The organism is Variovorax sp. J2L1-78 (genome assembly GCF_030317205.1).
Classification (GTDB): domain Bacteria; phylum Pseudomonadota; class Gammaproteobacteria; order Burkholderiales; family Burkholderiaceae_C; genus Variovorax; species Variovorax arabinosiphilus.
The window spans coordinates 782996-893482 of the sequence record NZ_JASZYB010000001.1 but is presented as its reverse complement, the minus strand read 5'-3'; the positions used below and the strand labels follow the sequence as shown (position 1 = coordinate 893482).

Sequence of the window (110487 nt, the reverse complement as noted above, 5' to 3'; positions counted from 1 at the left end):
GAACCCAGTTGGTTTGAGGCTCGGCTGAGGAGATGGTAGCCGCGATGCGAGAAATTGCACTCGCTTCTAACTCAACAACAATCGAGCCAAGCGGCCCCCCATATGAAGGGCCGACATGACTACCAGGAAAAATCTTGTTAACTGGCCGATGACTTTTGGCCCACGCATCCGCTTGAAGCGCTACATGTGCGTAGATGAGACCACCCCGCTTGGAGACACCCGTCTGCTCAAGACCGAGGACCTGATTTCTCAACTTCTCTCGGTGCTGAACAAACGCGGCATCGCGGTCCGCGTAGAAGTCTTTGTTCGACCCACCCGGATTGACATCTGCCAAGCGTACGTAATCTTGAGAATTGAGAACCACCTGCACGGGACTGTTCATCGTCAACTCCTAAAATTTTGTTCTAGCCGCGCTTCACCCATCTGCTGATCGTGGGCTGTGTCTTTCCGAATAATGCCGCCAATTGCTCTTGATTGAATGGCGTTGCTTTATCATTAAATAAAGCTCGGACCAATTCTTCTGGCGCGCCCGTCACCAGTTGCCGGCGTTCGCCTGCGTCTTGCTGCGCACTCAACTGGACATACGAACGTAACGATTGCAGAAAATCAAAAGAATCTTTCCGGATTGCAATTTGACGGCGTAAAAAATCCGTCAGCTTCTCAATGTCCGACCCGCTAGCGCCTTCCATCAACCAAGCCAAAAAACGAAAGCGCACGGGTTCGTTAAACACGGTGGCCAGTCGCTGGGTCAGAATTTCTTGCCGAACTTCGATACCTGGGTTGGGTACTTCGATTCGGATATCAAAGCGACGCCAAACAGCAGGATCCAGTAGCGCCTCGTGATTCGTTATAGCAATCGTGAATCCCACCCCTGCACGCGCATCGACGCACTGGAGCAGCGTGTTAACCACGCGTTTAATCTCTCCAAGCTCATGAGGGTCGTCACGCAGCTTAGCGACTGCATCAAATTCATCGAGCAGTAGTACGCATCTGTAACGGTCAGCAAACGTGAAAAGGTTCGCGATATTGCGCGCTGTTGTACCTAGAAACGAAGATATAAGCCCATCGAGCTTCGCGACAACGACTGGCAGCCCTACCTGTGCAGCGATGAAGTGCGCCAACATGGTCTTGCCAGTGCCAGGAGGGCCAAAAATCATGGTGGACATTGCAGGTCGCAGTCCAGCAAGGCGAAGGTCATCTGCGTTCCGCCACTCTTCGAGTAGTGAGGCGATGCTGACACTCAAGGGTTCGTCGAACACTGGTCTTGGGCTTTCCGCCGGGTCCACTATCTCCGCCAACGCCGCACCGGTCTCCTTGTCCACCGGAGGGCGGACATTTGGCGTCAATGTCTCACCCCCAACTAGGGCGCGCGAAAGGATCACCCGACTGGGCGACAGTTCCGCGCTCTTTGGTTGCGGTCGGAGGAGCTTCTTGAGCTGTGCAACCTGCTCCTCTGCGCCATCGGACTCAAGGGCTCGAACGAGACGCTCTACATGGGCGCGCACGGCTTCGTTTCCGCTCTGTACGGATGCGCGACAAAGTCCTAGAACTATTGGGAAGTGCTCCACCTGTAGCCGATCTATGCATGTAACTCGAATAAAAATGCATGATACAGCGTTTTCATGCGCCAGCCACTCAATGTAATGCGAATATTTGACTTTTCATGCACGGGAAGAGGGCGCCTTGGGCGGCGGCCGCGGTAGACAGCGCCAAACACATTGATGCTGTATGAATGTACAGTGTCTTTGTGGGCCGCGAAACTTGGATGGACGTCTGCGCCCGTGGGCTTCAACGTCTTTGGCGCATTGTTGATGCCGGCCGGCTAGATGAGCTCGCGGGTGATCTGTGGCATGACGAGAGGCTCCGAGCGATGTCCCCAGATGCTGCTGTGATGTGGCTGAAGCCCGCTGCGGGACGCTGCTTGTATTCGCGTCCCGGGTGACGTTTGACCTATCGAGCGCCAAAATGAACAGTGTGGCAACCAGCGAACCGCTCTCCGATCGAGGTCCGGGGGATACGGCTGGTTTTTGGCTCACAAGCCCCAAGAGCCTTAAGGATCGGTTCTTAATGCGGCAGAGCCCCGCTTGTCGTGCAGCCTCTTGGCAGTTCCAGTAAATGATCGCGCCTAACTACCGATCAACGACTCGAGCTCCAACAGCGTTGATATCCAGACCTTCGCTTCGGAGGTACGTTTCCTGGCAAGGTGACACGCCTGCATACCGAAAGAACGCGGACCCTCGTAGTCTGCCGACAGCGTATCGCCGACCATCAAGACCTGCTCTGGTGATGCATCCAGTGCGTCACAAAGGTACGAATACATGTGAGGCTCCGGTTTGACGGCGCCCACCGCGAAGCTCCATGCGTAAGCATCGAGTTGCGGCAGCAACGCCTGAACCGGCTTGGCATATGGACCAGCCAGATTGGAGCAAAGACCGATGGGGAGACCGCGGCTCTGCAGCAAACGAATCGCCGGTATCGCATCCTCAAAAAGCCTGATGCTCGCGAGCTCCGCACTGAGATCGACCGTCAGCTCTTGGAGCACATCGCCGGGCAAGGTCATGCCCAGCAGTTCAGCAGCCTCTGCCAACCCGACATCCAACTTCATTATTCGAGCGCCATTGTCCGTTCTTGGAGCGCGTCCCAAGGTGTTCAACTCGGAAAGCAGTCGTCGATACGGGCGCCTCGGGTCCCCTATGTGCACGAGTGTCCCGTAGACATCGAACGCCACGGCCTTAACGCCAAAGAATTGCTTTTTCACAGAAAGTGCTTCGCAGGTAACTGACATGAACTTGCCGGACATCGCAGTCGTGCTTCATGATCTCAGCCTTCTTTCGACCCACCAAGGAGAATTTCTCTTCACCATCCAAAAGCCACTACCACCACCCGCCGGGTTCGCCAGTTGGCTCGACTATGCAGTCGAAGCGTTCAGCACCCGTCAGGCCTGGCTCGAAAGCCTCTGGGAAACCTGGGTCGACGACACCGCAGTCGAACTAGACCGTGATGAAATTCGTGAATCCGCGCGCCTGGAGCTACACGCCCTGCGCAAGGCCGCCTCAGCGGCTGACCCCTAAGTCTGCAGCGGGATCGTGCGCGAGCGCGTCTAACGCGCCTTTCGCGTGCCGGCCTTGACGGTCTTTGATGCCAGCGCCCCTTGCGGCGGCTCCTGTTCCGGTGGCGAGAGCCGTTCCAGCAGGGCGCGAAGCGTTTGTGCTTCGGCTTCGAACTGAGTCGCTTCTTGCTGCGCCACTGCGAGTCGTTCCCGAATCGCTTGAAGATCATCAACAAGGCCGCGATTGCTGGCGGTCAGCTCTCGTTGCGAATCCTCGGCCGCATCGGCCTTGACCTGCAGCCGCGTGATGGTCTCGGCCTGCGACAGCAGGCTCTCGCGATGGCGGCTTTCGGTCTGCGCCAGTTGGCCGCGCAGCGCCTCAAGCTGCTTGTCGACCTTGACCCGCGCCTGACGCTCATGGTCAATGTCCAGCAGTGCGCGCCGCTCCGCAGCGTCTGCGCGGCTGTTCGCAACGGCAACGGCCTCCCGCGCCTTGACCAGTTCGGCGCTGAAATCCGCCCGCGTCCGCTCTTGCTGATTGCGCGCTTCCTCGAGATGGCGCTGCAGCTCCTGCAGTCGTGCCACGACGCCGGCATGGGCGCGCCGTTCTGCCTCCAGGTCCGTTTGCCGTTGCTGGAGCGTTTCTTGGGTCGCCCTCAGTTGCTGACCCAGGGCATCGGCGCTGGCCTGCGCCTCCGATGCGGCCTGGCGGGCTCGAGCTTCCTCGTCATGGGCTTTCTCGACCGCCGCCTGGTCATCAAGGCGCAGCGCCGCGAGTTCGTGGCGCGCGGCGGCCGTGGCCTGCCGCCATAGATCGGCGATGGCTTCCGCTGCACTCGTCTTGAGTTCGGGCGGCAGATCCGGATGATCGATTTCAACTCGCGCCTTGCTCCGCAGGTCTTCCCAGAACTTGGCCAGCGCCTCCGCCGGCGCGCTCATCGAACCCTTGCGCACGAACTGGTAGAGCTTGCTGGCAGTGGGAGTGATGCCATAGCGGAAGAACAGCAATGCGCAGACCTCGCGATAGAGGTCTCTTGTTTCCGTAAACCGCCCCCTGAGGGATTCGATGTCGCTCTGGAGTTCGATTTCGGTGCTCATTAATAAATAATACAACGTAATACGTTGAGTTCATTGAGATAAGTGTAAATCTATGGACATAATCCTTCTTATGTCCATAATTCGGCGATGCCGTTGTGTTGCACTCCACCCCCGATGAATGCACCCGCCAGCCTCGATCAGCTAATGATCCCGGTCCACCTGGACGGCAGTTGCGGCCGAAATCGCGCCAGTTCGCGATCGCAGTTGACCGCGGCCGATGACCGCTCGGCCGTTCTGGCCTGGTTGGCTCGCTATCTCGATTCGCCTGCCACGTTCGCCAACTATCGCAAGGAAGTCGAACGCTTTTTGCTGTGGTGCGTTCTGCAGCGTGGTGCAGCCCTCTCTGACCTGACGCACGAGGATCTGCTGCTCTACCACCGCTTTCTGGAGAACCCGCAGCCGGCCGAACACTGGGTTATGGGACCCGGACAGAAGCCAGCGCGCAACTCGCCGCGCTGGCGACCCTTTGCCGGCCCGCTGGGGCCGTCGAGCCTTCGCCAGGCGTTGTCGATCCTCAACGCGATGTTTTCGTGGCTTGTCCGGGCTGGATATCTAGCCGGCAATCCGCTGGCGCTAAGCCGCCGCAAGCATCGGCAGGCGGCACCTCGTGTGAGCCGCTTTCTTCCAGATGAACACTGGGACCTGGTGAAGGCGGCGGTCGAGGCGATGCCCGCGTCCACGGAGCGCGAAAGGCTCCGCGCATCGCGCTGCCGATGGCTTTTCTCCCTGCTTTACATCGGCGGGCTTCGTGTATCTGAGATTTGCGCTGCTCGCATGGGCGGATTCTTCAGCCGTTGTGGAGTCGACGGGCGCACACGCTGGTGGCTCGAGATCGCCGGCAAAGGCAATAAACCCCGTCTCGTCCCAGCAACAGGCGAACTGATGACTGAACTGGTGCGCTATCGCAACGCTCTTGCGCTAAGTTCGCTTCCGCTGGAGGGTGATGAAACGCCACTGGTAATGACGCTAATCGCCCCGATCAAGCCAATAGCGCGAAGCGCTATTCATGAGCTTGTAAAGGAGGTAATGCGCGCCGCAGCGGCGGCGCTACGGTCGCGGGGTTCTGGCTTCCAGGCTGCGGCTGCGCATCTCGAAGATGCATCGACGCATTGGATTCGTCACACGGCTGCGAGCCACCTTAGCGAGAAGGCTGATCTGAAAGTAGTTCGCGATAATCTTGGCCACGCCAATATCAGCACAACAAGCATCTATCTGCACGCCGACGACGACGCGCGTCACGATGCGACGGTCGCCGCGCATCGGCTTCGATGGCGCACTCCGTAGACGCGCGGCACGAGAGTCAAGGCCTCCGCCAAGAGATCGTGCGAACGAAAGACGCAGGCGTGGCTTCTCTCCCCTGCTGGCGACGTTGTCGAAGTTGCTGTCGTTTTCCAGCTTCGAGGCGCTGAATACGAACACGCGGGATGTGCCGATCCGCACAGCTGTGGGCTTGCATATGAGGAATTGGGGCCTCAGCGACAGATCCTGCCCTCCAGAGCGGAATCACTGACGCTCATGACCTGTTCCGAGAACGCAGCTCGGCACCGGGCTCACTCAAGCCAAGGTGCGTCTTCACCTTTTCCGGAACCTGCTTGAGACGCATGTTTTCTCAAGAGTGACCTACGTCTTGTTGTCTGGACTATGCGCAGCGATGGCAACCTCAACCGGCGAGTGCGAGAAGAGCGTGTTAATAGACTGTCTAAAAAGTGCATCCTTAACAGCAGCCGCCCATCCGCGAAGCTCTAATGCCTTTTCCTTTTCTTTCGCGATTTGCCTCGTCCAAAGATTGAGTTTGTCGACCCATGCAGTCCTTAAAGCCATTACCTCCGCGCCATTTCTTGGGCGAGCATTGGTGTCAACGAGTGGCGGGTCTGCAAACATATATAAGACGCCAAGCATCGGCTGGGGCGTAGGCCCCGAATGTCTGGTTGACACATCGCCCAGTGACTCCACTGAGTCGGCGCGATCCGGGTCTCCCGTGAAGGTGCAGATCCATTGCCAAACCTGAAAGCAGTTTGGAACGTACGGATGATACTTCTTTCGATGTTCTTCGCGCGCGGCGCCAGAACACATTGCCGTCGTAAAACCTAGGGTCGCATCCCTCATCCGCGAAGAAATTGCTGGTCGAAGCCGTGTGATTTCGTCCTCTGCCAACCTTGCCGCATAAAGCAGGCTGTTGACGTTGCTAGGATCGATAGCCGGATCGAAGTACTTGAGCACCATCGTGTCCTCAGTCGTATCGATCTCATTTTCATCCGCCCCTGCCAACGATAGAGCCGCACGTAGCGCAACATAACTTGGCAAGACCCAAGGCACAGTTGTTGCGCCGAACCTACCAAAATCGGCTGCCCCAAGCACGGTTCGCAATGCACCGCAGCTTGCAAGCACCCGGGAGCGTTGATGGTCGGTCAGATCTGCAGCTTTACCTAGTCCCGCCCCGATGGCTAAGAGATCAAATGTGGCTCCTTCAAGAGCCGCAATGAAGTCTCGTCTCGAATCTTCAACCACGATGTCACGGATGTCAATTCTGAGTAGCTTCAGATCTTCGAGAATCTCTTCCGTATTCTCATAGATGGATCGGAGCTTTGACGATATGCCGCGCTGCCAACTCGCAAAACTCCGGTCTGCTTCAGACTGCCGTACGGCATTCACGATTTCTATCCCGACTTTGACCGCGGTTGCTAAAGACATCGAAGCTCTCCTCGATTAGGTTTTGATGAAGCTGGCAGGACGGCTGGGTCGTCACGCTCGTCTGGCCGGAACCTGACGGTCTCGAACACTTGGAAGTCCTTGTGTGTGGAGTGGTGGTGAGGGCTGTCCTTTTGGGCCAGTTGCAGTCCAGGACTCGGCGAATTGGCAGACAAAGGGGGGCGGCCAACATTCGAGCTCAGCTGCCCGCGGGGGCGGGTGGGGCAAGCCCGGACCGAGACAATGTATGGAGTCAGGCCGAGACCACAGTGCCTGCGGGAGATGGTCAGCTTAGCGAGGGGTCAGGCCTCGCGCGCGCTACCTAATGCCAAAGTCAGCGGGGCGATTGAGTGTGCTCCGCCGGGACTCTTCCAAAAGTGTCGCCGCTTCAGAAGCGTCAGCATCAAGAAGTGACCGATAGAGTGCTCGATTTTCTACCTGCACTGCGAGCAAGTCCGCGTTGCGAATTGACGTAACGGCGATGACTTGAGCTCGCCCTGAAATGTCTTCGATTTCAAATCCAGTCGCAGTGCGCCGCATATCGTAGTTTTCTTCGATAGTGGTTCGGCTACCTCCGCCACCAACACGCCAAGGCCCAAGGCTGAAGCCCGCGCTGCCGCCAGTTGTTCGCTTGTTGAAGAAGTAGTCAGCGACCATCGAAGACGTATTGACGGAAATCTTGACGCCTCGCACAAGGGTGACGGAGGTTGGAATAAGATTCAATCGCCCTGCTTGCCCCCAAAATCCAGGTGGCATTCTGTCCCGAAAGCGGGAAACGATGCCTGCCTTAAACCATTGACCTCGATCAATCGGAAACGATTGGATGTTCTCGAAGTGGATGGCGATCGAACTCGTATCCGTTTCGGCGTGAGTCTTGATTGTTTCATTAGACGCATTGCCTCCGGCACCGAACACTCCAAAATAGCTAACATTAAAACCGCCAGACCACCGATCTTCGAATCTAGTTGTTTTCACGGCCGTCTCATCGATCTTGATGTCCCAGCGATTAGCGGTCGTCAGAAACAATTGAATGTCGTCCGAAAGGCCTGCCCTATACCAATATTGCCAGCTATCCGATGGGAGCAGGACGTCGTCGTCGTCTTGCGGCAACGGGATACGCTGCCTTGGATCGGACAGCGCGCCAAGTGCCCTCCCGACTTCAAGGAGGTCACCACCTGCAGTGTTGACCTCTCGCATATATGCGGCCACAGCAGCATTGACTTCCTGCTGATAGGACAGTCTTGTGGCAGAGTAGCCGAAGTCCACTTCCCACTGGCTCCTGCTCAACGGTGGCTTTCCGCGGTTATTAGCGACGTAACGGTCCCACTGTTGGTTGACGAAATACTCGTTCTTTTGCAGCTTATCCTGCGCCGCTTTTCTTTCAGTATCTAGACGCTCCAGTTTCATGGGGTCGGACACGCCGGCGTCCGTTATGACCTTGGCGTTGAGCTGATCAAGGAAGGCCTGATATTCGTCGGGAACATTTATCCCGGCATTCGGCACATAGACGGCGTTCCACGTTGGTGCTTGATTAGCGATTCGCTGCTCACGGTACATGTTCAGCAGGCGATTTGCGCTATCCCAGTCTGCACGCTCGGCTACTTGTAAAGGTTGTAGGATTACGCCATTGGTTTCGTGTGCCCCCCTTAGACCTGTAGTGATTCCATTGTGCAATGCCGCCCAGGCATCTTTGCCGTCGTTTTGGAAAACATTCGCCATCATCTTTCCTTTGGGTTACCGCTCAGGTCTTCACCGCCCTGCGCAGCGAGCATTGCTGGGCGGAGTCAATCAAGAGGGGCAAAATACGGCCGTTTGATGCAGGCGTCATCACCACTTTTGTGTAGATTGGGGTACGGCTGCGGCATTGCTTTTTCCCGCGAGGCCTAAGGTGTTATGAAGACGACATTACGCCGCTTTGCGCGGCTGTCGCTACGCAGCCTTGCTGAACGCCCCGCAAGTGCTGGCGGCAACTGACCTTCTCCCTGCCTGACTCGGTATGACGGGGTGCTGGCCTTGATGCTGCTTGGCCTGCGCGATTCGAACCGCGCTTGAAAGTTGTTCGACTGGAATTCGATGAACCGATAGTTTCCGAAGGGACTTATATCTGACCCGCTGGTCGGGCCAAGTCGTTAGGTTCACCACGAGGGCCAAGCGCAGGCTTGACGTTCTAGGTGAGTCGGGCGGCAGCGCGACGCCAAGCCCGGCCAATTTAGTGGCCGTCGCCGACGATGTCGGGCCGATGCCTGGAGGACGGATGTTGATTCGTCCGCCCCAGAGTGCCTAGGCATCAAGCGTTGGCAGCAATCCGAGCACAGGTGCGGCATAAGGTGCGTTGAGGTTTAAGCGCAGATTGACGTAATTACCGCTGGATTTAGCAAGTCGAGCGCTGCGACAGTGTCATCAAACAGGCAGACGCTTCCACGCTCAGCGTAGAGGCCGGGTTCTTGATCTTGACAGCAGATGCTGGGCCAAGGTCCTGCCTAGCATCTTAGCGGCCGCGGCCAAGCCAACGTTCGAATACAGCATCAACGCCTGCATTGGCGTGGAGCGGCTCGATTTGAGAGATTCAGGGCGTAGAAAAGCTTTCGAAAGGGACGTCTGGAATCTTTTGTTTGCACGAGGTTCCCCTGGACCTCCGACACCACGGCTCTGAGGTCCGGTGTGGGGTAACAGTTGCTAAGACCGACGCAGGGTTCATGAATATTCCGCTTTAGCTGTGTTCACCGCGCCTGAGTTCTCTTAACAGCCGCACGGGTCGTCGTTTGCCGAACCGGCATTGGTCTTCGGTCGTTCCGCGTTTGCAAAGTGCCCTGTGTACCAGAAAGCATCGGAGCCTCGGATGGCACGAGCCTGTTGCACGACGCGCCCAACGCGGGCGAGTGTCTCCTCAGACAGTCGCCCAGCGACCGGGCATTTCGGAACCGCGCGGCTCTTAACGTTGTACATTTTTCTGTACTGCACGACCGCCGAGCGCAGCCCCGAGAGCGCGCCCGCGGGTGTCTGCGCTGCCACTTGGACGTCACCCCCAACAAGGCGAGCCACGAAGCGTTCATCGCTCTTGAACAGCCAGCAGTGCGTGGATGGTCCGACGTGAAGCAGTGCGACGCGGCGAACATCGCCGTCGTCGGGCCGAGCCCCCTTGCCTGTTTCCCAGCCATCCCTTTCACTCCACAGAAGGCAAAGCTTAGAACTGAGGGCTTCTACCTGACGCAGATTCTTCAAACGCGCTTGTCCCAGTGCATCGCATCGCTGTTGCTTGGTCGGCGTGCCCGCCGAGAAACGACCACCGACCGCATCCTGCACATAACCGACAAATCGATGTCCGCGCGTCGTGGCCCGGCAGAACCAGACAAATCGCCCCGGCGCTGCCTGCTCGCCCAGTTCGGTGTTCTGGATGTACCAATTAGCCCACTGCTCCCGGATCGACTTGTCCGCCTGCCGCGTCGCTTGATCCCATGCAACACAGGCTTCCAAGGCAATGGCGTGCGATTCGACCCATGTACGAATACTTCCGCTGAGTGCCGGCCCCCTAGTCGACCCGGCGGCGGCATTAAGCCGAACTGCCGTGTAGTCACCGGCACTATTTTTTTCGCGCAGCGACTCGGGCCGGTTCAACCAACGCCGGTAGATGACCCTTGGTTCCAGACGGCGCGACCACACCATGTCCATGAACGCCAAGCGCGCCTTCGGTCGAGCGGCCATCTCATTCGCAAACGTTGCAGCGTCGAACGTGCTCATCAGCGCCTTGAGGTGACGGTCAGGATGAGGGAGCCCGTGCCGTCGCAGGCGGCGGGCCAATGCCCGGTAAACCTGCGTCGCTGGATCAGAACGGCGCCCCGCCCGGCTGACTTCTACATTTCGAGAGCTTAGGGAGCCGCTCGACGACAAGTAACTCGACCATCTTTGCCCCTCGCCGGGATGAGACCAGAGCTCGGACGGTTTACCAAAGCAAGTCGGATACGCGATGTCCAGATCGTCACACCAGCGCGCGGTAAGAGCGAGTTGAGTTTGACGAGGCAATCGGCTGGTCTGCGACCCTGAATAGGAGAGCTTTGCAACTTGGTCAATCCACCGGGCTACCGGAGCCCAAGCTTCGACCTCTGTCGCGGACAAGTTAGGGCGGCGCGCGCTGGAGGGTTCGAGCAGACGAACATGGCCGCAAGGACAGCAATAGGTAGGTGCGGCGAGCCCTGCCCCAAGCAAGTTGCCGAATCCGCTCCCGCATTTTGCGCATGCTGCCACGAGGGGCACGTCGTGAATGGGGCAGCGGGTGACGAGTTCGATAGAGCCGAGCAACGAGTGGTATCCACTCGCAATGCAGGCAGGACACCACCGCATGCCTTTCACCAAGTAATCGTTCAGGAGGGCTGGGAACTGCTCGACGACGGCGTATTTCGAAAGCACACACCTCCGCTCGCCTAGGGCTTTCATCAAGGCAGAGATTTCACGCACTCGACGCGCAGCGGAGGCCGGTTCGCCCTTTGGGAGCAATCGGGTGTTGAGCACGCCTCGGACTTCACCTTGATGCAGATGGTTCAGCCAGGTTGCCCGCATCAAGATATGCCAGAGCGATGAATACGGCAGTACGGATCCCGGATTCCAGGTCAGGAGGTTCATCGCTGCCCCTTGCCCGATGCACGGTTGGCCAGATGGGCTGTGGCAGCCACAAGCGCGAGTAGTTGCCGATGTCCGCTTTCAGCGACGATGTGCTCTAGGCTCGCATCGGACGTCACGTCGTGCCAGTTGGCGCCCCCGGCGACGCGCAGGAGGATGTGACGGCAACATTGAGTGACCGTCTTCATCGGGAACTCCAGTGGCGCCGGATAGTTGGTAGGAAGCCCGGCGACCAGCGCCGTGTAAAGCGACTCAGCGAAGTGCTGCAGCCTGAAGCCTTGCTCCCAGGCCTCAGGTGCGACGCCGGCAGTGAACGATTTACCGGAATGGGCTGGCCACTCCGTTCCTTCGTCGTAGCCGGCCATCACTAAAGTGAGTTCGTCTACCCCTTCGATGCCCATGAAGCGCTCGCTTGCAAGCATGAAACGCGCGGCCGCATGGGCACCCCCTACCATAGCCAAGCTCATGGGTTCATCGAAAAACTGCAGGGAGGCAATGGAAAACACGCACAACCGCAAAGCCTCCTTTTCGAGCAGACTGTGCAGCTCAACTAGCCACAGCCACTCGCGCTGGGTCATGCCCTGCGCTTCATCGATGATCAAGATGAGAAAGCGCCCCCCCCCCCCCGGGTCGCAAGCGAGTGCCAGCGCTCCCGTAGCATGTGCTGACGACTGAGCGGACTTCGGGCCGCCTTTGCCAGAGGGTGCTTGCTCGCATCAAGCAGTCCCGCATAGAACCGCCCGATGGAGTTCGCGCTGCCAGATTCGGTATGACTCCAGACCACCATCGGCAGAGTCTTTCCATAGCGCTGAGCTAAAAGGGTTTGCACCCAATGGTCCACAGCGCTTGACTTGCCGAATCGCGACGGCCCGTAGATCGTCGCCCCTTCGACCTGGTTATCAATCCACGAGGCGAGTTGGTCCACCATTCGCTGGATCGACTCTGTGTACAGCGAATAGTCTCGCGTCACGAGCGGGTGATCACGTGCAAGATGGGCTGGCACGAGTGGAGAAGGTCCCAGCACAGAAGGCTGCGGCAGCGAAGGCCCTATCGACGGCGTCACCATGTTTTTGCCTTGGGCAAATCGCGTGATGAGCGCATCGCGGGCTTTACAGCAGGACGCGTCGGCGTTGTGCACGTGCTTTTAATCTGCTGCTCGAAGATCTGTTCAGACGGAGGTTCCACATGCAATGCAGGGAGGGCTAGTGCTTGCGATTGCGAGGTTAGGATGCGCCTCGCCTCGAGGTATGCTGGATGGGCCGGCAACTTGCCGCCGTGGGTCTCTGCATAGCGGATGAGCTCTTCGACAGCGTCGCAGCGGGTCGATAGGTGAAGAAGTCTTCGGCGCTCCAGGGCGCGCGTCGCCTCCCGAATGAAGAGGCTGTGCGGCGTTTGGTGCCAAGGTGGAGCCGCGCGGATTACCCCAAGGAAGAGTCCCTTTTTGTCTGAAACCGTGGCGAAGCGTGCGTCATCCTCGTTCTCGATCTGGAGCCAAAGGTTTTTGCCGATCAGATCCGTTCGCAAGGCCAGCCACTCCGCTGAATAGCGCGCATTTGAAAAGTTAAAGTACGGTCGCCGCCCGCTCTCGACGCCACCTAGAACCGTGCAAAGCTTGCGTACGCCTACCATGCGGCTTACTGCATGCGCATCTGCGCGCCTGACGGGATGGGACGGTGGTACGCGGAATTGAAGTTGCTCTAAGGGTGTCCGATACCCCAAGCTCGAATGCGGCGTCGCGTTGTAATTCGCGATCAACGTATCGAGCAGTTCTTCCGCGTACTCGAGCTGGAATGCCGTCTCGTCCGCGACGACAGCGGGATTCGCCCCCCCTCGCTTATCCGCAGGGCGGCTGCCCGTCGTTGGAGCCAGCCGGTGGAACCCACCGGCGGCCAAATTGCCAAAGAATGATTCGATGAATGGACGATCGTCCTTACTGCGGCGGCTGGTGAAGCTGTCGGCGGACTGCGGCTTCAGGACCCGGCAACCGACAACTTCCTTCAGCGTGCTTTCCACACGGTGACAGATGTTTGCCATCGCGCCGTCCACACTGATCTCGTTCCAACATACACCCCTGAGGTGGTCGAATACACCCGAAGGCAGCCCTGCATTTTCGCTGTAGGCGTTTTCGGAAAATTGGAGCTTGCGGCGGCTCCACAGAGATAGCGAACTCTTGATGGCACGCAGAACGTCCTGTGCGGAGCACTCGCGTCGCAGGCTGAGGTGATAGCCCAGAACTGCGCGGCTCGCGACATCCTCCAGAACAATCACGAAGAGGCGGGGGATTTTGCGCAGTTCGAATCCGCCGTGGATCGAGGGGAAAGCGACAACCATCCGGGCATCCAGCTTATGTGCGTCACATTCGACGCGGTCGAAGGGTTCCAAGTGGGGTCTGCCGGTGCCATCACCAGCGATCGCCTTGCGGCGCGCATCCTCGCCGCCAAGCAGAAGGAGTTGCCTGCGCGGATTCTCTGCAAGGACCCGGTCGATGAACGCGCAGATCGTTACGTAACCCAGCTTTTCCACGTTAAACGGCCATTCGCCTCGGCGCTGATAGCCGCGTGCGCGGAGCTCGCCAATCAACCACCGGAACAATCGCTGCTTGGACTTGCCCGGACCGGTCAGACCAGATGCCGTCGACAGAATCTCTTTGCGAAATCTTTTCTCGATCTCGCGGCCGTCCTGAGACGCAAACAGCCATTGCAGTGCGCCGGCTGTACCGGCTCCTGCCTCGCCGGGCTCCGGTTTAGTCTGGCGGTTGTAGGTCGAAAGACGCAGATATGGTAGAGCTCCTCGCCATCCGAAAAGGTCGCCGTCAGGATGCGGCTGCAGGCATCGGTCGACGATCAGTCTGTACACGTTTGAACGTGAAAGGCCGGATTCGCGGCGTAGCTCCGCTTCCGATGCGCCCTTTAAGTACAGGTTTATCGCAGTGCGTCGGCGCCGGAATTGTTCGCGCCTCGCCGAGGGCAAGCTGTCCTGGTCGACTTGAGTCCACGCAGCCGTATCTATGTCTCGCACCGCCGGAGACACATGGGTTCGCGAGCGCGATCCGACGCGTTGAACTTTCGTCATGCCACCTCACGGACATAACAGCGAACTCAAGTTTTACTTGAAACGTACGTTAGGCGTCAAATTCCGTTGTAACCGTCGCCCGATCATGGCGCTTCAGACTGTCAGCTCTCCAGAGGAGAGGCTGTTGCACCGCTAGCGTCAAATTTGCTTGTGTGAACGCGCGCCTCGATCTACCACTTGCCGTCGCTCGGCCGCTTCGCTTGAACAACCGCCTTCAACATCTCGATGGCATCCGGCCGCTTGCCCTGGACGGCGAAGTCCATCGCCGTCATGTTCTGCTGGTTCTTCATCAGCGGGTCAGCGCCTTCGTCGAGCAGCAGCTTTACGCTGTCAGGCGATCCGTACATCGCCGCCATCATCAGCGGCGTGGTGCCGTTGGGCGACTGGGCGTCGATGAAGGCGTATTTCTCGAGCAGCAGTTTCATGATCTCGACCTGGCCGCTGCTCGCCGCGTAGTGCAACGCGGTCCAACCCGGCTTGTTGATGTCGGCGTCACGGGCGATGAGCTGTTTGACCAGGTCCATCTGGCCCTTGATGGCGGCCAGCATCAATGGGCTCTCGTCGTTGCCGTTGCGCAGTTCGACGTTCGTCTGCGGCGACGCGAGCAACACCTGCACGACGCGCGGAGACGGCTCCCGGATGGCGATCAACAAGCCGGTCAGCCCATGCTCGTCGCGCGTGTTGGGGTCGAAGCCGCGGCGCAACAGCGACTCGACGCCACTCGCATTGTTGCTGCGAACCGCGCGGAAGAAGTCATTGAAGGAATCTGCATGGGCAAAAGAAAACGCCGTTGCAGCAACAAGATAGAGGCAGAACCTCGCCAGATTTCTCATGTCTTTTGAACGCCCGTGAACAGGGTTTCGAAGTTGCGGCTCGTGGCCTCGGCGACCGCTTCGACGGACACGCCGCGCAGTTGGGCAATCTGCTGCGCGACGAAAGGCACGTACGACGGGTTGTTGGTCTTGCCGCGGTACGGCACCGGGGCCAGATAGGGACTGTCGGTCTCGATCAGCATGCGGTCGAGTGGAACAAAGGCGGCAACGTCCCTCAGGTCCTGCGCCTTCTTGAAGGTCAGGATGCCGGAGAACGAGATGTAGAAGCCGAGGTCGAGCGCGGCGCGGGCCACCTCCGCTGTCTCGGTGAAGCAATGGAAGACACCGCCTGCCGCCGACGCGGCACCGTCCTCGCCCTCCTCTTTCAGGATGGCCAGCGTGTCGGCCGAGGCTTCGCGGGTGTGGATCACCAGCGGCATGCGCACCTGCTGTGCCGCCCGGATGTGGACGCGGAAACGGTCGCGCTGCCATTCCATGTCGGCGATGGTCCGGCCGCCCTTGCGCTCCTCCATCTGGTAGTAATCGAGCCCGGTTTCGCCGATGGCGACGACCTTCGGGCGCGCCGCGCGCTGCACCAAGTCGTCGATGCTGGGTTCGGCGATGTCCTCGTTGTCGGGATGCACGCCCACGCTGGCCCAGAAGTTGTCGTACTGGGCGGCCAGACCCTGCACGTCATCGAACTCTTCCAGCTTGGTGCAGATGCACAGCGCCCGGTCGACCCGGGCTTCGGCCATCGCCGCGCGGACCTCCGTCATCTGGCTGGCGAACTCGGGAAAGGTCAGGTGGCAGTGGGAATCGGTGAACATGGGCGGGAGCGGCAACGGCAAAGCGGGCACGCCGCCGGGCGGCGGCGTCAGGCGCAGGGCGCGCGGGTCAGATGGTCTGGGTCGGGCGGTCCGACGCCATCGAGCCGCCCAGCGCTTCCTCGATGCGGGCCTTGAGCTGGCGCGATTTTTCGTCCGCCGGAAAGCGCACACCGACGCCCGGCGCGCGGCTGCCCGCGGCGCGCGCCGGCGTGATCCAGGCGACCTTGCCGGCCACCGGATAGCGTTGCGGGTCGTCCGGCAGCGTGAGCAGCACGTAGACGTCGTCACCCAGCCGGTACTCGCGCGCGGTCGGGATGAAGATGCCGCCTTCCGCGAAGAGCGGGATGTAGGCGGCGTAAAGCGCCCCTTTTTCCTTGATCGCCAGCTGGATGACGCTGGGACGGGCGGGCGCGGGTGTGGCGATGGGCGTGTTCATGGGCGACGGCCCGAGTTTAGGGCGCTTCGCGCCTCGCTCACAAGCGCTTCGAGCATGAGACCCGCATTGAAGGGATGCTCCGCGGTGCGCGCCGCGGCGGCCAGCGACTTCGACCAGCGGGCCAGAACGACCGGCGGCGGTGCCGGTGGCAGCTCGGCTTCGGCAAAGAAACGCGGCGCGGCGCCGCTGCTCACGGCCATCAGGTCGTGGCAAAGCTTCTGCAATGCATCGATCGCCTGCGGTGGCGCATGGTCGCTCAGTGCACCGACTTCGCCGCGCTGCATCGCCTTGGGCAGCAGCGACCAGGCTTTGGGGGATTGGCCGGTGCGCGCCAGACGGAGCGCATCGCTCGGACGGCCACCCGCGGCGCGCAGCAAGGCGGGCGCGTCGGCGGCGGGCACCTCGTGTGCCGCCAGCCACGCGATGGCTTCGCTGTCCGTCGGCCACGGCAAGGTGAAGCCCAGGCAGCGGCTTCGGATGGTCGGCAGCAACTGCCAGGCAGCCTCGCTGGCGAGCACGAAGCGGACATCGCCGACCGGCTCCTCCAGCGTCTTGAGCAAGGCATTGGCCGTGATCGCGTTCATGCGCTCGGCCGGGTAGACCAGCACCACCTTGCCGCGGCCACGTGCGCTCGTGCGCTGGGCGAAGCCGACGGCGTCGCGCATCGCCTCGACGCGGATCTCGCGGCTGGGCTTGCGCTTCTTGTCCTCGATGTCGGCCTGCGACTTCTCGTCGAGCGGCCAACCCAGTTCCATCATGGCGACCTCGGGCATCAGCACGCACAGGTCGGCATGCGTGCGGACTGCGATCGCGTGGCAGCTCGGGCAATGGCCGCAGGCGCCCTCGCCGCTCGGCTGTTCACAGAGCCAGGCCGAGGCGAGCGCCAGGGCCAGTTCGTACTGGCCGAGGCCGGACGGCCCCTGCAACAGCCAGGCATGCGCGCGCTGCCGCAGCAGATCGGACAGCGGGCGCACCAGCCAGGGCGACATCGCCATCATGTGATCAGCCCGCGTTCGCGCAGTGTCGATTCGACCTGCTGCCACACCTGCTCCCGCGGGCAATCGGCGTCGATGCGAACGAAGCGCGTGGCCGCCGCACGCTCGGCATAGCCGGCGGCCACACGCCGGAAGAACTCGACCGGCTGCGCCTCGAACTTGTCCGGCAGCCGAGCCCCGGCCAGCCGTTCGGCGGCGATCTCCGGCTTCAGGTCGAACCACAGCGTGATGTCGGGCTGGAGCAATCCATCCCCATTGCCGCCCTGCCCCGCCTGCGCCCAACGCTCCAGCGTCGACAGCACCTCGGCATCGAAGCCGCGGCCCGCGCCCTGGTAGGCGAAGGTGGCGTCGGTGAAGCGGTCGCACAGCACGACGTCGCCGCGCGCGAGGGCGGGCGCGATCACTTGCACGATGTGGTCGCGCCGCGCCGCGAAGACCAGCAGCGATTCGGTCAGCGCATCCATGGGCTGCGACAGGATCAGCCCGCGCAACGTCTCGGCCAGCGGCGTACCGCCCGGCTCGCGCGTGCGCGTGACGGCGCGGCCCGCGGCGCGGAACAGCGCCTCGAGCGCATCGATGTGGCTCGACTTGCCCGCGCCGTCGATGCCTTCCAGCGTCAGAAAGAGTCCGCTCATGGTCCGTTGCTCTTGGGTTTGGGCTCGATGCCGCGCTGGTAGCGGTTCACGGCGCGGTTGTGCTCGTCCAGCGACGTGCTGAACTGGCTGGAGCCGTCGCCGCGCGAGACGAAATACAACGCCTTGCTGGGTGCCGGCTGCACCGTGGCCAGGAGCGCGGCCTTGCCCGGCATCGCGATCGGCGTCGGTGGCAGGCCGCCGCGGGTGTAGGTGTTCCAGGGCGTGTCAGTCTGCAGGTCCTTCTTGCGCAGGTTGCCGTCGAAGGCTGCGCCCAGACCGTAGATGACGGTGGGGTCGGTCTGCAGCGGCATGCCCACGCGCAACCGATTGATGAAAACGGCGGCGACTTCGGGTCGGTCCTTGGCCTGGCCTGTCTCCTTCTCGACAATGCTGGCCAAAATCAACAGATCATCGGCCGACTTCAGCGGCAGGTCGCTGGCGCGCGCGGCCCAGGCCGCTTCCAGTTTCTTGTCCATCGCGCGCATCGCCCGCTGCAGCAAGGCGGTGTCGGTGGAGCCCTTGGAGTAGGTGTAGGTGTCCGGGAAGAAGCGCCCTTCCGGATGGACGCCGGGCCGGCCGAGCCGGGCCATCAGGGCGCTGTCGCTCTCCCCCACCGTCTCGGGCTTGAGCTGCTCGGCCTTGGCCAGCGCCGCGCGCACCTGGCGGAAGTTCCAACCCTCGACCAGCACCAGACTGCGGGTCGCTTCCTCGCCGCGCACGAGCATGTTGAGCAAGGTGCGCGGGGTGACGCCGCGCTCCAGCTCGTAGCTGCCGGCGCGGATCTGCCGGTCCTGCCCGGAGAAGCGGAACCAGGCATAGAGCAACTGCGGCTGCACGCGCGTGCCGGTGGCGGCCACGGCCTCGGCGACGCCGCGCGGCGTGGTGCCGGGCTCGACCGACAGGTCGACGTTCGCCGCAGGCAGATCGAGCGGGCGATGCACCCACCACAGGCCCCAGGCACCGGCACCCAGCGCGCTGAGCGCGGCGAGCAGAAAGAGGGTCAGGAAGAAGCGGCGCAAGCGAAAGCCAAGGAAAAAGGGAATGGGCGACAGCGGAAAGTCGCGCCGTGGGCGGTAGCCCTGCGAGCCCCACGGGCGGGTGCCGACCATGATAATTCAGCGATGACCTCTGCTCTTCCGAATGGTGTAACCGCCCTCTCCCACCTGGGCGTGATCCGCGCCGAAGGCGCCGACGCCGCCAGCTTCCTCCACGGCCAGCTGACCCAGGACTTCGCCCTGCTCCAACCCGGCGAGGCACGCCTTGCGGCGCTGTGCACCGCCAAGGGCCGGATGATCGCCAGCTTCATCGGCGTGCGGCCGCATCCTGAGCTTGTCCTGCTGGTCTGCAGCCGCGACATCCTGGCGGCCACGCTCAAGCGACTCTCGATGTACGTGCTGCGGGCGAAGGTGAAACTGAGCGACGCGACCGAGTCGACCGCCCTCTTCGGCCTCGCAGGCACGGCGCTCGCGGCCAACGGCATCGATGCCGCATCGCCGCCGGGCACGCGCATCGCGCGACCGGTGGCCGGCAGCGAGGACGAGATCAGCATCGTCCCGCTGTATCCCGCCGATGGCGTCCCGCGCGCGCTCTGGCTGGCGCCCGTGGCCGCGCCCCGACCGGTCGGCGACGAACTGGACGCCACGCTCTGGCAGTGGAGCGAGGTGCGCAGCGGCGTCGCCACGCTCACGACCCCGGTGCTCGACGCCTTCGTGCCGCAGATGCTCAACTACGAGTCGATCGGCGGCGTGAACTTCAAGAAGGGCTGCTACCCCGGCCAGGAGATCGTGGCGCGCAGCCAGTTCCGCGGCACGCTGAAGCGTCGCGCGTACGTCGCGACGGCCGATGCACCGGTCGAGGCCGGGCAGGAAGTCTTCGCGGCCAGCGATGCCGAGCAGCCCGTGGGCACGGTGGTCCAGGCCGCCCCGGCACCCGACGGCCGCTGGGCGGCGCTCGTGTCGATGCAGATCGCGGCGCTGGACGCAGGCCCGCTGCACGCCGGCAGTGCCACCGGGCCGGCTCTCGCTGTCGAGCCGCTGCCGTACCCGCTGCTCGCCGACATCTGAGAACGCTCAGAGCGGCCGGCGCATCTCGATGTGCGCGATGCCGGCTTCCTCGAAGGGCTCGCCATAAGGCGCGTAACCCAGCCGTTGATAAAAAGCTTCGGCACTGCGCTGCGCATGCAGCGTCACCGCCCGATCGCCCCTGGCGAGCGCGGCGGCTTCCAGCGCGCGCAGGACCGCCGCGCCGTGCCCGCCGCCGCGCAGGGAGCGGTGCACCGCCATCCGTCCGACACGCGCCAGCCCGGGCGCTTCGCGGATCAGCCGTGCAGTGCCGATCACCCGCCCGAGTCGGTTGCGGGCCACGGCATGCAGCGCGGTCACGTCATGTTCGTCCCATTCCAGGTCTTCGGGGATGCGCTGCTCCTTGACGAACACCGCCCGGCGCAGGCCGCCGGCACCGCTGCCGAGCTTCTGCCAGTCGCCGGTCTCGACCGTGGCCATGGGCTCCCTGGCTTCGTAGGCGGCGAAGATCGCGCGCAGTTCGTCCGGCACCGGTCGGGAGGTCTGCGTGGCCGGGTCGGCGAAGACGTAGACCAGCTCGCAGGTCACGAGCAGATCGTCGCCGCGGAACAGGCCGCCGTGGAACACGATGGACGAGTTGCCGACGCGCACGCACTTCATCGCGACGTCGAGCACGTCGTCCATGCGGGCCGAGGCATTGAACTCGATGGTCGACTTCTTCACGTACAGGTCGCCGCCGAGCGCGGCCATGGATTCTTCGTACGGCAGCGCCAGCGCGCGCCAGTAGTCGGCGATGGCGGTGTCGAAGTACATCAGGTAGTGCGCGTTGAAGACGATCTTCTGCATGTCGACTTCCGCCCAGCGCACGCGCAGGCGGTGGAAGAAACGGAAGTCGCGGCGGTTTTTCAGTTCGATCATGGCTTCAAGGCCTCCTTCATGGCGCGGGCCGCGTCGGCATGCGCCTGCAGCGCTTCGGGAATGGCCCGGCCCATCTTGATGAATTCGTGGATCACGCCGCGGTAGATCTCCAGATCGACTGGCACCCCGGCCGCGCGCAGCTTGTCGGCGTAGGCGACGCCTTCGTCGATCAGCGGGTCGGCCTCGGCCAGCCCGATCCAGGCGGGCGCGACGCCCTCGACGTCGTCGGCGTTGAGAGGGGCGAAGCGCCAGTCGTTGCGGTCGGCCGGCGTGCGCACGTACTGGCCGAAGAACCAGCTGATGAGCGGTTCGTCGAGCAGCGGGCCGCAGGCAAAGCGCTCGTGCGACGGCGTGTCCTGGTGGGCGGTGGTGCCCGGGTAGAACAGCACCTGCAGCGCGACCGGAATGCCCGCATCGCGCGCCATCACGGCGCACACCGCCGCCAGCGTGCCGCCCGCACTGTCGCCGCCCAGCGCCACCCGGCTGCCGTCGAGGCCGAGCGACGCCGCCTCGCGCGCCACGAATTGCACGGCGTCCCAGGCATCGTCGGAAGCAGTCGGGAATTTGTATTCGGGTGCGAGCCGGTAATCGATCGACACCACGGCGCAGCCGCTGCGGCTGGCCAGCACGCGGCATAAGGTGTCGTGCGTGGCGATGCTGCCGACGGTGAAGCCGCCGCCGTGGAAGAAGACCAGCACCGGCAGCACATCGGCCGAGGGCGCATAGAGGCGCGCCGGCAGGCCGAAGCCATCCCGCGCGGCGATGTGGAAATCCTCGACCCGGGCCAACGCCGGCTTCGGCACCTCGAGCACGCCGGCGCCTTTTTCGTACGAGGCCTTGGCTTCGGCGGCCGTCAGTTCATGGAACGGTGGATGGCCGGCACGGGCCATGCGCTCGACCACGCTCGCCATCTTCGGCGTCAGCATGGGCGGCCAGGTGCCGTCAGCACGGGAGAAGAAGGTGTTCCCGCGGCGACAGCGGCAAGGGTTTTGTGCATGGGCAAGATGGGATCCTGTTGCTAGATTCGTTTCGTCAAATCGTACAGCCACCTTTCGCATCGACGCATTCCCATGGCCCTCATTCAGTACCTCACCCAGATCCAGTTCGACTTCGGCGCGATCCGCCTGCTGAGCGCCGAGTGCGCACGCGTGGGCATCCACCGGCCGATGATCGTGACCGACGCCGGCGTGCGCGCCGCCGGCATCTTGCAGACCACGCTCGATGCGCTGGGTGATCTGGAGGTGAGCGTGTTCGACGCGACGCCGTCGAACCCGACCGAGGCCGCCGTGCGTGCGGCCGTCGACCTGTACCGCAGCGGCCGCTGCGACGGGCTGATCGCCGTCGGCGGCGGCTCGGCCATCGACTGCGCCAAGGGCGTCGCCATCGCCGCCACGCACGACGGTCCGCTCAAGACCTACGCGACCATCGAAGGCGGCTCGCCGAAGATCACCGAGAAGGTCGCGCCGCTGATCGCGGTGCCCACGACGAGCGGCACCGGCAGCGAGGTGGCGCGCGGCGCGATCCTCATCGTGGACGACCACCGCAAGCTGGGCTTCCACAGCTGGCACATCCTGCCCAAGGCCGCCATCTGCGACCCCGAGCTGACCTGCGGGCTGCCGCCGCGCCTGACAGCAGCCACCGGCATGGACGCCATCGCGCATTGCATGGAGACCTTCATGTCGGCGGCCTTCAACCCGCCGGCCGACGGCATCGCGCTCGACGGCCTGGAGCGCGCCTGGGGCCACATCGAACGCGCCACGAAGGACGGCAGCGACCGCGAGGCACGGCTCAACCTGATGAGCGCGTCGATGCAGGGCGCCATGGCCTTCCAGAAGGGCCTGGGCTGCGTGCATTCGCTCAGCCACAGCCTGGGCGGCGTCGACCCGCGCCTGCACCACGGCACGCTCAACGCCCTCTTCCTCCCCGCCGTGATCCGTTTCAACGCCGGGGCCGAATCGGTGCAGAAAGAGCATCGCCTGCAGCGCATGGCCCGTGCGATGAACCTCGATTCAGCCGGCGACCTGGGCGACGCGATCCGCGACATGAGCCGGCGCCTGGGGCTCCCGGGCGGGCTGGCCGAGGTCGGCGTGACGCCCGCGCTGTTCGAGAAGGTGATCGACGGCGCGATGGCCGACCACTGCCATAAGACCAACCCGCGCCTGGCCACGCGCGAGGACTACCGCGAGATGCTCGAAGCGTCGATGTGAGCAGCGGTCGCCTGGCAGCGACCGCGCCCTTCCCGACTGGCGGCGTCCTGATCAGGCCAGGGCCGCTGTTTCTGCCATCAGTTCGTCCTTGCGCGCCTGAAGTTCGTCCCTCATGGCCACCAGGTCCAGCTTCTTCGCTGCGCGGGCCTTGACGAAAATCTCGTTGCGCTCCTCCTTGACGTGGTGGTCGATGTACTCGCCCAGCACGATGACCTTGGCGCACCACTTGGGATCGTTCTCGTCGCCTGCCTCGATCTGCGCGATGAGTTCCTTGGCGCTGGCATGTTCCACTTCGGCCTCGTCGAGCAGGTCTTCTTCCTTGATGGCCTCGCGCAGGGCGGGGTAGAAGATTTCTTCCTCGATGCGGGCGTGGACCGTCAATTCCATGCAGATCTGGTCGGCCAACTCTCTTCGTTTTGCGGGGGCCGTCTTGGCTTTGGACTCTGCCAGGGGCTCGAACTCCTTGAAGAGCTTCTTGACATTGCGATGGTCGGCGTCGAGCAGGCTGCAAGCGTCGGCGGGGGGGCGGGTGGTGGGCATCTACAAGCTCCTTTGGTCGTGGGACACAGAACATCCGCGCAGGAGCATTCGCCGTGCGTAGGAAAAAGGCGGAATGTGCAAGGCGATCTTCTCCTCGGGCCGGAGACGCGCCGCGCGGCGGCGGCCAACCTACACGCTGGACACGCGTTGGCCGACGGTCATCGTGCTGCGGGCTGGCTAGGGTGTGCAAGGCACTGTCACCACCGTAGGGCTTCCATGATCGGCTCCGTCATTCTTTCGTTGAACAGGCAGGCCGTTCACGGCCAGACCGTCATGCACCACCTGCAACGAACGACGCCGGCTGCGGCCTGACAACCCATGGACATCCTCGACATCGTTCAGTGGCCCGCCTTCGCAGCGTCCCTCGCCGCCGCCTACCTGGTCGGTTCGAGCGCCAAGGGGCGCCGCAACGCGGGCTTCTGGGTATTCCTTTTGAGCAATCTGCTCTGGGTCGCTTGGGGCGTTCATACGCAGGCCTGGGCGTTGATCGCCTTGCAGGTGGGCCTGGCCGCGCTGAACGTGCGTGGCCTCTTCAAGACGGAGACCACGTCGTGAGCGAACTGACGGACCTCTTCGCGCGGGAATTCCCGGTCTGGCACATGATCGTTCGCGGGTCGGTGGTTTACTGGTTCCTGTTTCTGGTTTTCCGTTTCGTCCTGCGGCGGGACGTCGGCTCCATGGGCGTTGCGGACCTGCTCTTCGTGGTCCTCGTGGCCGACGCGGCGAGCAATGCGATGCAGGGCGAGTACCGGTCGATCAACGATGGACTGGTGCTCCTGTCGACGCTCATCGGCTGGAACTTTGCGCTGGACTGGCTGAGCTTCCGGTCGCCGGCAATTGCGAGATTTCTGGAGCCGCTGCCCGAGGTCCTGGTGCGTCACGGTCGCGTCAACCGCAAGGCGCTGAAGCGCGAGATGATCACGATGGAAGAACTGGAGGCAAAGCTGCGCGAAGAAGGCGTGGAACGCATCGAGGAGGTGCGCGCCGCCCGATTGGAGAGCGATGGCAGGCTCAGCGTGCTGAAGAAGCGTCGCCGATAAGTCGGGGGGTGGACGGCGGCGGCCCTCGGTTTCAGCGCATCGCCATCAGGCACGGCGCCCAGTGTCGACCACCCCAGAATGAGGCGTGGGTCGGGGTAGCCGGACGCGGGCGCCCATCGGCGTGGCCAGTTTGAACACCTGCGCGAATTGTTGCAGTGCTGTGGCGTTGCGTGCCTCCGTTTGGGATGCCACGCAATCGCGTGGGACTGTGACCTCCAGGTCGCGCATTCGGGCATCGGAAACGGTGGCCATCACGCACTGGTCACTGGCGGTACCGACGACCAGCAGATGGTGAACTTTCAAGTCTTGCAGAAGAAGCGTCAGCGGTGTCGCGTAGAACGCCGAGTGCTTGGGCTTGAGAACGAAGTAGTCGCGCTCGGACGGTCGTAAGGCCGCCGTCACGGCCGCGGCATTGCCGCCGCGGTCCAACGACATGGCGATGAGCTTGCCGAAGTCCGAGCGCCATCGGCCCAGGTTGTCGTTGGCGTAGATGACGGGCACCGCCGCTCGCGCGCAGCGCGCCTTCAGCGCCGCAATGCGGGGTGCAATGCGGATGGCGCCAACCAGCAATTTCTCAGCGTCCGGAAAGGACCAGCAACTGATCATGTCGACGACCAAAAGCGCCATCCCGCCACGCGACGGCTCTGCGCCGAGATTTCGAGCCGCCAGCGGGTCAGGCTTTTTCATCATTGGAAGTCATGCATGGCTAGAAGGCCCCGCCCAGGAGGCGGAAGGTGAAATCCGTCCGGAGAACGTGTCGCGGAGCGCCGATTACGATGCCCTAGGTTCGTGCCTTCGGACCGTCTCTGCCGACGGTGCTAACGCCGGTTCTTGTCCGTGCTCGAGGCTGGCGTGAGGTCTTCGGTGAGATGAAACGGCGCTGAATCATCGTGTCGGGTGCCCTGTGCATTCGACTTCCTGTCTTGCATCCTCTCCCGTGGTGCCGGGGCGGAGATGTCCTCGCCGGCGGCCGTCTTTTCCGTCGTGAACTTTTCACCCGCGCCCATGTTGTCGACGCCACCATCCGTGCTGGGACGGGTCCCGTCGCCACTGCTCTTGACGTTGCTCATGCCTGCTCCTGTTGTCGGTGCCGCGTCGAACCGCGGACCGTGCTGTGTTCGGACGACCGACAGTGGTTTCGAGCCAGCAAGCGCGATGTCCGCTTTCCTGACCGTCTGCTGTCGGAGAAACCCGCAGCAAGGCTCTCGGCCGAGGCTTGAAGGCCGGGCCTGTCAACTTCCGGGCATCACGGCCAAACCTGGCCCGGGGCCCTTCATTCGGCCTTCACGCCGGCGGTCTTGATCACCTGCCCCCACTTGGTGGTTTCGGCGGTGATGAAGGCATCGAATTCCTGCGGCGTGCTGCCCGCCGGAAAGGTGCCCATGGCATCGAGCCTGGCACGCGTCTCGTCGCTCTTGATGATGCGCGCGACCTCGTCCGCCATCCGCTGTACGACGCCAGGCGGCGTGCCCGCAGGCGCGAGCATTCCGGCCCAGGTGCTGCCGGTGAAGCCGGCGAAGCCCTGTTCGATGAAGGTCGGCACATCGGGCACCGCCGGCAACCGCTGTTCGCCCGCCACACCGATGAGCCGGATCTTGCCGGCCCGCGCCTGGTTGATCAGCCCGGTCGGCGCGTCGAAGAAGAGCTGGACCTGTCCGCCCATCAGGTCCGTCAGCGCCGGCACGGCGCCGCGGTAGGGGACGTGGACCATGTAGGTCTTCGTCAGCGCCTTCCACAGTTCGGTCGTGAGGTGCGCCGCAGAGCCGTTGCCCGACGAGCCGAAGCTGATCTTGCCGGGGTTGGCGCGCGCATAGTCGATCAGTTGCCGGCCGGTCTTGAAGGGTGCGTCGTTGTTCACCGCCGCGAGCAGCGGCGACACACCCATCAGCGAGACGCCCATCAGGTCCTTGCGCGGGTCGTAGGGCAGCTTGCCGGCATAGAGCGAGGTGTTGGCAGCGTAGGCGGCGATGACGACGCCGAAGGTGCTGCCATCGGGTGCCGCCTTCGCGACCGCATCGACGCCGATCAGGCTGTTGGCGCCCGGCCGGTTGTCGATCAGCACCGGCTGGCCCAGGCGCTGCTGCAGACCGAGCTGCACCAGCCGGGCCATCTGGTCGGTGAAGCCGCCGGGCGTGTAGGGCACGACGATGCGGATCGGCCGGTTCGGCCAGCTGTTCTGCGCCAAGGCCGGCAGGGCGAGCGATGCGGCAGCCGCCGCGGTCGAGAGATGGAAACGGCGGCGGGTCAGCGGTGAAGAAGGCACGAACGATGTCTCCATTTTGGGAATGGATCATTCTGGAAGCCCACGGTACCCCCGAAGGTCGGGGTTTGCCCCCTGAGGCAAATGCCGATCGACCTCGATCAGGGCGACGGAGCGATCGCCTCGGCGTACTCGTACAGCAGGCCCAGCAGTTCCTCGCCGCGCTCGTCGGCTGTCTCGGCCGCGGTGTCGATCTCCCCGAAGAACTGGTCGACGTTGCGCGCACCGCCCTCGCCTTCCAGCAGGCGCGCCGCGCGGTGCGCCTCCCAGCGCTCGGCCTCGTCGGGCGTGAGCGTGTCGACGAAATTGCGGGCCCGGTAGCGGAACAGGATCTCCTCCAGCCGCGGGTCGTCGAAGCCGGTACGCGACAGCGCCAGCTCGGCCGGCGACAGGCCGCGCAGCTGGTTCAGCCGCCGCCGGTCGGCGTTGCCGACGAAGCCGCCGTAGAGGTCTTCGTCGACATCCGGCGCGGCCTCCTTCGGCCGTTCGTACACCTGCGTCCAGATGGCGCTCATGTCGGGCAGGCCCTGGGCGATGGCGGCGTGGCGCAGCGCGGTGTCGAAATCGACCTTCCAGCGTTCGGCCATCGCCGGCGTCAGCGTCTTGAGGTTGCCCACGACCATCGGCGACTTGTTCAGGTGGATGCCCTTGATCGGCAACCGCGTCACCCCTTCGGGCAGCTCGGCGGTGCGGGTGAAGAGGCGCTGGCGCAGCGTGGGCACGTCGATGTCGCGCAGCTCGCTCGGGTCGTGCGCCAGGTCCCAGGCCAGCAGCTCGTTCTTGTTAGTCGGGTGGCTGGCCAGCGGCCACATCACGGCCAGGCAGCCGCGCTCGGCCGGGAACATGCCCGACACGTGGAGGAAGGGCTTGGCCGTCTCGCGCGTCGCGGGCAGGCCGAGCTCGTTCGCCACACGGTCCTTGCGGTGCAGGCCGAAGGCGAAATCGAAGAGCCGCGGCTGGGCGGTGCGGATGAGGCGCGCCAGCGCGATGGTGGCGCGCACGTCCGACAGCGCATCATGCGCCGCCTCGTGCAGCAGCCCGTTGGCGCGCGCCAGGTCGCCGAGCTTGAAGCTGGGCTTGCCGTCTTCCCTCGTCGGCCACTGGATGCCGTCGGGGCGCAGCGCGTAAGTGAGGCGCACGACGTCGAGCAGGTCCCAGCGGCCGCAGTCGTTCTGCCATTCGCGCGCGTACGGGTCGATCAGGTTGCGCCAGAACAGGAAGCGCGTCACCTCGTCGTCGAAGCGGATCGTGTTGTAGCCGACCCCGATGGTGCCGGGCTGCGAGAAGGCGCGCTCGACCTCGGCGGCGAAGCGGTGCTCGGGCACACCGCGCTCCAGCGCCAGTTGCGGCGTGATGCCGGTGATCAGGCAGGCCTCGGGGCTCGGCAGGTAGTCCGGTGCCGGCTGGCAATAGAGCATCAGCGGCTCGCCGACTTCATTGAGGTCGGCGTCGGTGCGGATGGCGGCGAACTGGGAAGGCCGGTCGCGGCGCGGCACGGCGCCGAAGGTTTCGTAGTCGTGCCAGAGGAAGGTGTGGGCGGACATGGTCGCGTCGGATCGGTCAGAGCAAGGGTGAGGAAAGCCGGGCCAGCGCGTCGCCCAGGCGGCGCGGAAAGCTCTGCGGCCGGTTCAGGCGCACGGCGGCGGCGCTGTGCAGGTCGGTTTCGAACTGCGCGGCCAGCGGGCGCGCCAGCGCATCGCCGTACACCACCGCCATCACCTCGAAATTGAGGCGAAAGCTGCGGTTGTCGAAGTTGGCGGTGCCGATCATCGCGCAGTGATCGTCGACCACCAGCGTCTTGGAATGCAGCATGCGCGCCTTGTACTCCCAGACCTTCACGCCCGCGCCGATGAGTTCATCGTAGTACGAGCGCGCGGCAGCGCTGACGATCGCCGAGTCGCTGCGGCGCGGCACCAGCAGCCGCACGTCCACACCGCGCAACGCGGCGCTGGTGAGCGCCATCAGCGCCGGCTCGCCCGGCACGAAGTACGGCGTGGTCAGCCAGGCGCGCTCGCTGGCCGAATGGATGGCTTCCACGTGCATGCGGTGGATCGCTTCGAGCGCACTGTCGGGGCCGCTGGTGACGATCTGCGCCGCGATGCTGCCCGCCTCGGTGCGCGGCAGCATGTGCGCCAGCGACTCGTCGACCATGCGCCGGGCGCTCTCGCCGGTGGCGTAGCTCCAGTCCTCGAGGAAGGTGGTCTGCAGCCAGCGCACCGCGCTGCCTTCGAGCCGCAGGTGCATGTCGTGGTAGGCGTCGGGCCGGGTCCGGCGGTCTTCTTCATCGGTGATGTTGACGCCGCCGGTGAAGCCGATGCGGCCGTCGACGACGACGATCTTGCGGTGGCTGCGGTAGTTGGTGACCGGCCGCAGGCGCCGGCCGATCTTGGTGTCGTGGAACAGCGCGATGTGAATGCCGGCGGCGCGCATCGGTGCCATGAAGCGGCGGCCAATGCGTTTGGAGCCGAGCGCGTCGAGCAGCAGGCGCACCGCGACGCCCTGCTGCGCACGCTCGATCAGCAGATCGCGCAGGGCCGTGCCGATGCGGTCGGGCTCGAAGATGTAGTACTCGAGGTGCACGTGATGCCGCGCGCTGCGCACCGCCTCGAAGATGGCGTCGAAGGTGCGTGCACCGCCGGACAGCAGCTCGACACCGGTCGCGCTCGACACCGGAATGCCGCAGGCCGCCGTGCCCAGCGCGGCCAGGTGCCGCAGGGCGGGCGGCGCGTTCTCGCCGGCCTCGTGCAGCAGTGCCAGATCGGCCGGCGCCTGGGCGATGGCGCGGTTGCGCAGGCGTTTGAGCCGCAGCTTTTTCAGGCGCTGCGGCCCGAGGAAGTAATAGACGAGGAAGCCGGCGAACGGCAGCAGCGCGAGCGACAGGATCCAGCTCATCGTCGACACCGGCGCGCGCTTCTGCATCACGATCCAGACCGACAGCACGGCGATGTAGCCGCTCCAGGCCAGGGAAAGGCCCGTTTTCCATTCTTGGCTGATTTCGGGGAGGATCAAGAGACAGGCGCTGCGATGGGAGGGGATGGCGCCAGCCCAAAGGAAAAGGCCGGCAGCGCGATGCTACCGGCCTTTGAAGGCTCTACGGCCACGTCGGGCCACGTGGACCCGTGCGAAAGTCGATCAGCCCGCGGCAGCCTCCTCGGCTTCCGGCTTGGCCTTGCCTTCCTTCTTCGGCAGCGGCTGGATGTCGAGCTGCACTTCGTCCTTGTCGTCGAGGTCGACGGTCAGGCGACCGCCGTCCTGCAGGCGACCGAAGAGCAGTTCATCGGCCAGTGCACGACGGATCGTGTCCTGGATCAGGCGCTGCATCGGCCGCGCACCCATCAGCGGGTCGAAGCCCTTCTTCGCCAGGTGCTTGCGCAGGGCGTCGGTGAAGGTGACGTCGACCTTCTTCTCGGCCAGCTGCGTCTCGAGCTGCAGCAGGAACTTGTCGACCACCCGCAGGATGATCGATTCGTCCAGCGCCTTGAAGCTGACGGTCGCGTCCAGACGGTTGCGGAACTCCGGCGTGAACAGGCGCTTGATGTCGGCCATCTCGTCACCCGATTCACGCGGGTTGGTGAAGCCGATGGTTGCCTTGTTCATGGTCTCGGCACCCGCGTTCGTCGTCATGATGATGATGACGTTGCGGAAGTCGGCCTTGCGTCCGTTGTTGTCCGTCAGCGTGCCGTGGTCCATGACCTGCAGCAGCACGTTGAAGATGTCCGGGTGCGCTTTCTCGATTTCGTCGAGCAGCAGCACGCAGTGCGGCTTCTTCGTGACGGCCTCGGTCAGCAGGCCGCCCTGGTCGAAACCGACGTAGCCCGGAGGCGCACCGATCAGGCGGCTCACGGCGTGGCGCTCCATGTACTCCGACATGTCGAAGCGGATCAGCTCGATGCCCATGATGTAGGCGAGCTGCTTGGCCGCTTCGGTCTTGCCGACGCCGGTGGGGCCGCTGAACAGGAACGAGCCGATCGGCTTGTCGCCCTTGCCCAGACCCGAACGTGCCATCTTGACCGCCGAGGCGAGCACTTCGAGGGCCTTGTCCTGGCCGAACACGACGCTCTTGAGGTCACGTTCCAGTGTCTGCAGCTTGCCGCGGTCGTCGTTCGACACGTTGGCCGGAGGAATGCGCGCGATCTTCGCGACGATTTCCTCGACCTCGGCCTTGGTGATCGTCTTCTTGCGCTTGCTCGGCGCCAGGATGCGCTGGGCTGCGCCCGCCTCGTCGATCACGTCGATCGCCTTGTCGGGCAGATGCCGGTCGTTGATGTACTTGGCGCTCAGCTCGGCCGCGGCCTGCAGTGCCGCCACGGCGTACTTCACGCCATGGTGTTCCTCGAAGCGCGACTTCAGGCCCTTGAGGATGTCGACGGTTTCCTGCACCGTCGGCTCGACCACGTCGACCTTCTGGAAGCGACGCGACAGGGCCGCATCCTTCTCGAAGATGCCGCGGTATTCGGTGAAGGTGGTGGCGCCGATGCACTTGAGCTGGCCGCTCGAGAGCGCCGGCTTGAGCAGGTTCGACGCATCCAGCGTGCCGCCCGAGGCCGCGCCGGCACCGATCAGCGTGTGGATCTCGTCGATGAAGAGCACGGCGTTGGGCCGGTCCTTCAGCGACTTGAGCACGCCCTTGAGGCGTTGCTCGAAGTCACCGCGGTACTTGGTGCCGGCCAGCAGTGCGCCCATGTCGAGCGAGTACACCTGGGCTTCGGCCAGAATTTCCGGCACGTCGCCCTGGGTGATGCGCCAGGCCAGGCCCTCGGCGATGGCGGTCTTGCCCACGCCGGCCTCTCCGACCAGCAGCGGGTTGTTCTTGCGCCGACGGCACAGGATCTGGATCACGCGCTCGACCTCGTACTCGCGGCCGATCAGCGGATCGATCTTCCCGTCCTTGGCCATCTGGTTGAGGTTCTGGGTGAACTGCTCCAGCGGCGATGCCTTCTCGTTCTTCTCGCCACCACCCTCCTCGCCCTCGTTCGAGGACGATTCGGCGCTGCCCTTGGCGGCTTCCGGCGGGTCGCTCTTCTTGATGCCGTGCGCGATGAAGTTCACCACGTCCAGCCGGGTCACGCCCTGCTGGTGGAGGTAGTACACCGCGTGCGAATCCTTCTCGCCGAAGATCGCGACCAGCACGTTGGCGCCCGTCACTTCCTTCTTGCCGTTGCCGGTGGACTGCACGTGCATGATGGCGCGCTGGATCACGCGCTGGAACCCGAGGGTCGGCTGGGTGTCGACGTCGTCGGTCCCCGCCACCTGGGGCGTGTTGTCCTTGATGAAATTCGTCAACGACGCGCGAAGGTCGTCGACGTTGGCCGAGCATGCGCGCAGAACCTCTGCGGCGCTCGGGTTGTCCAGCAAAGCGAGCAACAGGTGCTCTACCGTGATGAACTCGTGGCGCTGCTGCCTGGCCTCGACAAAGGCCATGTGCAAGCTGACTTCCAGTTCCTGGGCAATCATGTGATTTCCTTTTGCCTTGCTGTAAATAACTTCTCAGATGGGTCAGCGGGCGGTTTATTCAACCGGCTCGCTGACGCACTGCAACGGGTGGCCGGCCTGGTGGGCCGCCTCCATCACCTGATTGACCTTGGTGGCGGCCATGTCACGGGAATACACCCCACAGATGCCACGGCCGTCGAGATGGATCTTCAACATGATCTGGGTCGCGGTTTCACGGTCCTTGTTGAAGAACTCCTGAATGACGACGACCACGAACTCCATGGGGGTGTAGTCGTCGTTGAGCATCACCACCTGAAACATCTGCGGTGGGGCGGTTTTCTGGGGGCGGCGCTCCAGAACGACCGAGTCGCCATCCCCCCCCGCGGGCTTCTGGGCCGGCGGCGTGGCGGGTTTCGAGGGGTTTCGGGTTGCCATGAAATTCATTCTATCGAGCGAGCAAGCGCCATGCCGACGCCACAGGATTTGGTGTCATGTTACGGAGAAAACAAGGGTGACGAACAGCCGTATTAGCCAAGTTTTACACGCGTAAAAAAGCCCCGGTGCCTGGGAAGACGCCGGGGCGTTGTCTTTTTCGCGAAAGGGGGCGCCGTCCGCCGCCCTTTCGTGCTTGGCGCAGGTCAGGCGGCAACCGATTTCAAGGCGGCGTTCAGCGTGGCGCTCGGCCGCATGACGGCCTCGCACTTCTCGGCGTCGACGAGGTAGTAGCCGCCGATGTCCGCCGGCTGGCCCTGCACCGCCTTCAGCTCGTCGACGATCTTCTGCTCGTCACGGGTCAGCGCATCGGCCAGGGGGGCGAACTTGGCCTGCAGCGCCTTGTCGTCGGTCTGGGCCGCGAGTTCCTGCGCCCAGTACATCGCCAAGTAGAACTGGCTGCCGCGGTTGTCCAGCTGGCCGGTCTTGGGCGACGGGTTCTTGTTGTTGTCCAGCAGCTTGCCGGTGGCGGTGTCCAGCGTCTTCGCCAGGATCTTGGCCTGGGCGTTCTTGGTCTTCAGACCCAGGTCTTCCAGCGACACGGCCAGGGCCAGGAATTCACCCAGCGAGTCCCAGCGCAGGTGGTTTTCTTCCACCAGTTGCTTGACGTGCTTCGGCGCGGAACCGCCGGCGCCCGTCTCGTACATGCCGCCGCCGGCCATCAGGGGCACGATCGACAGCATCTTGGCGCTGGTGCCCAGTTCCATGATCGGGAACAGGTCGGTCAGGTAGTCGCGCAGGATGTTGCCGGTGACCGAGATGGTGTCCAGGCCGCGAATGACGCGTTCCAGCGTGTAACGCATGGCGCGCACCTGCGACATGATCTGGATGTCCAGGCCCTGGGTGTCGTGGTCCTTGAGGTAGGTCTGGACCTTCTTGATCATTTCGGCTTCATGCGGGCGGTACGGGTCGAGCCAGAACAGGGCCGGCATGCCCGAATTGCGGGCGCGGGTGACGGCCAGCTTGACCCAGTCGCGGATCGGTGCGTCCTTGACCTGGCACATGCGCCAGATGTCGCCGGCTTCCACGTTCTGCGACAACAGCACTTCGCCGGTCGCGAGGTCGACGATGTTGGCGACGCCGTCTTCGGTCACCTCGAAGGTCTTGTCGTGCGAGCCGTATTCCTCGGCCTGCTGCGCCATCAGGCCCACGTTCGGCACCGTGCCCATGGTCACAGGGTCGAAGTTGCCGTTGGTCTTGCAGAAGTTGATGATCTCCTGGTAGATGCGGGCGAAGGTGCTTTCTGGGATGACCGCCTTCGTGTCCTTCGGCTTGCCGTCCGCGCCCCACATCTTGCCGCCGATACGGATCATGGCCGGCATCGAGGCGTCGACGATCACGTCGTTGGGCGCGTGCAGGTTCGTGATGCCCTTGGCCGAGTCGACCATCGCCAGCTCCGGGCGGTGCTCGTGGCAGGCGTGCAGGTCACGGATGATCTCTTCCTTCTTGGTCGACGGCAGCGACTCGATCTTGGTGTAGAGGTCGACCATGCCGTTGTTGACGTTCACGCCCAACTCGTCGAACAGCTTGCCGTGCTTCTCGAAGGCTTCCTTGTAGAACACGCGCACGGCGTGGCCGAAGACGATCGGGTGCGACACCTTCATCATCGTGGCCTTGACGTGCAGCGAGAACATCACGCCGGTCTCGCGGGCGTCTTCCATCTGCTCTTCGTAGAAGGCCAGCAGGGCCTTCTTGCTCATGTACATGCTGTCGATGATCTCGCCGGCCAGCAGCGACACCTTCGGCTTGAGCACCGTGGTCTTGCCGCTCTTGCCGACCAGTTCCATCTTGACGTCGCGCGCCTTGTCCAGCGTCATCGACTTTTCGCCGTGGTAGAAATCGCCGTGCTTCATGTGGGCCACGTGCGTGCGCGAAGCCATGCTCCACTTGCCCATGCTGTGCGGGTTCTTGCGCGCGTATTCCTTGACGGCCTTGGGCGCACGGCGGTCGGAGTTGCCTTCGCGCAGCACGGGGTTCACGGCGCTGCCCAGGCACTTCGAGTAACGGGCGCGGATCGCCTTCTCTTCGTCGGTCTTGGGGTCTTCCGGGTAGTCCGGGATCTTGTAGCCGCGGGCCTGCAGTTCCTTGATGGCGCTGATGAGCTGGTGCACCGACGCGCTGATGTTCGGCAGCTTGATGATGTTGGTGTCGGGCAGCAGCGTGAGCTTGCCGAGTTCGGCCAGGTTGTCGGGCACGCGCTGCGCTTCGGTCAGCGATTCCGGGAACTGGCCCAGGATGCGGGCGGCCACCGAGATGTCGCTGGTCGTCACGTCGATGCCGGCGGGGGCCGTGAAGGTACGGATGATCGGCAGGAAGGCCTGCGTCGCCAGGAACGGCGCTTCGTCGGTCAACGTGTAGATGATGGTTGGTTTGCTCATGCGGCCTGCATCCTTGATGTCATTGGGTCTGTCTGTCACCGGCGCCCGCCGGATCGTCGATTATTGTCGCCGGTCGCACGCTTGCGCGCTGCGGTCGCGGCGACGCTCACATGTGGTCGATCATCACCTGCCCGAAACCCGAGCAGCTGACCTGTGTCGCGCCGTCCATCAGGCGTGCGAAGTCGTAGGTGACCTTCTTGCTGAGGATCGATCGGCGCAGCGACTGGATGATCAGGTCGGCCGCCTCTTTCCAGCCGATGTGGCGCAGCATCATCTCGGCCGAGAGGATCTCCGACAGCGGGTTGACGTAGTCCTTGCCGGCGTACTTGGGCGCCGTGCCGTGCGTGGCTTCGAACATCGCCACGGTATCGCTCAGGTTGGCCCCGGGCGCGATGCCGATGCCACCGACCTGCGCGGCCAGCGCGTCGGAGAGGTAGTCGCCGTTGAGGTTGAGCGTGGCCACCACCGAATACTCGGCCGGGCGCAGCAGGATCTGCTGCATGAAGGCATCGGCCACCCGGTCCTTCACGGTGATGAATTTGCCCGAATGGGGGTTCTTCACCCGCATCCAGGGGCCGCCGTCGATCAGTTCCCCGCCGAACTCCTTGGCCGCGAGGCCATAGCCCCAGTCGCGGAAGGCACCTTCGGTGAACTTCATGATGTTGCCCTTGTGCACGATCGTCACGGAGGGCTTGTCGTGGTCGATCGCGTACTGGATCGCCTTGCGCATCAGGCGCTCCGTCCCCTCGCGTGACACCGGCTTGATGCCGATGCCGGAGGTTTCGGGGAAGCGGATCTTCTGGATGCCGAAATCGTTCTGGAGCAAGGCGATGAGCTTCTTGGCCTGCTCGCTCCCGGCCGCGAATTCGATACCGGCATAGATGTCCTCCGAGTTCTCGCGAAAGAGCACCATGTTCGTCTTGTGCGGCTCCTTCAGCGGGCTCGGGACGCCGTCGAAATACTGGATCGGACGCAGGCAGACATACAGGTCGAGCGCCTGTCGCAACGCCACGTTGAGCGAACGGATGCCGCCCCCCACCGGCGTGGTCAGCGGGCCCTTGATCGAGACGACGTGCTCGCGCACCGCCTGCACGGTTTCGTCCGGCAGCCACACGTCGGGGCCGTAGAGCCGGGTCGATTTCTCGCCGGCGAAAACCTCCATCCAGTGGATCTTTCGGCGGCCGTCGTAGCTCTTGGCCACGGCCGCATCGACCACCCGGAGCATGACCGGCGTGATGTCGACCCCGATGCCGTCCCCTTCGATGAAGGGAATGATCGGCTGATCCGGCACAAGGAGTGAATTGTCGGCGCTGACGGTGATCTTCTGACCGGCGGATGGAACCTGAATGTGCTGGTAGCTCGACATTGGGCGGAGTTGCTCCGAGGTGACATTTGATGGTCGAAGCGACTTCAACCGCTGTTATTAGCCTTAGAATTTTAGACGCAAGCAATCATGTCGAATGCCGTGTCAACCGCGGTCGATGCGGCTTCGTTGTTTGCTGACCTTCTGCTGGGCGGAAGGCGTAATCACTCAACTCCTCGAGGAATTCCCAAATGAACAAAGCTCTCGCAGTCCTGATCGCCGGCCTTTTCGCTGCAGGCGCCTACGCCCAGACCCCCTCGGCCGAAAAAGCGCCGGTGACCAACACCGCGCCGCAGGCCCGCGCCGAAGCCAAGGTGGCCAGCAAGCCCGCCGGCCAAGTGAAGGCCGGCGCCGGCGGCGACATCAACAAGGTCCCCGAAGGCGGCGCGGTCGGCACCGACAAGGCGGCTGTCGCTGGTGAAAAGCGCGCTGAAACGCGTGACGCCCGCCGCACCAACAAGGACGGCTCGGTCAAGCGCAAGTCGACCCAAGGCGGCACCCCCAAGTAATTGGAGTTGCTCTAAAAAGAAGCGTTCTTCGGAACGCTTTTTTTTCGCCCGCGTCAAAGGGGCTGCACTCTCACGGCGCGCCTCCCTCCAATTGGGTACGCTCCCATCCTCCTTTTGATCATCGAATTCAACGCATCATGTTTTCGCGCGCCATTGCCCTGTTTTCTTTGTGCCTGCTGCCCTTTGCAGCGCTCTCGCAGGAAGCCCAGATGGATCTTCCTCGCGTGAAGTTGTCCGCCGGCATGTACCAGATCGATGCGCAGGTCGCGCAGACGCCCCAGCAGCAGCAGGTGGGCTTGATGTTCCGCAAGGAGATGCCGCAGGCCGAGGGCATGCTGTTCGTCTTCGAGCAGCCGTCGACGCAATGCTTCTGGATGAAGAACACGCTGCTACCGCTGTCGGCCGCGTTCGTGGCCGACGACGGGCGCATCGTCAACATCGTGGACATGCAGCCGCTCACGCTCGACTCGCACTGCTCCGAGGAGCCGGTCCGCTTCGTCCTGGAGATGAACCAGGGCTGGTTCGCCAAGAAGAACATCAAGAAGAATGCCAAGCTGGGCGGCGCGCCCTTCCAAGCCAGGCGCTGAGGCTACCGGTGCGCAACACCGAGACGACAAAAAGCCGGCACGAAGCCGGCTTTCTCTCGAAGGCAGAGCCCGGACTTAAGCGAAGTTCTTCTGCGCGAAGTCCCAGTTGACCAGCTTGGCCAGGAAGGTCTCGACGAACTTCGGGCGCAGGTTGCGGTAGTCGATGTAGTAGGCATGCTCCCAGACGTCGACGGTGAGCAGTGCCTTGTCGGCGGTGGTCAGCGGCGTGCCGGCAGCGCCGGTGTTCACGATGTCGACAGTGCCGTCGGCCTTCTTCACGAGCCAGGTCCAGCCGGAGCCGAAGTTGCCGACGGCCGACTTCACGAAGGCTTCCTTGAAGGCGTCGTAGCTGCCCCACTTGGCGTCGATGGCCTTGGCCAGGTCACCGGTCGGAGCGCCGCCGCCCTGCGGCTTCATGCAGTTCCAGAAGAAGGTGTGGTTCCAGATCTGCGCGGAATTGTTGTAGATGCCGCCGCTGGACTTCTTCACGATCTCCTCGAGCGTCATGCTCTCGAACTCGGTGCCCTTCTGCAGGTTGTTCAGGTTCACGACGTAGGCGTTGTGGTGCTTGCCGTAGTGGTACTCGAGCGTTTCCTTCGAATACTCGGGCGCGAGGGCGTCGAGGGCGTACGGGAGAGGAGGAAGGACGTGTTCCATATTCTTGGCTCGTGGGTTGGTTGTGGGATGAGGGATTCTAGAAAGGATTCACGCGCCCCGCGTCGGCGGGGGCCGCGTGCGCACGGCGTCGACGTGGACATCGAGGCTGCCGTCGGCCAGTCGCGCGGACAGTGCATCGCCCGCAGCGATGCGTGCGGTGCTGGTCACGGCCTGCCCTCGCGCGTCGACCAGCCACGCATAGCCGCGCTGCAGCACCTGCGCCGGATCGAGCAGGCGCAGTCGCGTGTCCAGCCGGTCGAGGCGTTCGCGCTGCTGGCGCAGGCTACCTTGCAACAGCGCGGGCCAGCCTTGATGCGCGGTGCGTGCCCGTTGGGCGAGCCGCTGGTGCTGCGACGCGACGGCATAGCGCAGCCGCTGCGCCTCGCGCGCCAATCGCAGTTGCTGTCGCAGCACGACGGACGACGGTCGCCCGAGCCGGCCGGCAGCCAGGTCCAGCCGCTGACCGAGCAGGTCGAGCCGCGCGCCAAGGGCGTCGTTCAACTTGCCTTCGATCAGGTCCAGCGCGCCGAGCCAGACCTCGCGCGGCGCGGACACCAGCTCTGCCGCCGCGGTCGGCGTCGGTGCACGCAGGTCGGCGCAGAAGTCGGCGATGGTGAAGTCGGTCTCGTGGCCGACGCCGCACACCACGGGCACGGGGCTCTGCACGATGGCGCGCGCCAGGGTTTCGTCGTTGAAGGCCCACAGGTCTTCGATCGAGCCGCCGCCGCGTACCAGCAGGATGACATCGACGGGCTGCGGCGACGTCCAGAGCGACTGCAGCGCCCGCACCAGTTCGGCCGGCGCGCCGGCGCCCTGCACGGCGGCTGGCGCCAGCACGACCGGGATGTGCGGCACCCGACGGCGCAGGGCGGTCACCACGTCGTGCAGTGCCGCGGCGCCGAGCGACGTGACCACGCCGACGGCGCGCGGCATGGTCGGCAAGGCCCGCTTGCGCGCCGGGTCGAAGAGCCCTTCCGCCTCGAGCTTGGCCTTGCGCTGCAGGAACTGTTCGAACAGCGCGCCCTGCCCTGCGCGCGACAGGCTTTCGACCACCAGTTGCAAATCGCCGCGCGGCTCGTAGACCGCGAGTCGGCCGCGCACCTCGACCTGGTCGCCATCGCGCGGCGAGAAATCCACCAGGCTGGCGGCGCGCCGGAACATGGCGCAGCGCAGTTGCCCGGAGGCATCCTTCAGCGCGAAGTAGCAGTGGCCGCTGGCCGCACGCGAGAAGCCGGAGATCTCGCCCTGCACGGTGACCGGGTTGAAGCGCGCGTCGAGCGCATCGGCGACCGCATGGCACAAGGCGCCAACCGCCCACACGCGCGGCGCGACACCGCGCGACATCTCGGCATCGATCACAGCGAAATGCTCTCGGCGACAGCCACTCTTCCACAGTGCAGCACGTGCACGTTGCCCGCCCACGCACCCGCCTCAGGGAAGCACGGCTTGTGGTGCAAGCTATTGATTTCGTTGGAGAAAGTGCTGCTCAAAATTCGATCGTCCTAATGCGAGGCCCTGTCCATGCGGGTGCGGACCAGTTGCCAACGCAGTTAATCACAAAGTTATCCACAGAATCTGTGCGTCGTCGCTGACAGCGATGCGACGCGGTTTCTGGCGCGGCACTCGGTGATAATCGCCGCGCATTTGCAATCCAAGGGCCGGAGGATTTCTTGTTTTCCATCATAGTTGCTGCGGGCTGGCCGATCTGGCCGCTGCTCGCCTGTTCGGTGCTCGCCTTGGCCTTGGTGATCGAACGCTTCACGAGCCTGAAGACGGCACGTGTCCTGCCGCCCAAATTGCTCGACGAGGCCATCAATGTGTCGCGCAACGCGGTGCCGGGCCCCGATGTCGTGACCAAGCTCGAAAAGAACTCGGCGCTGGGCGAAGTGCTCGCCGCCGGGTTTCGTGCGCTGAACGCCAACCCGCGCTGCAGCGAGGAAGATGTCCGCGCCGCCATGGAAGCTTCCGGCCGCACGGTGGCGCACCGTCTGGAGCGCTGGCTCCCGGCGCTCGCCACCATCGCTTCGGCCGCGCCGCTGCTCGGCCTGCTGGGCACCGTGATCGGCATGATCGAGATCTTCGGCTCGCAGTCGCCGGCCGGTGGCGCGGTGGGTTCGGGCAATCCGGCGCAACTGGCGCACGGGATCTCGATCGCGCTCTACAACACCGCCTTTGGCCTGATCGTCGCCATTCCCACCTTGATCTTCTGGCGCTACTTTCGCACCCGGGTCGACGAATACCTGCTGAACCTCGAGCTGGCCGGCGAGCGCTTCGCGCGGCATCTCAACGCGCTGCGCAAGTGAGCCCGCGATGAAGCCCGGTCGCATGCATTTCCGCCACGGCGCGCGCGACGAGCCGGAAATCAACTTGATCCCGTTCATCGACGTGCTGCTGGTCGTGCTCATCTTCCTGATGCTGTCGACGACCTACAGCAAGTTCACCGAGATGCAGCTGCGCCTGCCGGTGGCCGATGCCGAGCCGCAACGCGACTACCCCAAGGAAGTGATCGTCGCCGTGTCGGCGGACGGCCGCTATTCGATCAACCGCAACGTCCTGCCCGACCGCAGCGTCGAGACGGTCGCCGCCGCGCTCACGGCGGCGGGCGGCACCAAGGACAGCGTGGTCATCATCAGCGCCGACGCCAGCGCGGCGCACCAGGCCGTGATCACGGTGATGGAGGCCGCACGCCGGGCCGGCATGGTGCAGATCACCTTCGCCACGCAATCCGCCGCCCAGGCGGGGCGCTGACTTGCAGCTGCAGCGCGTCTGGCTCGAACGGGGCGCGGTCGCGCGGCTGCTGTGGCCGCTGTCACGATGCTTCGGCCTGCTCGCGGCACTGCGCCGCGCGCTGTATCGCGCGGGCTGGCTGCACACCGAGCGCGCCGGCGTGCCGGTCGTGGTGGTGGGCAACGTGGTCGCCGGTGGTGCGGGGAAGACCCCGGTCGTGATGGCCATCGTCGAGCACCTTCGCGCCCGCGGCGTGCGGGCCGGCGTGATCTCGCGCGGCCACGGCCGCCGCACCACCGACTGCCGCGAAGTGCACGACGACAGCGACCCGCGCGACGTCGGCGACGAGCCGGCGCTGGTCCGCCGATCGACCGGCGCCCCCGTGTTCGTCGCAGCTCGGCGCATCGACGCGGCACGCGCGCTGACGGCGGCCTACCCGGACGTCCGCGTGATCGTCAGCGACGACGGCTTGCAGCACCTAGCAATGGCGCGCGACGTCGAGGTCTGCGTCTTCGACGACCGCGGCATCGGCAACGGCTGGCTGCTGCCGGCCGGGCCCTTGCGCGAGCCCTGGTCGCGGGCCTGCGATCTGGTGCTGCACACCGGTGCGCGGCCGGCCTTCGCCGGTTTCACGGCGCGACGCTCGCTGGCCGCATCGGCCGTGTCGGCGGACGGTGCCACGGTGCCGATCGCAGCGCTGGCCGGTCGGCCGCTGATCGCCGTGGCCGGCATCGCTAAGCCCGACAGCTTCTTCCAGATGCTGCGCGACCAAGGCCTCGTACCCGCCCGTTGCATCGCCCTGCCCGACCACCACGATTTCGACGATTGGGCACGGGTTGCCGCCGCCGATGCGACCGTGCTGTGCACCGAGAAAGACGCGCTCAAGCTCTGGCGCCGGCAGCCGGACGCGCTCGCCGTGCCGCTGCGCTTCGAGCCGGCGCCCGCCTTCCTGGCAGCGCTCGATGCAAAGCTATCATCGCTCGATGGACACCAAGCTTCTTGAACTGCTCGTCTGCCCCGTCACCAAGGGCCCGCTGACCTGGGACGCCGAGAAAAAGGAACTGGTCTCGCGCAGTGCGCGGCTGGCCTACCCGGTGCGCGACGGCATTCCCGTGCTGCTCGAGAACGAAGCCCGCACCCTATCGGACGACGAACTCGGCCTTTGATGCCCTTCACCGTCCTGATTCCAGCGCGCCTGGCCTCCACGCGCCTGCCCGACAAGCCGCTGGCGAACATCGGCGGCGTGCCGATGGTCGTGCGCGTGGCGCAACGCGCCCAGTCGTCCGGCGCCTCGCGCGTCGTCGTCGCGGCGGACCATGCGCGCATCGTCGACGCCTGCACCGCGCACGGCATCGACGCGCTGCTCACGCGCACCGACCACCCGAGCGGCAGCGATCGCCTGGCCGAGGCCTGCACCCGACTCGCGCTGCCGGACGACGCGATCGTCGTGAACGTGCAGGGCGACGAACCCCTCATCGAGCCGGCGCTGATCGACGCCGTCGCGGCCGAACTGGCCGCGCAGCCGGAGGCCGCCATGAGCACCGCCGCACATGCGATCGATTCGCCCGCCGATTTCGGCAACCCGAATGTCGTGAAGGTGGTGCTCGACGCGCGCGGCTCCGCGCTGTATTTCAGCCGCGCGCCGATTCCCTGGTGGCGCGATGGTCCTGCGTCGAACGACGGGCCCGCCGTGCCGACGGCGCCGCCACCGTTGCGGCACATCGGCATCTACGGCTACCGCGCAGGCTTCATCCGCAGGTTTCCGACGCTGGCACCGGCCCCCATCGAAACCACCGAAGCGCTCGAACAGTTGCGGGCACTGTGGCATGGCTTCCGCATCGCGGTGCACATCAGCGACCACAGCCCGGGCCCGGGCGTCGACACGCCGGAAGACCTGGCCCGCGTGCGTGCGCTGTTTGCGGGTCGCTGAGGCGTCTTTCGCGGGCATTTCGCACGGGTGCGCATGCTATCCTCGACGCAACTCCGCCCTGCCCCTTGCCCCCGTGGCCGGCTCGGCGCGACAGAAATCTAAGAACCGTCCGAGGACACCATGAGACTGATTTTGTTGGGCGCCCCCGGGGCAGGCAAAGGCACGCAAGCCGCTTTCATCTGCAAGAAGTACAACATCCCGCAAATCTCGACGGGCGACATGCTGCGCGCCGCGGTCAAGGCCGGCACGCCCCTGGGCCTGCAGGCCCAGGCCGTGATGGCCTCGGGCGCGCTGGTGAGCGATGACCTGATCATCAACCTCGTCAAGGAACGCATCGCGCTGCCCGACTGCGCGAGCGGCTTCCTGTTCGACGGCTTTCCACGCACGATTCCCCAGGCCGACGCCATGCGCGCGGCCGGTGTGAAGCTCGACTACGTGCTCGAGATCGACGTGCCCTTCGCCGACATCATCGAGCGCATGAGCGGCCGTCGCTCGCACCCGGCCTCGGGCCGGATCTACCACGTCAAGTTCAATCCGCCGAAGGTGGACGGCAAGGACGACCTGACCGGCGAAGACCTGGTGCAGCGCGAAGACGACAAGGAAGAGACCGTGCGCAAGCGGCTCGACGTCTACAGCCAGCAGACCCGTCCGCTGGTCGACTACTACGCCGACTGGGCCAGGGCCGAACCGTCCGCCGCGCCCAAGTACCGCGCCATCAGCGGCGTCGGCACGGTCGACGAGATCACGCAGCGCGCCCTGACCGCCCTGAGCAGCTGAAGCGCCCAGCAGCCGCAGGGCTGCTGGGGCGACCGACGCCCTGAGTGTGTCGGCTACACGTCGAGGGACGACAGCCTCGACAGGACTGCCGTACGGCAGACATCCAGAATTTCATCGGCGAGCGGCGAGTCGTCAGGACACGCCCGCGACAGCACCACGGCGCCGATCACCTGCGCGATGACGTCGATATGCGCGGCACGCAGGTCTGCCTCCCGTTTACTGTCCTCCGGCACGCCGGACTGGTCTGCCAGGTTCGCCAGCATGCCTTCAACGCCATTCGCAAAAGCCGCCTTGATCGACGCCGGCTGACGCGCAGCGTCTCCGCATAGCGCAGCCATCGTGCAACCTTCCCCCCGAGCGTCCCGGTGCTCACGGGACAAGTAGTCTTTGACGAACGCTCCCGCATCGACCCCTTCGGCTTTGGCGGCCGCCTCGGCAAAACCACAGGTCGCCGCTTCCGCCATCAGATCGGCCTTGGATCCGAAGTGCTTGTAGAACCCGCCGTGCGTGAACCCCGCGGTCGCCATCAAGTCCGCGATCCCCACCCCATCGTAGCCATGCTCGCGAAACAGCGCAGAGGCCGTTTCGACGATGTGCGCCCGGTTCGCCTGGGCCTGCGCTTTGGTGACCTTCATGTCCAGGAACTCTCTCGATGTGCCATTAGGTGATGGCATGAATATACATTGATGTTACTTATCATCAAAGTCCTTGACATCAAAGATGATGATCGACATCATTAAAACACCTTCGCTTGGAAGGCTTCTGGACCGGAGCGATCCCCATCTGACCGCTTCCGCCTTCCTCCAGCATTTCCGCGGCTTTGACGCATCAACGACAAACAGCAAACCAGCATGACTGACAAAACGCTTTTCGAGCCCTACACACTGGGCTCACTCCAACTGGCCAACCGCATCGTGATGGCGCCGCTGACGCGCAATCGTGCGGGTGCGGGTCTGGTCCCCAGCGAGCACGCCGCCACCTACTACAGTCAACGCGCCTCGGCGGGCCTCCTCATCACCGAGGCCACCCAGATCTCGGCCGATGCCCAGGGTTACCAGGACACGCCGGGCCTCTACACCCAGCCGCAGATCGACGGCTGGCGCAAAGTGACCGACGCTGTTCATGCCAAGGGCGGGCGGATCTTCGTCCAGTTGTGGCACGTGGGCCGCATCTCCCACGTCGACCTGCGGCCTGGCCGCACCGCGCCGGTGGCGCCCTCTGCCATCCGCGCCGCGACCAAGACCTTCGTCAACAATGGTTTTCACGACGTCTCCGAGCCACGTGCGCTGACCTTGGATGAGCTTCCGGGCATCGTCGAGGATTTCCGCCAGGCTGCGGCCAACGCGATCGCCGCCGGCTTCGACGGCGTCGAGATCCACGGTGCCAACGGCTATCTGCTCGAACAGTTCATCAAGGACGGCGCCAATGCCCGCACGGACGCGTACGGCGGCTCCATCGAGAACCGCGCGCGCCTGCTGCTCGAAGTCACGGCGGCCGTGGCGAAGGAGATCGGTGCCGAACGCACCGGTGTGCGCCTCTCGCCGGTGTCGTCGGCCGGCGCCATTTCCTGCAGCGATCCGCAGCCGCAGTACGACTACATCGCCGAGCAACTCAGTGCACTGGGCATCGTCTACCTGCACGTGGTCGAAGGCGCCACCGGTGGTCCCCGCGATGCCGCACCGTTCGATTTCGATGCCTTGCGCACCCGCTTCAAGAACACCTACCTGGCCAACAACGGGTATGGCCTCGAACTGGCCAACGCCCGCCTGATCGAAGGCAAGGCCGACCTGTTCGCCTTCGGCCGCCCCTTCATCGGCAACCCCGATCTGGTCGAAAGACTGAAAGCCGGCGCACCCCTCGCCACCCTGAACCCGGCCACGCTCTATGGGGGTGGCGCGGCGGGCTACATCGACTACCCGGCGCTCGCCGGTTCCAGCGCCCAGCAGTGATTGCCCCATGCCGCACACCGCGGCATGGGCTCGCCCTTCTATCAAGAGAAAAAACACATGACCACTCGTTCCACTGTTCTCATCACGGGCGCCTCGACCGGCATCGGCGCCATCTATGCCGACCGCTTCGCACGCCGCGGCCACGACCTGGTGCTGGTGGCACGCGACAAGGCACGCCTGGAAACGCTCGCGGCGCGCCTGCGTGCGGAAACCGGCGCCGCCGTCGATATCCTCCCGGCCGACCTGACCCAGGCCAGCGATCTGGCCGCCGTCGAGGCGCGCCTGCGCGAGGACGCCAGGATCGACACCCTGATCAACAACGCCGGAGCCGCACTGCCCGGCCAGTTCATTGACCAATCGACCGACGATGTCGCCCGTCTGGTCACGCTCAACACCACCGCACTGGTCAGGCTGGCGAGTGCCATCGCCCCGCGCCTGGCGCAGGCCGGCAAAGGCGCGATCGTCAACATCGGCTCGGTGGTCGGACTGGCACCCGAGTTCGGCATGTCGGTCTACGGTGCAACCAAGGCCTTCGTGCTGTTCCTGTCCCAGGGCTTGAGCCTGGAGCTCACGCCCAAGGGGGTCTATGTGCAGGCGGTGTTGCCTGCCGGCACCCGTACCGAGATCTGGGAGCGCGCGGGCATCGATACCCGTGCGATGCCTGAATTGATGGCGGCGGACGAGCTGGTGGATGCCGCGCTGGCCGGATTCGACCGCCGTGAGCTCGTGACGATCCCACCGCTGCACGATGCCGCGCGCTGGGAGGTGCTGAACACGGCACGTCAGACCCTGATCGCGGACATCCGGCAGGCGCAGGTGGCCGAGCGCTATCGAACCGCCGCCTGAAACGGCAAAAGACTCCGGAACGGAAAGGACAGCACATGACGTTCAAAGCACTGCTCGCCAGCAAGACCGGCGACACCATTTCAAGCAGCCTGGTCGACTTCAAGGCCGAGGATCTGATGCCGGGCGACGTCACCGTCGCGGTCGAGTACTCGACGGTGAACTACAAGGACGCGATGGCGCTCAGTGGCCGGTCACCGGTCATTCGCCAGTTTCCGCTGATTCCGGGCATCGACTTTGCCGGTGTCGTCGAGTCGTCGACCTATCCCGGCCTCGTCGCTGGCGACCGTGTGCTGGCGACCGGCTGGGGTCTCAGTCAGACCCACCACGGCGGCTTCGCGCAGAAGGCGCGGGTGAGCGGTGATTGGCTGGTCAAGGTCCCGGACGTCTTTTCGACCCGGGATGCCATGGCCATTGGCACTGCCGGGTTCACGGCCATGTTGTCCGTGCTCGCACTGGAGCATGGCGGCCTCGCGCCCGAGCATGGCGACATCCTGGTGACCGGCGCCAATGGCGGCGCCGGTTCCGTGGCGATCGCACTGCTGTCGGGCCTGGGCTATCGCGTGATCGCATCGACCGGGCGTCTCGAGGAATCCGATTACCTGCGTGCGCTGGGCGCGGCGGACGTCATCGACCGCCACACCCTGTCCGACGCGGGCGCACCGATCGCCAAGGAGCGATGGGCCGGAGCCATCGATTCGGTCGGCAGCCATACGCTGGCGAACGTCCTGGCGCAGACCCGGTATCGCGGCGTGGTCGCGGCCTTCGGCCTCGCACAGGGGGCGGATCTGCCGGCCTCCGTCCTGCCCTTCATCCTGCGCAACGTCACCCTCGCCGGTATCGACTCGGTCAATGCACCGCAGCCCGTGCGGCTGCAGGCGTGGACGCGTCTGGCCAGTGACCTGGACCTGGACAAGCTGGCGCGAACCACCCAGGTGATCGGCCTGGCCGAGGTCTCCGAAGTCGCCCGCCAGGTTCTCGCAGGGAAGGTTCAGGGGCGCACCATCGTCGACGTGAACGCCTGACCGGCCTCGCACATGCCCTACATCGATGCCCCCAACCGATCGATCGATGTCGACGGGACTGCGTTCGCGTACCGCGAGCTGGGGCCGCGCCGTGGCGTACCGCTGGTCCTGCTCAACCACTGGGGCGCGGTCCTCGACAATTTCGACCCGCGCATCGTCGATGGACTTGCCCGCAGGCATCGCGTCATCGCCATCGACTACCGGGGGATCGGCGCTTCGGGCGGAACGGCACCCGTGACCATCGATGCGATGGCACAGGACGCGATCGCGCTGATCCACGCACTGGGTTTCGAGAAGGTCGATCTGCTGGGCTTCTCCCTCGGAGGATTCGTGGCGCAGGACATCGTGCTGAAAGCCCCCGGCCTGGTGCGCCGGCTCCTCTTGACCGGCACGGGGCCGGCGGGCGGCCGAGGCATCGACCAGGTCGGCGCGGTTTCCTGGCCGCTGATGGTCAAGGGCTTGCTGACGCTGCGCGATCCGAAGACCTACCTGTTCTTCACCTCGACGGCCCATGGCCGTCAAGCCGCGAAAGCCTTCCTGGAGCGACTGAAGGAGCGCAAGTCGGAGCGGGACAAGGGGCCGACGCCCGGGGCCTTCCTGCGACAGCTCAAGGCCATCAAGGCCTGGGGCCGGCAGTCGCCGCAGGATCTGGGCGGCATCCGCATTCCTGTGCTGATCGCCAATGGCGACAACGACATCATGGTGCCTACCGTGAACAGCCATGAGATGGCGCGTCGCATTCCCGGCGCGCAACTGGTCATCTACAAGGACGCCGGGCATGGCGGGATCTTCCAGTACCACGGCGAGTTCGTGTCCCAGACGCTGGCCTTCCTCCATGACTGAACAATCAAAAACTCTGGAAAAAAGTCCCCCATGAAGGCCTTCATCATCGATCGGTACGGAAAGAAAGAAGTCGGCCGCATCGGCGAAATGCCCGACCCCGAGGTGCGGGACGACGATGTTCTGATCCAGATCCACGCGGCCAGCATCAATCCCCTGGACTCGAAGATCAAGGGCGGCGAATTCAAGCTGATTCTTCCCTACCGCCTCCCCCTGATCCTGGGCAACGACATGGCCGGTACGGTGGTGCGGGTCGGCGCTCGCGTTCGCGACTTCAAGCCCGGTGATGAGGTCTATGCACGCCCCGATGACGATCGCATCGGCACCTTCGCCGAGTTCATCGCCGTCAAGGCATCATCGCTGGCGCTGAAGCCCGCGAATCTCAGCATGGTCGAGGCCGCGTCCCTTCCTCTGGTGGCCCTGACGGCCTGGCAGACGCTCGTCGAAACCGCCAAGCTGAAGAAGGGGCAGAAGGTGCTGATCCATGCCGGCGCCGGCGGCGTCGGCACCATCGCCATCCAGCTGGCCAAGCATCTGGGGGCGCTCGTGGCCACGACCACCAGCACGGCCAACATCGCCTGGATGAAGGCCCTGGGCGCGGACGTCGTCATCGACTACAAGCAGCAGGACTTCGCCACGATGCTTCATGACTACGACGTGGTGCTGAACAGCCTCGGCAACGACGAGCTGAACAAATCACTCCAGGTTCTCAGGCCGGGCGGGCACCTCATCTCCATCTCCGGCCCCCCCACCCCGGCGTTCGCCGCCGCGCGAGGCCTGGCCTGGCCGCTGCAACAGGTGCTGCGCCTGCTGAGTTTCGGCATCAGGAAGAAGGCGAAGAAGAGCGGGGTCGACTACACCTTCGTCTTCATGCGGGCCGATGGAGCGCGGTTGCGCGAGATCACATCGCTCGTCGAATCAGGCGCCATCCGCCCCGTTGTCGACAAAGTCTTCCCGTTTCAGGACACCTACCAAGCGCTGGCCTACGCAGACGGGGGGCGCGCCAAGGGCAAGGTCGTGGTGCAAATGATGTAGTGCTCGTGAGCATCTCGGGTGGCGACCGCGTTCCTCGGCAAGCCGTGGTTGGCACTGCCGCGTCGCTAGTGCAGACAACGGCAGAGGCGACTCACTCCCACTCGATCGTCGCCGGCGGCTTGCTCGACACGTCGTAGGTCACGCGATTGATCCCGCGCACCTCGTTGATGATGCGGCCCGACACCTTCTTGAGCAGTGCGTACGGCAGCTCGGCCCAGTCCGCAGTCATGAAGTCGCTGGTCTGCACGGCGCGCAGCGCGACGACGTAGTCGTAGGTGCGGCCGTCGCCCATCACGCCCACGCTCTTCACGGGCAGGAAGACGGTGAAGGCCTGGCTGGTCAGGTCGTACCAGGTCTTTCCGGTTTCCGGATCGACGAAATTTCGCAGTTCCTCGATGAAGATCGCGTCGGCGCGACGCAGAAGGTCAGCGTATTCCTTCTTCACTTCGCCGAGGATGCGCACGCCCAGGCCCGGGCCGGGGAACGGGTGGCGGTACACCATCTCGGGCGGCAGGCCCAGCGCCACGCCGAGTTCGCGCACTTCGTCCTTGAACAGGTCGCGCAGCGGCTCGAGCAGCTTCAGGCCCAGTTGCTCCGGCAGGCCACCGACGTTGTGGTGGCTCTTGATGGTCACGGCCTTCTTGCTCTTGGCACCGCCCGACTCGATGACGTCGGGGTAGATGGTGCCTTGCGCCAGGAAGGTCGCGCCCTTGTGGCCGCCGTCACCGGCCTTGAGCTTCGCAGCCTCTTGCTTGAACACGGTGACGAACTCGCCGCCGATGATCTTGCGCTTGGCTTCGGGGTCGCTCACGCCGGCGAGCTTGCCGAGGAAAAGATCGCTGGCGTCGACGCGGATCACCTTGGCATTGAGCTTGCCTTCGAACATCTCCATGACGAGGTCACCCTCGTTCAGGCGCAGCAGGCCGTGGTCGACGAAGACGCAGGTGAGCTGGTCGCCGATCGCGCGGTGGATGAGCGCCGCGGCCACACTCGAATCGACGCCGCCCGACAGGCCGAGGATGACTTCCTCGTCGCCCACCTGCGCGCGGATCTTCTCGACGGCTTCGGCGACGTGGTCGCGCATGACCCAGTCCGGCTTGGCTTCGCAGATGCCGTGGACGAAGCGCTCGATGATCGCCTTGCCCTGCACCGTGTGCGTGACTTCGGGGTGGAACTGCACGGCGTAGTAGCGGCGTGCTTCGTCGGCCATGCCGGCGATGGGGCAGCTGTCGGTGCTGGCCATCAGCTTGAAGCCGGGCGGCAGCTCGGTGACCTTGTCGCCGTGGCTCATCCACACGTTCAGCATGCCGTGACTTTTCCCGTCTGATCCTGGCGTGGTGAAGTCGGCGATGCCCTCGAGCAGCGCCGTGTGGCCGTGGGCGCGCACGGCCGCGAAGCCGAATTCGCGCTTGTGGCCGCCCTCGACCTTGCCGCCCAACTGGTGCGCCATGGTCTGCATGCCGTAGCAGATGCCCAGCACCGGCACGCCGAGGTCGAACACGGCCTGCGGGCACTTGTCGGTGGTCTCTTCGTACACACTGGCGTGGCTGCCGGAGAGGATCACGCCCTTCAAGTGGCCGTCGGCCGCATATTCGCGCACCCATTCGTCGGTGACGTCGCACGGATGCACTTCGCTCAACACATGCGCTTCGCGCACGCGGCGCGCGATCAGCTGGGTGACTTGCGAGCCGAAGTCGAGGATGAGGATCTTGTCGTGTTGCATGGCGGGGACTCAGAGCGTTGAAATGTCGAACAGCTTCACGCCAGCGTGGGGCGCGGCCTGGATGAGTTGCTCGTCGAGGGTGGCGAGCGGAAGGTTGAGCGAACGGGCCAGCCACAGATAGCCCGCGTCGTAGAGCGAGACGCCGGCATCGATGGCGACGGCCAGCACGGCCTTGTGCTGGGCGGGCGCGAGTTCATGCAACTCGACCCGGTGGCGGACGGCGTCGAGCACACTCCACAGGCCTTCGACGGCCGCCGGCGGAATGCGTCCGCTGCGCACGCCATTGGCCAGGATATTGGCGCATTCCCACTGCCAGGCGTTGGGCGCCTGCGGCTCGACCTCGTCGCGGCGAATGGCGGCGTAGAGTTTGCGGGTGTGGGCGTTGGCTTGGTCGGGCAGCAGCCAGGCGGCGGTGACCGAGGCGTCCATGACGAAAGCGCTCACGCTTGCCGCCCCTGATCGCGCAGGGCTCGCACCGCGGCACCGGGGCGGATGGTCGCGTGCAGCGCATCCATCTGGCCGAGTTCGCGCGCGATCTGCTCGTCGGTGATCACCGGCTTGCGGCGTACCGGCAGCATCCGCACCACCTCTTTGCCGTGGCGCGTGATGCGAACCTCCTCGCCCTTCTCGACCAGGTCGATCAGGGCCGAGAAGTTGTTCTTGGCTTCAGCGATACCGATGGATTGCATTGGGGCCAGAATTTAAAAGTCTGGCCCGAATTCTACCCATAATCTGGCCCGACTTGAAAAGTCGGGCCAGAATCAGGGTCACTCGGCGCGGTAGTTCGGCGCTTCCTTCGTGATCTGCACGTCGTGGACGTGGCTCTCGCGGATGCCCGCGGTCGTGATCTCGACGAACTCGGCCTTGTTCTGCATGTCGGCGATCGTGGCGCAGCCGCAGTAGCCCATACTGGCGCGAACGCCGCCGGCCATCTGGTAGATGATCGAAACGATCGACCCCTTATAAGGGACCCGGCCCTCGATGCCTTCGGGCACCAGCTTGTCAGTGTTGGGGTTGCCGGTGCTCGATTCCTGGAAGTAGCGGTCGGCACTGCCCTGCTGCATCGCGCCGATGGAGCCCATGCCGCGGTAGCTCTTGTAGCTGCGGCCCTGGTACAGCACGATCTCGCCCGGCGCCTCTTCGGTGCCGGCGAACATGCTGCCCATCATCACGGTGCTGGCGCCGGCCGCGATCGCCTTGGCGATGTCGCCGGAATAGCGCACACCGCCATCGGAAATGAGCGGCACGCCCGTGCCCTGCAGCGCGGTCGCGACGCTGTCGACCGCCATGATCTGCGGCACGCCCACGCCGGCCACGATGCGGGTGGTGCAGATCGAGCCCGGGCCGATGCCGACCTTGACCGCGTCCGCGCCCACATCGGCCAGCGCACGCGCCGCGTCGCCGGTCGCGATGTTGCCGCCGATCACGTCGACCTGCGGGTAGTTCTGCTTGACCCAGCGCACCCGGTCGATCACGCCCTTGCTGTGGCCGTGCGCCGTGTCGACCACGATGGCGTCGACGCCCGCGCGCACCAGCGCCTCGACGCGCTCTTCGGTGCCCTCGCCCACGCCCACCGCCGCGCCTACGCGCAGCCGGCCATTCGGGTCGCGTGCGGCGTTCGGGAACGTGGTCTGCTTGGTGATGTCCTTCACCGTGATCAGACCCTTCAGCTCGAAGGCGTTGTCGATGACCAGCAGGCGTTCGAGCTTGTACTTGTTGAGCAGCGCCTTGGCGTCGGCCAGCGTCGTGCCGTCGGGCACGGTGATGAGCTTGTCGCGCGGCGTCATGATTTCGCTGACGGGCGCGTTGTAGCGGGTCTCGAAGCGCAGGTCGCGGCCGGTCACGATGCCGACCACCTTGCCCGCGTCGACCACCGGGAAGCCGGAGATGCCGAGCTGTTCCGACAGCGCCATCACCTCGCGCACCGTGTGCGTGGGGGTGATGACCACCGGGTCGCGCAGCACGCCGGATTCGTAGCGCTTGACCTTCGACACCTCGGCCGCCTGCTGCTGCGCTGTGAGGTTCTTGTGGACGATGCCCATGCCGCCTTCCTGCGCGATGGCGATCGCGAGGCGGGCTTCGGTCACGGTGTCCATCGCCGCAGAAACCAGCGGCAGGTTCAGCGTGATGTTTCGGGAGAGTCGCGTGGCGAGGGAGGTGTCCTTGGGCAGGACCTGGGAGAACGCTGGCACCAGCAACACATCGTCGAAGGTGAGCGCTTTGCCGAGAAGGCGCATGGGGAAGGCTCCAAAAGACGGATTGTAACGAGCCCCGCCCGGAATCATGGTGCCGCCCCCGGGTTGTCCCTCTTCCGTGGCGCCCCGACCGCGTTCCGCTGCGGACTGTGCCCGAATACCAACTCCCACCCGACCCCCGACCCGCCAAACATATTGCAAAACGTAAGGGAGCGCTAAACTTCCCGCATGAAATTCATGCGTTTGCTGATGCTGTGGGGGGTGTGCGTGCTGCCGTTGGTCGCGAGCGCCCAATGGCAGTGGGTCGACAAGGACGGCAAGAAGGTCTTCAGCGACCAGGCGCCGCCCACCGACGTGCCCGAGAAGAACATCGTGCGGCGCCCCGGCTCGCCGAGTGCACGCCCCAGCTTCGCACCCGCACCCGCCGACCCGGCTGCCGCGGGTTCCGAACCCGCCCGCGCGCCAGCCAGCGCCGCCAGTGCCGCCCGCCCGACCGGCATCGACAAGGAGCTCGAAGAAAAGGCGCGCAAGGCCGAAGAAGCGGAAAAGGCCAAGCAGGCCGCGGAAGCGCAGAAGGTCGCCAAGGCCAAGGCCGACAACTGCAACCGCGCCCGTCAGGGCAAGGCCACCTTCGACAGCGGCATGCGCGTGGCGCGTCTGAACGCCCAGGGCGAGCGCGAGGTCATGGACGACAAGGCGCGCGCCGTCGAGCAGCAGCGCCTGCAGAGCATCATCGACAGCGACTGCAAGTGACGGTTCGCGCGGCGTTCCGAGCCGGGCCACGACACGTTGCCGCCGGCGCCACCAGCGTCAGTACCCCGCCTTGCCGCCTTCGCGGCGCCGCGCGAACAGCCCCGTGCCCTTGCGACCTTGCTGCTTGAAGCGCTCGCGCCGCGCGACCTTCGGATCGACCAGCAGCGCACGGCACAGTTCGACCCGATCGCCTTCGGCCAACACCTGATCCCACTCGGCGGCACGGCCCCAGATGCCCGCGGTCAGCGCACGCCAATCCAGGCCTGCGAAACGGGCCGGCAGGCCGCTCGCACGCACGGCGTCTTCCAGCGTGGCACCCGGCGGGAGCGCCAGCGCTTCCTCGAACACGGTGCGGGGCGCCGGCGCACAGACCAGCGTGACGGTGACCATCAGGGGGCTCCGTAGACCTGCTCGGCGCGCTTGACGAACGCCTCGACCAGGCTGGACGCGATCTTGTCGAACACCGGGCCGACGAGCGCCTGCAGCGCGAAGTTGCTGAAGCCATAACTCAGGTCGAGCTCCACGCGGCAGGCCCGCTCGCCCGCCTCCCCCACGGGGTTGAACTTCCAGAGGCCATCGAGGTTGGAGAACGGCCCCTCGACAAGTTTGAGGTGCACCTCGCGCCCCGGCACATGCGTGTTGCGGGTGGTGAATTGCTGGCGCAGCCCACCGAAGGCGAGCCCGACTTCGGCGGTCATGCCGGCCTCGTCGTGCTCGATCACGCGTGCGCGGTCGCACCACGGAAGGAACTCGGGATACTTGGCCACATCGGTGACAAGGGCGTACATCTCATCAGCGCTGTACCAGATGAGAACGGACTTGTGGACGGTTTTCATAGAATCGACACGGTGTGTGCGTTTCGATTGTATTGATGCCATGCGCCCCCATCTGAGACCGCCATGGCCACCAAGAAACAACAAGACTCCTCCGCCCGCATCGCCGACAACAAAAAGGCCTCGTACAACTACTTCTTCGAAGAGCGTTTCGAGGCGGGCCTCGTGCTCGAAGGCTGGGAGGTCAAGTCGCTGCGCGAAGGCAAGGTGCAGCTCACCGACGGCTACGTCGTGATCCGCGACGGCGAGATGTTCGTCGTGGGCCTGCAGATCAACCCGCTGCGCAGCGCCTCGACCCACACCACGCCCGATTCGATCCGCACCAAGAAGCTGCTGCTGCACAAGGAACAGATCCGCCGCCTCACCGGCAAGATCGAGCAGAAAGGCTACACCCTGGTGCCGCTCAACCTGCACTGGAAGGCCGGCAAGGTGAAGTGCGAAATCGCGCTGGCCAAGGGCAAGGCCGAACACGACAAGCGCGACACCATCAAGGACCGCGAAGGCAAGCGCGAAGTCGAACGCGCGATGAAGAGCCGCAACCGTTGAACCGCTGACAGGACCGACACACCATGGCCATCCAACCGCTCGACGCCAGCCGCAGCAATCCCAGCGAAGGCGGCCCCAGCTTCTCGCTGTCCAACCGCCTGCTGCGAGGCGCCTGGAACCTGACCTGGTTGCTCTTCGCATCCTGGACGCCGACGCCGCTCAAGCCATGGCGACGTTTCCTGCTGAAGCGCTTCGGTGCCAAGCTCGGTGTCGGTGCCGATGTGCGCGGCAGCGCGCGCGTGTGGTACCCACCGCACCTGCACCTGGGAGACCGCGCGGTGCTGGCCCAGCACGTGACCTGCTACAACATGGCGCCGATCCACCTTGGCCCGGACGCGCTCGTGTCGCAGGGCGCCCACCTGTGCGCCGGCACCCACGACATCACGTCACCGGTGTTCCAGCTGACGACCAAGCCGATCACCATCGGTGCGAAGGCCTGGATCGCGGCGGGCGCCTTCGTCGGCCCGGGTGTCGTCGTCGGTGAAGGCGCCGTGCTCGGTGCCTGCGCCGTGACCTTCAAACCGCTCGAGCCCTGGGGCGTCTACGCCGGCAACCCGGCGCAGCGCATCAAGACGCGGGTGCTGCGCACCTGATGTTTATTTCGACGGTGAGGGAATAAGCACCCCTCGCCCGGTGTTCATCCAGCAATCGCCATGGACACCCGCCCGCTCGTCGACCACATTCCCAGCCTGCGCCGCTACGCACGGGCCTTGACCGGCGACGCCTGGGCCGCCGACGACCTGGTGCAGGACACGCTCGAGCGCGCCTGCGTCAAGTGGCGGCTCTGGACCGCAGGCACGGACCTGCGGGCCTGGCTCTTCACGCTGATGCACAACGTCTTTGCCAACCAGGTGCGCCGTGCGCCGCCACGCGCCGTGGTGGACGTCGACGAGGTCGGGCATGAACCGCACGAGGCCGACGCCGGCCTCGACCGCACGCTCGACCTGCAACGCTGCCTGTTGCTGCTGCCGGACGACCAGCGCGCCGTGCTGCTGCTGGTGGCGCTCGAAGACCTGTCGTATGCCGAGGTCGCCCGGATCCTCGCGATCCCGGTGGGCACCGTGATGTCGCGGCTGTCCCGGGCGCGGGCCCGCCTGCACGCGCTGATGGAAGGCGCGGCGTCGACCGACAGCCGCCCGGCCTTGCGTCGACTCAAATGAATGCCGCCACGCCATGAACCACCCTGCGCCACCCGACCATGACCTTCCCGACTGGGAAGCGCAGCGTGCCGCCCTGCGCCGGTTGCACCGCGACGTCCTCGATGCACCGGTCCCGCCGGCATTGCTCGCCGCCGCCGGCCAGGCCGATCGTCGCTTCGCGCGCCAGGCGCTCTGGACGCGCTGGGGCGGGTTGGCCGCTGCGGTGCTGATCGCCTTCGGCGCCGGCTGGTTGGCCAACGGGCAATGGACCGCCGCCAGCGGCGCGAGGCAACTGGCCCGCGCGCCGGCCACGCGCGAGTTCGTGCATGCGGCGTCCGTGGCCCATGCCGTGTATGCGCCCGAGAAGCGCCACCCAGTCGAGGTAGCGGCCACGGAGGAACAGCACCTGGTCCAGTGGCTGTCACGCCGGCTCGACAAGCCGCTGAAGACGCCCGACCTGACCGCCGAAGGCTACACGCTGGTGGGTGGCCGGCTGCTGCCCGGCGATGCGGGGGCGCGTGCCCAGTTCATGTTCGAAGACCGCAGCGGCCAGCGCGTGACGCTCTATCTGGGCGAGCTCAAGACCCCGATGGCATCCGCCCAGGTGGGCGAATCGGCCTTCCGTTTTTCGACCGACGGGCCGGTGCCCAGCTTCTACTGGGTCGACCGCGGCTTCGGGTATGCCCTGGCCGGGAAACTCCCACGCGACGCGTTGCTGCGGCTGGCCACGCTGGTGTACCGTCAGCTGTGACGCCCCCGTGCGTCCACCTTGTCACACAAGTTTTTTAACCGAAGGAGAACCCTCCATGAAACTGCTCAGCACTTCCATCCTCGCCATCGCCCTGCTGTCCGGCTGCGGCATGATGAACAAGACCGCCTCGGCGCCCGATACGCCGACGCGCACGGCCGACGGCGTGCTGGTCGGCCCGAACGGGATGACGCTCTACACCTTCGGCCGTGATGCGGTCGGCAGCGGCAAGTCGGCCTGCAACGGCCCGTGCATCACCAACTGGCCGGCGCTGCTCGCCCCCGATACCGCCAAGCCGATGGGCGACTACAGCGTCGTCGTGCGCGACGACGGCAAGAAGCAGTGGGCCTACAAGGGCGCCCCGCTCTACTACTGGGCCAAGGACGCCAAGGCCGGCGACCGCACCGGCGACGGCGTCGGCGGCGTCTGGAAACTCGCACGCCCTTGAACGCGTCGTAGCGCCAACAAAAAGCCGGCACGAGCCGGCTTTTTCATGGGTGATCGCCGGACGCTTAGCCCGCGCGCCGCGCCCGCATCGCCACCAGCTCGTTGGCGACCAGCGCGCCGACCACGATCGCGCCGCCCGTCAGCACGGTGGCTCCCGGCACCTCACCTGCGCCCAGCCAGGCCAGCGTGATGCCGAAGATGACCTCCAGCAGGGCCAGCAGCGATACCTCGGGCGCACTGAGCACGCGGGCGCACAGCACCGACATCACGCACGGAATCGCGAGCTGGAACACGCCGAGGAAGCCCAGCAGCGTCAGGTCCCGGTCGGTGGCCTGGAGCGGCCAGGCGAGTGGCAGCGTCAGCAGCGAGGACAGCACGGCACCAATCAGCACGGCAGGCACGAGGTCGATGCGCTGGCCTTGCGCGTTCGCATGCTGCACGGATGTCCAGTTGGCGGCACCGGCAATCGGGACGCACAGCGCCACCAGCGTGCCCAGCCATTCGCCGTTGCCGATCTGCGTGCCGTACATCCAGCCGATACCCACGCCGGCCGCCGCGATGGCGAGCCAGGTGCGCAGCGGCAGGCGATGGCCGATGAAGAGGCGTGCCGCCAGCGCGGTCAGCAGCGGCCCGGCGGCCAGCGTGACCAGCACGTTGGCGGTGCTGGTCAGCGTGAGTGCCACCATGAAGGCGGTGAACATCACGCTCCAGCAGACGCCGGAGATCCACAGCGCCCGCCCGCCGTGGCGGATCTTCGAGAAGACGCCGGGTCCCTGCCAGGCTGGCAGGACGACCAACAGCGCCAGCGCGGTGAACGCGCTGCGCCAGAAGGTCACTTCGAAGCTTCGCGCCCCTTCGAGATGGCGCGTGACGACGCCGGCCGTGGCCCACATCAGGGTCACGCCGACCATCATCCAGACCGCGCGGCCGTGGGTCAGGGTCAAGGCGGCCCCAAAACGATCAGCCGACGATCAGCGGCCGGCGCGCTTGCGTTCGCTTTCCTTGAGGAAGCGCTTGCGCAGGCGAACGCTCTTGGGCGTGATCTCGACCAGCTCGTCGTCCTCGATGAATTCCACGCCGTATTCCAGCGTGAGTTCGATCGGGGGCGTGATCTTGACCGCGTCTTCCTTGCCGGACACGCGGAAGTTCGTCAGCTGCTTGGTGCGGGTGGCATTCACCACCAGGTCGTTGTCGCGGCTGTGGATGCCGACGATCATGCCTTCGTACACCGGATCGTTCGCCTTGACGAACATGCGGCCGCGGTCGTCCAGCTTGCCCAGGGCGTAGGTGAAGATTTCACCGTCGTCCATGGAAATCAGCACGCCGTTCTTGCGGCCGCCGATGTCGCCCTTGTGCGCTTCGTAGCTGTCGAAGATGTTGCTGATGAGGCCCGAGCCGCGCGTCAGATTCAGGAACTCGTTGGTGAAGCCGATCAGGCCACGCGCCGGGATGCGGTACTCGAGACGCACGCGCCCGCGGCCGTCCGGTTCCATGTTGACCAGCTCGCCCTTGCGCTCGCCCAGAGCCTGCATCACGCCGCCCTGGTGCTGCTCTTCGATGTCGGCGGTCACCAGCTCGATGGGTTCGTGCTTCTCGCCGTCCACGTCCTTCATCACCACGCGCGGCTTGCTCACGGCCATCTCGAAGCCTTCGCGGCGCATGTTTTCCAGCAGGATGGTCAGGTGCAGTTCGCCGCGGCCCATGACTTCGAAGATGCCTTCTTCGTCGGTCTCGCTCACGCGCAGTGCCACGTTGTGCTGCAGTTCCTTCTGCAGGCGGTCCCAGATCTGGCGGCTGGTGACGAACTTGCCTTCGCGGCCGGCCAGCGGGCTGGTGTTGACGCAGAAGTTCATGGTCAGCGTCGGCTCGTCGACCTTGAGCATCGGCAGCGGCGACGGCTTGGCCGGGTCGGTCACGGTCACGCCGATGTTCAGGTCGGCAATGCCGTTGATCAGCACGATTTCACCCGGGCCGGCCTCGGTGGCCTGCACGCGTTCGAGGCCCTGGAAGGTCAGCACCTGGTTGACACGGCCCTTGATGGCCTTGCCGTCCGGACCTTCCATGACCACCACGTCCATCATCGGCTTGATGGTGCCCTGGCTGATGCGGCCCACGCCGATGCGGCCGACGAAGGTCGAGAAATCGAGTGCCGAGATCTGCAGCTGCAGCGGCGCGGCCGGATCGCCCTTCTGGGCCGGCACGTGTTTGAGGATGGTGTTGAACAGGGCCGACATGTCGGGGCCCCACTGCTCACCCGCTGCGCCTTCTTCCAGCGACGACCAGCCATTGATGCCCGAGGCATACACCACGGGGAAATCGAGTTGTTCGTCGGTCGCGCCGAGCTTGTCGAACAGGTCGAAGGCGGCATTGACCACGAAATCGGGGCGCGCGCCCGGCTTGTCGACCTTGTTCACGACCAGGATGGGCTTGAGGCCCAGGGCCAGCGCCTTCTTGGTCACGAAGCGCGTCTGCGGCATCGGGCCTTCCTGCGCGTCGATCAGCAGCACCACGCCGTCGACCATCGACAGCGCGCGTTCCACTTCACCGCCGAAGTCCGCGTGACCGGGGGTGTCGACGATGTTGATGTGCGTGCCTTCCCAGGTCACGGCGCAGTTCTTCGCCAGGATGGTGATGCCGCGTTCCTTTTCGATCGCGTTGTTGTCCATCACGGTGTCGACGACCTTCTCGTGCTCGGCGAAGGTGCCGGACTGGCGCAGCAGCTGGTCGACCATCGTGGTCTTGCCATGGTCCACGTGGGCAATGATGGCGATGTTGCGGATTTGCTTGGGGGTACTCATGGTGTGGTCTCGCAGAGAGTTGCGTTCGCTGGTGCGTTCAAAAGGATTTGCTGGATTTCGATGGGGTTCAGCAAGCGCCCCGGGATCAATTCGTTGGCCGTGACATGGGCCGTGCCGAGGAAGGCCGCCGGCTCCTCGCCGAAGACGGCCACCTCGGTGGCGTCAGCCCAGTCGCCGCGGCGGCGCAGGCCCGACAGGAAACGCGCCGCATCTTCCGTGCCCAGCGTGACGCGGCTGTGGCCGGCGACCAGCGCTTCGGCCGGCAGCAGGCGGGCCAGGCGTTCGTCCTCGGACATCGCTTCCAGCGCCTCGATCGTGACGCATTGCGTCTCGGTGAAGTCGCCGGTGGCGGTGCGCCGCAGCGACGTGAGGTGCGCGCCGCAGCCCAGCGCCTCGCCGATGTCTTCGCCGAGCGTCCGGATGTAGGTGCCCTTGCTGACGGTGGCGACGAGGCGGAGGGTGTCTGGCGACAGCGCGGTCAGCGCCAGCGCGTGGATCGACACGTCGCGGGGTGCCCGCTCGACGTCGATCCCTTCACGGGCGTATTCGTAGAGTGCCTTGCCGTCCTTCTTCAGGGCGCTGTGCATCGGCGGCACCTGGCGGATGGCGCCGGTGAACTGCGCCGCCACGCGGGCCAGATCGTCGGGCGTCAACTGCACCGGGCGTTCGGCGATCACCTCGCCCTCGGCATCGCCAGTCGACGTTTTCACGCCGAGCTGCACCGTCGCCACGTAGGTCTTGTCGGCATCGAGATGCAGTTGGCTGAATTTGGTCGCCGCGCCGAAGCACAGCGGCAGCACGCCGGTCGCGAGCGGATCCAGCGTGCCGGTGTGGCCCGCCTTCTCGGCACGCAACAACCACTTGGCTTTCTGCAAGGCCTGGTTGCTGGAGAAACCCAGCGGCTTGTCGAGCAGCAGCACCCCGTGCACAGGGCGCCGTTGCACCCTGGTGCGCGGCGCGTTCATGCCTACTCTTCCTTCGAGCGGGAAGCGACGGCCTGCGCGATGAGCGCATTCATGTCGGCCGCACGCTCGGTGGTGCGGTCGAACAGGAAATGCAGCGTCGGCACGGTATGGATCTGAAGTCGCTTGAACAGGCCGTTGCGCAGGAACCCCGCGGCCTGGTTCAACGCTTCGGTCGTGACGACCGGGTCGCCTACGAGCAGGCTGAAGTAGATCTTCGCGTGCGCGTAGTCGGGCGTGACCTCGACCGCCTGGATCGTGACCATGCCCACGCGCGGGTCCTTCAACTCGCGCGCGATCAGTTCCGTCAGATCGCGCTGGATCTGATCGGCCACCTTGAAGGCGCGGTTGGGGGCTGCTGCTTTGCGCTTGGGCATCGTCCGTTTCGCTGGGGCGCCTTACAGCGTCCGCGCGATTTCCTTGATTTCAAAGAATTCGAGCTGATCGCCCTCTTTGATGTCGTTGTAGTTCTTGAGCTTGATACCGCACTCGAAACCTTCGCGCACTTCGCGGACATCGTCCTTCATGCGCTTGATCGAGTCGACTTCGCCCGTGTAGACCACCACGTTGTCGCGCAGCAGGCGGAAATGCGCGCTGCGGTTGACCGAACCGGAGGTGATGTACGAACCCGCGACCGTGCCGATCTTCGAGGCGACGAACACCGTGCGGATCTCGGCCTGGCCGATGATCTCTTCGCGGCGCTCGGGGGCCAGCATGCCGGACATCGCCACCTTCACCTCATCCACGGCGTCGTAGATGATGCTGTAGTAGTTCAGCGTCACGCCATTGCCTTCGGCCAGCTTGCGCGCACCCGCATCGGCACGCACGTTGAAGCCGATGACGACCGCCTTCGATGCGATGGCCAGGTTGATGTCGTTCTCGCTGATGCCGCCGACGCCGGCGTACACGATCTGTACCTTGACCTCGTCGGTTGCCAGCTTGAGCAGCGACTGGGCCAGCGCTTCCTGCGAACCCTGCACGTCGGCCTTGATGATCAGGCGCAGCGTCTGCACCTCGCCCGCCGACAGGTCGGTGAACATGCTCTGCAGGTTCGACGCCTGTTGCTTGGCCAGCTTGGTGTTGCGGAACTTGCCGGCACGGTAGGTGGCGATTTCGCGCGCACGGCGCTCGTCGGCCATCACCATGAACTCGTCGCCCGCCTGCGGTACCTCGGTCAGACCCTGGATTTCCACCGGGATCGACGGACCGGCCGTCTTGATCGGCTTGCCGTCCTCGTCGAGCATGGCGCGCACGCGGCCGTAGGTCGAGCCTGCGAGCACCACGTCGCCGGTCTTGAGCGTGCCGGACTGGACCAGCACGGTGGCGACCGGGCCACGGCCCTTGTCGAGCTGGGCTTCGATGACCAGACCCTTGGCGGCGGCATCGACAGGCGCCTTCAGTTCCAGCACTTCGGCCTGCAGCAGCACCTGCTCGAGCAGCGCATCGATGCCCTCGCCGGTCTTGGCCGACACCGGCACGAACGGCACATCGCCGCCGTACTCTTCGGGCACGACCTCTTCGGCCACCAGTTCCTGCTTCACGCGGTCCGGGCTGGCATCGGGCTTGTCGATCTTGTTGATCGCGACCACGATCGGCACACCCGCCGCCTTCGCATGCTTGATGGCTTCCTTGGTCTGCGGCATGACGCCGTCGTCGGCCGCCACCACCAGGATGACGATGTCGGTGGCCTGTGCACCGCGAGCACGCATGGCGGTGAACGCCTCGTGACCGGGGGTGTCGAGGAAGGAGACCATGCCACGCGGCGTTTCGACGTGGTAGGCGCCGATGTGCTGCGTGATGCCGCCGGCCTCACCCGCGGCGACCTTGGCGCGGCGGATGTAGTCCAGCAGCGAGGTCTTGCCGTGGTCGACGTGACCCATCACGGTCACGACCGGTGCGCGCGGCAGCGATTCGCCTGCCTGGGCGCCGACGTCTTCGTCGGTGAAGGCTTCCGGATCGTCCAGCGCAGCGACCACGGCCGTGTGGCCCATGTCTTCCACGATGATCATCGCGGTGTCCTGGTCGAGCGACTGGTTGATGGTCGCCATCATCCCGAGCTTCATCAATTGCTTGATGACCTCCTGCGCCTTCACCGCCATCTTGTGGGCCAGTTCGGCCACGGTGATGGTTTCAGGCACGTGCACTTCGAGCACGCGCGCCTCGACCGGTGCGGCCGGGGTGTGGTCCTCATGACCACCACGGTCGTTGCCGCGACGGCCGCGCGGGCCTCCGCGCCAGTTGCCGCGACCGACGCCACCACTGGCATCGCCGCGCGTCTTGATTTCCTTCTTCTTGGCCGGATCGCCCGCCCAACTCGACGAGAGCTTGGCCGACTTCACGTCCTTGCTGGCGCCCGGCGCCGTCGCGGCACCCGGTGCGGCAGGCGCACCCGGACGCGCAGCGGGCGCGACCGGCTTGTGCAGCGTGCCCTTGACGGCCGGCTTCGGCACTTCCTTTTCGGGCGCCTTGTGCGGCACCAGCACGCGGGCCGGTGCGTTCATCATGGCGCGGATGGCCTCGGCTTCGGCCAGGGCCTTGCGGCGGCGCTCGTCCAGATCCTTGGCGCGGGCGGCTTCCTCGTCGGCGCGGGCCTTCGATTCAGCGGCAGCCTTGGCCTTGGCGTCTTCCTTGGCCTGGCTGGCGGCAACGGCATCAGCCGCGGCTTTGCTCACGGCAGCATCGGGTTCTGCAGGAGCTGGTGCGTCGAACCCCGGCGCCCTGCTGCCGACCACGGCGGCAGTTGCCGCGGCCTTTTCCTTGGCTGCCACAGCGGCCTTGGCTTCGCGCTCGGCGGCTTCAGCCTGCTCGGCGCGTTCGGCCTTCTCGCGTTCGCGGGCTTCCGTTTCCTCGCGCTGGCGACGCTTCTCGGCCAGCTCTTCTTCCTGGCGGCGGATCAGCTCGGCCTGGCGGCGCGCCTCTTCCTCGCGCCGGCCGAGTTCGGCTTCGTCGATCTTCGGCGCAGCAGGTTCGCTCACGGGTGCGGCAGCGGCCGGCGTCGGCTCGGGCGTGCTGCCGGGGCCTTCGTCGCGCTGGATGAAGGTGCGCTTCTTGCGCACTTCCACCTGGATCGTGCGGGCACGGCCGGTGGCGTCCGCCTGCTTGATCTCGCTGGTGGATTTCTTGACGAGCGTGATCTTCTTGCGCTCGGGCTCCGCCGTGCCGTGGCTGGCCTTCAGGAAGCCGAGCAGGCGTTGCTTGTCCGCCTCGGTGAGCGCGTCGGTCGGCGCGGCTTTCGCCACGCCTGCGCTCTTGAGCTGGTCAAGCAGGGTTTCGGGGGTCTTCTTGAGTTCGTTCGCGAACTCGGCGACTGTGGTGCTGGACATATGTGCTTCGTGCTCCCATGACCGTCACTCTTGGCCCGCGAACCAATGTTCACGGGCTTTCAAGATGAGGGCTTTGGCGTCATCGGCACTGTGGCCGGTGATCTCGGTGAGTTCGTCGACCGCGAGGTCGGCCAGGTCGTCGCGGGTGTGGACACCCGCTTCGGCCAGCTTTGGAATGAGCTCGGGGTCGAGGCCTTCGAGGTCGCGCAGATTCTGCGAGACGCCTTCGGCGCTTTCTTCCTTCGCGATTTCCATCGTGAGCAAAGCATCCTTGGCACGGGTGCGCAGCTCGTTGATCGTGTCTTCGTCGAAGCTCTCGATTTCGAGCAGCTCGGAGATCGGCACATAGGCCACTTCTTCCAGGCTGGTGAAACCTTCGTTGATCAGGATGTCGGCGATTTCCTCGTCCACATCGAGCTTCTCCATGAAGAGCTTGCGGCTGGAATCGGTTTCGAGCGCCTGCTTCTGGGCTGACTCGTTCGCGTCCATGATGTTGATCTTCCAACCCGTCAGGTCGGACGCCAGGCGCACGTTCTGGCCGCCGCGGCCGATGGCGATGGCGAGGTTTTCCTCGTCGACCACCACGTCCATGGCGTGCTTCTCTTCGTCCACCACGATGGACGACACGTTGGCCGGCGCCAGTGCACCGATCACGAACTGGGCGGGGTCCTCGGACCACAGCACGATGTCGACGCGTTCACCGGCGAGTTCGTTCGTCACGGCGTTCACGCGGGTGCCACGCACGCCGACGCAGGTGCCGATCGGATCGACCCGCTTGTCGTGCGAGAGCACGGCGATCTTGGCGCGCGAACCCGGGTCACGGGCGCAGCTCTTGATCTCGAGCAGGCCCTGTTCGATCTCGGGCACTTCCTGGCGGAAGAGTTCGATCATGAATTCCGGCGCAGAGCGCGACAGGATGATCGGCGCGCCGCGCAGCGTCAGGTCGACCTCCATGATCATGGCCCGCACGCGGTCGCCGTTGCGCAGGTTTTCCTTGGCGATCATCTCGCTGCGGCGCAGACGCCCTTCGACGCGGCCGGCTTCCACGATGATGTCGCCCTTGTCCAGGCGCTTGACGGTGCCCACGAAGATCTTGTCGCCGCGCGACATGAAGTCGTTGAGCAGCATCTCGCGCTCGGCGTCGCGGATCTTCTGCAGGATCACCTGCTTGGCGGCCATGGCGCCGATGCGGCCGATCGGGACCGAGTCCACCGTTTCTTCGATGTATTCGTCGACCTCGATGTCGGGCATCTCTTCCTTGGCTTCGAACAGGAGGATTTCCTGGTCGGGCAACTGCAGGCCGGCTTCATCGGGAACGACGTGCCAGCGGCGGAAGGTCTCGTAGTCGCCGCTGTCGCGGTCGACGGCCACGCGGATGTCCACGTCGCCCTGATGGAGCTTCTTGGTGGCTTGCGCCAGTGCGGATTCGACCGCGCCGAAGACGACGTCGCGTTCGACGTTCTTCTCGCGCGAGATCGCATCCACCAACATCAACATTTCGCGATTCATGCCACTACGCTCCTCTTGTCAGTCCGACACTTCCGTGTCGCCAATGTCCGAAAGACCCTCGGGGGCCTGTTCCACCGACCCCGCCGGGGTCTTGGGCCTGCGGCCCTTGAAGTCCACGATCGGCGCGAGCCGCGCTTCGCGCAACTCGTCCAATGCAAAGCCGAGCGCATGCAACGGTGCAGGCGCGCGCTTCTTGCTGATCTTTTGTCCCGGCTTGGGTTCGGGGGCCTCGCTCCAGACGATCTGCCAACCACCCGCCTCGGCCCGCTCCAGCGTGCCGCGAAACTTCTTGCGGTTGGCCGCCACCTGGCCGCCGGCCGCAGCGCCCATCGGCGCCTTCAGCGTCACGTCGATCACTTCGCCGACGAAACGCTCGAAATCCTGTTCATGCCGCAGCGGGCGGTCGATGCCCGGCGACGACACCTCGAGGCGCTTGTAGTCGGCCCCGTCGACTTCCAGCGCAAATTGCAGCTGACGCGTGACCTTCTCGCAATCCTCGACCGTCACGAAGGGTTCGGGCGCACCGGGCACCCCATCGGAGGTGGGGGCGATCCAGGGCAGATCAATCGTGACGCGCAGCAATCCCCCGGCCGATCTTTCGATCTCGACCAGGTCGTAGCCGAGTCCGGCCACGGTTTGTTCCACTACTTGCTGCAATGCCACGTGTCTGTATGTGCCCTTGAAATTGCTCTTGGCTGTCGCTCACCGAGCGCGCCCTGCTCGCTGTCGTCCAGAAATGCCGAGAAATGCTTCGCCCAATAAAAAACGGGCGGTTGGTACCCGCCCGTTTGGTCGTGAGCCTCGAATTATATGCCAAAAGGTTCTCAAATGAATGACGCCTTAAGCCGAGAAAACGGCGCCGCGCCTTCTCGCTTTGCGCCAGACCCCCAGAAACAGCAAAGAACCCAATGCCAGAGCGGCTGCAGCCACCAGCAAGGGCACGGCGAAGGAGCCGGTGCGCTGCGCCAGCGGCGCCGCGAACAGCGGCCCGAGGATCTGTCCGACGCCGTACGAGGCGGTGGCGTAACCGATCAGTCCGGCCGCTGCGTTGCCGCGTAGCCGGCGGGCCTCGCGCACGGCGAACAGGGTGATCGCGGTGAACGGCATGCCCAGCAGCAGACTGCCCACGGCAAAGCCCGAAATGGTCGGCCAGAGCACCGAGAGCACGACGCCCGCCGCCTGCAGCGCGTAGGCGATGGCGAGCAACAGCCGGTTGTCCCAGGCGATCGGCGCCCGCGCGCCGATCAGCGCGCCAGGCACGATCGCCAGGCCGAACAGCGGCCAGAAGAAATCGGGCCAGGGAGAACCCGGAAGGGCCTGCCGCGCGATCACCGGCAAAAAGGTCGCCGTGATGATGTAGCCGAAGCCGGCCAGGCCATAGAGCCCGACCAGCCAGCGCGCATCGCTGCGGTGGCGGGCCGTCGCCTCGGGCTGCGGCGCTTCGGGCGCCCTGCCCGCGCCGGTTGCCGCCTGCGCGCCGTCGTCGAACACCCGCCAGATCAGCGCGATGAGCACCAGCGCCAGCAGGCCGTAGCCGATCCACGCCGCATCCGAGCCCCAGCGCCCCGTGACGCCACCCAGCAGGCCCGTCACCGCGATCCCGATCCCGGGGCCGGTGTAGATCACACCCCCCAGGGCGGGCGAATGGGTTTCGGCCAGGCGGCGCAGGCCCCAGCCGGAGGCGAAGACGAACACCCAGGCGCTCACCACGCCCGCGGCGCCGCGCAGCGCGCCCCAGACGGTGAAACCGTGCAACAGCCCCATGCCCAGCAGCAGCGCCGCCGTCGCCAGCAGGCCACTGCGCACCATGAAGGCCGGCCGCAACCGGATCGACGCGCACGACACCGCGCCGATGAAGTAGCCCAGGTAATTGAGCGAGGCCAGTACGCCGCCGGCCTGCAGGTCGAGCTTGCCCTCGTGCAGCATGATGGGGAGCATGGGCGTGAAGGCGAAGCGGCCCAGCCCCATCGCCACGGCCAGCGTGACCATGCAGGCCAGCGCGGCGCGCCAGGCGTCCCGCCGGTCTTTTCCGATATTCGACATTCTTTAGGGTGTCTCTTTGTCTAATCGGCCACGGCGGCCGCCACGAGCTTGCGCGTGTAGGGATGTTCGGGGGCGTCGAGCACCTGTTCGACCGGCCCGTGTTCGAGGATGGCGCCGTCCTTCATCACGATGACCTGGTGCGCCATGGCGGCGATGACCTCGATGTCGTGCGTGATCAGCAGATAGCTCAGCCCCCGCTCGCGCTGCAGCCGCTGCAGCAGCCCGAGCACCTGCTTCTGGATGGTGACGTCGAGCGCGCTGGTCGGCTCGTCGAGCACCAGCAGGGTCGGGTCGACGATCAGCGCGCGCGCGATCGCCAGTCGCTGGCGCTGCCCGCCCGAGAACTCGTGCGGATAGCGGTCGAGCAAGGCGGGGAACTGCGCCTCGCCCAGGCCGACGTCGGCCAGCGCCGCCAGCACGCGCACCCGGCGCGCCGCGCGGTCGAGTTCGGGCGCATGCACCGTGAGACCCTCGCCCACGATCTGCTCCACCGTCATGCGCGGCGACAGCGAGGAGAACGGGTCCTGGAAGACGACCTGCATGGTCCGGCGCAGCGCGCGGTCCTGCGTGCTGCCGGCGCCCCAGCGCTGGCCGCCGACCGCGAGCGAGCCGTCGTGCCGCAGCAGGCCCAGCGTGGCGAGCGCGAGGGTCGACTTGCCGGAGCCCGACTCGCCGACCACGCCCAGCGTCTCGCCCGGGGCGATCCGGAAATCGGCGCCTCGCACCGCCACGAAGGCGCCGGCGCGGAACCACCCGGCGATCCCGGGGCGCGGCACGGGATAGCTCACGCGCAGGCCCTGCGCCGCCAGCACCGGCGGCGCCTCGGTGGTCGGTGGCGGCACGACATCGCGCGTCGGCCGGCTGTCGATCAAGCGACGTGTGTAGGCATGCTGCGGCGCCCCGAAGACCTCGCTCACCGCGCCCTGCTCCACGATGTGGCCGCTTTCCATCACCGCCACGCGGTCGGCGAAGCGACGCACCAGGTTCAGGTCGTGCGTGATCAGCAGGACCGCCATGCCGTGCTTCTGCTGGAGCGCGCTCAGCAGGTCGAGGATCTGGCCGCGCACCGTGACATCCAGCGCCGTGGTCGGCTCGTCGGCCAACAACAGGCGCGGCTTGCAGGCCAGCGCCATGGCGATCATGGCGCGCTGACGCTGCCCGCCCGAGAGCTGGTGCGGGAAGGCCCGCGCACGCCGTGCCGGCTCGGGGATGCCGGTGTCGGCCAGCAGCGCGACGGCGGCCTCCTGCGCATCGCGTTTGGACAGCCCCTCGTGCAGTTCGAGCACCTCGGCGATCTGGTCGCCGACGCTGTAGAGCGCGTTCAGCGCGGTCATCGGCTCCTGGAAGATCATCGCGATCTCCTTGCCGCGGATGCCGCGCAGCGCGTGCTCGGACAACGCCAGCAGGTCACGCCCGCCGCCCGTCGCATCGGCGAAGCGTGCGCTGCCCTGGACCTCGGCGTTCTGGACGAGGCGCAGCAGGCTGAGCGCCGTTACGGTCTTGCCCGAGCCCGATTCGCCGACCAGCGCGAGCTTCTCGCCAACGCCGATGTGGAAGTCGATGCCGTGCACCACCGCCTTGCCGCCGAAGGCGACGCGCAGCCCTTGAACGTCGAGCAGCGGTGTCGTCACGTGTCCATCTTTCGGGGGTCGAGCGCGTCGCGCAGCGCGTCGCCCATGAAGGTGAGCAGCATCAGCGTCACCACCAGCACGCCGAAGGTCGACAGCGAGATCCACCAGGCGTCGATGTTGGCTTTGCCCTGGCTCAGCAGTTCGCCCAGCGACGGCGTGCCCGGCGGCACACCCAGGCCGAGGAAGTCGAGCGAGGTCAGCGCCAGAATCGCCGCGCTCATGCGGAACGGCAGGAAGGTGACGACCGGCGTCATGCTGTTGGGCAGGATGTGGCGCCGCATGATCTGCAGGTTCGACACGCCCAGCGCCCGCGCGGCCCGCACGTAGTCCATTTGGCGGTTGCGCAAGAACTCGGCCCGCACGTAGTCCGACAGCCCCATCCAGCCGAACAGGCTCAGCAGCACCAGCAGCAGCGCGACGCTGGGCGCGAAGATGGCGCTGAAGATGATGAGCAGGTAGAGCTCGGGCATCGAGCCCCAGATCTCGATGAAGCGCTGGAAGGCCAGGTCGGTCTTGCCACCGAAGAAGCCCTGGATGGCGCCGGTGATGACGCCCAGCACCACGCCAATGAAGGTCAGCGCCAGCGCGAACAGCACGCTCACGCGGAAGCCGTAGATCAACTGCGCCAGCAGGTCGCGGCCGCGGTCGTCGCTGCCGAAGAAGTTCTCGCGAGACGGCGCGGCCGGGTTCGGCGAGCTCGCGAAGTAGTTGAGCGTCTTCGGGCCGTAGGGGTTGGGCGCGTAGATCGCCCAGTTGCTGCCTTGCGTGATGCGCTCGCGGATGAAAGGGTCGAGGTAGTCGGCCGGCGTCTCGAAGTCGCCGCCGAAGGTCTTCTCGGAATAGTCGCGCAGCACCGGGAAATAGGTCGTGCCTTCGTAGCGCACGACCAGCGGCTTGTCGGTCGACAGCACCTCGGCGAACAGGCTCGCCACCACCAGCACGCTGAAGATCACCAGGCTCCAGAAGCCCAGGCGGTTGCGCTTGAAGCGGCGCCAGGCGCGCTGGCCCGGCGATGGGCTCACGGTGGGCGCGGCGTCAGTCAAACTTCACCCTCGGGTCGACCCACACGTAGCAAAGGTCGCTGATCAGCTTGGTCACCAGCCCGATCAGCGTGAAGAGATAGAGCGTGCCCAGCACGACTGGGTAGTCGCGCCGGATCACGCTCTCGTAGCTCAGCAGGCCGAGGCCGTCGAGCGAGAACAGCGTTTCGATCAGCAGCGCGCCAGTGAAGAAGGCGCCGATGAAGGCCGCCGGAAAACCGGTGACGATCGGAATGAGCGCATTGCGGAAGACGTGCTTCCACAGCACCTGCCGCTCGCTCAGCCCCTTCGCGCGCGCCGTCAGCACGTACTGCTTGCGGATTTCCTCGAGGAAGGAATTCTTGGTCAGCATGGCCGTCACCGCGAAGCTGCCGAGCACCATCGCCGTGATCGGCAGGGTGATATGCCAGAGGTAGTCGACGATGCGTGCGCCCCACCCCATCGCTTCCCAGTTGGGCGACGTGAGCCCGCGCAACGGAAACCACTGCAGCTGTCCGCCGAAAATCACCAGCAACGCGACGCCCAGCACGAAGCCGGGAATGGCGTAGCCGATCAGCACGATGAGCGTGGTGACGAAGTCGAAGCGCGAGCCGGCCCGCACCGCCTTCGCCACGCCCAGCGGCACCGCGATCAGGTAGCTGATGAAGAAGGTCCAGAGGCCGAGGCTGATCGACACCGGCATCTTTTCCTTCACCAGCTGCCACACGTCCTTGCGCTGGTAGAAGCTGGTCCCGAGGTCGAAGCGCGCGTAGCTCTTGAGCATCTGCCAGAAGCGCTCGTGCGCGGGCTTGTCGAAACCGTAGAGTTGCTTGATCTCCGCGATGCGCTTCTCGTCCAGGCCCTGGCGGCCGCGGTAGCCGGCCCCGCTCGACGCCGCGCGTTCACCGCCGGAGTCGCGCCCCTGCAGCTGCGCCACCATCTGCTCCACCGGACCACCCGGCACGAACTGGATCACGACGAAGGTCAGCAGCAGCACGCCAAACAGCGTCGGCACCATAAGCAGCAGGCGTTTGAGGATGTAGCTGGTCATGCGCGGCGCCCGTTCACTTGTTCGCGGGCGAGGCCCACCAGGTGCTCATGGCCCAAATGTCGGCCTGGTAATACGGCGGGATGGTCGGCGGCAACACGAAAGGCGCCGGCCGGTAACCGATCAGGAAGGCATCGCCGTAGTAGTGCGGCACCGAGTAGTAGCCGTGCGACAACACCCGGTCGAGGGCGCGCATGGCGGTGACCAGTTCGGGCCGCGTCTTCGACGCCACCACCTTCTGCAGCAGCGCGTCGACCGCCGGGTCGGCGATGCCCCAGATGTTCGACGAGCCGTTGGTGGAGGCGGCCTTCGATCCGAACAGTTCCAGCAATTCGCCGCCCGGCGCGGTGCTGCCTTGCAGCCGAAGTGACGTCATCTCGAAGTCGAAGCTGTCCATGCGCTGCTGCGACAGCGAGAAGTCGACCGTGCGGAAGCTCATCTGGATGCCCAGCTTCTGCAACGCGGTCTGGAAGGGCGTGGCCACGCGAATCAGCGAGGGCTGGTCGTTGAGGAACTCGATGGTGAAGGGTTCGTTCTTCGCGTTGCGCAACGCGCCGTCGCGGTAGGTCCATCCGGCTTCCGCAAGCAACCCGCGTGCCTTGCGGAGGTTCTCGCGCAGGCTACCGGGCGGCGCGGTGCTCGGCGACACCACCGCAGGCCCGAAGACTTCGGGTCGCAACTGGCCGCGCAACGGCTCGAGCAGCGCGAGCTCCTCCGGCTTGGGCAGGCCCTCGGCATGGAACTCGCTGTTGGGGTAGTAGCCTTCGACCCGTTTGTACAAGCCGTAGAAGAGTTGCTTGTTGAGCCACTCGAAGTCCATCGCGAGGCCGATGGCCTGGCGCACGCGGATGTCCTTGAACTTGTCCTTGCGCACATTGAAGACGTAGCCCTGGAAATCGCCGGGGTTCTTGTTCTCGAAGGCGCGCTTGACGAGCTCGCCCGACGTGAACTGCTTGCCCGTGTATTGGCGCGCCCAGTTGCGGGAGGTGAACTCGCGCATGAAGTCGTATTCGCCGGCCTTCAGCCCCTCGAACTTCGACGTCTCGTCGAGATAAATCTTGAAGGTCACGCGGTCGAAGTTGAACTGCCCCTTGCGCACCGGCAGGTCGGCGCCCCAGTAGGCCGGATCGCGCGTGTAGGTGATGTCGCGGCCCATGCGCGGGTTGGCGATCTTGTAGGGGCCCGAACCGATCGGCACCTCGGTCGTGATCTGGTCGAAGGGCTTGCCCCGACCCCAGGCACGGCTGAAGACGGCCATGCCACCCACCACCAGCGGCAGTTCGGGGTTCGGGCTGGCGAAGTCGAATCGCACGGTGCGCTCGTCGACGGCGACCACGTCCTTCACCTCGGCGTAGATGGTCTTGAACTGCGGCGCCGCCTCCTTGCTCATCAGCATGCGGAAGGAATGCACCACGTCGGCCGCCTGCACCGGCGAGCCGTCGTGGAAGCGCGCCTTCGGGTTCAGCCGGAAGGTGGCCGACTGCTTGTCTGCCGCGACGTCGACGTCGTCGGCCAGCAGCCCGTAGGCCGTGGTTGGTTCTTCCGAGTTGCCGGTCAGCAGGCTCTCGATCATCAGCGAACCGATGCCGTACGGCGCGGTCCCCTTGAGCGTGAAGGGGTTGAACTTGTCGAAGTTGGTCGGCCGCGTGGGCGGCACCATGCGGATCTCGCCGCCCTTGGGCGCCTGCGGATTCACGTAGCTGAAGTTCGTGAAACCCGACGGGTACTTCACATCGCCGAACTGCGCGTAGGCATGGGCGGCCCACGAGGGGGCCGCCGAGAGCAACATCACCAGGAGCAGCCAACCACGCATGCGAGAATTCTGCCCAAGATTTTCACGAGGCAACTCCATGGGCTTTCTTTCCGGCAAAAAAATTCTGATCACGGGCGTGCTGAGCAACCGTTCGATCGCCTACGGCATCGCCAAGGCCTGTCATCAACAGGGCGCGGAACTCGCCTTCAGCTACGTCGGCGAGCGATTCAAGGACCGTATCACCGAATTCGCCGCCGACTTCGATTCGAAGCTGATCTTCGACTGCGACGTGGGCGACGACGCGCAGATCGAGAAGCTCTTCGCCGACCTCTCGCAGACCTGGCCGCAGTTCGACGGCTTCGTGCACAGCATCGGCTTCGCCCCGCGCGAGGCGATCGCAGGCGACTTCCTCGACGGCCTGTCGCGCGAAGGCTTCAAGATCGCGCATGACATCAGCGCCTACAGCTTCCCGGCGATGGCCAAGGCAGCCCTGCCCTACCTGCGCGACAAGTCGGCGCTGCTCACGCTGACGTACCTGGGCGCCATTCGCGCACTGCCCAACTACAACACCATGGGTCTGGCCAAGGCCAGCCTCGAAGCCTCGGTGCGCTACCTGGCGCAGTCGCTCGGCCCCAAGGGCATGCGCGTGAACGGCATCAGCGCCGGCCCGGTCAAGACGCTCGCGGCCAGCGGCATCAAGGGCTTCGGCAAGATCCTCTCGACCGTGGCCGAGGTGTCACCGATCCGCCGCAACATCACGATCGAGGATGTCGGCAACGTGGCGGCCTTCCTGCTGAGCGACTTGGCCGGTGGTGTGACGGCCGAGATCACCTACGTGGATGGTGGCTTCAGCAACGTGGTGGGCGGCATCGACGAACCTGCCGCCTGATCGACTGCTCTCCGAACGGGAGAGTGACCTGGGAGGGTCGAGATGAAACGACGTCACTTTCTGATGGCGGCTGGGCTGGCGAGTGCCCTGCCGCCGCTCGCGCGCGCCGCCGCGCCGGCATTGATGCTGGCCGACGTGTACCGGCCCGGCATGCCGCTCGAGGGCTACTGGGTCAGCGAGAAATACGATGGCGTGCGCGGCTACTGGGACGGCAAGCAGCTCTGGACGCGCGGCGGCACGCGCGTGGCGGCACCGGCCTGGTTCACGGCCCCCTTGCCTGCCGTGCCACTCGACGGCGAACTCTGGGCCGGCCGTGGCCGCTTCGAGCTGGCGACATCGACCGTGCGCAGCCAGATCCCGAACGATACCGCCTGGCGCGAGATCCGCTTCATGGTGTTCGATTTGCCGGCCCAGCCCGGCGACTTCGATGCGCGGCTGGCGGCGTTGCGCAAGCTGCTGCCCATCACCGCCGCGCCATGGGTGGTGCCGGTCGCGCAGCAGCGCGCCACCACGCACGAGGCGCTGCAGGCCTTGCTGAACAAGACCGTGAAGCTCGGCGGCGAGGGCCTGATGCTCCATCGCGGCGGCGCGCCGTACCGCGGTGAGCGCAACGCCGACCTGCTGAAAGTCAAGCCCTACGACGATGCCGAGGCACGCGTCGTCGGCCACACGGCCGGCCAGGGCCGGCATGCGAGCCATCTGGGTGCCCTGGTCGTTGAGACGCCGGAGGGGCGGCGCTTCAAGCTGGGTGGCGGCTTCACCGACGCCCAGCGCCGCGACCCGCCACCGGTCGGCACCTGGGTGACCTACCGCTACAACGGCACCAACCCGAGCGGCCTGCCCCGCTTCGCGCGCTTCATGCGGGTACGCAGCGAGCCCGGCATCTGAGCGGGCCCAGGGCCGGATTCAGGGCGTGATGCCCTGCTTGAGCTTCGCCTCGATGTCTTCGATGACGGGCATCAGGTCGGCCACGCTGTCGATCACGTAGTGCGCGCCGGCCGCCTTCAGCTTGGCGGTCGCGGCCTGACGCAGCACCGCCTGCTGTGCCGCGTCGAGCGCCTCCCATTGCGCCAGCGGCAAGCCGACCGCGTTGCCGCTGATGGCCAGGCCGACCGTCCAGGTGCCGGCGTTCAGGCCTTCCTCGATGCCGACGCCGGTGTCGTCCACCTTCACCACGCGCGACGGCGGCCACACGCCGATGTCGGCGAAGGTGCGGTACATCATGAGCGGTGATGGACGGCCGGCCGCCAGGTCGCCGGCGCACACCAGGTTGTCCGGCACGTAGCCGCCAGCGGCGGCGATGGGCGTCACGATGTCCATGATCGGGCGGTTGTAGCCGGTGGTCGAGCCGATCTTCAGCCCGCGCGCGCGCAGGGCATCGACCATCGCCACGGCGCCCGGAATGAAATCGGCGAAGTCGGCCACCACCGCCGCGTTCATCGGCGTGAAGACCTCGTAGAGGTGGTCCACGTCGGCGTTGCCGAAGGGCGTGCCGTGCACCGTCTGCCATTGCGCCGCGACGCGCGGCAATTGGCCGAGCGCATGGATGTGGTCCCACTTGGCCATGCCCATGGGACCGCGCGCCTCGGCGATGGTGAGTTCGACGCCGAACTTCTCGAACAGGCGCACGAAGGCGCCCATCGGGGCGCAGGAGCCGAAGTCGAGGATGGTGCCGGCCCAGTCGAAGACGACGGCGCCGAGGGTGGTTGGTTTGGAAGTCATAGGAAGAAGGGAAGAGGGTTTACCAATCCGCGAACACTTCTTCGGCGATGCCGAAGGCGGTGCTGGCGCCGGTGCCGCTGGTGACGATCACCATCCGCGTGGCGTCGTCGGGGCGGTCGATCAGGCAGTCGGTGCTGGCCGACGAGGGGTAGGTGCCGACCCAGCGCTGGGTCACGGTGGCCTGCTGCAGCTTGAGCGTCTCGCGCAGGTGCCGCAGGATCAGGTCATCGACGCGCTGGTCGGCGAAGGGTTCGAGCACGGCGCCGTAGTGGTGCGAATCGCCCACCACCAGCGAACCGTCGGCGCTCTGCACGACGATGAGATGGATGCCGTGGGCCAGCGATTCGCCCTCCTCCCGGCGCATCTGCTCGAGCAGCGGCGCCGCCTCGGGCAACTGGCTGTAGCCGTGGTAGCGCACCAGGCTCAGGTCGGCCATCACGGAGCCCGGCAGCCGGAAGCCATGCTCCGGCTGCACCCGCAGCATGTGCAGCTGGCACAGGCGCAACTGGTGTGGCACCAGGCGCTCGGCGAAGAGGCCGTTCAGGTCGGTGTTGGTGCACACCGCCACGCGCTCGCCATGCAGCACCGCGCGCGACGTGCGCACGCGCGGCGTCGCGACCTCGAGCACGGCCTCGCCGAAACGGAACACCACACCGTGCGCCTCGGCCAGCCAGCGCGCCAGCAGGCCGATGGCGGTGCGCGACTCGACGCGCATCTCGTGCGGGCTGTAGAGCACGCCCTGGGCGCCGTCCAGCTGCAGCACCGGCGCGCGCCGGGCGGCTTCGTCCAGGCCGAGCAGTTCGCAGCCCTCCCCCATCTCGGTGGCCATGAAGGCCTCGAGCACTTTGAGCGCCTGCGGGCGGAAGGCCGTGAGGTACAGGCCCTGGTGCACCGCCTCAATGCCGGCCTGCGGCGCGACCTCGCCCCAGATCTCGCGGGCACGCCGGGCGCGGCGCCAGGTGTCGCCGGCGCCCTGCCCCGTGACGGTCACGAAGCCGAAGTTGCGGATCGACGCGCCGACGCAGGCCGCGTCGCGCTCCACCACGCACACGCGCAAGCCGCGCTGTGCGGCCACGTAGGCATGCGCCAGGCCGACGATGCCGGCACCGACGACGACGAGGTCGAAGTTCGTGTTTGTTTCAGTCATGCTTCGGAGAAAAAGGAAGAGCGTGCAAGACGCAGCACCGGCCAGTGCCGTGCCTGCGCCTCGGCCGCCAGACGGGTGTCGGGGTCGACGACAACCGGTTGTCCGACGGCCAGCAGCAGGGGCAAGTCGTTGATGGAGTCGCTGTAGAAGAAGGCCGTCCGCAGCAGCCCGTCGGAGGTCACGCCGCGCTCGGCCAGCCACGCGCGCAGGCGCGTCACCTTGCCTTCGCGCATGTTGAGCGTGCCACGCGTGCGCCCACTGAAGCGGCCGCTCGTCTCCTGTGCGAGCTCGGTGGCGATCAGGTGCTCGAAGCCCAGTTCCGCCGCCGTGCGTTCGACCAGGAAGCGGCTCGTGGCGCTCGTGAGCACCAGCAGGTCCCCTTGCAGGACGTGCTGCTGGACCAGTTCGCGGGCGGCCGGCGGAATGCGCGGCCGGATCACCTGGGCCATGAAAGCTTCGCGCACCGGATGCCACTGTGCGGGCGTGCGGCCCTGGAGCGTGGCGGCGAAGAACTCGCAGAAGTCCGCCGGTTCGGCTTCGCCGGCGCGGTAGCGGCCGTCCATCTCGGCGTTGCGCGCGGCGAAGCTTGCGTCGAGCAGCCCTTGCGCCATCAGGAAATCGACCCACAGCACTTCGCTATCCCCGTCGAGCAAGGTGTTGTCGAGGTCGAACAGGACCAGCGTGCTCATCGGCTCGGGGCCCGCCAGGCTTGGGTGCGACGGTCGACCCATTTGCCCAGCGCCATGTACAGCACGGTGACGACGGCAGAGGTGGCCGCGATCAGCACCGCCATGGCGGCGGCCGGACCGGTGTCGCCGGCTTCGTCGAGGTTCAGGATCGCGACCGAGGCCAGCTTGGTGTCGGGCGAGTACAGGAACACCACGGCCGAGATGGTCGTCATCGCGTTGACGAAGAAATAGCGCGACACGTCCAGCAGCGTTGGCAGGCAAATGGGCAGCGTGACGCGCCAGAAGGTCTTGTAGAACGGCACCTTGAGCGAGGCGGACACCGCCTCGAATTCAGCGTCCATCGACTTCAGCGCGGTCACCATCGTCAGGTGGCCGGTCGTGTAGAAATGGACGATCGTGCACAGCACCATCAAAGGCAGGGTCTGGTAGAAAACGTTGAGCGGGTTCGACGGCGCGTTGAAGAAGAAGATGTAGCCCAGGCCGAGCACCAGGCCCGGCACCGCCATCGGCAGCATCGCGAGCAGCCGCACCAGTTGGCGCGCCCAGTCCATGCCGTGGGTCTTCTCCAGCAGGTAGGCGCCGACGAACACCACCGCCGTGCCGATCACGGCGGTGCAGGCGGCCAGCTTCAGGCTGTTGATCATCGCGTCGCCCAGCTCCGCGTCGACCAGCCCCGAGACATAGTGGGTCAGGCTCGGCGCCAGGTTGTAGGGCCACAGCGTCGCGAACGATGCGAACACTGCCATCAGGAACATCGCGAGCATCAGCGCGACGATGACGATGCAGTAGAGCGTCATCGCGACGTCGAAGCCGCGTGCGCGCTTCGGCACCAGCGCCACGGCGCGCGCCGTGAGGGTGGAGGTCTGCCTGCGCTGCACGACGTGGTCGATGGCGAAGGTCAGCGCCGCCGGCGTCAGCAGCAGCAGGGCCACGACTGCGCCGCGCTGGAAGTCCTGCTGGCCGATGACCAGCTTGAACACGTCGGTCGCCAGCATGTTGAAGTTGCCGCCGACCACCTTCGGAATGCCGAAGTCGGTGATGACGAGCGTGAAGCTCACCAGCGCTGCCGAGATCAGCCCGTACTTCGCGCCGGGCAGCGTGATGGTGAAGAACTTGCGCACGGTGCCGGTGCCCAGCGCGTCGGCCGCCTCGTAGAGCCGGGCGTCGGCCAGCGCGAGCGCCGTGACGAGGATCATCAACGCGTGCGGAAACGCCGCGAAGCATTCGGCCAGCACGATGCCCGACGCGCCGTAGATGCCATCGAACCCCAGCGCACGCCAGAAGTCCTTCGCGAGCCCCTGGTTGCCGAACCAGTAGATCAGCGAGATGGCCGACAGCAGCGATGGGGCCAACAGCGGCAACAGCGTGATAGTCCGGAACAGCGGCTTGAAGGGCATGCAGCTGCGGGTCAGCGCATAGGCGAAGGTGAAGGCCAGCGGCACGACGATGGCGGTCACCAGCAACGAGACCCACACGCTGTGCCAGAGGCTCTGCAGCAAGGCCGGTGACGCGAGGTAAGCGGTGAAGGCGCTGGTGCCCGAGGCGGTACCACCGTCGGGCGCATCGAGCGCCTTCGACAGGATCAGCAGCAGCGGTGCGAGCAGGCCGATGCACAGCAGCGCCACCGTGCCGAGCAACGCGACGTTGGCGAGCCGGTCGGTCCAGTGCACCTGCTGGCGCAACGGCGGCGCCTGTACGGGAAGGTGGATGGTGGCCATCAATCGGACACCATGGGAAACACGCGCAGTCGGTCGGCCCGCAAGGCGAAGCGCACGCTCGCGCCCTCGTGCACGCCGAACTCGTCCATCTGGTTGAGCGAGTACTGCAGTTGCAGCGGCTGGCCCGGCATGCCCTGCACGTCGACCTCGGCCAGGCAGTTGCCGCCGAGGAACTCGATGTGGCGCACCGTGCCTTCGCAGCGCAGCGGGTCGTCGTCGCGCACGCCAGCGCCGATCACGCGGTCTTCGGGACGCAGGTACAGCGCGACCTCGCGCCCGGCACGAAAGTCCGCCCCGGCGCCCGGCGCGCACTGCAGTCGCTTGTCGCCGCAACGGAACCAGCGCTCCCCCTCGGCGACGCCTTTGAGCCGGTTCACCTTGCCGACGAAGTCCGCCACGAAGGGCGACGCCGGCTCGCGGTACACCTGCATCGGCGTGCCGACCTGCTCGATCACGCCGTGGTTCATGACCACGATGCGGTCGGCCACCGACAGCGCCTCTTCCTGGTCGTGCGTGACCATCACGGTCGTCACGCCCAGCTCGCGCTGCAGGGCGCGGATCTCGTTGCGCAGGTGGACGCGCACGATCGCGTCGAGCGCCGACAGCGGCTCGTCGAGCAGCAGCAGTCCCGGCGACGTGGCCAGCGCACGCGCCAGCGCGATGCGCTGCTGCTGCCCGCCCGACAGCTGCGCTGGATACTTGCCGCCGCTGCCCGGCAGGCCGACCAACTTCAAGAGTTCGTCGACGCGCGGCGCGACCTGTGCGCGAGACTGCCTGCGGTTGACCAGCCCGTAGGCCACGTTCTGCGCGACCGTGAGGTTCGGAAACAGCGCGTACGACTGGAACATGATCCCGTAGTCGCGCCCGCCCGGCGGCAGGACCGAGATGTCGCGGCCGGCCTGCACGATGCGCCCGGCGGTCTGCGTCTCCAGGCCCGCGATGATGCGCAGCAGCGTGGTCTTGCCGCAGCCCGAGGGCCCCAGGAAGCAGACGAACTCCCCGCGCCCGATCGACAGGTGGATGTCGTCGAGCGCGGTGAAGGCGCCGAAGCGCTTGTGGATGCCCTGCAGTTCGAGGTAGGCCTCTGTCACGCGCGCTCCCGGCTTACTTCTTCGGCTCGCTCTTGGCGTCGTAGCGCTTGGACCATTCGGCCAGCGTGCGCTCGCGGCCGGCAGCGGCCTTGTCGAAGTCGAGCTTGATCAGCCGTGACTCGTAGTCGGCCGGAATGTTCGCGAGCTTGGGGGCGACGCCCGGCTGCGCGGTGATGGCGAAATTCTTGCCGTACAGGATCATCGCGTCCTTCGACGACGCCCAGTCGGCCAGCTTCTTCGCGGCCTCGAGCTTCTTGGTGCCCTTGTAGATGGCGAAGGCTTCCAGGTCCCAGCCCAGGCCTTCCTTCGGGAACACCAGTTCGATCGGCGCGCCCTTGGCCTTGTTGGTGTGGCCGCGGTATTCGAAGGACACGCCGGCCACGTATTCGCCGGCGGCCGCCATGTTGCAGGGCTTGGAACCCGAGTGCGTGTACTGGCCGATGTTCTCGTGCAGCGCGTCCATGTACTTCCAGCCGCCGCCCTTGCCGCCGTCGTCGCCCCACAGCTGCAGCCACGACACCACGTCGAGGTAGCCGGTGCCCGAAGACGCCGGGTTGGGCATCACGACCTGGCCCTTGAACTCGGGCTTGGTCAGGTCCTTCCAGGTGGTCGGAATCGGGATGTTCTTCTTCTTGGCTTCGACGGTGTTGAAGCACACCACGGCCCCGAACACGTCCATGCCGAACCAGGCCGGCGGCGACTTCTTGTCGCGGTAGGCCGGCATGATCGCGTCGAGGTTCAACGGCGCATAGGGCTCGAGCATGCCGTTGCGCTCGAACAGGGCCAGGCTGGTGGCGGCCACGCCCATGACGACGTCGGCCTGCGGGTTGGCCTTCTCGGCCAGCAGCTTGGCCGTGATCACGCCGGTCGAATCGCGCACCCACTTGATGTCGATGGTCGGCTCGACCTTGTTGAAGGCTTCCTGGTAGGCCTTGAGCTGGTCCGTCTCCAGCGCCGTGTAGACGATGAGCTGGGTTTTCTGGGCCAGCGCAGCGCCGGCGAATGCCACGCCGATCAGGCCGGCGATGAGTGACTTGGCGAGAGACATCGAGAAGCTCCTTGTCGAAAAAGAAAGGGACTGTGCCGGCACGAAACGACATATCCGTGACACAGGCGCCAAGCAAAATCGGGGCCACATCGCGCACTTCGTCTATTGTCTTTTGTAGATCGTAGACAATCGACGGCGAGGAACGTAGGATCGGAACCATGGCCCCCAAGATCTCCAGCAACCCCGCCATCGCGCAGCTGCAGTCGAATTCCCTCGCCAACCTGGTGCAGCGCGAGATCGAACGCATGATCCTGGACGGCTCGCTCCCTTCCGGTGCCAAGCTCACCGAAGCCACGCTGGCCGACCAGATCGGCGTGTCGCGCGGCCCGGTGCGCGAGGCCTTCCGCATGCTCGAGGAAGCCGGCCTGGTACGCACCGAGAAGAACCGCGGCGTGTTCGTGCGCGATGTCCCGGTCGAGGAAGCGCTGGAAATCTTCGAGGTGCGCGCGGTGATGGACCTCTACGTCGGCCGCAAGCTCGCGCAGGGCATCACGCCCACCGAGGTGCGCGAGCTGCGGCAACTGGTCGACGCGATGGAACAGGCCGTCAAGAGCGACAACGCCCACGACTACCACCGCTTCAACCTCAAGTTCCATGACCGGCTGCTGGAGCTGGCCGGCAACAGCAAGCTGCTCGCCACCTACCGCCGGCTGGTCAACGAGTTGTCGCTGTTCCGTCGGCAGAACCTCACGGCCGAATCCATGACGGTCTATTCGCGCGAGCACCGCCAGATCGTCAAGGCCATCGCCGCAGGCGACCCCGAAGCGGCCGGCCAGGCGATGTACCAGCACGTGATGAACAGCCGCGAGCGCACGCTGCGCAACTACGAACAGAAGCAGGCGGCAATGCGAGCCTCGGTGGGCAAGCCCGCTACGGCCGTGGAGGCCTGAGGCCATGGCTTTGAGCCTCACGGACATCGACGGGCTCTTCGCCCGCCACGGCGCCGCCCAGTACAGCGGCGAACCGGTCACCCAGCTTCAACATGCGCTGCAGACCGCGCTGCTCGCCGAAGAGGCCGGCGCCGACGACGAACTGGTCACAGCCGCCCTGCTCCACGACCTGGGCCACCTGCTCAACGACCAAGGCGAAACACCCACCCTGCGCGGGGTCGACGACGTTCACCAGTACTTCGCCCTGCCCTTCCTGCGCGGCGTGTTCGGCGAGCGTGTGCTGGCCGCCATCCGGTGGCATGTCGACGCCAAGCGCTACCTGTGCGCGACGCGCGCCGACTACTGGCAGCAGCTGTCGGACGACTCCAAGCGCAGCCTCGAACTCCAGGGCGGCATCTTTTCACCGGCGCAGGCCGAGGCCTTCATCGCGCAGGAGCACGCGGCCGATGCGGTCGCGCTGCGCCTGTGGGACGATCAAGCCAAGGCACCGGACCGCCCCACGCCACCGCTCGCGCACTACCTGGCACGCGCACAGCGTTGCATGCTGGCCCGCGCGTGAGCATCAGTGGCCCGGTTCTGCTGGCGGTGCTGTTCGGCGCGCTGTTGCACGCCGGCTGGAACGCGCTCATCAAGTCCGGCCGCGACAAGCAACTCGACACGGCGCTCATCCACAGCCTGGGCTTCTTCGTCGCGCTCCCCGTGCTGCTGTGGACCGGCCTGCCGGCCACAGCGTCGTGGCCCTACATCTTCACGTCGACCGCCATCCATCTGGGCTACTACATCGCCTTGGCGGGCGCCTACCGGCACGGCGACCTGGGCCTGACCTATCCCGTGATGCGCGGCAGCGCGCCGCTGCTCGTGGCCGTCGGCAGCGTAGCCTTCATCGGCGAACACCTGTCGGCGGTGTCCTGGGTGGGCGTGGCGGTGGTGTGCGTCGGCGTGCTCACGCTCGGGCTGTCGCGTTCGTCGCTGCATGCCGGCGACGAAGCCCAGCGGCGCAAGGCGCTGCGCTTCGCCTTCGGCAACGCCGCCATCATCGCGCTCTACACGGTGGTCGACGGCATCGGCGTGCGCGCGTCGGGCGATGCACTGGCCTACGTCGCGGCGCTCTTCCTGTTCGACGGCATTCCCTACCTGCTGCTGGTGCTGTGGCAACGCGGCGAGCGGCGCGGCGCCGCGATCCACTACATGGCCGGGCGCTGGAAGATCGCCGCCATCGGCACGCTGGCCTCGCTGGGCAGCTACGCGATCGCACTCTGGGCGATGACACGCGCGCCGGTCGCCCTGGTGGCGGCGCTGCGCGAAACGTCGGTGCTGTTCGCCGCCTTCATCGGCACGCTGCTGCTGCGCGAGCCGTTTGGCTGGCAGCGCGCCGCCGGCACCCTGGTGGTGGTCGGCGGTGTGATCGCACTGCGTTTCGGCTGACGCCTGCGTCGCCGGGTCAGGCTTCGCGCACGCAGTCGGCGTAGTAGCGCTTCTTGCCCGTCTCGTCGACGCGCGCCACCAGCCCGTGGATGTCGGTCTCGAAGCCCGGGCACTCGGCATTGAACTCGCGCGCGAACTTCAGGTAGTCGACGATCTTCTTGTTGAAGACCTCGCCCGGGATCAGCAGCGGGATGCCCGGCGGGTACGGCGTGATCAGGCTGGTGGTGATGCGGCCTTCCAGCTGGTCGATTTCCACGCGCTCGGTCTTGCGGTGCGCGATGTGGGCGAAGGCGTCGCTCGGCTTCATCGCCGGCGTCAGGTCGCTCAGGTAGATCTCGGTGGTGAGGCGCGCGATGTCGTAGCGCGCATACAGCTCGTGCACCCGGTGGCACAGGTCACGCAGGCCCAGCCGCTCGTAGCCCGGGTGGTTCTGGCAGAACTCCGGCATGATCCGCCACATCGGCTGGTTGCGGGCGTAGTCGTCCTTGAACTGCTGCAGCGCCGTCAGCAGCGTGTTCCAGCGGCCCTTGGTGATGCCGATGGTGAACATGATGAAGAAGCTGTAGAGCCCGGTCTTCTCCACGATCACGCCGTGCTCGGCCAGGAACTTGGTGACCACGCTGGCCGGAATGCCGGTCTCGGCGAACTTGCCCTGCAGGTCCAGGCCCGGCGTGACGATGGTCGACTTGATCGGGTCGAGCATGTTGAAGCCGTCGGCCAGCTTGCCGAAGCCGTGCCAGTTGCGCTTGGCGCTCTTGGCCTTGCTGTCGGTGCTGCCCTCGCCCTTCATGATCCAGTCGTCGGCGCGGCCGATGCCCTCCTCGACCAGCTTCTCGGGGCCCCAGACCTTGAACCACCACTCGTCCTTGCCGAACTCGGCTTCGACCTTGCGCATGGCGCGGCGGAAGTCGAGCGCCTCCAGGATGCTCTCTTCCACGAGCGCGGTGCCGCCGGGCGGCTCCATCATGGCGGCGGCCACGTCGCAGCTCGCGATGATCGCGTACTGCGGGCTGGTCGACGAGTGCATCAGGTAGGCCTCGTTGAACAGGTCGCGGTCGAGCGCGCGGTTCTGCGAGTCCTGCACCAGCACGTGGCTGGCCTGGCTGATGCCGGCGAGCAGCTTGTGCGTGGACTGCGTGGCGAACACCAGCGACTCCTTCGGCCGCACGCGGCGCTTGCCCATCGCGTGGTAGGCGCCGTAAAACGGGTGGAAGGCGGCGTGCGGCAGCCAGGCTTCGTCGAAGTGCAACGTGTCGACGTAGCCGTCGAGCATGTTCTTGATGGTCTCGGTGTTGTAGATCACGCCGTCGTAGGTCGACTGCGTGAGCGTCATCACGCGCGGCTTGACCTTGTTCGGGTCGCGGCCCTTGAGCAGTGGGTTGGCCTTGATCTTGGCCTTGATCGCGCTCTGCTCGAACTCGCTCTTGGGGATCGGGCCGATGATGCCGAAGTGGTTGCGCGTGGGCTTCATGAAGACGGGAATCGCGCCGGTCATGATGATCGCGTGCAGGATCGACTTGTGGCAGTTGCGGTCGACCACCACCACGTCGTCGGGCGCCACCGTGTGGTGCCACACCATCTTGTTGCTGGTGCTGGTGCCGTTGGTGACGAAGAAGCAGTGGTCGGCGTTGAAGATGCGCGCCGCATTGCGTTCGCTGGCCGCCACCGGGCCGGTGTGGTCGAGCAGTTGGCCCAGTTCTTCGACGGCATTGCACACGTCGGCGCGCAGCATGTTCTCGCCGAAAAACTGGTGGAACATCTGGCCGACCGGGCTCTTGAGGAAGGCCACGCCGCCCGAGTGACCCGGGCAGTGCCACGAGTACGAACCGTCTTCGGCGTAGTCGATCAGCGCCTTGAAGAACGGCGGCTGCACGCCTTCGAGGTAGCTCTTGGCCTCGCGGATGATGTGGCGCGCCACGAACTCCGGCGTGTCCTCGAACATGTGGATGAAGCCGTGCAGTTCGCGCAGGATGTCGTTCGGGATGTGGCGCGAGGTCTTGGTTTCGCCATAGATGTAGATCGGCACTTCGGCGTTCTTGCGGCGCACCTGCTCGATGAAGCTGCGCAGGTTCAGCACGGCGGGGTCCAGGTCGGGGCCGGGCGTGAATTCCTCATCGTCGATCGAGAGGATGAAGGCGCTGGCCCGGCTCTGCTGCTGGGCGAACTGCGACAGGTCGCCGTAGCTCGTGACGCCGAGCACCTCGAAGCCTTCGCTCTCGAAGGCCTGCGCGAGCGCACGAATGCCCAGCCCCGAGGTGTTCTCGGCGCGGAAGTCCTCGTCGATGATGACGATGGGAAAGCGGAATTTCATGCGGGGGGCTCCGAAGACGCAAAGCGGCAAAAGCGAAAAGAGGGGCGAAGTGTACGGAATTCGCATGAAAGTGCTGTGAGCCCTTTGCCCGACAATGACGAGCCTGCAACAACGAGGAGATGACATGGCGGATTCCACTCTCTGGTGGCTCATCGCGAGCGGCGCCATCGTGCTGGAACTGCTGACCGGCACGGTCTACCTGCTGTTGCTCGGCACCGGCTTCGCCGCCGCGGCGCTCTCGGCCCACGCGGGCTTCGGACTGCGCACCCAACTCCTTGTCGCGGCCGTCGTGGGGGTTGGCTCGGTGGCCGCTTGGTACCTGGTGCGCCGACGCAGGCCACCGGCGGCGCCCAGCGGCGCCAACCGCGATGTCAACCTCGACATCGGCGAGCACATCCACATCGACCGCTGGAACGACGACGGCACCGCCCAGGTGCGCTACCGCGGCACGCAATGGACCGTCGTACCCCGCCCCGGCAGCCCGACCAGCCCCGGCGAGCATCGGGTGGCCGAAGTCATCGGCAGCCGCCTCGTCGTCGACAAGATCTGAACCGGCTCGAAGCCGCAACAAGGAAGCACTCCATGGAATACACCGTCCCTCTCGTCATCCTCGTCATCGCCATCATCTTCATCAGCCAGTCGATCAAGTTCGTGCCGCAGCAGAACGCCTGGGTGCGCGAGCGCCTGGGCAAGTACCACAGCACGATGACGCCCGGCCCGAACTTCCTCATCCCCTTCATCGACAAGGTGGCCTACAAGCACAGCCTGAAGGAAATCCCGCTCGACGTGCCCAGCCAGATCTGCATCACGCGCGACAACACGCAGCTGCAGGTCGACGGCATCCTCTACTTCCAGGTGACCGACCCGATGCGGGCGAGCTACGGCTCGTCGAACTACATCGTGGCCGTCACGCAGCTGGCCCAGACCTCGCTCCGCAGCGTGATCGGCAAACTCGAGCTCGACAAGACCTTCGAGGAGCGTGACGTGATCAACGCCCAGGTGGTGGCCGCCATCGACGAAGCCGCGCTCAACTGGGGCGTGAAGGTGCTGCGCTACGAGATCAAGGACCTGACGCCACCCAAGGAAATCCTGCTGGCCATGCAGGCCCAGATCACCGCCGAGCGCGGCAAGCGCGCGCTGATCGCGGCCTCCGAAGGCCGGCGCCAGGAGCAGATCAACATCGCCACCGGCGAACGTGAGGCCTTCATCGCCCGCTCCGAGGGCGAGAAGCAGGCGCAGATCAACAACGCCCAGGGCGAGGCCGCGGCCATCACCGCGGTCGCGACCGCCACCGCGGACGCCATCGAGCGCGTGGCCGCTGCCATCCGCCAGCCCGGCGGTGAACAGGCGGTGCAGCTGAAGGTGGCGGAGCGCGCGGTCGATGCCTACGGCAAGGTGGCCGCCGACGCCACCACCACGCTGATCGTGCCCAGCAACATGAGCGAGACCGCGGCACTCATCGCCTCGGCGATGCGAATGGTGCAGGCCGGCAAAACGGGCCCGAGTGCAGGTTAGAATCGCAGGCTGTTCGGAGCGGTGGATGAGCGGTTTAAGTCGCACGCCTGGAAAGCGTGTGAGGGTTAATAGCCCTCCGCGGGTTCGAATCCCGCCTGCTCCGCCAACAGACTAAGAAATACGCCCCTTTTGGGGCGTTTTTTCTTTCTGTTCCCACATAAAGGCCCACAACCGGGAAGGCTTGGAGCATGGCAACGTTTCTGCAGCGTATTGGTCGTGTTCCCATGTCGAAGCTGCTCCAGACAGAATCGCTGGACGATGAACTGCGGGCTGGGCTCTGGAATGCGATCACGCTTTCCTTCTGGAGCAAGAGTCGAGACTTCCCCGACGAGTACACCACCGCCGGGCAAACGGCTCTAGATTTGGAGGCTGCGATTCGCCGGCTTTGGATCGGTCACTTGAAGCGGCCACTTGATACCCTGCCCCCTAGGCCCATGGCTGGCGACCACCGCTCCGTGTACGGCATCCTTAGGCAAATCGTCATGGAAGGGCGATGGGATGCGGCACTTGATATTGTCGATGCACTGGTTAGCTATTCACCGAGGCGTTGGCAGAGTGAGATGGCGGCTGCATTGAACTCGGTCTTAGAACAGGAAAACGCTGCGTACCGCTTCGTGAATGCGGAACTCACTCCCATTACGTCCCCCGTTGAGATCGCAGCCATCGAGTCGGCGATCGAGAAAAGCAGTCGTGCTGTGCGTACTCATCTGGAGGCCGCGCTAGGAAAGCTCTCGGATCGAAAGCATCCTGATTATCGGAACTCGATAAAAGAGTCGATATCAGCCGTGGAAGCAGCATGTCAGGCTGTGGCAAAGCAACCGTCCGCCTCACTGAATGACTGCCTAAAGGTCATAAAGAAGTCGAAGCCTCTGCACCCGGCGTTTGAGAGCGCACTAACGAAGTTGTATGGCTACACCAGCGACGCTTCTGGCATCCGGCATGCCATGGCTGAGGAAGGTTCAGAGGTCACGCACGCCGATGCACAGTTCATGTTGGTGTCCTGTTCGGCATTCACCAATTACCTCTGGACTGTCGCTGCTGAGGCTGGAATCGAGGTATAGCTCTACCCATCGGTTTCGACCACCCACCCTGCGACACACCAGGCGCCTGGAAGCTTGCTTTTCCACCTGCCGTTAGATCGGCTGACACCCCAGCACTTACGCGCGCAAAGCAGATGCCCAAGTGTCTTCGTGCACGATAAACAGCGGAACACCTGCCTGCTTGTGCTGGACGGCCTTCTCGATCTTCGTGCCGAAGCTGCCATGCTTCCATTCAGGACTGCCGAGGCCGCCGACGACAAGGTAGTGCAGCTTCTTTGTGACTCCTGAGATCACGCCGCCTCTTGTCTCGATCGCCTGCTCGCAGATCTTGCGCGGCCCGAAAACGAAGTCACCGGTGAAGCAGAACGACTTTGCTACGACCTCGATGCCCTCCACACGGTCAATCGGAAGCTCGCTTACAAAACTGGCTTCTGCTACCTCATCTAGACGACCGCCGATGAGCTTCTGCAGTGTGTCGGCAAGGTGAGATCGCTCCTCCGGTGTGATTACGCCGTCTGCGAGCACCGATTGGATCTGCGCGTAGATCACGGTGCCGGGCCAGGTCAGCGAGACATTCTGTGCCGTAGACAGCCACTGTCCAAGAAACCGAATTTCATCGTCGTTCAAGTGCTGATCGGCCATGAGGCCTTGCACGAGCCCGACTAACGCCGCGCAGGAGGTTCGCATCTCATTGCGAAAGGCGGCCGCTTGCCGCTGGTAGATGTTGATCATGCTGATCCTCCGGCCTCAACAGTGGACTTGGCCAGTGCGCCGAGATCGCTCGTAAACGTCACCGCCATTCCGGTCATAGAACATGTGACCAAGGGTCTGGCTTCGGTATCTATGTCGAGGTCCTCGCCGCGGAGCCCTTGCCACGTTGCAAGGTAGTGGAGCGCGCCGAGGCGCTTCCCCGCCTTTATCGCAGGTCCGCCGCCCTTCCACGCAAGCTCAGGAAGCTCGCCACGTCGCGCAGCCTCGGCGAGGGATGGGTCCTGGCCGGCTTTTTCGATACCCCTTGCCCAAGAGCAAAGCAGCCCTTGATCGGGCCCCTGCCACAAATCTTCCCAGCGATCTCCGAGTACCGGCCGTTCGTCGATCGAATGGTGAATTTTCATGCGGCGCATACTAAGCTGGACGCCCTGACAGGGGAAGCAGTTCAGCCTTCGCTTCAGCTCGGACTGTGCACAAGTGCCGACACTATTGCCCCTCGACCGTCTCGCCGAACCTGCTCATCACGTAGGCGCGCATCGCGGCCACCAGGGCCGTCGGGCCCTTCACGATCCGACCTTTCCGGCTGTTCGCGAACTCCGCGGCGCCCGCGATCCAGTGATCAGTTTCCCAACAGATCATGATCCGCTCGCGCTCGATGATGGGACCGGCATCCGTCCAAGACGACGAGGGGCAGAACTTCAGTTGCTGGTCAACCGTCGGCTCGACCCCTTCGGCGCGGGCCACCCAGTAGTCGAGCGTCGAGCCGGCCAGTTCATCGGTCTTCATGGGTGCTCCTCAGAGCTGATTGAACAGTCCACACTGTACTGACAAGGGTCTCGAGCTGGCGGCTACACGTCGAGCGCGACCTGCCCGCCGTCGACCGCGGTGAACCTGGTGGGGATGTGCGTGCCAGTGCGCCAATCCGGCTCATAGATCGCCTCGCAAGGCACGACGCAGTGCCGAGCCTTTGCCCAGGCTTGCTTGAAGCTGGCCAGCGTTGCAACGGTCTCCGAGCGGGCGTTGTACGTGCGGGTGCCGTACTTAACCTCGGTTGCGAAGCCGGGTAGGAGGCCGAAGCGCGCATCCACCACATCGAAGTCGGGCACAGCCTCGTCACCGGAGTCGCACTCAGGTGGTCGGCGGACGATGGGCGCGAACTGCGTGGGATAGACATGGAGGCCACCGCTACCGCGAGGCGGCTCCCAATCGGGTGGCAACTTGATGCCGAAGCGCTTCTCGTAAAAGTGCCGGCGCTTCTCAGCTTGGTAATGGCTGCACATCCGGCGCATTCTGCCGGTATGACAGAGGCCAGGCTCCGATCAGCGGCTCCTGCAGGCGTACAGCGCTCCGCCGGAAAGACCCGCGACCGCGACTCCACCAGCGAGTACGAAGGGTGCCCAAGCTACGGCGCCCGCGGTTGCGCCAATAGTCCCGGCCACATACCCTGCGCTTCCCGTGAGAATCGTGGCGCCCGAACTATGCGCCACCGCAGTGACTCCAAGAGCGGCAGCAGTCCCGGAGGCGCCGGCACCAATTCCGGCGGTAGCGGCAGCCGCCTTGGCTGTGTTCATGATGCCGTCGCGGTACTCGTTTGTTTTGGAGCAAAACGATGCGTTGGCAAGCGTCGACAAGGCAAACAGTCCAATGGAAATTGCTTGCTTCAGCATGGTTTGACCCCGGATACTGGCGAAAATCACGCGGCGCGCCTCTCGTCGATCGTAGCTACAGGTACTGGCTGCCCCAGAATGACGTAAATGTCTCCGTCAGCGTCTGCAGCCTCGACTTCGAGAACGGGGTATGCCCGGCTCAGGTCGGCGTGCTTCGCCCACACACCTGGGCCTCTGAGCCCGGCAGGAGGTGCAGATAAAACAACATAGCCAAGCGCACCCCGAGCTACGGCGTCAATGGCTCGACGCCTCCCGGAATAGCCAACCGCACGCGCCGCGCCGGTCTCCGCGAACCCTTCAGCATGAAAACAGCGCACTCGCAGGTATGCGCCCGCATTTGCATGCTCACGAACGCGCTGGCCGGCCTCGCTCCAAAGCTGCATGAGCACCGTGCCAGACGGAGCAAACGCATCCCAGGAGTTCACCACGGAACCATGCGACTTGAACCCGATCGACTTGAGGAACTCGGTGATGGTCATGCAAATGTTGCACCTTATGGAAGCGCTGCGATGATAAGCAAATCTTGCGCGCGCGGCGCTAACAGGCGCACCTAGACTGAGGAAGGCAATTCATGCAGGCATTAGAGGATCTGAACGAATGGCTGCTTGGGTTGCTCTTGACGCGCCCGAGGCTGTTCATCTTCTGCGGACGTGCGCTTTTTGCTTTGGCATCCGCAATGGCGGTGCTTGGCTGGCGCTTCGATAAGCTCGGGCACAAGGTTGAGCGGCTATCGGCTCGAGCAGGCGTGGCACCTCCCGACTTCATGGCCGGGCTGCCGTGGTGGTTACGCCTCTTTGTGCCTGAGACGACCAGCGGATGGATAGGCATCGCTCTGCTCGCGCTTGCTGGAATCTCGATGGCTCTTGCCGGCAAGTGGGCGAGGAAGATTCATCAATGACGGACTCCAACGTCCTCGAGTTTTGACACGCGGCGCCCGCTCGCACGGATCAGCTCGAGTAAGTTCTCCGGCCCCTGCAAATGCAAGCATCCGACGATCAACAAAATCTTCGCGTTGCTCTGGAAGAAAAACTGCTCCATGCGAGAAGCCCAACGACGGTTTCGCTCCACGAATATCGCCTCGTAGAGCACGGGGTCCTCGATCATTGGACCGTCTTTCGCCACCTCCCAAATACCCGCCTCGTCGCCGGCAAACCAGGCCTCGTACAGCGCTTGAAATTTCCTTGGAACGTCAGGCCTTGACTCAAGCATCTGCTCCATCGCAGCGATGAAGTGTTCAACTGGCGGTCCATCAAAAAGATCCGAGACCTCCTGCGCGCTCTCAATCACGTTGAACGATCTGCCTGCCTGACTAAGCCGCGCGTTCATCCTCACGTCCAAGCCCGGTTCGCCGTCTAAGCCGGAAGATGCCGACACCATCAATGCGGACCATGGCTTCATGCGAGCGAGTTCGGGAATGTGCTCGTTATGGGGCCAGATCGATGCCAGGGCGGCGAACATTGCTGGCGGCAGCGTCGCATGAAGTACGGGGGTGGGTGCTGCCATCAAAGGAAGTAGCTCGACCACGTTGTGCTCGAAGCAAATCTGTTCGGCCCATGACATCGCCGCTTCCACCCGCGGTGGCAGATCTACAACCCCCTTTGGGAAAAGATGCACGCTCCCAAGAATGCGGGTGTTCGTGCCTTCGACCTCGTAGTACATAGCGCCTCGCAGTCATTTATGTGCGACTGAGTATCGCCAGCCGTGCCAGTCAAAGCCATCTTTTTCGCTTTCGTCGCTGGGTGCAGCTCGTGCGCCGCTGGTCAAGAAGCCTCCCCTGCATAGGCGCGGCTGCGGCGGAAGCCGTTCTGCGTGCGACGCTCAGAACTCTGCACAGCCTCGATGACCATGCTCTTGGTCGCCACGTCGCCGACGGTGAAGTTGTAGTGGTAGGTGTCGCCAGTACCCTGCTGGCAGGGCATGGTTCGGCACGATGCTACGGAGATGCGACTTTCGTCAAGGTGATATAGGAGCGCCAGCTATTGATTGTCAGATCGCCCTTGAGCGTACCGTCAGATTGGAGAAGGTACTTGGCTTCACCACTGCCGTCTGGTAAGTAGTAATGCAAGGTGCCGGGACCGACCGTGGCCTGGACGCGAAACCATCGGGTAGATGTGTAGTCGGTCTCGCCGACTGAATGGATAACGGTCGCCGTAGATGTTCCGAGGTGTTCAACAAGAAGAATCGCCGGAACTTTCAGTCGAGGGCTGAACCATGTTCCGGACCACTTCCCTGAAAGCGCCGCGATGCTTGGGGCGAGCACACCTTCAGGCGGTGCGTTAGCGACCGCGCCGCGGGGCAACGGGGGCGGTCGCAGATACCCGGCCGGCGCCGGGGCATTGCCTGAGCAGCCGCCAAGCAAAAATAGGACAAGGATTATTGCTAAGCGAACGGGCATTGGACCCCACATCGAACACGCGTATAGAGCTGGGCCAAGCCACGCCGCACGGTGTTGCGGTTCAGCAGTTGTAGGGAGCGCTCCAGACGCCGCCTGCTTGGCACCGCTTGCACTGCATCGGTCGAGTACACCCCCCTCCGGCTGTTGGCTCCCCTGGGCACCACTTATGCTCTCCTCCAACTGGATATTCGGTCGAGGGGTTCAGTTGGCACCCGCCCGGTTTCATTTGCGTACTTAGGTCGCCTGAAGTTTTCTGCGGTGAGATGCACCCTGCAATTAGCAGCGCGACGACGAACACTAGGTGGACTCGACAACTTCGCATAGGTAGCTTTCGGAGTGCGTCCCACACGTTAACGGTCGACGCAGAGTGCAGCATCAACACTTTGAGTGATCCAGCGCCGTCACCACCCAAGTTGACAGAAGATCGCTGGGCTGCCTTCTAGCCCCACCCCAGGGCTTCGTAAAGAGGAAGCTGTCCGTGAAGCCCGCCGCGGTGCATCGCCTTACCCGCGCGTAGTTACCCGTCCAAGCACCGACACCCTGCAGTCGTCGCGCGTCACCTCGGCCAGCAGCAGCCGGCCGCCGACTGGGGCTTCTGGGAGCATTGTGAGCGTCCTCTCAACCTGCTCGGCTGCGATAGCGTGGGCCTGGCCTGGTGAGCGTGCGTGGATGCCTTCTTGGCCCCACGACGCATCCCAGGGGGACAGGTAGAGGTCGGTGATCTCCTGAAAACTGAAGCCTGTCTCGTCGTGGGACTGAGCCACGAGGCAGCACATCGAGCCGCGGCTGCGCGAGTAGCCCACCATCGTGACCTCCTGCTTGTGGATCTCAGTGACGTGGGGCATCGGCTTGAGCGATTCGGTCACGAACGCGAGTGAAGCCGGCAGGTCGTCCTCCGCCTCGTCGAAGCCGGCTGCGGACCGCAACGACGTAGTAAGCGCGTGCAGGAACAGGTCGCCTCCACGGATCGCCATCACCACGTTCGCATGCGACAGGGTGAGCAGCTTGCTGCACTCTGTGTAGCGACCATCCGAGCCGAGGCCCTCGGTGTCGACCACCACCATAGCCTTCTGTGACGTCATCCAAACATCAACGAGGCTCATGACGGCTTTCCCACTGTGAGAGAGCCCAGAACGGGGCTCACGGTCAGGTAAGTAGCGTAAGCGGTGTAGATGTAGGACGCCGCTTGAAGAATGATCGGGATTGCTTGAGGCATAGGTTCTTTCAGGTGATGAGTTCGCTTGGCACAACGTCGCCCAGGTCGGTGCACATGAGGTACACAGCCGGGCCGCGCAGCAGCATGCCGACGCCGAACGGGAGGATGGAGACGCCAAGCTCTGCGCACAGAGTCCGGATCAGGTGGCGGCGAGCACGGGCAGTCACCGGCCGACCCCTTGAGGATCAATGCCCGCCTGCTTCCGCGCCATAGCGGTCAGCTCGGCCAGGTGACTCCCCGGCGTGACAGCTGACCGATCCAGGAGGCTTCGCAGCCGCTCCGACGGGACGGTCCCAGGGTGGTCTTGGAGCCAGGCGGCCCATAGGTCAGCCAGGACGTGGCGCCAGGGCCAGGTGTATGCGTGGAACGAGAAGTCTCGCTCACCGGCGAACCACTGCGCAATCGGCTTAGGGATGGAAACATTGCCCCCGCTGCGCCGACGACCGCGAAAGGTGGACTTCGCCGCGGTCAATCGTCGGCTCCCGGTTCCAGCTTGAGGAGGCGCAAGGCTGAGTGCATTTGTGTGCGGGCGTCACGTTCGACGCCAGCGGCCGGGTGTGGCTTTCGCTGCCCCCAGCGGTCGGACACCACCGCGCCCTCCTTGTCGAGCACCTTGCGTGCCTCTTGCAGGCGGTCGTAGGCCTCGCACGCCGACTGCAGCAGCAGAAGGCCTGCCGCATCGTTCAGGCTGTAGTCGTTGAACAGCCCTTGCCACAGCTTTTTTGCCTCGAGGCTGAGGTGCTTGGCGGGTGTCGGTTTAGCGCTCAATCGGTCGCTCACTTTCTTTCATGGATTGGCCCGGACTTACTGCGCGTGAGAGACCGAGTGGTTTCCGACCCGGTCGACCTCCAGACTTTTTGCCCCCCCTGGGGGTAGGTGGCGGCGTGCAGCCCGTCAGGGCGGTGAGCCTCCCCGCAGCGCTCTCTACGCTGCCATGCACGCCCATACGCGAGCGGGATGCGGACACCCCTGTTCAGGCCGGCGCCTCTATGGGCTGCTCTCTCGATGGCGGCGGCTTGGGTCATGCGGTGGTGTCGAGGCTGGCCATCAGGCGGTCAGGGTGGCGACCTTCTTGCGCCGTGCGGCCGTGTCGATGCGCTGCTTGATCGCGTCGCGCTCTTCCGCAGTCATGAGGTAGTCGGCGATGTCGGCATGCCAGGCGGGCACATAGCCGCCGGTGATGTCGAAGGGATCGAAGGAGCCGGCATCCGGGTATTCGAAGCGAGTGCATGGAAGCTGTTGCGAGTAGCCCAGTGCGTCGATGGAGTGGCGGAGGCTGATCTCGGCCTGGTTCGCAGCATGCAGTTCGACGATGGCATCCTTGATGCGCTTGGTCCGTGCCTTGTGCTCTTCGCTGAAGCGCTGCGCTGCCTTCTGGCTCAGTTCGAAGGCGACGCGATCGACAACGACCTGCTGCGCACCGATGGCCCGGCGCAATCCAGAGATCAACATCTCAGCGGCGCGGGTCTTCTCGTTCAGGCTCGATGGAACACGTCCGTCGAGCAACATCTCGGCATGCTCGATCAGGACGACGCCCGGCTGATGGGCCTCGATCTCCTGAGCGCGGAACCAGTCGGCGCGCATCTGCACCAAGCTCTCCTCGGCCTTGTTCAGCTCCGTTTGAAAGCGGGACAGCTTCTCGAGTTCGACGGTATACGCAGGGATCGTCGACAGCGCCGGGTATGCAAGTTCTTCAGTCATGTTTGCCTGAGGTTTCTGGTTGGTTCAGTGATCTTCGATCGATCGACTGGGTAGAGCTAAGAGGCTTACCCAGAATCTTTCAGATGGCCTTGCGGATGGTCTCGGCCGCAGCTTTCGGGAGGCCAAGCCGGGCCGCAATCAGCTCGCCGCGCCGGCGGTCGCTGAGGGGCTGCAGACGAGGATCTGCCGCCAGTCGCCGCCAGAGGGCGATGTCCTCGTCGGAGTACTTGCGACAAGCCGCCGCACCTCTTGCGCGCTGGCCTGCCTGAGCAACCGAGCGCCGACGTTCAGCCTTTACGGCGGGCATAAGCGTCTCAGCAGCACGCCGGATGAGCATCAAGTACCGGACGATCTCCATGGCGTGCGCGAGATTGCCAGCCTTGTAGATCTCGAAGGCTCGCTGCCGGTCTGCGATCGCATGCGCCCTGTCCTGATCCAGCAGGTCACCGGACGCAAGGAAGGCATCCAGCGCTGCGAGGTCGAAGCCGTATTGGCTGTGGGCAAGCCACGCAAATCGGTCCTCAAGGCTTTGCCAGGCTGGCGCAGGCTCTGCAGCGGACAGCGTCGACGGCAGTACGTCGACCAGTGCGTCGTTCATGCTGAGCACGCGGTGGCACGGATCGCTCGCTGGCTGCGAAGCCGTCATGCCCTCTGCCCTCCTGCGCGAACGGCAGCCTCGCGCGCACTCTTGGCCTTGTGGCAGTCGTCGCATCTCGGCCTGAGGTTGGAGTCGTCGTTGCTCCCGCCCTGCTCAAGCGGAATGTCGTGGTCGATCTGGTCTTTGTCAGATCGCCAAACCCGACCACAGTCGACGCACAGGTAGCCATGCGCCAGGGCCACGCGCTGCCGGGTCTCTATCCAAGTGCGACCACGCACCCGTGGCGTCGTGCCGGCCTTGGCTTCGAGCACGTTGATGCGGTTCGACCTCAGCGCAGCGAGACGCGGCTTCAGAGTTGTCAGCCTTGACATGTCACCCACCCTTCGCAGTAAGCGTTCTTTTGAGAGCGAGACGCCGCCCGGGTCATCGGGTCGAAGCCAACAAGGGAGCGCTGGATGTAGGTCAGCGCTCCCTTGCCGAGGTCGTACATCAGGATCTTGTCGGCGCTCATGGCTGGGCCTTTCGGATGGCGTTGACCTTGCGGAGGGCGCGCTTGGCCTGCAGCAGGCGCTGCCGCTCCGCATCAAACTGCTCAGGCGTGAACCTGCCGGGCTCTTCTTTGTTGGCCTCGCGCATGCCGACGATCTGCCAATTCAGCGCATCGACGGCGTGCCACAGCGCGACCGTGTCGGCCTTGGTGAGGATGGTGGTGGCCGGCTCGGTCATGCCTGCCTCCCATACTGCTCACGGAAGTACGCGAGCAGTTCAGCCTGCAGGTGGATGGGAGTAGCCAAGCAGTCCTCGCGCATCTCTGCGCGTGCCTTCGCGCCGTCTCCGTGGAGGTCGCAGGCACGCATTGCCGCGGCGACGAGCTGAACAGTGGTCTCGTGCGCCGTCTGGACGAATGCAAGTAGCTCGGGTTTGTGCGCGACGAGCAGCACCCGAAGCGCCGGGGTCAATCGATTCGCGGGCTTGACGATCAGGTTTTCACCATCGACCCGGAGAGAGATGCCGGCGGACGAGGCGGTGCGGCAAATCTCGACCGGGCTCACAGCGGCACCTCTTCATCGCCAAGTTGCTCAGCTTCTTCACCCTTGAGCACATGGGCAAGTTGAGCACCTTGAGCAACATGGGCGGTTTTATCTTGCTCAACATGCTCATGTTGTCCAACTTGCCCATGTTTTTTTGTGAGCAAGTTGCCGCCCTTGCGGGCGTAGACCGGCAGTTGCCAGTACCAACCCGACTCGCCCTTTTTCTTGAGCACGTTAAGGGCATCGGAGGCACGGCGCACTGTCGACCAAGAATGTCCGGCTTCCTTGGCCTCAGCCTGCACGGTCTTGGTGGGCGTGGCGCAGATCAGCAGCTCGCGCAAGAAGTCCTCGGCCGACTGGCGAGCACCAGCAGCGTCCGTGCCCTCCTCCTCCGGTTCCGCGAGTAGGTCGCGAGCGTTCCCAGCGACTGCCTGACCCCAAGTGACGATGGATGTCGGGATGCCTCGGGCCTCGACCTGCTCGACGTGGTACTCGAAGCCGCCATCATCTGGAGCGATGTTGGCCTTGGCACGCACCAGCATGCGCTTGTCGCCGCCCTCCTCGTTCCGGACCTTGGCGGCCAGCATGACGATGCGTGCGACCGCACTGAAGGCGATGGAGCCGGTCACCCGCTCTGTCGGGTCGCGACCCACCGTGCCCTTGCTCAGGTGCGTGATGCCCACCACTGCGGCGCCAAGCTCGGCGCCTAGGTTGACCAGCGGCTGCAAGCCCTTCCGAACCTCGGCGTTCTTGTGCGAGTCCCCGCTGACCGCAGAGACCACCGGGTCGACGATGAGCAGCTTGATGTCGCCGATGCGCTGGGCTTCGATCGATAGCTCGAGCAGTTCGCGTGCGGGGTCAAAGGGCAGCACCTCGTCGTCGACACGGGAGCCCGTCACGAAGTAGATGCGATCCATGTTGGCGCCCATGCCTATCAGGCGCGGAACCAACGTGTCGGCCGGATCGTCTTCGCCCGACCAGATCAGGACGTTGCCCGGTTCGCAGCGCACGCCGTCCGGCCAACGCCCGCCGCTAGTGAGTGTGGCAGCCAGGCCCAGTGCGATCGTCGTCTTTCCAGCGCCTGGAGCACCGGCCAATATGTGCAACTTGCCGCGAGCCAGCCAGTGATGCCAAAGCCAGGAGATCGGCACGGGTTCGATGTCGGAGCCGCGCGTGAGCACGATGCCGTCGAGTTCCATCGGGGGCGGCAGTGCCTCCCACACAGGAGAGTGATCCTTCATGTGAGGGCCTTCCTTGCCTGGTTGAGGCGTTGCTTGGCTAGTTGCTCCCGCTGGAGGTCTGACGCGCTGATCTGACGGCCCGCCCTGCGATCGAACCTCACGATGGCCAGCACTTGGCGCTCGAACTCCGCCGCAGCGCGCAGAGCGGTACGTGTGACCCCGGGTGCTGGCGGTGGTGGGCGCGGGCGGTCTGGCGGCGGGAAGAGATTGGCGATCGTCATGCCGATGGCAGCGACGACATCTGCCGTAGCGCAGCCAGCAAAGCAGTGCATGAGCACCCGGCCGTCATCGCCCTCCTTGATGGACAGCGACGGGCCGCGGTCAGCGTGCGCAGGGCACCGTGATGCGAAGCCCTGGCCGGACTTTCGGACCTGCTCGAGCTGCAGCAGAACGTTTTCGATCACGTTCATGCGACCGTCTCCGTCCCATGACTTGCGCCGCCTACACTTGTGACATGGCCACAGAGTTGTTTACCGCAATCGTTGAAGCGATCAAGCTCGCGCCACGCTATCTGGCACCAGTTGGGATGGTCGCTGGCTTGCTGCTGTTCCTGCCTGAACAGTATCTGCAAGTCCTCGGCATAACGCAGCTTGCAGAAGACTATCGCCCGATTCTTGGGCTCACATTTCTTTTTTGCCTTGCGGTGGTCGCAATAGCCGTGCTGAAGTTCATCGCAAGTGGACCGCTGTCCCTGTACTACAGGTGGCGCAGAAAGCGCTACCTGAAAGATCGTCTGTCGCGACTGACGGAAGATGAAAAGCAAATTCTGCGGTTCTACATATCGAAGCAGACTCGCACCAATGTTCTTCGCGTCGACGATGGCGTCGTGCAGGGCCTCGTAGCCGACCGTATCATCTTCAGGTCGGCGAACATGGGCAACGTTATCGAGGGCTTCGCTCACAACATCGCTGATGGAGCGTGGCAGGTGCTCAACGAGGATCATTCCCTCCTCGACGGCACGACCAACTTCTACCGGACCGATAAGGACCGTGGCCTCTACTAGCAGCTTCTCCCAACCTGCGCGAGCGAACTGTGCCCTCAAGGTCTCGATGTATTTGTGCTCGAAGGTGGTCATTTCGTCACCTTCTTCGAAGCTTCAAATTCTTCGATGGCGTCCATCCGCCAGTACGGTTTGGAGGGGCCGAATGGGTACTCTGGCTGCGGCAAAACCCCTTCCCGCAGCTTCACATAAAACGTCGAGTTGGAAATGCCCCAGCGCTGGCGTAGCCGGGGGCCTTGGATCCAGACTGGCGAGGTAACCGGCCCGCTTCGAGTTTGCATCGCATCACTCCATCTTTGTTAGGACGGAATGACTGTCGAACTTGGCGGCCCTACGTTGATCCGGTTTGTTTTGCCATCAATGTAAGTTCGGCCTTCTTCGCCTTGATCGCCGCGTTGATGATCCGAGGGCCGCACGGTATCGAATAGTGAGCGCCAAGCTCTGACATAAACGTTGCGAACCACGCCCCAGGGTCAGATGGCGGCAACCGCCCGAATCGCCCGTAGTAGACATCGACAATTCTGGCGGTCAGATGTTGAGCGTTGGCCTGATCCGGCTTGCTCTGTCGCGTCGGATCAAGGGCAGCGGCTGCTCTGCTTGCAAGCACCTCGAGCGCGTCAATGAAATCCCAAGCAATGCCCTGCACGGTTCGGTCAAGCCCCTCCGAAGCAACCACCGAGTTCGGCACTGTCTCAGCAACACCGTCTCGGGCAGCATCCGAGTGCTTAACGAGTTCGCTTTGAAGCTGCAGCGCATCCCTTGTTTGCTGCGTAGCCAGAGCCAGTGATTGCAATAAACGGTCAGCGTTTCCCGCGATCTTCAAAAGCTCTTCACGTTGCCTTCCAGGACCGATGGACAGCTTGTCATCAATGGTCTGCTGGACCCATTCGCCGCAGTTCTGAAGAAAGCTTTCCGCAGCGTGAGCGTCGATCCCCTGTGACACCAGCACTCTGCGAAGTCGGCCTCGTAGCAGTCCCGGGATGTAGTTGGCTTCTACCAGCGCGCCGGTGCCGTCGCCTAGGTCCGGCTTGGTTCGCCTCATGGCGCAACCTTATCGAAGCCCCTTTCCGCCACCCTTGCGGACTCTTTGCGGAGACTGCCGACTGCGCGCGGCACCCGACCACGGCGTAAGGGCTGCATGACGGGACGAGCCGCGGCGGCGAGCCGTTTGCGGACGGTCGCGCTCATAGGCGGACCAGTGTCAGGTGCTTGGTCTCTCCTTCAGCGTCGAGAAGAACGTGCGCCGGGTAGAAAACCTTGCCCTTTCCAAGCTCGCGGGCCGTATAGCCGAACTTGTAGTCGAAGGCCTTGTTGGTTTCTTCGTCCAAGTACCTGCCGTTCTCCATCCAGACGCCGTACAACCCGTACCCCTCGACTATTTCCAAGTAGTGTCCGTCGACGTGCATACACAGATCGCCAACCTTGAACGCGGCCGGACTGTCGTGCAACGCTACGCGGACTGCGTCAATTCCAGGATCACGCATACTCTCGCGCTTCTTGGCCATTGCCATGGCCTCCTGCCGGGCCTTGACCTGCTGCCTGATGGCAGCATCACGGCGCACCTCTGCGACTGCGCGCTGGACGCCGACTAGAACACGAGCGGTGCCGTCTTCGTATTGCTCGATCCTCAGGTACGTTTCATCGCGCCTGCACTTCCGAAGGATGATCTGCCCTTGTGAGTAGGCAATCGAGCATTTTCCTTCAGGAGGAAGCTGATCCGACCTGATGATGCCGGCCGCCGTCAACGAAACAAGCGGGCCGCGATATTCGTCGTGATCGATTTGCTCGGTGAGGTGAATGTCGTCGGGCAAGCTGGCAGGGTGCGGCGAGATAATCGAGAGAGCCATGTGTGCGGTCCTTTCAGGTTGTGCACTTTGGTCAGAGCCCTGTCGGTGTTGAAGCACCTTCGGGGCTCGCTTCTTTGTGCCTCAGCGAAATGAATTGACGCCCACTTCATTTCCGCCCTGAGGTGCGGCGTTCATCCTGTGCGGGCCATGGGAAGCACGTTGCCCTTCGTGGCGGGCGTCTCGATGAAGTCGGCCCATGCCTGCATCATCTGCAGCCGCTTGGCGAACATGTCGCCGCGCCGGTAGGCCGCCTCTACCTTCGATTCGATGACGTGGGCCAGCGCCATTTCGGCCAGGTCGCGCGGGAAGTTGGTGCGCTCCGCAGCCCAATCGCGAAAGGTCGACCGGAAGCCGTGCGGCACCTGTTCCTGGCCCATGGTGCGCATCACCTTGAGCAACGTCATGTCGCTCAACGACTGGCCCTTCACGCCGGGGAAAACAACATCGGTTCCGTCTACGCGCGGCGTGGCCTTCAGCAGCTCGATCGCTTGTCTCGACAACGGCACACGGTGTTCACGCTTGCCCTTCATGCGGTCGGCTGGAACAGTCCAGAGCTTCGCCTCTAGGTCGAACTCCGGCCACCGAGCGCCACGGACCTCGCCCGAGCGGGCCGCGGTCAGGATCGCCAGCTCGAGGGCGCGAGCGCCGTTCCCGTTCGCCACCTTGAGCTGCGTCCAGAAGCCCGCCATGTCGTCCAGCGCCACCGCCGCGTGGTGCTCGACCTTCGACACCTTGGAGGGCTTGGGCAGCAACTGCTCGAGGTGCCCTTTCCATCTGGCCGGGTTGTCGCCTTGGCGGTAGCCTCGCACGGTGGCCCAGTCGAGCACCGCCTCGATGCGGCCGCGCACGCGCGTAGCGGTCTCGGTCTTGGTCTTCCAGATCGGCTGCAGCACTTCGAGGATGTGCGCGAGCGTGATGTCACGCACCAGCAGTTCGCCAATGTGCGGGTCTGCGTAGGTCTTGAGGGTGTTGGTCCATTGCTGCCTGTGCTTCGGGTTGTCCCACTCGTCGCCCTTGGCGTTGATAAACGCCTCGGCACACTGGCTGAAGGTCTTGGCCGTGGCGTTCTCGGCCATCAGCAGCGCCCTCGCCTGCTTGCGCTGCTCCACAGGGTCGATGCCTTGAACGATCTGATCGCGCGCACGCCGAGCGGCATCACGAGCACCGGCGAGGGTCACGTCCGGATAACCGCCGAGACCGATGTCCTTACGCACGGGCCCGACGAGCACCCGCAAGATCCACGACTTGGCGCCGGTGGCCTTGATCCACAGGTGCAAGCCGGCCACCCCGCCGACGGCATGACGCCCCGGCATCTTCAGCCGACTGACCTGCAAAGCTCCAAGCTCGACCGCCTTCTTTGGCATTTATCCATCCTGGTGGTAACCGTTACCACATTAGGCGCGGCATTGCGCCGGATTGTCAAGGATGGTTCCACAGGTTTTAAGCGGGCTCTCCCTCTGGCGAAGAGTGAAATCTGCATAGTTCGGGATCGCTCCGGACCCGGCCTTCGGGGACGCCTGCTCCGCCAAACTTGTGGCCCCAGTAGCTGTCTTGCTACTGGGGCTTTTTAGTTGGCGGGCGCTCACGGCGCTCCGCACTAGAACTTTTCATTTAAGCCCTCCCAAGAATCGCGAAAAATCACGGCCCGTGGCAGGGATGTCCCGCATGGAATCGGTTTGTTGCAACGATCCGGCAGGCGCCTAATGCGCTCTCACGCAAGGAGTCGCAACATGGCAGATACCGATTGCATACGCAAAGCACACTCTTGTGCGGCGGACCCGCGTGAGGCCGCGCGGGAATTCCATGCCAAGGTGTCGCAGCCGGCCATGGCCCTGGTGATTTTCTTCTGCTCCAGCGAATACGACCTGGACGCGCTGGCCGACGAGATGAAGCGCCTGTTCGGCGACGTTCAGGTCGTGGGCTGCACCACGGCAGGGGAAATCGGCCCCGCCGGATTCCGGGACCACAGCCTCGCCGGCGCGAGCTTTCCAGCCAGTCACTTTCGGGTCGCAGCGGGCCACGTCGACCATCTGCAGACCTTCGACGTGGAGGCCGGCCAGACCTTTGCCCAGGCGCTGTTGCAGAAGCTGCTCGCCGAAGGCCCGCCCACCGATGCGGACCACAGCTTCGCCCTGCTGCTGATCGACGGCCTGTCGCTGCGCGAAGAACCGGTGACGCGCGCATTCCAGACCGCGCTGGGCAGGCTCCCCCTGCTGGGCGGTTCGGCCGGCGACGGCATGAAGTTTGACCGGACCCATGTCTACCGGGACGGCCGGTTCTGCGCCGATTGCGCGGTGCTGGTGCTGGTGGTGTCCCGCATCCCGTTCCGGATCTTCAAGACGCAACACGTCGTTGCCACCGAAGACCGGCTGGTGGTGACCGAAGCCGATGCGCCTTCCCGTACCGTCAAGGAAATCAACGGCCTGCCGGCCAGCCAGGAGTACGCGAGGATGCTCGGCATCGACGCGTCCGACCTGGACCCGTCGCGCTTCGCGGCCTGGCCGGTGGTGCTGACGATCGGCGGGACGCCCTATGTGCGCTCCATTCAGAAAGTGAATCCGGACGGCAGCCTGACCTTCTTCTGCGCGATCGAGGACGGGCTGGTGCTTCGGGTGGCCAAGGGGGTGGACCTGCTGCAGAACCTGGAGCAGGCCTTTGCCGGCATCCGTGCAGAGATCGGGCCACCGCAACTCGTCCTGGGATACGACTGCATCCTGCGCAAGCTGGAGATCGTGCAGAGCGAGGCGAAGGACCGCGTCGGCGAGGTGCTCCAGGAGAACAACACGATCGGCTTCCACACCTACGGCGAGCAGTTCCGTGGCGTGCACGTCAATCAGACGCTGGTCGGCATTGCATTCGGCACGAACGCCGCGGAGACCCACGATGTCTGATATCACGCTGCAGGACCCCGGCGTCCAAGATCTGTCCTCGCAGGACGAGATCGCCCGGCTCAACAAGATCATCCGGGCCCTGATGGACCGTGCCGAGCGCAGCGCCAACGCGCAGGGCTCGGACTTCAATCTGTTCCAGACCACGATCATGCTGGAAGAGCAGGTGCTCAGCCGCACGGCGGCGTTGGAGGCCGCGCTGCACGAGAACGAGCAGGTCAACCGGGTGCTGCGCAAGACGCAGGCCGATCTGGTGGCGGCCGCGCGCTCGGCCGGCATGGCCGAGATCGCCACCAACGTGCTGCACAACGTGGGCAATGTGCTCAACAGCGTCAACGTGTCTGCCGGGCTGATCCTCTCCAGGGTCCGTGCCTCCAAGCTGGAGGGGCTCGCACGTGCGGCGCAGCTGATGAACGAGCATGCGGACGACCTGGGCACCTTCCTGGCGTCCGACGCCAAGGGCCAGATGATCCCTGGCTACGTGCGCCAGTTGACACCGCTGCTGGTGGCCGAGCAGCGCGCCGTTGTCGACGAACTGGGGGCGCTGACCAAGAGCGTCGACCACATCAAGGAAATCATCGCTGCGCAGCAGACCCATGCCAGCGCCTCCAGACTGATCGAGTCGATACGGATCCAGGAGCTGGTGGAAGATGCCCTGCGCATGAACGCCACGGGCCTGGCGCGCCACCGGGTGGTGATGGAGAGCGGCCTGGCACAGATTCCCGCGCTGCCGCTGGACAGGGGCCGCGTCCTGCAGGTGCTGATGAACCTGGTGCGCAATGCCAGGCAATCGATGGAGGCGGCGGCGGACGACGGCGCGCAGCTGCTGCTGAACGCGGAGATCGTCGGAGATGAGACGCTGCGCATCCGCGTCACGGACACCGGGATCGGCATCGCCCCCGAAAACCTGACCCAGGTGTTCGTGCACGGATTCACCACCAAGAAGGACGGCCACGGCTTCGGGCTGCACAGCGCAGCGATCGCAGCGCGAGAAATGGGCGGCACGCTGACGGTCCACAGCGACGGGCCCGGTACCGGCGCCACCTTCACGCTCGAACTTCCGATCAGAGAAGCCGCGGAGACGGCATGAGCACGCCGCAGAACCGCCGCATTCTCCTGGCGGACGACACGCCCGCTATCCACGAGGACTTCCGCAAGATCCTGCTTCCGGCGGCGATGGCCGCGGACCTGGGCGATCTGGAATCTGCGCTGTTCGGCACCACGGCCAAGACGAGTGACGTCGACTTCGTGCTGGACGGCGCATTCCAGGGACAGGAGGCGCTCGCGAAGGTCCGCGACGCCTTGGCGGCCGACGCGCCCTACGCCCTGGCGTTCATCGACATGCGCATGCCTCCAGGATGGGACGGTGTCGAGACGATCGAGCAGCTGTGGCTCGAAGACCCGCGCCTGCAGATCGTGATCTGCACGGCCTATGCGGACCAGTCATGGGTCGAGGTCTTCGAGCGTCTGGACGCGCGCGATCGCCTGCTCGTGCTCAAGAAGCCGTTCGACGCGGTCGAGGTCCGTCAGCTCGCCAGCGCGCTCACGATGAAGTGGCAGATGACGGAGGATGCCGCCTTCAAGATGAACCAGCTCGAGCAGGCCGTCGAGGAGCGGACGCGGGAGTTGTCGGACGCCAACATCATCGTGCAGAACAGCCCGACCATCCTCTACCGCCTGCGCGGCGAACCTGCGTTCCCGCTGATCTACATCTCGCACAACATCACCAAGTTCGGTCACGAACCGGCGGCCCTGCTGGCCAACCCGAACTGGACGGACGTGCTGATCGACCCGGCCGACCAGGCCGGCGTCGCTGCCGCGATGGCGCGCGTGCTCGAGAAGGATGCCGAAGGCGCCTCGATCGAATACCGGCTATGCACGGGTGACGGCGCACGGCGCTGGGTCGAGAACCGCTACGTTCCGGTGCGCGACAAGGAGGGCCGGCTCATCGAGGTAGAGGGCATCGTCATCGACGTCACCGAGCGCAAGGCGGCGGAGGAACAGCTGGCACGGCTCGCGCGCACCGACGGGCTCACCGGCCTGGCCAACCGCGCCACCCTCACCGAGCGCCTGCACCAGGCCCACGCCGCAGCGCAGCGAGGCTCCGTGCCCTTTGCACTGCACTATCTCGACCTGGACCACTTCAAGGAAGTCAACGACACCTTCGGCCATCCGGCCGGCGACCTGCTGCTGCGCGAGGTGGCCCAGCGTTTGCGGACCTGCACCCGCGAAACCGACCTGGTGGCTCGCCTGGGCGGCGACGAGTTCGCCGTGCTGCAGACCGAAATGGCCGAACCGGCCGCTGCCGGCGCGCTGGCGGCAAAGATCCTGGAGGAGCTCGCGCGCCCCTACATGCTCGCCGGCAACGAGGTGCATGTGTCCGCCAGCATCGGCATCTGCCCTTTCATCCCGGGCAGCGAGGGGCCGGACGAAATGGTGGGGCAAGCCGACGTGGCGCTCTACCGGTCGAAGGAACACGGCCGCAACCAATACCACTTCCACTCGGAAAACCTCGATCTGGAAGTCCGCGACCGGGTGAAGCTCGGCGAAGACCTGAAAAAGGCGATCGAGCAGGAAGAGCTGGAGCTCTACTACCAGCCACAGGTCGAGCTGTCCTCCGGGAAGATCGTGGGCGTGGAAGCCCTTCTGCGCTGGAACCATCCACAGCGAGGCCTGCTCGACGCCGGCGCGTTCGTGCCGATCGCGGAGCGCACCGGCGGCATCGTCGTGCTGGGCCGCTGGGTCCTGAACCAGGCATGCCGGCAAATGAGCGTGTGGCGCGAACAGGGTGTGGCGCCGCCCCTGGTGGCCATCAACCTGTCGCTCGGGCAGCTCCGGCAGGGCAGCGAGCTGATTCGCGACGTGACGCAGAGCCTCGAGAAGTGGCAGCTCGATCCATCCGCTCTGGAGTTCGACGTGACCGAGTCGACGCTGGCCCAGATGACGTGGACCCACAACGACGTGCTTCCGAAGCTGCGCGCCCTCGGTGTTCGCATTGCGATCGACGACTTCGGCACCGAGTACTCGTCGTTCGAGTACCTGCGCACCTACCGCGTGAACCACTTGAAAATCGCGCAGTCGATGCTCAAGAGAGCCGTCGACGATCCGGACAGCGCGGCCACCGTTCGGGCCATCATGAATCTGGCGCGTGAAGCGCGCATCGGCATCATCGTCGAGGGGCTGGAGACGGAGGCGCAGCTCGCCTTTCTCCACTCGACCGGTTCCACGACGATGGCGCAGGGCTACTACTTCAGCGAGGCGGTGGTTGCCAACGAGGCCGGCGACTTTCTGCGCACGGGCACCATGGAACAGAGCGAACGCAGCAAGATCGACAACCAGGGGGCTGCGGCTTGACGGGGCCCTACAGCATGCGAAAAGCAAGCCTGATGCTCATCGCGACATGGGGCTTCGCCGCCTGGGTTCCGGCGGTGCGGGCCGAGCCTGTCGTGCTGTCGCTGGTGCACGCCGCTGCCACCACGCACCCGGCCCATCTGGCGGCGCTGCAATTCGCCAGACGGGTCGAGGAGCGCACCCAAGGACAGGTGCGTACGGAGATCTTTCCCGCGTCCCAGCTCGGCAGCGAGAACGAGCTGCTGCAGAAGGTCAGGCTCGGAGCGGTCGACATGGACGTGAGCTCGATGAACTACCTCATCAAGTACGAGAAGACCTTCTCCGTGGTCGTCATGCCATACCTTTTCGACAGCTATGCGCATGCCCACCGCGTGCTCGACGGCCCGGCCATGAAATGGCTCGCGCCACTGGCCGAGAAGCAGGGATTCATCATCCTGTCCAATTGGGAATGGGGGTTTCGCCACCTCACCAACAACAAGCGTCCGATCAACGGGCCCGACGACGTGCGGGGCCTCAAGGTGCGCGTGCCGCCCGTGGCCGAACTCGAGGCCACCATGGAATCGCTGGGCGCTCAGGTCAGCAAGGTCGGCTTCAAGGAACTCCATCAGGCACTGTCGCAGGGCGTGGTCGACGGCCAGGAAAACCCGCTCAACGTCATCTACTACAACAAGTTGTACGAGGTCCAGAAGCACCTGGCCCTGACGCGCCATGTGTACTACCACACCCTGCATCTCATGAGCGCCCAGAGTTGGGCGAAGCTCACACCGGCCGAGCAGCTGATCGTGCGCGAGGAGAGCAAGGCGGCGGGCGACGGCATGCGCCGGAAGATCATCGCCGAGGAGGAGGACCTGATCGCCAAGATGACCGCCGCCGGCGTGAAGGTCACGCGCCCGGATCCGGCGCCGTTCCGCGCGGCCACGCAGCGCGCCCGCGAAGAGATCAGGCGCTTCGCGGGCGACGAGAACGTCCGCACCTTCCTGAAGATGGTCGATGCAGAGCGAAGCCCGTGACGCGCCTCGGGAACCGTGACCTGGGAGTGAATCGCAATTGAGCAAATTCTCGACCGGCTTCTCGTGGTGGAAGAGATCGCGCAGCCTGCGGGTGGAGATCGCGCTGGGATTCGGTGTCG

The 110487-nt window shown here is 64.9% G+C and carries 117 protein-coding genes and 1 tRNA gene (2 of these 118 only partly in view); 42 read left to right on the top strand and 76 right to left on the bottom strand.

The features are described 5' to 3' along the window. From QTH86_RS04345 to QTH86_RS04335, 3 genes are all read right to left on the bottom strand, one after another. Positions 1-382 carry the beginning of a S8 family peptidase gene (locus QTH86_RS04345; RefSeq protein WP_286645889.1) on the bottom strand. It extends 2036 nt beyond the left edge of the window, so the window shows 382 of its 2418 coding nt (coding positions 1-382); its start codon is at positions 380-382; the stop codon falls past the left edge of the window. A 22-nt stretch (positions 383-404) separates the two neighbouring features. Continuing rightward, complete coding sequence (locus QTH86_RS04340) at positions 405-1322, bottom strand: AAA family ATPase (protein ID WP_286645890.1); 918 nt, start codon at positions 1320-1322, stop codon at positions 405-407. A gap of 803 nt (positions 1323-2125) precedes the next feature. Continuing rightward, positions 2126-2800: an HAD family hydrolase gene (locus QTH86_RS04335; RefSeq protein ID WP_286645891.1), complete on the bottom strand. Its 675-nt coding sequence runs from the start codon at positions 2798-2800 to the stop codon at positions 2126-2128. Here QTH86_RS04335 and QTH86_RS04330 point away from each other — a divergent pair. Further along, positions 2784-3071: a hypothetical protein gene (locus QTH86_RS04330; protein WP_286645892.1), complete on the top strand. Its 288-nt coding sequence runs from the start codon at positions 2784-2786 to the stop codon at positions 3069-3071. The genes QTH86_RS04335 and QTH86_RS04330 overlap by 17 nt on opposite strands. Before the next feature lie 29 nt (positions 3072-3100). Here the strand turns inward: QTH86_RS04330 and QTH86_RS04325 are convergent, their stop codons facing one another. Beyond that, positions 3101-4147, bottom strand: a complete 1047-nt coding sequence (locus tag QTH86_RS04325) for a DNA-binding protein (protein ID WP_286645893.1) — start codon at positions 4145-4147, stop codon at positions 3101-3103. A gap of 114 nt (positions 4148-4261) precedes the next feature. Between QTH86_RS04325 and QTH86_RS04320 the strand changes: the two genes are divergently transcribed. Continuing rightward, positions 4262-5431 carry a tyrosine-type recombinase/integrase gene (locus QTH86_RS04320; protein ID WP_286645894.1) on the top strand — a complete coding sequence of 390 codons (1170 nt, stop codon included), beginning with the start codon at positions 4262-4264 and terminating at the stop codon, positions 5429-5431. A gap of 336 nt (positions 5432-5767) precedes the next feature. Here QTH86_RS04320 and QTH86_RS04315 read toward each other — a convergent pair whose 3' ends face one another. The 11 genes from QTH86_RS04315 to mltG all read right to left on the bottom strand — a co-directional run bounded on the left by QTH86_RS04315 (position 5768) and on the right by mltG (position 19245). Beyond that, on the bottom strand, positions 5768-6838 hold the full coding sequence (locus QTH86_RS04315) for a hypothetical protein (protein ID WP_286645895.1): 1071 nt from the start codon (positions 6836-6838) through the stop codon (positions 5768-5770). Between the two features lie 315 nt (positions 6839-7153). Continuing rightward, the gene (locus tag QTH86_RS04310) at positions 7154-8554 is read right to left on the bottom strand and encodes a hypothetical protein (protein WP_286645896.1); all 1401 of its coding nucleotides are present in this window, start codon (positions 8552-8554) and stop codon (positions 7154-7156) included. Between the two features lie 1020 nt (positions 8555-9574). Continuing rightward, a complete protein-coding gene (locus tag QTH86_RS04305) occupies positions 9575-10573 on the bottom strand; it encodes a hypothetical protein (RefSeq protein ID WP_286645897.1) in 999 nt (332 codons plus the stop codon). An 875-nt stretch (positions 10574-11448) separates the two neighbouring features. Continuing rightward, positions 11449-12051 carry a hypothetical protein gene (locus tag QTH86_RS04300; protein ID WP_286645898.1) on the bottom strand — a complete coding sequence of 201 codons (603 nt, stop codon included), beginning with the start codon at positions 12049-12051 and terminating at the stop codon, positions 11449-11451. Positions 12052-12508: 457 nt separating this feature from the next. Beyond that, positions 12509-14305 carry an integrase core domain-containing protein gene (locus tag QTH86_RS04295; protein ID WP_286645899.1) on the bottom strand — a complete coding sequence of 599 codons (1797 nt, stop codon included), beginning with the start codon at positions 14303-14305 and terminating at the stop codon, positions 12509-12511. A gap of 386 nt (positions 14306-14691) precedes the next feature. Further along, positions 14692-15354, bottom strand: a complete 663-nt coding sequence (locus QTH86_RS04290; RefSeq protein WP_286645900.1) for an ankyrin repeat domain-containing protein — start codon at positions 15352-15354, stop codon at positions 14692-14694. Further along, complete coding sequence (locus QTH86_RS04285; RefSeq protein ID WP_286645901.1) at positions 15351-16160, bottom strand: TatD family hydrolase; 810 nt, start codon at positions 16158-16160, stop codon at positions 15351-15353. Before QTH86_RS04285 ends, QTH86_RS04290 begins: the two co-directional genes overlap by 4 nt. Before the next feature lie 67 nt (positions 16161-16227). Then, a complete protein-coding gene (locus QTH86_RS04280) occupies positions 16228-16596 on the bottom strand; it encodes a PilZ domain-containing protein (RefSeq protein WP_286645902.1) in 369 nt (122 codons plus the stop codon). Continuing rightward, positions 16593-17591 (bottom strand): DNA polymerase III delta subunit-related protein, encoded by a 999-nt coding sequence (locus QTH86_RS04275; protein WP_286646767.1) that lies wholly within the window; start codon positions 17589-17591, stop codon positions 16593-16595. The genes QTH86_RS04280 and QTH86_RS04275 overlap by 4 nt, the downstream gene beginning before the upstream one ends. After that, positions 17591-18226, bottom strand: coding sequence for a dTMP kinase (tmk, locus tag QTH86_RS04270; RefSeq protein WP_286645903.1), 636 nt, complete (start codon positions 18224-18226; stop codon positions 17591-17593). Before tmk ends, QTH86_RS04275 begins: the two co-directional genes overlap by 1 nt. Continuing rightward, a complete protein-coding gene (gene mltG, locus QTH86_RS04265; protein ID WP_286646768.1) occupies positions 18223-19245 on the bottom strand; it encodes an endolytic transglycosylase MltG in 1023 nt (340 codons plus the stop codon). Before mltG ends, tmk begins: the two co-directional genes overlap by 4 nt. A 102-nt stretch (positions 19246-19347) precedes the next feature. On the opposite strand from mltG, the gene ygfZ reads away from it, so the two are divergent. Then, positions 19348-20289, top strand: a complete 942-nt coding sequence (gene ygfZ, locus QTH86_RS04260; RefSeq protein ID WP_286645904.1) for a CAF17-like 4Fe-4S cluster assembly/insertion protein YgfZ — start codon at positions 19348-19350, stop codon at positions 20287-20289. A 6-nt stretch (positions 20290-20295) separates the two neighbouring features. On the opposite strand, the gene QTH86_RS04255 is transcribed toward ygfZ, so the two are convergent. Next, positions 20296-21165 carry a YbgC/FadM family acyl-CoA thioesterase gene (locus QTH86_RS04255; RefSeq protein WP_286645905.1) on the bottom strand — a complete coding sequence of 290 codons (870 nt, stop codon included), beginning with the start codon at positions 21163-21165 and terminating at the stop codon, positions 20296-20298. Beyond that, positions 21162-22091 (bottom strand): alpha/beta hydrolase, encoded by a 930-nt coding sequence (locus QTH86_RS04250; protein ID WP_286645906.1) that lies wholly within the window; start codon positions 22089-22091, stop codon positions 21162-21164. Before QTH86_RS04250 ends, QTH86_RS04255 begins: the two co-directional genes overlap by 4 nt. 144 nt (positions 22092-22235) lie before the next feature. Between QTH86_RS04250 and gbd the strand changes: the two genes are divergently transcribed. Next, positions 22236-23372, top strand: a complete 1137-nt coding sequence (gene gbd / locus QTH86_RS04245) for a 4-hydroxybutyrate dehydrogenase (protein ID WP_286645907.1) — start codon at positions 22236-22238, stop codon at positions 23370-23372. A gap of 51 nt (positions 23373-23423) precedes the next feature. Here the strand turns inward: gbd and QTH86_RS04240 are convergent, their stop codons facing one another. Continuing rightward, entirely contained in the window at positions 23424-23912 is a 489-nt protein-coding gene (locus QTH86_RS04240; protein ID WP_286645908.1) for a hemerythrin domain-containing protein, read from the bottom strand. 318 nt (positions 23913-24230) lie between these two features. Here QTH86_RS04240 and QTH86_RS04235 point away from each other — a divergent pair, with 318 nt between their 5' ends. Further along, positions 24231-24467: a hypothetical protein gene (locus QTH86_RS04235; RefSeq protein ID WP_286645909.1), complete on the top strand. Its 237-nt coding sequence runs from the start codon at positions 24231-24233 to the stop codon at positions 24465-24467. Beyond that, positions 24464-24952: a DUF421 domain-containing protein gene (locus QTH86_RS04230; RefSeq protein WP_286645910.1), complete on the top strand. Its 489-nt coding sequence runs from the start codon at positions 24464-24466 to the stop codon at positions 24950-24952. The genes QTH86_RS04235 and QTH86_RS04230 overlap by 4 nt, the downstream gene beginning before the upstream one ends. 45 nt (positions 24953-24997) lie before the next feature. Here the strand turns inward: QTH86_RS04230 and QTH86_RS04225 are convergent, their stop codons facing one another. The 9 genes from QTH86_RS04225 to icd form a co-directional block, all read right to left on the bottom strand. After that, on the bottom strand, positions 24998-25639 hold the full coding sequence (locus QTH86_RS04225) for a cysteine hydrolase family protein (RefSeq protein ID WP_286645911.1): 642 nt from the start codon (positions 25637-25639) through the stop codon (positions 24998-25000). 131 nt (positions 25640-25770) lie between these two features. After that, complete coding sequence (locus QTH86_RS04220; protein WP_286645912.1) at positions 25771-26022, bottom strand: hypothetical protein; 252 nt, start codon at positions 26020-26022, stop codon at positions 25771-25773. 203 nt (positions 26023-26225) lie between these two features. Further along, a complete protein-coding gene (locus QTH86_RS04215) occupies positions 26226-27215 on the bottom strand; it encodes a tripartite tricarboxylate transporter substrate binding protein (protein WP_286645913.1) in 990 nt (329 codons plus the stop codon). A gap of 98 nt (positions 27216-27313) precedes the next feature. Beyond that, on the bottom strand, positions 27314-28756 hold the full coding sequence (sbcB, locus tag QTH86_RS04210; protein WP_286645914.1) for an exodeoxyribonuclease I: 1443 nt from the start codon (positions 28754-28756) through the stop codon (positions 27314-27316). A gap of 16 nt (positions 28757-28772) precedes the next feature. Then, positions 28773-30221 (bottom strand): cardiolipin synthase, encoded by a 1449-nt coding sequence (gene cls, locus QTH86_RS04205; protein WP_286645915.1) that lies wholly within the window; start codon positions 30219-30221, stop codon positions 28773-28775. 123 nt (positions 30222-30344) lie between these two features. Continuing rightward, positions 30345-32666 carry an ATP-dependent Clp protease ATP-binding subunit ClpA gene (gene clpA / locus QTH86_RS04200; protein ID WP_262075395.1) on the bottom strand — a complete coding sequence of 774 codons (2322 nt, stop codon included), beginning with the start codon at positions 32664-32666 and terminating at the stop codon, positions 30345-30347. A 54-nt stretch (positions 32667-32720) separates the two neighbouring features. Beyond that, positions 32721-33080 (bottom strand): ATP-dependent Clp protease adapter ClpS, encoded by a 360-nt coding sequence (clpS, locus tag QTH86_RS04195; RefSeq protein WP_286645916.1) that lies wholly within the window; start codon positions 33078-33080, stop codon positions 32721-32723. Between the two features lie 203 nt (positions 33081-33283). After that, entirely contained in the window at positions 33284-35515 is a 2232-nt protein-coding gene (locus QTH86_RS04190) for an NADP-dependent isocitrate dehydrogenase (RefSeq protein ID WP_286645917.1), read from the bottom strand. Between the two features lie 106 nt (positions 35516-35621). Next, on the bottom strand, positions 35622-36881 hold the full coding sequence (gene icd / locus QTH86_RS04185) for an NADP-dependent isocitrate dehydrogenase (protein ID WP_286645918.1): 1260 nt from the start codon (positions 36879-36881) through the stop codon (positions 35622-35624). Between the two features lie 188 nt (positions 36882-37069). Between icd and QTH86_RS04180 the strand changes: the two genes are divergently transcribed. Then, positions 37070-37387, top strand: coding sequence for a cell envelope biogenesis protein TolA (locus tag QTH86_RS04180; protein ID WP_286645919.1), 318 nt, complete (start codon positions 37070-37072; stop codon positions 37385-37387). A gap of 137 nt (positions 37388-37524) precedes the next feature. Then, positions 37525-37974 (top strand): DUF192 domain-containing protein, encoded by a 450-nt coding sequence (locus QTH86_RS04175; protein WP_286645920.1) that lies wholly within the window; start codon positions 37525-37527, stop codon positions 37972-37974. Positions 37975-38049: 75 nt separating this feature from the next. Here the strand turns inward: QTH86_RS04175 and QTH86_RS04170 are convergent, their stop codons facing one another. After that, on the bottom strand, positions 38050-38631 hold the full coding sequence (locus QTH86_RS04170) for a superoxide dismutase (RefSeq protein WP_286645921.1): 582 nt from the start codon (positions 38629-38631) through the stop codon (positions 38050-38052). Positions 38632-38679: 48 nt separating this feature from the next. Continuing rightward, complete coding sequence (xseA, locus tag QTH86_RS04165) at positions 38680-39975, bottom strand: exodeoxyribonuclease VII large subunit (protein WP_286646769.1); 1296 nt, start codon at positions 39973-39975, stop codon at positions 38680-38682. Positions 39976-40301: 326 nt separating this feature from the next. Between xseA and QTH86_RS04160 the strand changes: the two genes are divergently transcribed. From QTH86_RS04160 to adk, 6 genes are all read left to right on the top strand, one after another. Continuing rightward, the gene (locus QTH86_RS04160) at positions 40302-40934 is read left to right on the top strand and encodes a MotA/TolQ/ExbB proton channel family protein (protein ID WP_286645922.1); all 633 of its coding nucleotides are present in this window, start codon (positions 40302-40304) and stop codon (positions 40932-40934) included. 22 nt (positions 40935-40956) lie between these two features. Continuing rightward, the gene (locus QTH86_RS04155) at positions 40957-41379 is read left to right on the top strand and encodes an ExbD/TolR family protein (protein WP_286646770.1); all 423 of its coding nucleotides are present in this window, start codon (positions 40957-40959) and stop codon (positions 41377-41379) included. A gap of 1 nt (position 41380) precedes the next feature. Further along, on the top strand, positions 41381-42361 hold the full coding sequence (lpxK, locus tag QTH86_RS04150) for a tetraacyldisaccharide 4'-kinase (protein ID WP_286645923.1): 981 nt from the start codon (positions 41381-41383) through the stop codon (positions 42359-42361). Then, on the top strand, positions 42342-42524 hold the full coding sequence (locus tag QTH86_RS04145) for a Trm112 family protein (RefSeq protein WP_262075405.1): 183 nt from the start codon (positions 42342-42344) through the stop codon (positions 42522-42524). The genes lpxK and QTH86_RS04145 overlap by 20 nt, the downstream gene beginning before the upstream one ends. Continuing rightward, complete coding sequence (gene kdsB, locus QTH86_RS04140) at positions 42524-43288, top strand: 3-deoxy-manno-octulosonate cytidylyltransferase (protein WP_286645924.1); 765 nt, start codon at positions 42524-42526, stop codon at positions 43286-43288. The genes QTH86_RS04145 and kdsB overlap by 1 nt, the downstream gene beginning before the upstream one ends. A gap of 120 nt (positions 43289-43408) precedes the next feature. Then, entirely contained in the window at positions 43409-44065 is a 657-nt protein-coding gene (gene adk / locus QTH86_RS04135; RefSeq protein ID WP_286645925.1) for an adenylate kinase, read from the top strand. Between the two features lie 53 nt (positions 44066-44118). Here adk and QTH86_RS04130 read toward each other — a convergent pair whose 3' ends face one another. Beyond that, on the bottom strand, positions 44119-44700 hold the full coding sequence (locus QTH86_RS04130) for a TetR/AcrR family transcriptional regulator (RefSeq protein ID WP_286645926.1): 582 nt from the start codon (positions 44698-44700) through the stop codon (positions 44119-44121). Between the two features lie 85 nt (positions 44701-44785). Between QTH86_RS04130 and QTH86_RS04125 the strand changes: the two genes are divergently transcribed. Genes QTH86_RS04125 through QTH86_RS04100 form a run of 6 tightly spaced genes read left to right on the top strand, consistent with a single transcriptional unit; the run spans position 44786 to position 49757 of the window. Next, positions 44786-44920, top strand: a complete 135-nt coding sequence (locus QTH86_RS04125) for a hypothetical protein (RefSeq protein ID WP_286649378.1) — start codon at positions 44786-44788, stop codon at positions 44918-44920. Then, positions 44917-46014 carry an alkene reductase gene (locus QTH86_RS04120; RefSeq protein ID WP_286645928.1) on the top strand — a complete coding sequence of 366 codons (1098 nt, stop codon included), beginning with the start codon at positions 44917-44919 and terminating at the stop codon, positions 46012-46014. Before QTH86_RS04125 ends, QTH86_RS04120 begins: the two co-directional genes overlap by 4 nt. Before the next feature lie 57 nt (positions 46015-46071). Beyond that, positions 46072-46860 carry an SDR family NAD(P)-dependent oxidoreductase gene (locus QTH86_RS04115; protein WP_286646771.1) on the top strand — a complete coding sequence of 263 codons (789 nt, stop codon included), beginning with the start codon at positions 46072-46074 and terminating at the stop codon, positions 46858-46860. 35 nt (positions 46861-46895) lie between these two features. Further along, complete coding sequence (acuI, locus tag QTH86_RS04110; RefSeq protein WP_286645929.1) at positions 46896-47882, top strand: acrylyl-CoA reductase (NADPH); 987 nt, start codon at positions 46896-46898, stop codon at positions 47880-47882. Between the two features lie 12 nt (positions 47883-47894). Beyond that, complete coding sequence (locus QTH86_RS04105; RefSeq protein ID WP_286645930.1) at positions 47895-48725, top strand: alpha/beta fold hydrolase; 831 nt, start codon at positions 47895-47897, stop codon at positions 48723-48725. Between the two features lie 30 nt (positions 48726-48755). Further along, positions 48756-49757, top strand: a complete 1002-nt coding sequence (locus QTH86_RS04100; protein ID WP_286645931.1) for an NADP-dependent oxidoreductase — start codon at positions 48756-48758, stop codon at positions 49755-49757. A gap of 91 nt (positions 49758-49848) precedes the next feature. Here the strand turns inward: QTH86_RS04100 and guaA are convergent, their stop codons facing one another. From guaA to guaB, 4 genes are all read right to left on the bottom strand, one after another. Continuing rightward, a complete protein-coding gene (guaA, locus tag QTH86_RS04095) occupies positions 49849-51480 on the bottom strand; it encodes a glutamine-hydrolyzing GMP synthase (protein WP_286645932.1) in 1632 nt (543 codons plus the stop codon). Positions 51481-51489: 9 nt separating this feature from the next. After that, positions 51490-51909, bottom strand: coding sequence for a type II toxin-antitoxin system VapC family toxin (locus tag QTH86_RS04090; RefSeq protein WP_286646772.1), 420 nt, complete (start codon positions 51907-51909; stop codon positions 51490-51492). An 11-nt stretch (positions 51910-51920) separates the two neighbouring features. Further along, entirely contained in the window at positions 51921-52169 is a 249-nt protein-coding gene (locus QTH86_RS04085; protein WP_286645933.1) for a type II toxin-antitoxin system Phd/YefM family antitoxin, read from the bottom strand. A 78-nt stretch (positions 52170-52247) separates the two neighbouring features. Beyond that, complete coding sequence (gene guaB / locus QTH86_RS04080) at positions 52248-53717, bottom strand: IMP dehydrogenase (protein ID WP_286645934.1); 1470 nt, start codon at positions 53715-53717, stop codon at positions 52248-52250. A 186-nt stretch (positions 53718-53903) separates the two neighbouring features. On the opposite strand from guaB, the gene QTH86_RS04075 reads away from it, so the two are divergent. After that, a complete protein-coding gene (locus tag QTH86_RS04075) occupies positions 53904-54428 on the top strand; it encodes a DUF4124 domain-containing protein (protein WP_286645935.1) in 525 nt (174 codons plus the stop codon). A gap of 57 nt (positions 54429-54485) precedes the next feature. On the opposite strand, the gene QTH86_RS04070 is transcribed toward QTH86_RS04075, so the two are convergent. Continuing rightward, positions 54486-54818: an RnfH family protein gene (locus tag QTH86_RS04070; protein ID WP_286645936.1), complete on the bottom strand. Its 333-nt coding sequence runs from the start codon at positions 54816-54818 to the stop codon at positions 54486-54488. Continuing rightward, a complete protein-coding gene (locus QTH86_RS04065; protein ID WP_286645937.1) occupies positions 54818-55264 on the bottom strand; it encodes a type II toxin-antitoxin system RatA family toxin in 447 nt (148 codons plus the stop codon). The genes QTH86_RS04070 and QTH86_RS04065 overlap by 1 nt, the downstream gene beginning before the upstream one ends. A gap of 63 nt (positions 55265-55327) precedes the next feature. On the opposite strand from QTH86_RS04065, the gene smpB reads away from it, so the two are divergent. The 5 genes from smpB to QTH86_RS04040 are packed head-to-tail and all read left to right on the top strand — an operon-like array spanning position 55328 to position 58142. Further along, positions 55328-55807 (top strand): SsrA-binding protein SmpB, encoded by a 480-nt coding sequence (gene smpB / locus QTH86_RS04060; RefSeq protein ID WP_286645938.1) that lies wholly within the window; start codon positions 55328-55330, stop codon positions 55805-55807. A gap of 23 nt (positions 55808-55830) precedes the next feature. Next, entirely contained in the window at positions 55831-56400 is a 570-nt protein-coding gene (locus QTH86_RS04055; protein ID WP_286645939.1) for an LbetaH domain-containing protein, read from the top strand. A 60-nt stretch (positions 56401-56460) separates the two neighbouring features. Continuing rightward, complete coding sequence (locus tag QTH86_RS04050) at positions 56461-56967, top strand: sigma-70 family RNA polymerase sigma factor (protein ID WP_286645940.1); 507 nt, start codon at positions 56461-56463, stop codon at positions 56965-56967. A gap of 13 nt (positions 56968-56980) precedes the next feature. After that, positions 56981-57697, top strand: coding sequence for an anti-sigma factor family protein (locus QTH86_RS04045; RefSeq protein ID WP_286645941.1), 717 nt, complete (start codon positions 56981-56983; stop codon positions 57695-57697). A gap of 55 nt (positions 57698-57752) precedes the next feature. Continuing rightward, positions 57753-58142: a COG4315 family predicted lipoprotein gene (locus QTH86_RS04040; protein ID WP_286645942.1), complete on the top strand. Its 390-nt coding sequence runs from the start codon at positions 57753-57755 to the stop codon at positions 58140-58142. A 64-nt stretch (positions 58143-58206) separates the two neighbouring features. Here the strand turns inward: QTH86_RS04040 and QTH86_RS04035 are convergent, their stop codons facing one another. The 12 genes from QTH86_RS04035 to QTH86_RS03980 all read right to left on the bottom strand — a co-directional run bounded on the left by QTH86_RS04035 (position 58207) and on the right by QTH86_RS03980 (position 74287). After that, entirely contained in the window at positions 58207-59085 is an 879-nt protein-coding gene (locus QTH86_RS04035) for a DMT family transporter (RefSeq protein ID WP_286645943.1), read from the bottom strand. Between the two features lie 27 nt (positions 59086-59112). Next, positions 59113-60939, bottom strand: coding sequence for a translational GTPase TypA (gene typA / locus QTH86_RS04030; protein WP_286645944.1), 1827 nt, complete (start codon positions 60937-60939; stop codon positions 59113-59115). After that, entirely contained in the window at positions 60936-61904 is a 969-nt protein-coding gene (gene truB, locus QTH86_RS04025; protein WP_286645945.1) for a tRNA pseudouridine(55) synthase TruB, read from the bottom strand. The genes typA and truB overlap by 4 nt, the downstream gene beginning before the upstream one ends. A gap of 2 nt (positions 61905-61906) precedes the next feature. Then, on the bottom strand, positions 61907-62278 hold the full coding sequence (rbfA, locus tag QTH86_RS04020) for a 30S ribosome-binding factor RbfA (RefSeq protein WP_262075221.1): 372 nt from the start codon (positions 62276-62278) through the stop codon (positions 61907-61909). 21 nt (positions 62279-62299) lie between these two features. Next, positions 62300-65224, bottom strand: coding sequence for a translation initiation factor IF-2 (infB, locus tag QTH86_RS04015; RefSeq protein WP_286645946.1), 2925 nt, complete (start codon positions 65222-65224; stop codon positions 62300-62302). Between the two features lie 24 nt (positions 65225-65248). Further along, positions 65249-66733 carry a transcription termination factor NusA gene (gene nusA / locus QTH86_RS04010; protein WP_262075219.1) on the bottom strand — a complete coding sequence of 495 codons (1485 nt, stop codon included), beginning with the start codon at positions 66731-66733 and terminating at the stop codon, positions 65249-65251. An 18-nt stretch (positions 66734-66751) separates the two neighbouring features. Next, positions 66752-67396: a ribosome maturation factor RimP gene (rimP, locus tag QTH86_RS04005; RefSeq protein ID WP_286645947.1), complete on the bottom strand. Its 645-nt coding sequence runs from the start codon at positions 67394-67396 to the stop codon at positions 66752-66754. Positions 67397-67573: 177 nt separating this feature from the next. Then, positions 67574-68776 carry a YbfB/YjiJ family MFS transporter gene (locus QTH86_RS04000; RefSeq protein WP_286645948.1) on the bottom strand — a complete coding sequence of 401 codons (1203 nt, stop codon included), beginning with the start codon at positions 68774-68776 and terminating at the stop codon, positions 67574-67576. Positions 68777-68796: 20 nt separating this feature from the next. Next, positions 68797-70407 carry an ABC transporter ATP-binding protein gene (locus tag QTH86_RS03995; protein WP_286645949.1) on the bottom strand — a complete coding sequence of 537 codons (1611 nt, stop codon included), beginning with the start codon at positions 70405-70407 and terminating at the stop codon, positions 68797-68799. After that, positions 70404-71450 (bottom strand): ABC transporter permease, encoded by a 1047-nt coding sequence (locus QTH86_RS03990; protein ID WP_286645950.1) that lies wholly within the window; start codon positions 71448-71450, stop codon positions 70404-70406. The genes QTH86_RS03995 and QTH86_RS03990 overlap by 4 nt, the downstream gene beginning before the upstream one ends. Further along, positions 71443-72477, bottom strand: coding sequence for a microcin C ABC transporter permease YejB (locus tag QTH86_RS03985; RefSeq protein ID WP_286645951.1), 1035 nt, complete (start codon positions 72475-72477; stop codon positions 71443-71445). The genes QTH86_RS03990 and QTH86_RS03985 overlap by 8 nt, the downstream gene beginning before the upstream one ends. Before the next feature lie 13 nt (positions 72478-72490). Continuing rightward, positions 72491-74287: an extracellular solute-binding protein gene (locus QTH86_RS03980; RefSeq protein WP_286645952.1), complete on the bottom strand. Its 1797-nt coding sequence runs from the start codon at positions 74285-74287 to the stop codon at positions 72491-72493. Between the two features lie 37 nt (positions 74288-74324). Between QTH86_RS03980 and fabI the strand changes: the two genes are divergently transcribed. Both fabI and QTH86_RS03970 read left to right on the top strand, forming a co-directional pair. Next, positions 74325-75116, top strand: coding sequence for an enoyl-ACP reductase FabI (fabI, locus tag QTH86_RS03975; protein WP_286645953.1), 792 nt, complete (start codon positions 74325-74327; stop codon positions 75114-75116). Positions 75117-75158: 42 nt separating this feature from the next. Further along, positions 75159-76004, top strand: coding sequence for a DNA ligase (locus QTH86_RS03970; RefSeq protein ID WP_286645954.1), 846 nt, complete (start codon positions 75159-75161; stop codon positions 76002-76004). A gap of 18 nt (positions 76005-76022) precedes the next feature. Here the strand turns inward: QTH86_RS03970 and phnX are convergent, their stop codons facing one another. The 6 genes from phnX to QTH86_RS03940 are packed head-to-tail and all read right to left on the bottom strand — an operon-like array spanning position 76023 to position 82531. After that, positions 76023-76838, bottom strand: a complete 816-nt coding sequence (phnX, locus tag QTH86_RS03965; RefSeq protein ID WP_286645955.1) for a phosphonoacetaldehyde hydrolase — start codon at positions 76836-76838, stop codon at positions 76023-76025. A gap of 19 nt (positions 76839-76857) precedes the next feature. Next, positions 76858-77985 (bottom strand): TIGR03364 family FAD-dependent oxidoreductase, encoded by a 1128-nt coding sequence (locus QTH86_RS03960; protein ID WP_286645956.1) that lies wholly within the window; start codon positions 77983-77985, stop codon positions 76858-76860. Then, entirely contained in the window at positions 77982-78674 is a 693-nt protein-coding gene (locus QTH86_RS03955; RefSeq protein ID WP_286645957.1) for an HAD family hydrolase, read from the bottom strand. Before QTH86_RS03955 ends, QTH86_RS03960 begins: the two co-directional genes overlap by 4 nt. Next, positions 78671-80392: a putative 2-aminoethylphosphonate ABC transporter permease subunit gene (locus tag QTH86_RS03950; RefSeq protein ID WP_286645958.1), complete on the bottom strand. Its 1722-nt coding sequence runs from the start codon at positions 80390-80392 to the stop codon at positions 78671-78673. The genes QTH86_RS03955 and QTH86_RS03950 overlap by 4 nt, the downstream gene beginning before the upstream one ends. Further along, positions 80392-81483, bottom strand: a complete 1092-nt coding sequence (locus QTH86_RS03945) for a putative 2-aminoethylphosphonate ABC transporter ATP-binding protein (protein WP_286645959.1) — start codon at positions 81481-81483, stop codon at positions 80392-80394. The genes QTH86_RS03950 and QTH86_RS03945 overlap by 1 nt, the downstream gene beginning before the upstream one ends. 13 nt (positions 81484-81496) lie before the next feature. Beyond that, complete coding sequence (locus QTH86_RS03940; RefSeq protein WP_286645960.1) at positions 81497-82531, bottom strand: putative 2-aminoethylphosphonate ABC transporter substrate-binding protein; 1035 nt, start codon at positions 82529-82531, stop codon at positions 81497-81499. Between the two features lie 158 nt (positions 82532-82689). On the opposite strand from QTH86_RS03940, the gene QTH86_RS03935 reads away from it, so the two are divergent. The 3 genes from QTH86_RS03935 to QTH86_RS03925 are packed head-to-tail and all read left to right on the top strand — an operon-like array spanning position 82690 to position 84846. Continuing rightward, complete coding sequence (locus QTH86_RS03935) at positions 82690-83421, top strand: phosphonate utilization associated transcriptional regulator (RefSeq protein WP_286645961.1); 732 nt, start codon at positions 82690-82692, stop codon at positions 83419-83421. Positions 83422-83425: 4 nt separating this feature from the next. Continuing rightward, a complete protein-coding gene (locus QTH86_RS03930; protein ID WP_286645962.1) occupies positions 83426-83980 on the top strand; it encodes a phosphonate degradation HD-domain oxygenase in 555 nt (184 codons plus the stop codon). Continuing rightward, positions 83977-84846, top strand: a complete 870-nt coding sequence (locus QTH86_RS03925) for an EamA family transporter (RefSeq protein WP_286645963.1) — start codon at positions 83977-83979, stop codon at positions 84844-84846. Before QTH86_RS03930 ends, QTH86_RS03925 begins: the two co-directional genes overlap by 4 nt. A 16-nt stretch (positions 84847-84862) precedes the next feature. Here the strand turns inward: QTH86_RS03925 and QTH86_RS03920 are convergent, their stop codons facing one another. After that, positions 84863-87157, bottom strand: coding sequence for an arginine/lysine/ornithine decarboxylase (locus tag QTH86_RS03920; RefSeq protein WP_286645964.1), 2295 nt, complete (start codon positions 87155-87157; stop codon positions 84863-84865). Between the two features lie 124 nt (positions 87158-87281). Between QTH86_RS03920 and QTH86_RS03915 the strand changes: the two genes are divergently transcribed. The 4 genes from QTH86_RS03915 (at position 87282) to QTH86_RS03900 (ending at position 89733) form a co-directional block, all read left to right on the top strand. Beyond that, complete coding sequence (locus tag QTH86_RS03915) at positions 87282-87707, top strand: NfeD family protein (protein ID WP_286645965.1); 426 nt, start codon at positions 87282-87284, stop codon at positions 87705-87707. Positions 87708-87739: 32 nt separating this feature from the next. Further along, a complete protein-coding gene (locus QTH86_RS03910; protein ID WP_286645966.1) occupies positions 87740-88672 on the top strand; it encodes an SPFH domain-containing protein in 933 nt (310 codons plus the stop codon). A 15-nt stretch (positions 88673-88687) separates the two neighbouring features. Continuing rightward, positions 88688-88778, top strand: a tRNA-Ser gene (locus QTH86_RS03905). 82 nt (positions 88779-88860) lie between these two features. Beyond that, positions 88861-89733 (top strand): AbiJ-NTD4 domain-containing protein, encoded by an 873-nt coding sequence (locus tag QTH86_RS03900; RefSeq protein ID WP_286645967.1) that lies wholly within the window; start codon positions 88861-88863, stop codon positions 89731-89733. A gap of 96 nt (positions 89734-89829) precedes the next feature. Here the strand turns inward: QTH86_RS03900 and QTH86_RS03895 are convergent, their stop codons facing one another. From QTH86_RS03895 to QTH86_RS03875, 5 genes are all read right to left on the bottom strand, one after another. Further along, complete coding sequence (locus tag QTH86_RS03895; protein ID WP_286645968.1) at positions 89830-90444, bottom strand: BRCT domain-containing protein; 615 nt, start codon at positions 90442-90444, stop codon at positions 89830-89832. Beyond that, a complete protein-coding gene (locus QTH86_RS03890; protein WP_286645969.1) occupies positions 90441-90827 on the bottom strand; it encodes a hypothetical protein in 387 nt (128 codons plus the stop codon). Before QTH86_RS03890 ends, QTH86_RS03895 begins: the two co-directional genes overlap by 4 nt. An 82-nt stretch (positions 90828-90909) precedes the next feature. Further along, positions 90910-91209, bottom strand: a complete 300-nt coding sequence (locus QTH86_RS03885; protein ID WP_286645970.1) for a phage protein NinX family protein — start codon at positions 91207-91209, stop codon at positions 90910-90912. Positions 91210-91271: 62 nt separating this feature from the next. Further along, the gene (locus QTH86_RS03880; RefSeq protein WP_286645971.1) at positions 91272-91703 is read right to left on the bottom strand and encodes an SOS response-associated peptidase family protein; all 432 of its coding nucleotides are present in this window, start codon (positions 91701-91703) and stop codon (positions 91272-91274) included. 413 nt (positions 91704-92116) lie between these two features. Then, positions 92117-92569 (bottom strand): hypothetical protein, encoded by a 453-nt coding sequence (locus QTH86_RS03875; RefSeq protein WP_286645972.1) that lies wholly within the window; start codon positions 92567-92569, stop codon positions 92117-92119. 92 nt (positions 92570-92661) lie between these two features. Here QTH86_RS03875 and QTH86_RS03870 point away from each other — a divergent pair, with 92 nt between their 5' ends. Beyond that, complete coding sequence (locus QTH86_RS03870) at positions 92662-92988, top strand: hypothetical protein (RefSeq protein WP_286645973.1); 327 nt, start codon at positions 92662-92664, stop codon at positions 92986-92988. Here QTH86_RS03870 and QTH86_RS03865 read toward each other — a convergent pair. The 12 genes from QTH86_RS03865 to QTH86_RS03810 form a co-directional block, all read right to left on the bottom strand. Beyond that, positions 92982-93749, bottom strand: a complete 768-nt coding sequence (locus QTH86_RS03865; RefSeq protein ID WP_286645974.1) for a TraB/GumN family protein — start codon at positions 93747-93749, stop codon at positions 92982-92984. The genes QTH86_RS03870 and QTH86_RS03865 overlap by 7 nt on opposite strands. A 101-nt stretch (positions 93750-93850) precedes the next feature. After that, positions 93851-94009, bottom strand: coding sequence for a hypothetical protein (locus QTH86_RS03860; RefSeq protein WP_286645975.1), 159 nt, complete (start codon positions 94007-94009; stop codon positions 93851-93853). 979 nt (positions 94010-94988) lie between these two features. Beyond that, positions 94989-95588 (bottom strand): hypothetical protein, encoded by a 600-nt coding sequence (locus tag QTH86_RS03855; protein WP_286645976.1) that lies wholly within the window; start codon positions 95586-95588, stop codon positions 94989-94991. 581 nt (positions 95589-96169) lie between these two features. Next, the gene (locus QTH86_RS03850; RefSeq protein ID WP_286645977.1) at positions 96170-96481 is read right to left on the bottom strand and encodes a P27 family phage terminase small subunit; all 312 of its coding nucleotides are present in this window, start codon (positions 96479-96481) and stop codon (positions 96170-96172) included. Between the two features lie 267 nt (positions 96482-96748). Next, positions 96749-97291 (bottom strand): hypothetical protein, encoded by a 543-nt coding sequence (locus tag QTH86_RS03845; RefSeq protein ID WP_286649413.1) that lies wholly within the window; start codon positions 97289-97291, stop codon positions 96749-96751. Between the two features lie 190 nt (positions 97292-97481). Continuing rightward, complete coding sequence (locus QTH86_RS03840) at positions 97482-98048, bottom strand: hypothetical protein (RefSeq protein ID WP_286645979.1); 567 nt, start codon at positions 98046-98048, stop codon at positions 97482-97484. Continuing rightward, the gene (locus QTH86_RS03835) at positions 98045-98371 is read right to left on the bottom strand and encodes an HNH endonuclease (protein WP_286645980.1); all 327 of its coding nucleotides are present in this window, start codon (positions 98369-98371) and stop codon (positions 98045-98047) included. The genes QTH86_RS03840 and QTH86_RS03835 overlap by 4 nt, the downstream gene beginning before the upstream one ends. After that, positions 98359-98511: a hypothetical protein gene (locus QTH86_RS03830; RefSeq protein ID WP_286645981.1), complete on the bottom strand. Its 153-nt coding sequence runs from the start codon at positions 98509-98511 to the stop codon at positions 98359-98361. The genes QTH86_RS03835 and QTH86_RS03830 overlap by 13 nt, the downstream gene beginning before the upstream one ends. Continuing rightward, positions 98508-98726 carry a hypothetical protein gene (locus QTH86_RS03825; protein WP_286645982.1) on the bottom strand — a complete coding sequence of 73 codons (219 nt, stop codon included), beginning with the start codon at positions 98724-98726 and terminating at the stop codon, positions 98508-98510. Before QTH86_RS03825 ends, QTH86_RS03830 begins: the two co-directional genes overlap by 4 nt. Then, entirely contained in the window at positions 98723-99052 is a 330-nt protein-coding gene (locus QTH86_RS03820) for a TubC N-terminal docking domain-related protein (protein WP_286645983.1), read from the bottom strand. The genes QTH86_RS03825 and QTH86_RS03820 overlap by 4 nt, the downstream gene beginning before the upstream one ends. After that, positions 99049-100272 (bottom strand): AAA family ATPase, encoded by a 1224-nt coding sequence (locus QTH86_RS03815; RefSeq protein ID WP_286645984.1) that lies wholly within the window; start codon positions 100270-100272, stop codon positions 99049-99051. The genes QTH86_RS03820 and QTH86_RS03815 overlap by 4 nt, the downstream gene beginning before the upstream one ends. Beyond that, a complete protein-coding gene (locus QTH86_RS03810; protein WP_286645985.1) occupies positions 100269-100682 on the bottom strand; it encodes a CHC2 zinc finger domain-containing protein in 414 nt (137 codons plus the stop codon). The genes QTH86_RS03815 and QTH86_RS03810 overlap by 4 nt, the downstream gene beginning before the upstream one ends. Positions 100683-100726: 44 nt before the next feature. Here QTH86_RS03810 and QTH86_RS03805 point away from each other — a divergent pair, with 44 nt between their 5' ends. Further along, a complete protein-coding gene (locus QTH86_RS03805; protein ID WP_286645986.1) occupies positions 100727-101275 on the top strand; it encodes a superinfection exclusion B family protein in 549 nt (182 codons plus the stop codon). 68 nt (positions 101276-101343) lie between these two features. Here the strand turns inward: QTH86_RS03805 and QTH86_RS03800 are convergent, their stop codons facing one another. From QTH86_RS03800 to QTH86_RS03785, 4 genes are all read right to left on the bottom strand, one after another. Then, positions 101344-101553: a helix-turn-helix transcriptional regulator gene (locus QTH86_RS03800; protein WP_286645987.1), complete on the bottom strand. Its 210-nt coding sequence runs from the start codon at positions 101551-101553 to the stop codon at positions 101344-101346. A gap of 50 nt (positions 101554-101603) precedes the next feature. Further along, complete coding sequence (locus QTH86_RS03795) at positions 101604-102314, bottom strand: hypothetical protein (RefSeq protein ID WP_286645988.1); 711 nt, start codon at positions 102312-102314, stop codon at positions 101604-101606. Between the two features lie 142 nt (positions 102315-102456). Beyond that, the gene (locus QTH86_RS03790; protein WP_286645989.1) at positions 102457-103119 is read right to left on the bottom strand and encodes a hypothetical protein; all 663 of its coding nucleotides are present in this window, start codon (positions 103117-103119) and stop codon (positions 102457-102459) included. A 131-nt stretch (positions 103120-103250) separates the two neighbouring features. Continuing rightward, positions 103251-104483, bottom strand: coding sequence for a tyrosine-type recombinase/integrase (locus QTH86_RS03785; RefSeq protein WP_286645990.1), 1233 nt, complete (start codon positions 104481-104483; stop codon positions 103251-103253). Positions 104484-104849: 366 nt separating this feature from the next. On the opposite strand from QTH86_RS03785, the gene nosP reads away from it, so the two are divergent. The 5 genes in view from nosP to QTH86_RS03760 are tightly spaced (at most 37 nt apart) and all read left to right on the top strand, a layout consistent with a single transcriptional unit that may run on beyond the window. After that, complete coding sequence (gene nosP, locus QTH86_RS03780) at positions 104850-106010, top strand: nitric oxide-sensing protein NosP (RefSeq protein ID WP_286645991.1); 1161 nt, start codon at positions 104850-104852, stop codon at positions 106008-106010. Next, the gene (locus tag QTH86_RS03775) at positions 106003-107097 is read left to right on the top strand and encodes a sensor histidine kinase (protein WP_286645992.1); all 1095 of its coding nucleotides are present in this window, start codon (positions 106003-106005) and stop codon (positions 107095-107097) included. Before nosP ends, QTH86_RS03775 begins: the two co-directional genes overlap by 8 nt. After that, on the top strand, positions 107094-109361 hold the full coding sequence (locus tag QTH86_RS03770) for a putative bifunctional diguanylate cyclase/phosphodiesterase (protein WP_286645993.1): 2268 nt from the start codon (positions 107094-107096) through the stop codon (positions 109359-109361). Before QTH86_RS03775 ends, QTH86_RS03770 begins: the two co-directional genes overlap by 4 nt. Before the next feature lie 32 nt (positions 109362-109393). Then, a complete protein-coding gene (locus QTH86_RS03765; RefSeq protein WP_286645994.1) occupies positions 109394-110368 on the top strand; it encodes a TRAP transporter substrate-binding protein in 975 nt (324 codons plus the stop codon). Between the two features lie 37 nt (positions 110369-110405). Continuing rightward, positions 110406-110487 carry the beginning of a putative bifunctional diguanylate cyclase/phosphodiesterase gene (locus QTH86_RS03760; RefSeq protein ID WP_353505990.1) on the top strand. It continues 2090 nt past the right edge of the window, so the window shows 82 of its 2172 coding nt (coding positions 1-82); it begins with the start codon at positions 110406-110408; its stop codon lies beyond the right edge, outside the window.

What these genes read in the sequence shown, in the direction of transcription:
- QTH86_RS04330 (WP_286645892.1), top strand. Translation starts at nt 2,784, where the DNA reads ATGAACTTGCCGGACATCGCAGTCGTGCTTCATGATCTCAGCCTTCTT.
- QTH86_RS04335 (WP_286645891.1), bottom strand. Translation starts at nt 2,800, where the DNA reads ATGTCCGGCAAGTTCATGTCAGTTACCTGCGAAGCACTTTCTGTGAAA.
- QTH86_RS04325 (WP_286645893.1), bottom strand. Translation starts at nt 4,147, where the DNA reads ATGAGCACCGAAATCGAACTCCAGAGCGACATCGAATCCCTCAGGGGG.
- QTH86_RS04320 (WP_286645894.1), top strand. Translation starts at nt 4,262, where the DNA reads ATGAATGCACCCGCCAGCCTCGATCAGCTAATGATCCCGGTCCACCTG.
- QTH86_RS04315 (WP_286645895.1), bottom strand. Translation starts at nt 6,838, where the DNA reads ATGTCTTTAGCAACCGCGGTCAAAGTCGGGATAGAAATCGTGAATGCC.
- QTH86_RS04310 (WP_286645896.1), bottom strand. Translation starts at nt 8,554, where the DNA reads ATGGCGAATGTTTTCCAAAACGACGGCAAAGATGCCTGGGCGGCATTG.
- QTH86_RS04305 (WP_286645897.1), bottom strand. Translation starts at nt 10,573, where the DNA reads ATGAGCACGTTCGACGCTGCAACGTTTGCGAATGAGATGGCCGCTCGA.
- QTH86_RS04290 (WP_286645900.1), bottom strand. Translation starts at nt 15,354, where the DNA reads ATGAGAAATCTGGCGAGGTTCTGCCTCTATCTTGTTGCTGCAACGGCG.
- QTH86_RS04285 (WP_286645901.1), bottom strand. Translation starts at nt 16,160, where the DNA reads ATGTTCACCGATTCCCACTGCCACCTGACCTTTCCCGAGTTCGCCAGC.
- QTH86_RS04280 (WP_286645902.1), bottom strand. Translation starts at nt 16,596, where the DNA reads ATGAACACGCCCATCGCCACACCCGCGCCCGCCCGTCCCAGCGTCATC.
- QTH86_RS04275 (WP_286646767.1), bottom strand. Translation starts at nt 17,591, where the DNA reads ATGGCGATGTCGCCCTGGCTGGTGCGCCCGCTGTCCGATCTGCTGCGG.
- tmk (WP_286645903.1), bottom strand. Translation starts at nt 18,226, where the DNA reads ATGAGCGGACTCTTTCTGACGCTGGAAGGCATCGACGGCGCGGGCAAG.
- ygfZ (WP_286645904.1), top strand. Translation starts at nt 19,348, where the DNA reads ATGACCTCTGCTCTTCCGAATGGTGTAACCGCCCTCTCCCACCTGGGC.
- QTH86_RS04255 (WP_286645905.1), bottom strand. Translation starts at nt 21,165, where the DNA reads ATGATCGAACTGAAAAACCGCCGCGACTTCCGTTTCTTCCACCGCCTG.
- QTH86_RS04250 (WP_286645906.1), bottom strand. Translation starts at nt 22,091, where the DNA reads ATGCTGACGCCGAAGATGGCGAGCGTGGTCGAGCGCATGGCCCGTGCC.
- gbd (WP_286645907.1), top strand. Translation starts at nt 22,236, where the DNA reads ATGGCCCTCATTCAGTACCTCACCCAGATCCAGTTCGACTTCGGCGCG.
- QTH86_RS04240 (WP_286645908.1), bottom strand. Translation starts at nt 23,912, where the DNA reads ATGCCCACCACCCGCCCCCCCGCCGACGCTTGCAGCCTGCTCGACGCC.
- QTH86_RS04235 (WP_286645909.1), top strand. Translation starts at nt 24,231, where the DNA reads ATGGACATCCTCGACATCGTTCAGTGGCCCGCCTTCGCAGCGTCCCTC.
- QTH86_RS04225 (WP_286645911.1), bottom strand. Translation starts at nt 25,639, where the DNA reads ATGAAAAAGCCTGACCCGCTGGCGGCTCGAAATCTCGGCGCAGAGCCG.
- QTH86_RS04220 (WP_286645912.1), bottom strand. Translation starts at nt 26,022, where the DNA reads ATGAGCAACGTCAAGAGCAGTGGCGACGGGACCCGTCCCAGCACGGAT.
- sbcB (WP_286645914.1), bottom strand. Translation starts at nt 28,756, where the DNA reads ATGTCCGCCCACACCTTCCTCTGGCACGACTACGAAACCTTCGGCGCC.
- clpA (WP_262075395.1), bottom strand. Translation starts at nt 32,666, where the DNA reads ATGATTGCCCAGGAACTGGAAGTCAGCTTGCACATGGCCTTTGTCGAG.
- clpS (WP_286645916.1), bottom strand. Translation starts at nt 33,080, where the DNA reads ATGGCAACCCGAAACCCCTCGAAACCCGCCACGCCGCCGGCCCAGAAG.
- QTH86_RS04190 (WP_286645917.1), bottom strand. Translation starts at nt 35,515, where the DNA reads ATGAGCAAACCAACCATCATCTACACGTTGACCGACGAAGCGCCGTTC.
- icd (WP_286645918.1), bottom strand. Translation starts at nt 36,881, where the DNA reads ATGTCGAGCTACCAGCACATTCAGGTTCCATCCGCCGGTCAGAAGATC.
- QTH86_RS04180 (WP_286645919.1), top strand. Translation starts at nt 37,070, where the DNA reads ATGAACAAAGCTCTCGCAGTCCTGATCGCCGGCCTTTTCGCTGCAGGC.
- QTH86_RS04175 (WP_286645920.1), top strand. Translation starts at nt 37,525, where the DNA reads ATGTTTTCGCGCGCCATTGCCCTGTTTTCTTTGTGCCTGCTGCCCTTT.
- QTH86_RS04170 (WP_286645921.1), bottom strand. Translation starts at nt 38,631, where the DNA reads ATGGAACACGTCCTTCCTCCTCTCCCGTACGCCCTCGACGCCCTCGCG.
- xseA (WP_286646769.1), bottom strand. Translation starts at nt 39,975, where the DNA reads ATGTCGCGCGGTGTCGCGCCGCGCGTGTGGGCGGTTGGCGCCTTGTGC.
- QTH86_RS04155 (WP_286646770.1), top strand. Translation starts at nt 40,957, where the DNA reads ATGCATTTCCGCCACGGCGCGCGCGACGAGCCGGAAATCAACTTGATC.
- QTH86_RS04145 (WP_262075405.1), top strand. Translation starts at nt 42,342, where the DNA reads ATGGACACCAAGCTTCTTGAACTGCTCGTCTGCCCCGTCACCAAGGGC.
- kdsB (WP_286645924.1), top strand. Translation starts at nt 42,524, where the DNA reads ATGCCCTTCACCGTCCTGATTCCAGCGCGCCTGGCCTCCACGCGCCTG.
- adk (WP_286645925.1), top strand. Translation starts at nt 43,409, where the DNA reads ATGAGACTGATTTTGTTGGGCGCCCCCGGGGCAGGCAAAGGCACGCAA.
- QTH86_RS04130 (WP_286645926.1), bottom strand. Translation starts at nt 44,700, where the DNA reads ATGAAGGTCACCAAAGCGCAGGCCCAGGCGAACCGGGCGCACATCGTC.
- QTH86_RS04125 (WP_286649378.1), top strand. Translation starts at nt 44,786, where the DNA reads ATGATGATCGACATCATTAAAACACCTTCGCTTGGAAGGCTTCTGGAC.
- QTH86_RS04120 (WP_286645928.1), top strand. Translation starts at nt 44,917, where the DNA reads ATGACTGACAAAACGCTTTTCGAGCCCTACACACTGGGCTCACTCCAA.
- QTH86_RS04115 (WP_286646771.1), top strand. Translation starts at nt 46,072, where the DNA reads ATGACCACTCGTTCCACTGTTCTCATCACGGGCGCCTCGACCGGCATC.
- acuI (WP_286645929.1), top strand. Translation starts at nt 46,896, where the DNA reads ATGACGTTCAAAGCACTGCTCGCCAGCAAGACCGGCGACACCATTTCA.
- QTH86_RS04105 (WP_286645930.1), top strand. Translation starts at nt 47,895, where the DNA reads ATGCCCTACATCGATGCCCCCAACCGATCGATCGATGTCGACGGGACT.
- QTH86_RS04100 (WP_286645931.1), top strand. Translation starts at nt 48,756, where the DNA reads ATGAAGGCCTTCATCATCGATCGGTACGGAAAGAAAGAAGTCGGCCGC.
- guaA (WP_286645932.1), bottom strand. Translation starts at nt 51,480, where the DNA reads ATGCAACACGACAAGATCCTCATCCTCGACTTCGGCTCGCAAGTCACC.
- QTH86_RS04090 (WP_286646772.1), bottom strand. Translation starts at nt 51,909, where the DNA reads ATGGACGCCTCGGTCACCGCCGCCTGGCTGCTGCCCGACCAAGCCAAC.
- QTH86_RS04085 (WP_286645933.1), bottom strand. Translation starts at nt 52,169, where the DNA reads ATGCAATCCATCGGTATCGCTGAAGCCAAGAACAACTTCTCGGCCCTG.
- guaB (WP_286645934.1), bottom strand. Translation starts at nt 53,717, where the DNA reads ATGCGCCTTCTCGGCAAAGCGCTCACCTTCGACGATGTGTTGCTGGTG.
- QTH86_RS04075 (WP_286645935.1), top strand. Translation starts at nt 53,904, where the DNA reads ATGAAATTCATGCGTTTGCTGATGCTGTGGGGGGTGTGCGTGCTGCCG.
- QTH86_RS04070 (WP_286645936.1), bottom strand. Translation starts at nt 54,818, where the DNA reads ATGGTCACCGTCACGCTGGTCTGTGCGCCGGCGCCCCGCACCGTGTTC.
- QTH86_RS04065 (WP_286645937.1), bottom strand. Translation starts at nt 55,264, where the DNA reads ATGAAAACCGTCCACAAGTCCGTTCTCATCTGGTACAGCGCTGATGAG.
- smpB (WP_286645938.1), top strand. Translation starts at nt 55,328, where the DNA reads ATGGCCACCAAGAAACAACAAGACTCCTCCGCCCGCATCGCCGACAAC.
- QTH86_RS04055 (WP_286645939.1), top strand. Translation starts at nt 55,831, where the DNA reads ATGGCCATCCAACCGCTCGACGCCAGCCGCAGCAATCCCAGCGAAGGC.
- QTH86_RS04050 (WP_286645940.1), top strand. Translation starts at nt 56,461, where the DNA reads ATGGACACCCGCCCGCTCGTCGACCACATTCCCAGCCTGCGCCGCTAC.
- QTH86_RS04045 (WP_286645941.1), top strand. Translation starts at nt 56,981, where the DNA reads ATGAACCACCCTGCGCCACCCGACCATGACCTTCCCGACTGGGAAGCG.
- QTH86_RS04040 (WP_286645942.1), top strand. Translation starts at nt 57,753, where the DNA reads ATGAAACTGCTCAGCACTTCCATCCTCGCCATCGCCCTGCTGTCCGGC.
- typA (WP_286645944.1), bottom strand. Translation starts at nt 60,939, where the DNA reads ATGAGTACCCCCAAGCAAATCCGCAACATCGCCATCATTGCCCACGTG.
- truB (WP_286645945.1), bottom strand. Translation starts at nt 61,904, where the DNA reads ATGAACGCGCCGCGCACCAGGGTGCAACGGCGCCCTGTGCACGGGGTG.
- rbfA (WP_262075221.1), bottom strand. Translation starts at nt 62,278, where the DNA reads ATGCCCAAGCGCAAAGCAGCAGCCCCCAACCGCGCCTTCAAGGTGGCC.
- infB (WP_286645946.1), bottom strand. Translation starts at nt 65,224, where the DNA reads ATGTCCAGCACCACAGTCGCCGAGTTCGCGAACGAACTCAAGAAGACC.
- nusA (WP_262075219.1), bottom strand. Translation starts at nt 66,733, where the DNA reads ATGAATCGCGAAATGTTGATGTTGGTGGATGCGATCTCGCGCGAGAAG.
- QTH86_RS04000 (WP_286645948.1), bottom strand. Translation starts at nt 68,776, where the DNA reads ATGTCGAATATCGGAAAAGACCGGCGGGACGCCTGGCGCGCCGCGCTG.
- QTH86_RS03985 (WP_286645951.1), bottom strand. Translation starts at nt 72,477, where the DNA reads ATGACCAGCTACATCCTCAAACGCCTGCTGCTTATGGTGCCGACGCTG.
- QTH86_RS03980 (WP_286645952.1), bottom strand. Translation starts at nt 74,287, where the DNA reads ATGCGTGGTTGGCTGCTCCTGGTGATGTTGCTCTCGGCGGCCCCCTCG.
- fabI (WP_286645953.1), top strand. Translation starts at nt 74,325, where the DNA reads ATGGGCTTTCTTTCCGGCAAAAAAATTCTGATCACGGGCGTGCTGAGC.
- QTH86_RS03970 (WP_286645954.1), top strand. Translation starts at nt 75,159, where the DNA reads ATGAAACGACGTCACTTTCTGATGGCGGCTGGGCTGGCGAGTGCCCTG.
- phnX (WP_286645955.1), bottom strand. Translation starts at nt 76,838, where the DNA reads ATGACTTCCAAACCAACCACCCTCGGCGCCGTCGTCTTCGACTGGGCC.
- QTH86_RS03960 (WP_286645956.1), bottom strand. Translation starts at nt 77,985, where the DNA reads ATGACTGAAACAAACACGAACTTCGACCTCGTCGTCGTCGGTGCCGGC.
- QTH86_RS03955 (WP_286645957.1), bottom strand. Translation starts at nt 78,674, where the DNA reads ATGAGCACGCTGGTCCTGTTCGACCTCGACAACACCTTGCTCGACGGG.
- QTH86_RS03950 (WP_286645958.1), bottom strand. Translation starts at nt 80,392, where the DNA reads ATGGCCACCATCCACCTTCCCGTACAGGCGCCGCCGTTGCGCCAGCAG.
- QTH86_RS03940 (WP_286645960.1), bottom strand. Translation starts at nt 82,531, where the DNA reads ATGTCTCTCGCCAAGTCACTCATCGCCGGCCTGATCGGCGTGGCATTC.
- QTH86_RS03935 (WP_286645961.1), top strand. Translation starts at nt 82,690, where the DNA reads ATGGCCCCCAAGATCTCCAGCAACCCCGCCATCGCGCAGCTGCAGTCG.
- QTH86_RS03930 (WP_286645962.1), top strand. Translation starts at nt 83,426, where the DNA reads ATGGCTTTGAGCCTCACGGACATCGACGGGCTCTTCGCCCGCCACGGC.
- QTH86_RS03920 (WP_286645964.1), bottom strand. Translation starts at nt 87,157, where the DNA reads ATGAAATTCCGCTTTCCCATCGTCATCATCGACGAGGACTTCCGCGCC.
- QTH86_RS03915 (WP_286645965.1), top strand. Translation starts at nt 87,282, where the DNA reads ATGGCGGATTCCACTCTCTGGTGGCTCATCGCGAGCGGCGCCATCGTG.
- QTH86_RS03910 (WP_286645966.1), top strand. Translation starts at nt 87,740, where the DNA reads ATGGAATACACCGTCCCTCTCGTCATCCTCGTCATCGCCATCATCTTC.
- QTH86_RS03900 (WP_286645967.1), top strand. Translation starts at nt 88,861, where the DNA reads ATGGCAACGTTTCTGCAGCGTATTGGTCGTGTTCCCATGTCGAAGCTG.
- QTH86_RS03895 (WP_286645968.1), bottom strand. Translation starts at nt 90,444, where the DNA reads ATGATCAACATCTACCAGCGGCAAGCGGCCGCCTTTCGCAATGAGATG.
- QTH86_RS03890 (WP_286645969.1), bottom strand. Translation starts at nt 90,827, where the DNA reads ATGAAAATTCACCATTCGATCGACGAACGGCCGGTACTCGGAGATCGC.
- QTH86_RS03885 (WP_286645970.1), bottom strand. Translation starts at nt 91,209, where the DNA reads ATGAAGACCGATGAACTGGCCGGCTCGACGCTCGACTACTGGGTGGCC.
- QTH86_RS03880 (WP_286645971.1), bottom strand. Translation starts at nt 91,703, where the DNA reads ATGTGCAGCCATTACCAAGCTGAGAAGCGCCGGCACTTTTACGAGAAG.
- QTH86_RS03875 (WP_286645972.1), bottom strand. Translation starts at nt 92,569, where the DNA reads ATGACCATCACCGAGTTCCTCAAGTCGATCGGGTTCAAGTCGCATGGT.
- QTH86_RS03870 (WP_286645973.1), top strand. Translation starts at nt 92,662, where the DNA reads ATGCAGGCATTAGAGGATCTGAACGAATGGCTGCTTGGGTTGCTCTTG.
- QTH86_RS03865 (WP_286645974.1), bottom strand. Translation starts at nt 93,749, where the DNA reads ATGTACTACGAGGTCGAAGGCACGAACACCCGCATTCTTGGGAGCGTG.
- QTH86_RS03860 (WP_286645975.1), bottom strand. Translation starts at nt 94,009, where the DNA reads ATGCCCTGCCAGCAGGGTACTGGCGACACCTACCACTACAACTTCACC.
- QTH86_RS03855 (WP_286645976.1), bottom strand. Translation starts at nt 95,588, where the DNA reads ATGAGCCTCGTTGATGTTTGGATGACGTCACAGAAGGCTATGGTGGTG.
- QTH86_RS03840 (WP_286645979.1), bottom strand. Translation starts at nt 98,048, where the DNA reads ATGACGGCTTCGCAGCCAGCGAGCGATCCGTGCCACCGCGTGCTCAGC.
- QTH86_RS03835 (WP_286645980.1), bottom strand. Translation starts at nt 98,371, where the DNA reads ATGTCAAGGCTGACAACTCTGAAGCCGCGTCTCGCTGCGCTGAGGTCG.
- QTH86_RS03830 (WP_286645981.1), bottom strand. Translation starts at nt 98,511, where the DNA reads ATGAGCGCCGACAAGATCCTGATGTACGACCTCGGCAAGGGAGCGCTG.
- QTH86_RS03825 (WP_286645982.1), bottom strand. Translation starts at nt 98,726, where the DNA reads ATGACCGAGCCGGCCACCACCATCCTCACCAAGGCCGACACGGTCGCG.
- QTH86_RS03815 (WP_286645984.1), bottom strand. Translation starts at nt 100,272, where the DNA reads ATGAAGGATCACTCTCCTGTGTGGGAGGCACTGCCGCCCCCGATGGAA.
- QTH86_RS03810 (WP_286645985.1), bottom strand. Translation starts at nt 100,682, where the DNA reads ATGAACGTGATCGAAAACGTTCTGCTGCAGCTCGAGCAGGTCCGAAAG.
- QTH86_RS03805 (WP_286645986.1), top strand. Translation starts at nt 100,727, where the DNA reads ATGGCCACAGAGTTGTTTACCGCAATCGTTGAAGCGATCAAGCTCGCG.
- QTH86_RS03800 (WP_286645987.1), bottom strand. Translation starts at nt 101,553, where the DNA reads ATGCAAACTCGAAGCGGGCCGGTTACCTCGCCAGTCTGGATCCAAGGC.
- QTH86_RS03795 (WP_286645988.1), bottom strand. Translation starts at nt 102,314, where the DNA reads ATGAGGCGAACCAAGCCGGACCTAGGCGACGGCACCGGCGCGCTGGTA.
- QTH86_RS03790 (WP_286645989.1), bottom strand. Translation starts at nt 103,119, where the DNA reads ATGGCTCTCTCGATTATCTCGCCGCACCCTGCCAGCTTGCCCGACGAC.
- QTH86_RS03785 (WP_286645990.1), bottom strand. Translation starts at nt 104,483, where the DNA reads ATGCCAAAGAAGGCGGTCGAGCTTGGAGCTTTGCAGGTCAGTCGGCTG.
- nosP (WP_286645991.1), top strand. Translation starts at nt 104,850, where the DNA reads ATGGCAGATACCGATTGCATACGCAAAGCACACTCTTGTGCGGCGGAC.
- QTH86_RS03775 (WP_286645992.1), top strand. Translation starts at nt 106,003, where the DNA reads ATGTCTGATATCACGCTGCAGGACCCCGGCGTCCAAGATCTGTCCTCG.
- QTH86_RS03770 (WP_286645993.1), top strand. Translation starts at nt 107,094, where the DNA reads ATGAGCACGCCGCAGAACCGCCGCATTCTCCTGGCGGACGACACGCCC.
- QTH86_RS03765 (WP_286645994.1), top strand. Translation starts at nt 109,394, where the DNA reads ATGCTCATCGCGACATGGGGCTTCGCCGCCTGGGTTCCGGCGGTGCGG.